Origin of the sequence: Candidatus Methanoperedens sp., assembly GCA_027460525.1 — an archaeon.
Lineage (GTDB): Archaea > Halobacteriota > Methanosarcinia > Methanosarcinales > Methanoperedenaceae > Methanoperedens.
The window spans coordinates 1-110968 of record JAPZAS010000016.1 but is presented as its reverse complement, the minus strand read 5'-3'; the positions used below and the strand labels follow the sequence as shown (position 1 = coordinate 110968).

Below are 110968 nucleotides of genomic sequence, written 5' to 3'. Positions count from 1 at the left end.
AATAAACGAGACAGAATGGGGAATGGATTTCCAGCTTGCGACAACGACACCGACTGATGAAGAGGGCATGCCAAAGGAGCCGGGAGGTATTAACGGCGCCCTGTATAAAAGAGAGAGCCCCGAGCAAGCCCCGTCGGTAGTGATAAACGTGCCTTCGATAGACGATTATCTAAAAAAGATTGAAAAGGCAGGCGGTAAAGTTATCGTGCAAAAAATGCCTGTGGGAGACTTCGGGCTTTACGCGCAGATTGAGGATACCGAGGGGAATGTGATTGGATTGTGGGAGGATGTGAAGTAAGAAGGGGCGCAAATGATAATATGCGTGTAAAGGTAAATTTCATGGCTTAGCGATAACTTTTTGGAAAAGCGGTTTTAGCTCTGGTATGTCCTCTTTCAATACCAGCCATACTTTTTCAAGACTCACCCTGAAATACATATGAATTACCTTATCCCTCATTCCTGCGATGTCTTTCCACGGAATTTCAGAGTACTTTTTACGAACACCCTCAGGCACATGTTTGGCAGCCTCGCCCATGATCTCAATGCACCGTGTTACTGCGTAGTTTGTCTTTTTATCACTGATAAATTCCTCATAATCCATGCCCTTCACAAAATCTTCGGCAAGCTCCATATTTTCGAGGATATCCGTGATGTATATCGACACATCGCGCTTCATACGTAGATTACTTCCCCCAATATTCTCTCTTTTAATTCATGCCTAATGTCTTCTTTCGGGACTACATCCACCTTTATTCCTATGCTGTCAGCAAGGAAGTTCTCAAGGTTTACCAATTTCAGGAGGCTTATCGGCTTTTCAAATTCTACCAAAATATCGACATCGCTCTTTTTCTTTTGCTTGCCATGAACATAAGAGCCGAAGATGCCGATTTTGCTTACGCTGTATCTTTCTCTTATTGCTGGTTTTTGCTTTTTTAAGAGTTCTTTTATTTCTTCAAGGGATTTCATTTTACCTCTAAATCAGGGTACTTTTTTGTATATTCTTTCAATATTCCACGTAAATCCTCTTTTGATATTCCATTTTTAGCTAAAAAGAAAAGTGCTATACTTTTATCCGAAATGTAAATTGACGAATTTGTTATATTTGTTTCTAATTTTCTTTTTACTTGGCTAAAAGGTCGATGTTTTGAATGTTGGTATATCATCAACAACGAGTCATCATCCATTTGATCGTAAAGATAACTTACTTCCCAATATAAAATATGTTTCTCACTAGGGGATTTAGACTGTAAACCAGTGTCAGGATCAACGAAAACAAGGGACTTAGACAATAGGTCGTGAGGTATATTTTTAAAATATTGAACTCTGGCATCATCTGTGAAAGTTTCATTTTCTTTATAGAATTTAACATCATTGCCTAATTTTTTAAAATATTCCTTTATTCTATCGAAATTTCTTTCAATAATCGGTTCAAATTCATATTTTTTTAAAACAGCAACAAACTCCGTATTTAAATTACCTATCGCCTTTTCGAGATTCCTTTGGTTTCCATGAGTTTCATATTCAGAATCGTATCTGGTTAACATTGGTATGTAGGTAAAGCGCTCAATTGTATTTATTCCCTGAATAATTTCTTTAATCAAATCAAATTTAAATAAATCTCTTTCATCACCAAGATATTGTTTTTTCATTTCGCTCCAGTATAACTTGAATTTCTCATCCCCGCCCCTATCTCAACCGCCCTTCCCGCAACCTCCTTTGCATCCTTCCCAAGAAGCCTTATCATTGCCTCCTTGCCAACATCTCCTTTGTCACAAATCGCATCAGGAACCCTTCCCACGCTATTAATGGCTTCGCTCACACCCCATTCCATCGTAGAAACACCCTCAGGCTCATCCTCTCTTGAGAACGTTGCGATGCGCAGCCCAAGCTCGTTACAGGCAGAAAGCGCCTCTTTTGAATATCGTAAATTCAATGAAGCTTTCATCGAACCATCTGCCTGCATCGCAGTCAGCACTATCCTTGCAACATGGCTGCTTGCGCCGAAAGCCACGCATCCAACAGCATGGGGTTTGCCCTTCAATCGTACAATCCTTCCCGAAACAGCAGCCACGTCCGAGATCGAAGAGGCGTTTGTGATTCCCATTGCAATATTGCAGCCGACTTCAGGGATAAGCTCTACTGCCATGTTTTTTTCAATAATCTCCACAGCATCCACCACGTTTTGTAATACATGGTATCTTTCAGCCTCTGCCAGCACATGCGCAACCTGATTCACAGGCGCAGCGCCGCCCCCGATTTTCACGCCTGCAAGTATCGCCATTTCCACGAATTTCTTGGCAAGCTGCGCTGCCTCAACAAGGGGCGTTCCTTTCGCTATTTCTGCAGCGAGCGCTGCTGAGTGGGTGCATCCCGAGCCGTGGGTTCCTCCTTTTACCAGGTCTCCCACGATATACGTGAATTTACCATTTGTGTAGAGTATATCGGTTCCCTCAAGATGCCCTCCGGTCACAATCACCGCTTTTGCTCCCAGGTCATGGATTTTTTTGGCGGCTTTTTCAGCCTCCTTCATATTCCTGATTTTAAAACCTGATAGTCTTTCTGCCTCGGATACATTCGGCGTTACCACCGCCGCAAGTGGCAGGAGTTCTTCGATCAGAACCCCCACTGCCTCCTCCTTCAGCAATTTCCCTCCAGCTTCCGCCGCCATTACAGGGTCGATAACAAGCCTCAGTTTTTGCCTTTTTATCAGCGTTGCAACAGCACTCACAATATCAGGCGATGAAAGCATTCCTGTCTTGACGCAATCGAGCTTTATATCGCTGGCAACGGTATCGAACTGCTCTTTTATGAACGCTGTTGGGATGTCAAAGGAATTTAGCACCCCTTTTGTGTTCTGTGCCGTGAGAGAGGTGATCACACAGGTTCCGTGAACCCCGAGTGCGGAAAACGTCTTTAAATCCGCTGCTATACCCGCGCCCCCGCCTGAATCAACGCCTGCTATTGTCATCGCGGTTTTCATGCTGCAAAGAATGGCCTGCATACATTATAATAGTTCCAGTTGGAATTAAGCGATTTTATATATTTATGAAACAACACATCCTGGCATGGAACAGGGAATCCAAAAGCTGGAAAGGAGGGCACTATTCCCTTGAACTTCTGGCTCCTTACCTGACAAAAGGACGCTTGCTGGATGCAGGCTGCGGAAGTGGAAAATATGCGCTTCCCCTGCGGATGCGCGGGTTTGATGTGGTTGCTGTGGATGTATCACTTGGTGCCCTGAAAATTGCTGGGGAGCGCAGCGCAAGCCGGAAAATGGACATTGTGCTTCTGGCTGCAAATGTGTATCAGATGCCTTTTTCAGACTGCTCTTTTGATGTAATATGGTGCTACGGCGTGCTCCAGCATCTTCTGTTGAAAGAAAGGGAGCTTGCAGTTCGTGAGTTTTGGCGGATACTGCGGCAGGGTGGGCTGCTGTTCCTTGAGGTCTTCGGGGAGGAGGATATGAGATACGGAGGTCGCGAGGTCGAGCCCGATACCTTTTCCAGAAAGAACGGTATCGTATACCATTATTTTAACAAGAGCGAATTGGAGGAACTGTTAAGAGATTTTTCATGCAACATTGTTGAATCCCGCAGGAAAAAGCGGTTTGATGGGGTTTATTATAAACGGCACATGATTTCTGCGGTTGCGAAAAAGGAATAAACTTCCTGGCTTCCCTGCAATATTGGCTAATAGCCTATAAATTGACCTTTCCTTTTAATCTGTCTCCCCATCAATAGCCCGGCAATTACCCCGCTTAAGTGTGCGCTGTGTGCAATCGCATCCCCGGAGCCGAAAAAAAAGAGGTCGAGCAGGGCGAACATTATTAATGCATAGGTAATCTTCATGGGTATAAAGTAAATATAAACCTGAATATGCGGAGCGAGAACCGCAAGGCAGGCAAATATCCCCATTAACGCCCCGCTGGCACCCACAGCAGGACCATTCGATTGGAGGATTAAGCCTGTCCACAGCGAATATCCAATTCCTGCAACTATACCTGAAAGGAAAAATACAGCCAGGAACCTTCTCCCGCCTATCCTGCGCTCAAGCTCGGGTCCAAAAAAGAATAAAAACATCATATTGAACAGAAGATGGAACGGACCGTCATGCAGGAACATGTGCGTCACAAGAATCCATGGACGAGAGGGTACATCCAGAGGAGAAAGAGCAAGATATGAAAAATATCCCGGTATGATATACTGCAAAAAGAACGATGCGATAATTACAGTCAGTATCGTCAGCGAGTAATTGCTTTTTATTACCGATATGGCATTTGCTAAGGGAGCAAAAGCAGGCGTTTTATGCCTCTTCGCAACTAAATCAGGCTCGTATTCATACAGCTTTCCGCTGTCACGAACGCGCTCTTTGTATGTTGCAAGCCCGGAACAATTATGTGATTCGGGCAGGCGGTGGTTATAACAATATGAATTGCCGCAAAACTTGCAAGTAAACGGCAGAGGGTCCCTGAAACCGCAGTAATAGCATTCCTTCGACATTGTTATCCGCCCATTAGTTTAATGTCCTTTTGTCTTACGGTTTAATAAATTGTTTGGAGATGGTCTTTTTTTCAAATCTGCCCTGAAAGAATACATAAACTTCTATCTCTCTGCCGTTCTCATACTCCCTCATCATCCTGTCATACATCTGCCTGCTGTGTTTGAGAGCATGTTTTTTGAAATGTTCCTTAATCGCATTCAAGAACCTGAGCTTCTGCCCAAGGAAACCTGATTCGTATGTTTTTACCTGCCTTACTATTTCCTTGCACGTTTCATCGTCTATATCGCTGTGGTACAATCCATGCTCATTCAAACCGCCTATCTGCCTGAATTCGACATTACCATCTTCATCAGGTTCCCTGTGAAGCATATAGGGGAATATTTTACAAATATCAGGACGAATCTCGTAATGCTCGCATCTGCCCCCTGTATAGAATATACAATCACCGTTTGGTTTACTTTTCAGGGCGTAACCCAGTACATAGAATCTGCCAAGGTTATCGCAAAAATCAAAATACGGCGCAGGGCGCAGGAAATCATAGCCAAGAACATTAATTATTCGTGCGGCATCGTTATCCAGAAGAAATACATGGTCGTTGAATTCGCTTGTGCAGCATTTGCCGCAGCAATCACATTCAAATCCCACTTCGCGAATTATCGCTGTGAATTTTTCATCGGGAAAGGATACTATGCGCTGAATCTCTTCTTCGATATCGTCCGTTCTTATCATATCCCGGGTCAAATTGATTCAGAGAATAAAGCATTATCTTCTATTTAATGTATGGTTCCTGCCAATGGATTACGCCAGTTCTTCAAGACAACATATAAAATAATGATAAAAAAATGATAAATTATATAAGGCATCAGGTCAAAAAGTAATACGGAATAAAACTGGAAAAACGGGAATTAGTCCTCGTATAAATACGGTCTTATTAAGGGATAGGAAAAATGCTGCCTGCAAACGATGAAATGTACTCCATATTGAAAAATAAATACGTATTGATTTTAGTGATCGCATTCTCTATATCAATTACGACCGTTTCTGCCCAGGAAGATTCCTCATGTTATCACTGCCATACGCAAGTGGTCACTGAATTCAGGAATAATATCCATTACCAGAATGGTTTTACATGCACAGATTGCCATGGTGGAAACCCCCAGACAAATGCTACTGTGATTTCTAATGCCGTGATGTCGGGAGATTTCACCGGCAAACCCACACGAAACAATATAACAAACATCTGCTCCAAATGCCATCCCCAGGAAGCAAAAGACTATAAAATGAGCATCCACTGGGAACAGATCGCAAAAGGTCATACCGATGCTGCAACCTGCACGGATTGTCACGGCGTCCATGAAATCCGGGCGATATCAGACCCAAACTCTTCTACAAATCACCAGAACAGTCCTGCAACCTGTGCAAAATGCCACTCGAACAAGGAATTAATGAGTGCATGGTACTATGGGATTAAAACAGACAGATTTGATACCTATAAGGAATCCTTCCACTGGAAAGCCCTGAGCAACGGCTACACAGTGGTTGCCACTTGCGCGGACTGCCATGGAAACCACAATATAAAATCCCATACAGATCCCACTTCAAGCACTTACCCTGACAACCTCCCCAAGACGTGCGGCAAGGCAAACTGTCATCCCGGAGCCGAGCTCGACGCCAAGGTTGCCGCAGGATTTGTACATGACAAGGAGTCAATTCATACAGGAGAGCTGGTTTTTAATAAGACAGGTATAGATCCAAAGATGCAACCCTATTTCTTCGGTCCATTCGATCTGGCTTACTGGATAGTGTTATTTTTCAAAATATTGACAACCGGGGTTATAGGTGTCTTTGCCGGTATAGTGATTCTGGATTTCCTTTCAAGGTTCAGGATTCAAAGGAGATGGTAGAACACGTCCAGGCAAAGATTAATTGAAGTTTCTGATTCTGAAGTAAAAGGAGACGGTAGTATGGGTGAAGTTTTTTTTAAAAGGTTTACATTCAATCAACTTGTACAGCACTGGGCAATGATCGGGGCTTTCATGGCTTTAGTAGTCAGCGGAATGCCTCTTAAATTCCCGGATTCCTGGTGGTCTCCTGTAATTATCAATCTCCTGGGCGGGTTTGAAATGCGGACGCAGATACATCATGCAGCAGGCATTGGAATGGTCATTCTCGGGATTTATCATGTTACATACCATATCTTCATTGATAAGGAATCACTGTTTGAAAGAAAAATAATGCCGACTTTAAAGGATGCGATGGATTTCTGGCAAACGATTCTCTCTTACGTTGGAAAAGCAGAGCAGCCCAAATACGGCAGGTATAGCTGGAAAGAAAAATTCGACTACTGGGGCGCATTCTGGGGAATGGTGATGATGTGCGTTACTGGACTCATGATGATGTTTCCTTTCGTGGCAATGAAATACATACCCTATGCATACGTGCATCTTTCAACCATTATTCATACGGACGAGGCATTACTTGCAACCCTGTTTATTTTTATAGTTCACTGGTGGAATGTTCATTACAGCCCCGAGGTATTCCCGATGTCAAAAGCCTGGATCACAGGCAACCTCTCGGAGGAACAGATGAAACACGAACATCCCCTCGAATATGACGAAGCTATGCGGCAGATGAATGAAAAAAGCTGAACAGATTATCTCCTTTCATACCTAGCTTTCATTTTTTTTACTTTTTGTAATTTTGACAATTGAGCTTTTAAAGCTAAAAATTCCATGCATTTGCTTTTGGATTTACTTAAGAAATGTGTCGTTTTTGAGGAACTTCTATGATGAAAAGAAGGTAGTTTATGGTTTAACTGGCAAAGTCAGGTTCATAGTGCTTGCTTTTCCCGTGGCATGGCAATCGGCGCAGAACTTTGGCTGATGGCAGTCACTGCATACCATGCCTATTAAAACCTGAGTCTTATGCGTCACAAGCCAGTCTTTGGGATGTTCATTAGCATGGCAGTTGGCGCAGAGATTATTCTTTATTGTTGGAGCATGTTTGACATCGGAATGACAGTTATAGCAGGCGATCTTATTGTTCGTGACATGGGTCGTATGCACAAAATTGAAGTCGCTGTATTTTGCGACCCTTCCCGGGATATTATGACATGAAAAGCATTTCTCCTTCGGAACAATATCGTTTGCACCTGTTGATGTATTGGTGTGGCAGGTCAGGCACTCGTAACCCCGGCTCAGGTGACTTGTATGGTTAAAATTTGTATAATTGCTTTGTACCATTTCTTTTGGAGGGCCATGACATGAGGGACAACCCGAAATAGAATTATTGCCGGGTACATTTCTAAAGTGACAGGTAAAGCAAGTTGATGTTGTCACCACGATATGCCCGACAGCATTCTGAGCAATATTCGGATGGCACTGGTTGCACGTTGGGTCTGTGACTGACTGGTGCTCTTTCATACCTATCACAATCATGGAGTGGCAGCTTGTGCATGTCAATGAAATGTTCCTTTTTGGTTCAAGCAAGTGATTACTGTGGCTGAAATTGATTCCATTGAAATCAATATTGGAAGAAAAGATGCGCTTTTCATGGCAGACGAGACAATTTTTATCCATGACTTTTGCAAATAATTGCCCGGAATATTCTTCAGAGCTGGTCTCATAGCTGTAGAATTGCATAAGCCCGTTAATCTTGCCTTTTATATGTCCTATCAATCCTGGTTCGTAATGGCATTCCACGCATCGAACATCACTATGCGAAGACGTTCGCCATGAGTCGTAATAAGGTCTCATGATATGGCAATTCTTTCCGCAAAAAGCCGGATTTTCAGTGATTTCAAGCACTTTTTCAGAAATGACCACACCTGCCAGAAGTAGAACAACCAATGAAATTATAATCGGGAGCCTGTGTGCCGAAATCCAGTTCTTAACAATTGCTATAATTGATATGTTATCCATCGCGCGACTCACCGTTTTCTTATTAAGTACAATAGTGCGAAAATTCCCAACACGAACGCTATTCCTACGCCGGGAACGCGCGGCACGGTAGGTTCAACTCCGGATGCCGTATATTCTGCTTTTTTGGCATAGTCTATTCCGCTCTGGATTTGCGTGTTAAAGTCCCTTAGATTAAATCCATGCCATAGAGATGGGGCATTATTCATAACTGCCACAGCTTCATCTATATCCATCTGGGCCGTGGAGACATCCATGCCCTTTGCTTTTGCTTCAGCAACAGTATTTTTTGCCTTTAAAATTTCATCCTGCAATTCGCTCTGCTTTTCAAGTGCCTGCTTTGCGTCATTCGGGACGCCCGGGGGTGCAATATTGTCCTTCGGATTGTGGCAAACACTGCACACATTGGTAAGCTCAGATGCTTTGAGTACCTTGAAAGTGTGCGGCTGGTGGCAGGTAATGCACGAAGGGGCGCGGGATTCAGCTCGCAGTCTCTGATAATGCATGGTATTCCTGAAATTATCAAGAACATCAGCATGGCATTTTCCGCAGGTATCGGGTATGTTTTTAAAATAAATGGTACTGTTAGGATCGCTTACGTTCTTCATTGAAGCATGAGCATCTGCTTCTGTTTTTGCATTTGGGTTCCCACCATGGCATGCATCGCAGGTGACATAATATTCTGAATGAAGAGAATCAGACCACTGCTGGAAATTGTCGGTTGCTCTTTTTCTTATTACATCTTCATGGCATTCAAGCGAGCAGGATATGTTTCTTTCAATATGGTTCAGCCTTATTTCATTAAATCGGCTCTGCTCATCCGTAAAAGGGGATAATGTCCTGTGGCAGTCTACGCATGAATTGTTAAGAACGTCTAAATGCGATGCTCCGGCGGGTGCGATAAACGCAATAAAATATACAAATAATATATATATAGATAAAATTTTTAATTCATGTATGTGGAGCATTTTTGTAGTTTTTGAAAACATTTTTCGTTTTCACCGTTATTGTAGTTCAAATCATCCTATCTTAAGCCCGGAACTCACTATCCTTTTTTTGTTCCGCTTCGTAACAATGTGATGATTTGATACAATAAATAGCTTACGATTGATTTTGTCGGATTTCACTCAATATTTTCTTCCATGTCCTGCCAGGGCGGGAGGATATACGTCACAACCCTCAGAATAATAAATGGAATAATCATTATTACAATCGCAGGCAGGAGTCCTTCCTGACCAAATAAAACCGGGACGTATGTAAGGGTGCCGCTTAAGCTCTTGGATATCTCCTGTCCTCCGATGACCACGTTCCACCGCATAGCAAATACACCTATCAGAACAAAAATGGAAGAAATGGATATCATCAGCATTTTCAGGGTTTCCCTTTTCTTCATAATACCTACCATCAGGAGAAGTATGAATGGAATGATGATGCCAAGCGTCAGTTGAACTCCATAGAAAGTTAAAGCTATTTTCTCTGAAAGCAGCCTGTTTATTATCTCGAGCTGCTCAAGCGATTCGTATTTCATGCTTATAAGCTCAAGCATTTCCAGTGCCACGTCTAAAATCAGGAAAATCCATAGATAATGCGCCAGAGAATGAAGACAGTTATGGTCGATAGCATGTTTTCGAACCTTCATGGCAATAATATAGAGTAAAATCAAAAGCGCGATGCCGGATACAATTGCAGACATCAGGAATATGATGGGCATAAGAGGAGTTGACCACCAGGGATTTGCTTTAATCCCGCCGAAAATGAAGCCCACATAGCCGTGCAGGAAAGCCGCTGACGGAATACCTATGATGGCAAGTTTCTTTGCGAGTTTCTCATCATCGTGCAGCGCTTTTTCAGAAATGTCGTATGAAAAAAGTGCCAGCACTGAATATAATAATTCCTTCCATCCTCTTGAATTCAAAGCCATTTTGACAATATCTTCTCTGAAAGAAAGCCATATCTCAAGCACCACAACAACCAGATAAAATGAATAAATATAGCCAAAACCTGACATCGCAGACGTAACATGCGGCGTGAACATGATTTCAATACCACGCTCCGGATGCCCAAGATGCGTAAGCAGCGGCATAGTCGCAACGAACAGGAAGGAGAGAGCAGTGAGAAGGGCAAATCGTGCCACAGGTTTAACTTCTTTTTTACCAAAAACATGATACAAGGATGATGCTATGAATGCTCCGGCGACAAGACCCGTTATATACGGATACAATACAATCAGTACGCTCCATTGTATTTCTGCTTCATTTGGGTATATATATCCTGAGATTAAATCCATCATTTCACTTCCCTGTCCAATCCAACATAATAGACCTTGGGTTTCGTTCCCAGGTCGGGCTTAAGAACATTGATCCGCTCTTTATCCAGTATTTTATTGACGGCGCTCTCCGGATCCTTCAGGTCTCCAAAAACCCGTGCCCCGACCGGGCATGCCTGGACGCATGCAGGTAAAAGACCCCTGGTAATCCTGTGATAGCACCACGTGCATTTATCAGCAGTCCTCCTTTCTGTGTTAAAGTATCTCGCACCATAAGGGCAGCCCTGAATGCAATACCGGCATCCTATGCAGTAATCATAATCCACCAGAACAACCCCGTCCTTTGTCTCATACGTAGCCCCGACAGGACAAACCTGGACACAGGGAGGGTTTTCGCAGTGATTGCATATCTTGGGGACATAGAAAGCCTTTTTGATCTCCTCGGCAGGAATGTCATCTGTGAACCCATCGATGCTCCCGTTAGGCGAATCTATTTTCACTTCGCCATCTTTCAGTATCCTGTATCTTTCAACCCAGGTTCTAAAAACAGGTTCATCGAAAGGAACATGGTTTTCAAGCTTGCACGCGTTTGCGCATCTCCCGCATCCAATGCATTTTCTTGTATCGACGACATAGCCCCAATAATGTTCATTCCAATCGTATCCTTTCGGGTTTTCGGCACCACTGCCGTTTCTAACGATGGATTCGATAATAGCAGTACCTGCCGCCCCGGCGATAATAACCCTGCATCCCAGTTTAGTGAATTCTCGCCTTGATATGTCCATTTTCCTCCAATTAAACAAACCCTGGCTTATGAGGGTTATGGCAATATGTGCATTGTAGATTCTCACCATGGATATCAGGGTCGATCTGCAGGAAATCCGGAGGTCTGGCTGCCCGCTTGAAGTGGCACAGACCGCAATAGTCCCTTGAATCATTTGCAGGAGACGGCATTATCCTTATGTTACTGACATGCTGTTCTGCAGGACCATGACAGGTCTCACAATTTATGGTTTTGTGAGAGCCATTTATCCATACAGAATAAATGGTCTGGTGACAGTTCTCTGCCCCGCAACTCACCGAACCCGCATGCTCTACTGGAAAATTCCTGATTTCAAGAACCGAGTCACCCCTATACCATCCGTACTGCCCGAAAGAGTCAGGGACGATCATGGATCTTACTAAGATAAAAGCAATTATCCCGAGCGCTAATAAGGTAAATGCTCTTTTCAGATGTTGATGCATTATCATCTCACCCGTATAACAATAGAGGTTCTCTGCTGTTCAGAAATCGTTTTTGTCATCCTTCGGTCTCTATTTCCTTCTTATCAGATACGATACGGCAAGTAGTGCGATCAATCCTGCCAGGCTGATAAATCCTGGTGTTTTGGGAACCTGCGTTATAGTCGGAGTGGGTGATGGTTTTACGAGCTCCTCAGCTTTCATTACTTCCGTGCTGGCTGCATCTATTTCATTCTCGAAATGCGTGAGGTTGAATTCATGCCACATAGGCGCCAGATTATCCAGCGTATTTAATGCATTATCTGTGTACGCTTGCGCCTGGCTTACATCAGTTCCATTTTCTTTTGCCCAGAAAATATCCTGCCTTGCCGTTTCAATATTGAATTTCAATTTATTTACCTTTCCAAGCAAATCCTCTGCCCTGAGCGGGATGTCGTATGGTGCTATCTTTTTATACACCGAATGACAGGTTCCGCAGGTAGTCCTGAAATCTTCAGGATTCAGGACCGTAAATGTATGAGGGACATGGCACGTCGTGCATGTCGGAGCGAGTTGCAATGCCTCAAGCTTCCTGTAATGTGTGCTGTTTTCAAAATTAGTCAGCTCTTTGGAATGACATTTTCCGCAGGTATTTGGAACATTGGTGTAATAGACAGGGCTTTCAGGGTCTGTGATGTTCTTAATGTTTGCATGTGCTTTCTCTTTGGTGGCTTGCGTTGGATCTCCCCCATGGCAGGCATCGCAAGCAACTCCTTTCAGGGCATGAACAGATTCAGACCACTGCTGATAATTTGTAGTGGTGAGGTTTCTTATTCTATCTTCGTGGCATGCAAGAGAACATGTGACCTGTCTTTCAAGATGCTCGATTCTGATCTGGTTGAACCGCTTTTGCTCTTCGGTAAAAGGGGTTACTGTTTTATGGCAATCGATACATGAATTTTCTGAAGCAGTCGCTGCTGGGATTAAAATTAGAATAAATCCTGGTAATGTTAACAATAGTATCAAATTAAGTAATTTAACTCGCATATCATCAAACCTTCCGTTTTTGGCAAGTACGTTTTGCCTTTTTTCGCTTTAAATCTATCCGTTTTTAGCTCTCAACTAACATATTATTTTATATTTAAGCTTTTGGTTTTTATCTTATTGCGTGCAGTTCTTAGCGTTTTGATGCGTAAGAATAATCTATATGCCAGCGTATTTCAGTGCATGGAGCTGTCTCGTATACTAAAAAAATTAAAAAATAATGAGATGAGCCTTGAAGATGCGGAAAGACAGCTTCGGATAACCAACTATGAGTTGTTATCAGATATCGCAAGAGTTGACACCCATCGCGCAAAGAGGGTGGGCATCCCCGAAGCTATTATAGCCGATTGCAAGACATGCGATGAAGTAGTCTCTATAGCACGTATTCATCTGAAGAATGAAGGGAGAGCTATTATAACCCGGGCAAGTGAAGAGAATTACACAGCGCTGAAATCACTGACCGAAGAGATGGGGTCGAATATCAGATGGTTTGGGCGTGCAAGAATTGTTGTTATCGGCGATTCTGTTGCAAGAACAGGCGGCAGGGTTGGCGTTATTTCTGCCGGTACCGCTGATATCCCGGTTGCGGAGGAGGCAAAGCTGATAGCAGCGGAGATGGGCTGTTCCGTTACCGCCATATACGATGTGGGCGTGGCAGGAATTCACAGGCTATTTCCTGAATTAACAAGGCTTGTTGAGGCAGGTGTGGATTCGATTGTGGTAGCGGCAGGACGTGAAGGCACGCTTCCTGCAATAGTGGCGGGACTGGTTGATGTACCTGTAATCGGGGTTCCTGTTTCAACAGGATATGGTGCGGGAGGCAAAGGCGAAGCCGCGCTTCTATCCATGCTCCAGTCCTGTTCTGTTCTTGCCGTGGTAAATATAGATGCGGGTTTTGTAGCAGGAGCTTATGCAGCGCGGATAGCCAATCTCGTTGCAAAAAACAGGATTGAAAAAGTATGAGACATACATTAACTTGTTTCAAATATCGCTTAAAAAGCGAAGATTATTTATATGGTGAAATTGTAGATGTCTCTTGAGTGTTTGGATTAATTTCTATACAATGTGAAAAAGTCATAGTAAATACAATCTAAAATAAAGAGGTAAAATAATATGAGGATTCGAGTAGTAAGCTCTAAAGAGGAAATCAATTCCCTTGGAACAGGCGAAAAGATAATTCATCTTGCCTTCAGACCATCAAACAAAGACATCTTCACACTGGTGCAGACATGCCCCAATGTGAAAGCCATACATATACCAAGTTCGTATATCAAGACGATATCGGATTCAACACGAATGTTTCTTGATATGCAGGGCATAGCATTACTGGAAGGGGATGTGTGGGGGCATAGAAAAGACATTAATGAATATTCCGAGGTAAAACCTGCCGTGTTCGACAGGATGGATGAACTCAAAAGAGAAGGCTTATCCGAGTCTGCGGTTCTGGATAGACTGGGAAGGGAGACGCGCCTCAGTAAGGATTTATTAAAATTCCTGTTAAAGGAAAAGTCAAAGAAGAAATAAATTTTTTATTTTTATTTTTCGGATTTTACAGTTGGCATTTTTTTCTTTATTTCATCCAGCAATTGCTCGTCGCTTTTTCCTTCAGTAGTTATACCAAGGTCGGAAGCCATCTGTTTTATCTTCGAGGTTTTTTCATCCTGAGATTTACCTTCCCTGACCGATTTCTCAAAATCCTTCAATTCGAGTTCGGTCTCACGCTGTGCTTTCTTAAACTCGCCAGTGGCTTTGCCGAGTGAACGTGCAAGCTCTGGAATCTTACTTGAGCCGAATAAAATTATGGCTACTATTATCACTAGTAATATTGTCTCACTATCAAGCATGAGTGTATTATTTATTCTTTGGAACTTAAATCTTTGCACTGGAAAGCATGCTACCCTGCCGCTTTCACAGGTGAACTCTCATTCGATTTTATCTTGGAGCGTATTTCTTCAACAAGCTGTTCAGATGTCTTGTTTCTTACATCTATGCCCATTTCTATCGCTAAATTATGGATTTTTATGTCTCTGTCATCCAGTGGTTTATCCAATCGTTTTAGCTCATATTCGTATTCCACCTGTGCTTTCTTGAATTCCCCTACAGCCTTACCCAGGGAACGAGCCATTTCTGGAAGTTTGTTGGGACCGAATAAGAACAGGGCTACAATCAAAATCAAGAGTAATTGCATAGGACTATCGAACATGAATAGGTTGTTTACCGCATCGATACTTAAATCTTTTCCCTCACTCCCTGGACATAAGGAATATCTCCTCGGAATCGCTGTTATAGCCTATCAATCCAGCGTGTCTTGTCCAATTAATAATTATCTTTAAATAACTCCCAATATCGGCAGTGGAAATACTTTTCTGAATAATTTTTAGGGCATCTTCTTTACTCATTTTGCGCTCATTCGATTCCAGGAGTTTATTCTTGAGCTCTTTTATTATCTCCACGCCTGCAACTTTCTCCCTTATGATTTTTTTTCTTTCCCGTATACCTGTGTCAAGAAGTTTCTGGGCATCTCCGGTGAGTTCGATATTGCCGTTTGTAACTGTAACAAACCCGAGCAATTCAGCACCATCGATAGAAGGGAGTATCTCATCAAGTTCAAGATCAAAATCGGCAGCAAGACGTGCGGCATCCTCTACCCCTCCTGCATCATTGACTGCTTCAAGCAGTCCTGTAATTTCGCTGATTGTTGCCTTCGGGAAAATCATAGATTATACTATTAGTGAATACACCTTATCAACCCATCGATAGAACTCCGGGTCTTTCCTGTTGCGGGGTCTTGCTAATTCGATTCTCAAGTCAGCCACAACTTTTCCCGGGCGCGCTGAAAGGATGATTATGCGATTAGCCATGTACACCGCTTCCTCCACATTATGAGTAACCATGATTACCGCATCAGGCGGCATGCTGGCTTCAGCCCACAGCATCAGCAGTTCGTCTTTTAAGTTCTGGGAGGTGAGAGCATCAAGCGATGAGAATGGTTCATCCATGCATAATAATACAGGCTCAACTGCAAGAGCGCGTGCAAACCCCACCCTCTGCTTCATGCCGCCAGAAAGTTCACGCGGATAAACCTTTTCAAAGCCATCCAGTCCCACGGCTCTTATATATTTGCAGGCTTTCTTCTCCTCTTCTTTTTTCTGTAATTTCATCGATTCAAGTACAAGCTCTATGTTCTCCTGAACAGTAAGCCATGGGAAAAGCGCGAAATTCTGGAAAACCATGGCTACCTTGGGATTATCGGGTGAAATTACTTCGCCTTTAAAAAGCACTTCTCCGGATGTGGGGGTTTCAAGTCCTACGATTATTCGCAAAAGAGTGCTTTTTCCGCATCCCGAAGGTCCAACGATGCATATAAAATCGTTATCTTCCACTGAGAAACTAACATTGTCAAGAACAAATAGTTTATTGCCGTCTGTTTCGTAGTTTTTCGATACATTCTTTATTTCTGCAAGCATTCCCGCCTCTTTAATCGAATTTATATTTAGCCAGTGCTTTCCTGTACAGTGGCTGCCATATAAGCCTGTTCAGGAATATAATGGTTACAGACATGCCGAGTACAGACAAAATGACCATACTTGAATCTGGCGTTTCAAACGTGGCTTTGTCAAGCAGATATCCTATCCCGAATAGATGATATTCCTGACCTTTATAGACAATATATTCAGCAACGATTAAGGTGTTCCATCCCCCACCCCATGCGGTTATGCTTCCTGTCACAAACGAGGGAAACATTGCTGGTATAATAACTTTCCTCCAGTAGAGCTTTCCTTTAATTCCGAATGCAGTAGCAGCGTTCTCCAATTCTTTGGGTATGGATTTTACCCCTGCAATCAGGTTAAAAAGTATATACCACTGCATCCCAGTAAGTATGAGAATAATTGCTGCAAAATCCAGGTTCCCGAATCTAATAAAAATTACGACCAGCGCAGGAAAAAGTGCAATCGCCGGGATAGAAGCTACGACTTCCATAAAAGGCATGAGGTATGATGATGCTTTTTTACTTTTTGCTATGTAATATGCAGCCGGGATTGTCCAGATAATACAAATCACGTATGCAACGCTTAGTCGGAGGAATGAATATACTATTGCAAGCGGAATAGAATAAGCTTCAGCAGGCAGGTTTAGCAGTATTTTATTGATGGAAACAATAAGTACATAGGAAATATACGCAAGGACTGAAATCAGGATAACATAACCCAGGGATTTTGAAATAATTTTAATCCATTTATGTTTATGGAAGATGATGTACATGGTGACCGTTATTTTCGAAAAAACCTCGAAAATAAACCTGAATGAATGTTTGATAATCTTTGTGCTAAAAATGAACCCCCCGGGTTTTTTTTCGCCCGCGTACTCATAGCTGTACTTGTCAGCCCACGACTGCATCGGCTTCCATATAAATACTTCAAGTAACAGTATAATAATTATAAGGGTTGACAATCCCACAAGCATAAGGGCAATTTTACCTGAATACGTTGTGTCTATCAGGAAGCTTCCAAGCCCAGGAAGTTTATACGACTCCGACCCTGCTGAGATGATCTCGGAAGCAACCAGAAAAAACCATCCAACCGACCAGGATACTATGCTGTTGTAAACCATTTTCGGAACGCACACAGGAAGCGTCAGGCTCTCAAGGCGCTGCCACCCATGGAGCCCAAAACTGTCCGCAGCCTCAACAAGTTCTTTCGGGATGGTGGTGAGGGACTCGTACACGCCAAAAGCCATGTTCCACGCCATGCTCGTAAAAATCAGGAAGATGGCAGCCACCTCAACCCCGGGTCTGCCGTGGATAAGGCCTATGAAAAAGAGAACCGCAGCGGGGAAAAACCCCAGGATTGGCACCGATTGGAGAATATCAAGAAAAGGCAGCATGAACTTTCGCGCCTTCTTATTTGTTGCAGCAATATAGCCGTACGATAATGCAAAGCATAGCGAAAAGAAATAAGCGAGGCTCATTCGCAGGAAGGATGATGCAGCGTAGTAGGGAAGCTTTTTAAGGTCGGGAAAATCTATATAATCAAAAAAATAGAAAGCTGCTGTGACGGAAATCAGGAATAATATAATTATGAGGATAACATGTCCTTTTTTCATCGGCTCATTGCAGTCACAGCATGTATATAATTCTTTTTCAGGTAATGTTGCGCTTTCGCAGCTTTCCGCCCGCTATCTGTCCTGCAACGTCTGATAACACAAGCAGCGGTATGGCAGTCCAGTTCAAACCCGAGATTATTCTCAATAAGAACACGAACGGAACAGGGATATGCACAGCCATCATCCACTGCCTGGAGAACTTGGAGGCATTACTCCTCAAATAACCGAAAGGCAGGTTGAGCAAAAAAACCATCAACATTAATTCATTTATGGACATTTTTATTCCTTCACTATCCAATTTCTATCTTGAATTTTATGGTTTATCTACCTTGCGGTTCAAAGAAAAGAAAGATTTATCTGGAAAAAAGAAGTAAATATCGAAGGCTTTGATGAAGGGACTGATCAATGCGCAAGCTTAAATATTATATTCCGACATCGCTGCGGATGGATAATAAGACCAAACTCGTAATAGGCATTTTAATGATTTCACTCGCCCTTGCGATGTTATCTTAGCTAAGATCTTTTAATGCAAAAATCCACAAACGACCTCGCAAAATCAGTATATGAGGCTGCATGCAGGTGAGCGTACGCAGCAAGGGTATTCTTCACAAGTATGCCGTCCAGTTCTCCTTTGATCCCAATCCCTCGCTCAAGTTTCATGGCAAATGCTGTGTCATCAGGAAGATCCAGTATCTCAGAATGGTGGAATTCATGTCCGATAAATGAAGCGCCCGCTTTACCTATAACATTGTCCTTTACAAAGCTGCCGATGTTGTAGCTCACAACCCGCTTATGTCCCATCAATGTCCTCCCCGGAATCGCCCCTACCATTGCAAAAGCCCCTTCCTCCATCTCAGCCATGTGATAATTCCCGCTCCCTGATACTGCTGTCCTGATCTCCTGTGTTAAATACATGAGCCCTCCACATTCTGCATAGATAGGCAGTCCTTCTGCTGAAGCCTGCTTGATGGATTCCCTCATAGGGATATTGTCCTCAAGTTCCCTGGCGAAGAGTTCTGGATATCCGCCCCCTATGTACAGACCGTCAACCTGAGGCAGAGCGGTGTCATTCACAGGGCTGAAATAAACAAGTTCTGCGCCTGCCAGTTCAAGCAATTCGAGGTTATCCCGGTAATAGAAATTAAATGCTTCATCAAGAGCAATTCCAATTTTTTCCCTGTTCCGGGGGGATTGAATTTTAAAAATGTTGGTCTTTGGTCTTACGAGAGGTTGTGCTGATTTAGCGATGGATATGAGTGCATCAATATCCACTCCTTCTTTTATGATATTCTTAATCCCTTCCAAGCGCGCATCAAAGTCATCCAGCCTGCGCCTCCCTTCGAGGGCAGGAATCAGACCGAGATGTCTCATCGAGATTTTCATGGAATCGTTGCGCGGAATTTCACCTATAACGTGGGTATCGGTGTAAGTCTCAATCGCAGTCCTTGCCTTTTCACCATGGCGAGGGCTGCCGATGTTATTCAGGATTACCCCAGCGATGTTCACCTGGGGGTCGAATGATTTATACCCAGAAACAAGTGCTGCCGTGCTCCTTGTGATGCTCCTTGCATTGATGACAAGGATGACAGGGCATTTTAACATTTTGGCAATCTGTGCCGTGCTCCCGGTATCGCTTGTGGCTTCAAGCCCCTCGAAAAGCCCGCGCACGCCTTCTATGATGGCGATATCAGAGCCATTGGCAGCATGGGAGAATACCTCTTTGACCGCAGGTTCAGACATCAGGTAACCGTCGAGGTTCCGCGAATATCTGCCTGTCACCTCCGTATGGTAGCTCGGGTCGATGAAATCAAGACCGACCTTAAAAGGCTGCACCTTATAACCCATATCTCTCAGCACAGACATTATCCCGATTGAGATCGTGGTTTTTCCTGCCGAGGAGCGGTCTCCGGCAATCAGGATGCGTGGGATATCAAGCGAAACGGTCATAATTTGTAACTTTTATTATAGTCTGGTTACGCATAAAACATACCAATTGACTTATATATTATTGCCCTTAATTGACTTTTCCTAAAGGCTCTAAAGAGGAACATTGAGGATAAACTTAAATGGATATTATAAAAATACATGAAGCAATACTAAAAGGATACGTAAACATTTCAGAGCATGCAGACGAAGAGCTTGAAAATGATGCAATCGATGACGATGACCTGTATTATTCGGTATTTCATGGTGAAGTGATAGAAGATTATGCTGATGATAAGCCATTTCCAAGCTGCTTGATATATGGCAGAGATAAGAACGATAGGCATATACACAGCGTATGGGCATATTCAGAGGAGCATAAAATAGCCGTACTCGTAACTGCGTATATACCCGACCCTGAAAAGTGGCTCGATTATAAAATAAGAAAACAAAAGAGGTGAAAAATATGGAAAGGATAATTCCAGTCTGTCCCCACTGCGGTGGCGAAGTGATAGAGAAAAAAGTAGAGAAGCTCGTCAAAGGCGGCTGCAATACAGCAGTGCTGACAGTGGAAGCGGGCGTGTGCATGAAATGTGGTGAGCGCTATTACACAAAAGGAACCCACGAGAAGATGCAGAAAATCAGAAAAGAGCTTGAGAAAGGGTTTACCAAAGATCTCCGCTTAATCGGGCATACATATGCGTATGAAGAATTAGTAGCATGAGGTTTTAAATCCTTGTGAGTTCCCTCAATCTCATGTCGTTAAGAGGCACAGGAATTTTACCTTCATTTCTTGTCATGATACTCCTTGCAAGTTTGCGGTAAACTCCTGCTATACTGGAATCAGGGGCATTTTCAATAACAGAAAAACCCTCCCTTTCGCATGTCTGCACCAGAACATCTTTCGGGATAAATGCGATCATCTGGCTCCCTATTTCCTTTGCGAACTCGGTGACTATGTTTTCCTCATTCGGCGCCCCACGTGAATTGCAGATCACGCCGTTAAGCGTCATCTCAAGGCGTGAAAGCCCCCTGCAGATGTTATTTGCGGCATACAAAGGCATGTACTCGCCAGAGGTGAGCACGTAAGCCTCGTTTACCAATCCTTTCTTTACAGGCGCCACGAATCCCCCGCAAACAATGTCGCCGGGCACATCGTATATCACGAGGTCGGTATCCTCAATCGCTCTTGAGATTTTCTTAAGCAGGCTTATCGCCACGATGATGCCCCTGCCTGCACAGCCTATGCCCGGCTCAGGACCTCCGATTTCCACGCATTTTACGCCTTTATACCCGTTGAATACAATGTCCTCTTCTTTTATGTCTTCGCCCTGCCTCATCAGATCCATAATCGTGGGAATTCTCCTCCCGCGCAATAATGTAATGGAAGAATCGCTCTTCGGGTCGCATCCTATTATCGTGACCCGGTAGCCATCATCGGCGCATGCCGCAGCCACATTCGAAGCCGTGCTTGATTTTCCGATGCCGCCTTTGCCGTAGATTGCAATCTGCTTAGGCATCCTTGCTCATCTCCCGCAGCGTGGCGCCGAATTCTGACTCCACGATGTGGTTCACACCAAGTGTCTTTGGATGCAGGTCAATTTCCACCACCACGTGCTTATGCCCCATCTCTTTTAACGGCACTACCTGGCGCGGTCCGTTCGTGATGGAGAATAACTCCATGTTCTTTATGTTTTCCATGGGAAGCGCATGCGGCACGCCAGTTATTACCGCAAAATCGAAATCGGAGTATTTTTCACCTATTATCCGGCTGGCTGTATCCCCGGCTATGGGGTACTCGTCCAGTCCTCCTATTATGTGGTGGATTTCAAAGCCTTTCTGCGTTAATTCTTCTCTGATTTCGCGTGCATTTCTCCTGTTCTTGGGAAGCCCCAGGTTCTCATCAAGGTTCGCCATGTTTATTACTCGAGTTCCGAACTTCTCGGCAACCTGCGCCACTGCAAGGTTGATATCCGCAAACATGAAAGCAGTCTCCTTTTTCGCGTTGAGTATGTTGAGCCCTTTTTTTCCCTGTTTCATAAGCTCAAGCAACCTTTCAGCCACCTTATATTTTAAATCTCCGCGGCTTGGCTCAAGGTATTCTTTGCTGGCTGCTCCATGGCGCTTTTCAACCATAGTGGCTTCTTTCAGCAACGCCTTCTGCCTCTCGAATTCCGCCTCGCTTATAATCCCGGCGGCAAGCGCGGATTCAAGCGCCATAATCACTCCTTTTGTGTTGTCCCTGTAGCCTGCATGCACTTCAACCTCAATAACAGGCACATCAGGCTGGACCTGTGTAACCGCTTCGTGCAGCTCCTCGCCTATAATCATGCTTGCACATGTCCCCACTATGCCGATGCGTTTGGGTTTGAACCGTTCGATAACCTTTTCAAGGACTTCAACCAAGGAATCGTGCCCCCCGAAGACGAATCCTGATTCATCAAGCGAGGTGGTAACAACTCTCATCCCGTCCTCCTCGAGAAGCCTGGCATGCTTGAAGCTGCATCCCGGAGGACCGTGCAGTATCACAACATCTGTGTCGAGATCTCTCAAGGTGTACAATGCAGCCACAATCGAGCTTGGGCGCGGGTGCATTATGAGCGGTTCTTTTTGTTTTACAGGCATCCTTTTTCTCCTGGAGACCCCGCATTTAAATGCGGGGTTTTGGGCAAATGATGAAAATGGTGGTTTTTATAGTACACCTGTCTGGATATTATACTTTCGCATCACTCATACCAATATTTTTAAAATCATAACCCCTTTGAGTATAAAAATATAGAATACGCATCACAACAATGATACCCAACCTCAAATCCATCCCCCGGATCGGTGAAAAAACCGCCCTTCGCCTGATCAAGCACTTCGGTTCGGAAAAGCAGGCGCTTGATGCCATATTGAACAACGATATAGCCGCTTTAAGCGAGGTCGAAGGAATGACCGAGAAATCCGCCATATCCCTCGTACTTGACGCTATTGCTTTGAACGAAGGTGTCGGGGTACGGGATTTTCTTAAGACAGACGAGGCTTATGAAATATACGGGCGCATCATGGCGCTAATTAAAGGATTTGCCCACACCGGGCATGCAAGAAGCAAGCTTTCCTTATATTTTCCATATCCTGCACATAAAAAGGAAAGCATAATCAAAAATCAAAAAGAGGTCGGGGGTATTATAGAACTGGCTAAAAAACTCGATGATAATGAACTCGCCTCTCTTTTATCAAAAATAAAACCCATAAAAGCAAATTTCAATGTCCCGGTAATCAGGGACAGGGTAATCATTACAACCAGCACAGAAGAGTTCGAAGCAGCCAAAAGATTCCCGGTTTCGGTACAGCTTGTCAGTGATGCCAGGGAAGCTGTGGATGTAGCGCGCGGCTACTCCCATGTTACTGTGGGCACAAGCCTTGCAGGGATGGATTTTCCAGAGGACATGGATGTTGATTTCATGGATATCAGGAAGGCTGAGGTGTGGCAGGTTGCACCTGAAAAGGAACTCTCGTTCTTTATAAAAAATCTTGAATCCATAACTTGCGCGATATCATTTCTCAGGCACATAAGGCGGCATGCGCCGGATTTCTGCGATAGTATAAAGGATGAAGAGATTGAGCGCTTATCCTCAGGTTTGATGAAACTATCCAGGGATACGGGCTTCAAAAGCGGTCTTGATAGTGAAATCGACAGGCTCGGATCGATTTATGACAGGTTAAATGATGTTATTACAAGTGTGGAAAGGAGAGCGAATCTTGAATTCGGGGCTCTCATTGAAAAAAGTTCGGTCACGGTCAAGGGTTTTGACCTGCTCACCTCCATGGATGGGAGTATCAACCAGGTTTTCGAGAAGGAAATCAGAGAAAAATACAACACGGTAACAGCCAATGCGCTGCGCTCGATAGTCAGCGAACTTGGCTTGAACCCTGGAGAAGCGCAGTATGTTAATAATTTCTTTGGCGATGATGCATCGCATCCTGTAAAAGTAAATCAGAGAAGCGTGGAAGGATTAAAAAACCACCTGCAGCACATTATAACTTCAAGAAAACTTGTGCTTTTAAGGGAGAATGCGCACACGCTTTCAGCGTTGAAGGACACCGCATCCTTCCTTGTCCGGGAGGCTCTTGAATTTGACGTGGGCTACACGATTGCGTGTTTTGCCCGAAAATACGTTCTGGATATGCCTTTTCTCCAGGACAATCCCGGAATCGGGATTACAGGAGGCAGCAATCTCTTCATTGAGAATGCAGTCCCTATAAATTACACAGTCGGGAATTCGCGCATGAATTCCGACATTGTCAAACTCAAAGACGCAAGAGTGGTGCTGCTAAGCGGAGTAAACTCAGGAGGCAAGACCTCGACACTCGAATTACTTGCACAGGTTGTAATATTAGCCCACATGGGTTTTCCTGTCCCGGCGAAGGAAAGCGAGATCGGTCTTGTAGAAGAATTCTACTATTTCGGAAAATCCAGAGGGACAATGGATGCAGGGGCATTTGAGAGCGCAATTAAGGAGTTCTCGGCTGTTGCGAACAATAAGAGCAAGATTGTGCTTACAGACGAGATGGAATCCATCACGGAGCCGGGTGCATCAGCCAAAATTATTTCGGGCATTCTTGAGGAGCTTGAAAACAACAGCGGACTGGGTGTTTTCGTGAGCCACGTCGCGGAAGCCATTCTCAGGAATACTGACCGCAATATACGCGTGGACGGGATTGAAGCAAAAGGTCTGGATGAGCAGCACAACCTGATCGTGGATCGTAATCCGCGCTATAATTATCTGGCGCGCAGCACACCTGAGTTGATTGTGGAGCGGCTTGCGAGGAAGAATAAGGATAACGAGTTCTATGAAAGGTTGTTAAAGAAGTTCAAATAGTTGTGTGCGCTATGTATCTTGAATTGTCCCAGCCTGTTGATTGCCTGTGCGATTTCACCTATGATTTTTACTGGCAGCACGGGGGAGAGCGGCTTTCTCCTTCCGGTATTATTCCGCATCAAAAGAGCACATCCTATACGTACGAAGACCTTGTTTCGCGCCTGAAAAATGGAGAGGATGTGCATATTAAGGGGAGCGCAGGCAAAAGGCTGGGCAGCAGCCTCGGTGTTGACCTGAAATTTTTTGGAGGGACTGGAAAACCTCTCAGGGCAGGCTCGATAATCGTGGATGGTGATATCGATACAAGGATGGGAATCAGCATGGTTTCCGGGGTTATATATGCCAGAGGTAATGTTAAACAGCCGATTGGTAATGTGGTCGAGGTTGAGTCCGACCGCCCCGGCTACAGAATGTACAGGTCGATTAGCGGTATTCTTCAGGATGGGTTAAATGAAGCCCTGCTTCCTCCGAATGTACTGAAAGGGCATGAACTTTCCATAAGGGATGGGATAATCCGGGACACGATCGCTGCCAGGCTTGATGCTGATAAAAAGGTCACCGTGGAGGGGGATGCGGGTATGAGTACAGGCATCCTGATGAAGCGCGGGTTTGTTCATGTGGAGGGGGACACGGGCATGAACACAGGAGTGCTCCAGCGGGGAGGGGTGATAATTACGAATAATGCGGGAGAGTTCGCAGGTGCATATATGAAGGGCGGGACGCTTATTATCGGCGGGAAGGCCAAAGGTTATGTCGGCGCAAACATGAAAGGAGGAGCGATATTCTATAAAGGGGAAGCCATGCTGCCCGCAGCTCAGGTGGATGGGAACGATATTGGAATGCTGGTCAGGCTTCTGGACATAAGTCAGGTTGAGGCGATGATGTTCAAGAAATTCTTACGAGGCGAATGATGCCCATCTTTTGCAGTAACCGACGCCGGAATGAATTCGGAGTGCATCAACGAGGGTGCTTCTCTCTCATTATTTTCAGATACATGTATTGGGGTAATGTTGGGGAAAAAGCATATTAATGATAAATAGAAAAGAAGCCTCTGCAACCAGGAAAAAATAAGTGGGTTGGGGATGGTGGTGGTATCCCTTAGCTGCAGAGGCCAATATTCTACTCTATATCCATCTTATAAAGACTTTTTGATAATGCTCAATGACAAAATTTGAAGTTTTATCGTGCTGGTCAGATATCCATCTCATCCAGATCAGATTTAATATTTTTTGATATAAAATATAAACCAGAGTATTCATCTTGGCCTTTAGTTATTATTCCTTTTTTTTCCAGAATTTTAAGATGATGCCTTATAGTTTTATAATCCATATTCAAGGCTTTAGCCAATTGATTAGCATTATAAGATTTCTCGGTAAGATGTCTCAAGATTAATGCCCGGGTTTTTCCTCCACGCGTTCCTTCAATCAGATAGCACAGGAGCTTCTTTTGTTTATTGGATTTCTTTAATTTTTGTTTAAGAGATTCTTTGATTTGCTCTTCTGCTTTTTTACGCTCTGTTACGTCCCGGCCAAAACTCACAGTTCCCACAACTTTTCCTTTTGAATATATGGGAGCGGTATTTACTAAGAGAATTATGTTACTGCCACCTTCTCTTTCGACTGATACCTCATAATGCTGAGGCTCTCCGTTTAGTGTTTTATGGAATAGCTCAATGACCCTGGGTAGATAATCTTTTTCGATGAGCGGAGCAAAGGACTTGCCCCGCCAGTCTTCCAGTTTAAATCCTGTTATCTCTTCAGAGCGCTTATTGAAAAATAGGAAACGCCCTTCAGTGTCGAGAGTCCAGATCATATCATTGGAGTATTCGATTATCGTGCGGTAACGCTCCTCACTTTCACGCAGTGCTTCTTGATTTTGTACACGCTCTGTTATATCTCGAATTATATCTCTTGTACCTATGATCTTATCCCCTTCTTTAATAACAGATGAGCTTACCTCGATATCGATAAGCCTGCCATCTTTTGTTCGAGCCTTCCCCACAAAATTATCATATGATCCTTTTTCCTTTAATTTATTAAACTCAATCTCAAATCTAGGGATTTGTCCAGGTGGAAGAATATCAAACGCACACATATCAAGCATTTCTTCTTTTGTATAACCGAACATTCTCAAGGTCCTGTTGTTCACTTCTTTAAATTTTAGATCAGAGTCTAACATGCATATAGCATCGTTTGCATTTTCGAAAAGGTCAAGGTATTTTTCTTCTGATCTCTTAAGTTTCTCCACAACCTGCTTTTCTGATTTCTCAATTTGTGCTATCTTTCGGCTTTTTTTTCCCAATTCATTTGAGGTTTGATCGTTATTTTTTCTCCCGTTTTTCACTTCTATCAACCTTCTGAAATGGCAATAAGTCTGGAATCCAAGTAACTATTATATATTAAATTAATGCTTTTCAACCTTAATATGTTAACAATGCAAAGTCACCTAGGTGCATATATGAGTGGCGGGACGCTGAGGAAAAGCCAGGGGTTATGTGGGCGCGAAGATGAAAGGGGGAAGGATATTCTATAAAGGGGAAGTCATGCTGCCCGCAGCTCTGGTGGATGGGAACGATATTGGAATGCTGGTCAGGCTTCTGGGCATAAGCCAGGTTGAGGCGATGATGTTCAGGAAGTTCTTACGAGGCGAATGACAGCTATCGTTTGCGGTCACGGACTCACGATTGAAATCGAGAGCATCCTGTGGACGCTCAAGAATTCTGCCCTTCTTTGGTTTCTTGGGATATGATATTCAAATCAGGCGCATTACTATAGATATGATTTAAACTAAATTAAAAATCTTGAAGTAACAATTCTTATTTCTCAGTAATTCTTAGAATTTCTTCAACAATGTTTTGAACTTGGGTTGAAGGATTACTTTCAACACTGATTAATTTTACTCCATGAGTTTCATGCATCTTAATTAATTTTTTTGCATTATCAATTGCCGTTGGTCTGTTCCCCAATAAAATATCATAATAGTCTTTATTCTTCTCATAGCCTGGTATGTGTTCTTTTAATTTTTCTATTACTTCAGAACGTGTTAATTTGGGGACAACGAAGGAAAAATGTAAAAGAAACCATAATTCAAAACTGGGATTTGATAGACATATTTTAATATCTTTTCCTGCAATTTTACAGGCTTTGGATATATTTTCATCGTCATTATCGTCACAATCAAAAACACACCAAATGGAATCACCATTTTTTAAATCTAATGCCTCTTTTTTTATTTGGTCTCTGGAAAATTTTGCAAGGTTAATCGGGTCTGTACATCTTGAGTTAGGTGTCTCAATTCTCAAATAAGAATATCTTGTTTTATACCTATTAAAGTATATTCTCTCTGTTTTTTCTCCCTCACAGACGATTACGAATACTTTGCGTGGTATTCTCCCTCTTAATTTTCTTCGTCTATACCCGCCCATTTTAAAATATCCTTTCTTCGCCTATGAATGGTATAGCCCCGTATCTTCCTACAAGATATCCTTTTCGAACATTCTTATCTTTGCGTGGACTAAATTCTATGAGAGAATAAAGGTCTGTATTTCCAGCCCTTGGATCCTTTTCAGTAAACCAGATTTGATCTCTTCTAAATAAATCTAAATCAAGTAAATTAGTATTGTGTGTCGTGAAGATTAGTTGGGCATTATTTTTATTTTGTGTTGGATCTTGGAATAATTTTATTAAAAAAAGATTTAGGAAATGGTGTAGTTTAGTATCCAATTCATCTACAACTAAGACACGTCCATTGTTTAATGCGTCAATCCAAGGGCCTATTAAAGCAAATATTCTTTTTGTCCCTTCGGATTCTTCTTCAAAATTAAATTCCACCTCACGTTCTTCACCTTTTTCGTTAACAACTTTATGAATTGTTTTAATAAGCATTTTTTCGACATCATCCCCTTTTTGACTTACCAAAAATTTTATTTGTTTTTGAATCATAACAGGAATTTCATCAATTGAAATCTTTTCAAAGGATGCAATAACATTATTAATTCCCAAATCAGCTTCTATGAGAGCTTTCAATATAAGTTCTTTTGATGTTGCATCTTTATTAAGTGATTTCATAGTGAAATCAATCAATTGAGGATGATCTGTCGCACCTATAAATGCTAAAGTATTTTTAAACCAATCAAAGGCTTCAGCCGTTTTCTTATAATTCAATTGAGTCGAACTTGATAGATAAAGAACGTTATCTAAAGTTTTTTCAGAATAAAATTTTTGTTCTTTTTTATTTATGCTAAATTTGTAGTCATTAGTGTCCTTCCTTTCAAAAATTATTGCTTTTCTGCCTTCAGGATAATAATATAAATACTCATCAATAATTTTTTCATTAGTAAAAGATACTCCGTAGACGTATTTTATGTTATTCTTGATAAAGACAACTTTGAATTTAGTTGGTTTGGAAAGATATTCATTATCAAGTTTAAATGGAGAATAACTAATTTCAGTGCCTTTTTGAAATGTATGTGACATGATCACCAAATTTCTCAAAGAATTAATGGCTGAAACAACGTTGCTCTTACCAGAGGCATTTGCTCCATATAATACTGCACTTCGTAATAGATTATCTTTTTTTAATACTTCTGTTGTAATTAAATTATTATCTAACGATTTATCAGAGGAAGCTACTAAACTTAATGTGACTTCCTCCTTGATGGAACGAAAATTCTCCAAACTAAATTCAATTAACATTTGATCATCCAGACTATTAAGTTAACATTTTTGTGATAATTTCACAAATAACCATATTAGAGTTAAAATAGTATATATATATTTTGTTTTTAAATTCTTGAATGCATATTTATTGGTTGTTTTGGCACCAGTTTATCGTTGAGCGCCTGATTTCTTAGTAGGAATAGATAGTTTTGGAGTTTTATCGCATTTTGGGAGCATGAGAAGGAGCATGAACGCAGTCACCATACCCATACTTAATGATACACGAGCTTGTTAGCGAAAGTTTCTCATCAGCAAATTATCGCTCCTTTTCCCCCATAATCCTCTCATACACCTCGCTCCACGAAAGCTGCGAGCCCGCAGCCACAAACATGGCGCACGCCACAGCCTCTGCTATCATTTCATCCGAAGCGCCCTGCTTCTTGGCGCGCTCCGCATGGATTTCGGTGCATCGCTCGCATCTCATGAGCACGGAAGCGGCTACGGATATGAGTTCTTTTGTGCGCTGGTCAAGAGTTCCTTCCTTGTATACCGAATTTCTCAACTCTCCGAATGCTTTTGCAATATCCGGTGTTTTTTCGCTAAACCACGACAACTTTTATTCCTCCTTTCCTTTGAATTATTTCACAGCGCTCCTATTTATAAGATACACTCTCGTCAAACCACATGCCTCTTGCTCTTCTTGCAACATGCACCAGTCCCAGCATCACAGGCACCTCGATAAGAGGTCCTACAACAGCGGCAAATGCCTGACCGGAGCCTATCCCGAATACCCCAATCGCCACTGCGATTGCAAGTTCAAAGTTGTTGCTTGCAGCAGTGAATGCAAGTGTTGTGGTCTGGTCATAGGAAAACCCAAGCCTGCGAGACATGAAAAAAGAAAGCGAAAACATTATGATGAAATAGGCAAGCAGCGGCAGTGCTATCCTGAAAACGTCCATTGGAAGTGCAATTATGTTCTCTCCCTTCAAAGAGAACATGACGATAATGGTAAAAAGCAGACCGATCAGCGCGGTCGGACCAAGTTTTTCCATGAATACATTATCGTACCAATCCTTTCCCCTCTTTTTTAGCAAAACAGACCGGGTTATTATGCCTGCGATGAACGGGATGCCAAGATATATGAAAACAGCTTTGGCTACCTGCTCAATCGACACGTTAACCACTGCGCCTCCGCCTGCACCGCCAATCCATGTTGAAAATACGGTGATGAATGCATAAGCGAGCACGGAATAGAACGCTATCTGAAAGAGAGAATTCATGGCAACAAGAACTGCGCATAAATCGTTGTCGCCGCCTGCAAGCTGGTTCCAGACAAGCACCATTGCAATACAGCGTGCAAGCCCTATAATGATCAATCCTATGCGGTACTCGGGCAGGTCAGGGAGGAAGAGCCATGCAAGGGCGAACATGAGCACAGGACCGATCACCCAGTTCTGGACAATGGATAAACTCAGGGCTTTTCCCTGTTTTTTAAGTTTCGAGAGTTCCTCGTATTTCACTCCTGCAAGCGGCGGATACATCATCCAGATAAGCCCGACAGCTATGGGAAGCGAGACCTGTTCTATTCGTACCGTGTCGAGTATTCCGGCAATCTCCGGATATGCAGCCCCAAGAATTATACCGCCTGCCATGGCGAGAAAAATCCAGAGGGTCAAATATTTGCTAATCCCTGAGAGCTTTGCTTCCATGAACCATTGTATATACGGCTCATGAAATAAAACCTGCAAACCGATTCAAAAAAATTTGAACTATATATTTCCAAAAGCCACAATCGCTTTCTTTCCGCTATGGGAAAGTGCGTAAAAAGCGAAACGAGAGCGTTTTTTTACACATACCATGCCGTGTTTTTTCAACAATGCCAGATGATAGGAAATAGCTGACTTTTGGAGCTTCAGTTTTCTTGCAATCTCGTCCATACAGTGCTCCCGGAGCGATAGCATCAACAGGATCTCAAGGCGATTGGAATTTGAGAGGAGCTTTAATTTCCATGCAATTTCCCTTGAGGTCTGCCTTAGCGGTTCATGTTCTTTTTCAAGAGAAAATAGCCATTTTTTTCGAAGTTTTTCATCCGCCGGGCAGCACAACCTTGCAGGTTTTGATTCGCATATGCACTGGTTATTCATGGCTACCTGATTTCATTCTCTTTATTGCTCTTTAAGCCTTGGTAAGCCTTTCATTTCGTTATATCTATATACTGCCAGACCAATTTCAAGCAGGATTTGAATGAAGACATGCATAATGTGCGGAGGCGAAGGTACCAGACTTCGTCCCCTGACCTTTGACAGACCAAAACCGATGATCCCGCTTCTGAACAAGCCCTCTCTGGTGCACCTCGTGGAGCATCTTGCTATAGAAGGATTCAACGACATCGTGCTCACTTTGGGCTATCTTGGTGGGGAAATAGAGGCAGCTCTTGGCGACGGGGGCATGTATGGCGTGCATATCGAATACGTTTATGAAAAAGAAAAACTGGGTACTGCGGGAGGGGTGAAAAATGCGGAAAAATTCTTCGAAGGCGAACCCTTCATGGTGGTGGGGGGCGACCACGTCATGGATTTAGGTCTTCGGGAGTTCGTGCGTTTCCATGAGAAAAACGATGCGCCCGTGACCATCGGTCTTATCCCTATCGATGACCCGCGTGATTATGGTATCGCCGATCTGGATGTGAATAACAGGATTAACCGCTTCTTTGAAAAACCAAAAGCCGGGGAGATTTTCAGCAACCTTGCAAGCACGGGAATATATGTATGCGACCCCAAAATCCTGAAATGGATTCCTAAGAAAAAATACGATTTTGCAAAAGACCTTTTCCCAAAAATGATGAAGAAAGGCGAAAACATCAATGGTTTCCTGGTGCGCGGAAGATGGACTGATATAGGCAATCCACAGGCATACAGAGAGGCGTGCAAATGGATGCTTGAACAGATGCCGGGCACAAAGATATCAGGGAGCTTAAGTATCAAAAACGCAAGAGTGACAGGACCAATAGACATCGGGCATGATGTTTCCCTGGGTTCAAACTCCGCAGTGGTGGGACCAATCGTTATCGGGGAAAACACCTCAATCGGAGATAATGTCCTGATAGGTCCATATACCTCCATAGGCAGTAACTGCATGATAGGCAGCAATTCAAGAATACTCTCGTCGTATATCTTTGATCATGTTGAAATTGGTGAAAACTGTGCAATTTCAGGCGCGATAATCGATAATGGCACCAGGATAAAAGACTCATGTGTACTTGAAACGGGCACAGTAATCGGCCCGAGGGCGATAATCGAGGATGGAGTTACGATTCATTCAGGTGTCAGGTTATGGCCTGAAGTCACCGCAGAAAGGGGAACGAGAGTAAGGGAAACCCTGGGGAACAGCGACTTTGGCAATGAGACGAACGGGTCTTAATCTTCAAGGATTTCTACTGTGCCGTCCTTTTTCCCAATAAAAACAACATTTATGTTGGTGAATATCCCGTGCTCCACAATGCCGGCACAATGCGATAGCGCATCATCCAGGGAATAGGGGTCGTCTATTTTTCCAAAATCAGCATCCAGAATGAAATTCCCGTTGTCCGAGATGATAGGACCGTCTTTATTTACGCCCATCCGCACCTGCGCTTTCCCTCCAAGCCCTGCCACCTGCTTTTCCACGAGTTTTCGCGCAAAGGGCAGTACTTCGAGCGGCACGGGATGGTTCAGGACCTCCACGACCTTGGATTCATCCACCACCACAACAAATTTTTCAGCCGACAGCGCCACGATTTTTTCACGCGTATGCGCAGCGCCGCCGCCTTTGATTGCGTTGAATTTTGCTATCTGGTCTGCGCCGTCGATGGCAATGTCGGGCACGGGATGCTCATCCAGCGTGGTGAGAGGGATGCCGTTTTCTGCAGCAAGGAATGCGGACTGGTAGGATGTGGGCACGCCGAGAATTTCCAAGCCTGAAGCCACGCGCCTGCCCAGTTCTTTTATTGCGTATGCGGCTGTGGAGCCTGTGCCGAGTCCCGCGACCATGTTGTTTTTTACGAGCTGGGCTGCAAGTTCTCCCGCTGCCTGTTTGGGGCTGTTTTGGGTGGGTTTTTTCATAATGTATTGCCTATACGCTTTTTTATTATATACATTTAATGAGCAAGCCTCAGGAACACATCCTCAAGATTGGGCTGGGAAATCTCAATGTTCTTTATATGAACGTCACAGAACTTCTTTAATACATCATCAATAATAGATTCAACATGCTCTGCCACTATCTTTATTTTTCCGTTTTCATGCAAAATATCAAGAATTTTCGGTATATCCTTCAAAAGAGAAACATCAAAATCCCCTTCATACTCGATGGTTATAGCCTCCCCGAGCTTCATCTGCCTTTTCAGCTCATCCGGCGGCGCATTGGCTATTATCTCGCCTTTCTTGATAAACGCAATCCTGCCGCAGAGCTGTTCAGCCTCCTTCATGTAATGCGTGGTGAGGACTATGGTAATGCCTTTTTCATCGTGTATTCGTTTAATCAGTTTCCGTATTTTTATAGCCATATCAGGGTCAAGACCCACTGTGGGCTCATCCAGGAACAGGAGGCGCGGGTCGTTGAGCAGCGCCTTCGCCAGCGAGAGGCGCTGTTTTGTGCCTGTGGAGAGGGAATCGAACCTGGCATTCCTGAAAGGCGCAAGTTCAAGTATGTCAATGACGTTGTTTATCGCCTTCTCCTTATTTTTTAATCCATACAGCATTGAGAAATAGCGGAGATTCTCGTACACCGTCAGGCTCCACGGGAAATTCGGGTTTCCACTGCTTACGTTCACGATGCCTTTTACGCGATTCGGGTCTTTGAGAGCGTCCAGTCCAAAGACTTCCACTTCCCCGCTGTCCGGTATGGTGAGCGTGGAGAGAATCGAGATTAGCGTGGTCTTGCCTGCGCCGTTCGGACCCAGGATTCCATAAATCTCACCTTCCTCTATCTCGATGGAAACGTTCTTCAGTACCTCTTTTTTCCCCTGGTTGCCATCTTTGAAATACTTATAAATTCCTTCGGCTTTGACTGCAAGCATGGACAGAATAAGGATTTGAATGGCAAAAAGCTTTGTTTATTTATGGACTGTGCTATCAGCGAATCATTAGATAGGAGTTATGATATTTTTCATAAACCGGCACCAGAAAAGCTGATGTATTCATAAAAAAATCATTTTTTGTCCATGTAGATTTCATCATGTTTTTCTGAAAAGTCCTTCGATGCGCGAAAGGTGTGCATCCTGAAAAAGCATCTTTTTTATCAAAGCCGGATTCATCATGAGCCATTAAATCACTAACCATCTTATTGACTCTATTATCGAAATACCTTTCTTTTCTGCAAAAATCCTACATCAATAATCATTATCCACTTTCCCATTTCTTCAGGATAATCTTAAATATAAAAACTAAGGTAATAAGAGGCTCTGTTGTTCTTAAAAAGCTGGTAATAATCCATGTTTTCAGTTAAAATGTGAAGGCGATAGGTCTTCTGATGGTGATTATGGTTCATACCTATTTGTTCTTTGGACTTGTCATCCTTTATCTGATCGGCGCTGTACTATCTGTTATATTAAACAAGAAGGACCGACTGGTCACGTATGCTTCATTCTTGAGCGCAGCCCTGGCATCCCTGCTGGGAATAGCCTTTTCATTCTTCGTTCTCTTCGGTGAGACCTTTACTTTCGCTTTGCCAGGCCAGACTTTCTTGAATTTCAGCGTTTTTGTGGATAAGCTGTCAGCGTTCTTTATTCTTGTTATTTCTATCGTGGGTTTTGCTGTTTCGATATACTCTCTGGGATACGTTCGCGAATATTTCGGGAAAAAGAATATCGGTTATCTCTGTTTCCTGTATAACATATTCATCCTTTCAATGGTACTTGTGGTCTCTTCAAACAATGCGGTGATGTTCCTGATAGTCTGGGAATTGATGTCCGTGGTTTCATATTTCCTTGTCATATATGAACATGAAAAAGCGGATATCAGGAAAGCAGGTTTCATCTATATCGTGATGACTCATATCGGGACGGGATTCATCCTCATATCGCTTCTTATCCTGGCAAGTTCAAGCGGGGGTTTCAATTTCGATATGTTCCGCTCAACCGGCCCGACAATGCCGCCTTTTCTCAAGGATATGGCATTCCTGTTCGCTCTCATTGGCTTCGGGACAAAGGCGGGTATCGTCCCTCTGCATATATGGCTGCCTTATGCCCATCCTGCCGCCCCAAGCAACGTATCTGCGCTCATGTCCGGCGTCATGATAAAAACAGCGATCTACATGCTCATCCGCGTTTGTTTTGATTTCCTGGGCGCCAATGTTCTGTGGTGGGGAGTGCTGCTTTTAATTATTGCATCAGCATCCGCGCTTCTTGGCGTGATGTATGCCCTGATGGAGCATGACATGAAACGCCTGCTTGCATATCACAGCGTCGAGAATATAGGCATCATTCTTATCGGGATCGGCGTATCCATAATATTCATGTCCACCGGACACCCTGAGCTTGCAGCGTTCGGGTTGATCGCAGGTCTCTATCACACCATAAACCATGCAGTGTTCAAGTCCCTGCTTTTCATGGGAGCAGGTTCGATTATTTTTTCAACCCATACGAAGAACATCGAGGAAATGGGCGGACTCTTGAAAAAGATGCCCTGGACAGGCATGTTTTTCCTCATAGGCTCGATATCCATTTCTGCGCTTCCGCCGTTTAACGGTTTCGTGAGCGAATGGCTCACCTTCCATGCCCAGCTCCTGAGCATCAATCTTTCCGAGAATATAATAAAGATACTTGTACTTTCAAGCGGAGCTGCACTGGCTCTCACCGGCGCTCTTGCAGCGGCGTGCTTTGTCAAGGCTTTCGGGATAAGCTTCCTGGCCCTCCCGCGCAGCGAACATGCAAAGCTAGCAAGAGAGGTTCCAAGAAGCATGCTTTTCGGGATGGGAATGCTTTCTCTTCTCTGCATTGCCCTCGGGGTCTTAAGCTTTTATTTCCTTCCCATTCTTGATTCGATTGCCTCGCCGCTTACGGGCACAAGTATAATCTCAAAGGTCACATTCGACCTCTCGCTTGCCGCATTGAGCCCCCAGGCAGGAAGCGTTTCTACCATTTGGTTATTCCTGCTTCTCTTCATTCTCGTTCCCATTCCGTTTCTGCTGGCACTCGCCCTGGGTGGCAGGACATCAGCAAGGACATACGAGACCTGGGGATGCGGACAGCCCACAACAACAGGCAGGAACGAGTATACAGCCACCGGGTTCTCAAAGCCGATACGCATGTGGTTCAGCAGCATCTACCGCTCGCACAGGGAGATACAGACAAGCTATGCCGGCTCGCCTTTCTTCAAGGAGAGATTTGTTTTCGATACGCAGATAGAGCCCATTTTCGAGAAGTATCTCTATGAACCCGCAGTATGGCTTGCGCTTACAGTATCAAGAATATTAAGGGTAATCCAGACCGGGAGCATACACCTGTACCTGCTCTATATCCTCATCACGCTGGTGATCGCACTGATATACGTGGGAAGCGGAGGGTAAAGGCATTATAGAAGCTCATTCGAAGTAAGATCCTACATTAATAATCAATATCTACTTTCCCATATTTTCAGGTTAATCTTAAATACAGAAACGTAGGTAATGGGAGGCTCTGTTATTCCTCAATTAAAAAGCTGGTAGCGAAGAATGCTGGTAAAATTTTTGGTAAGAAACGAAAGGCAATAGAGTGGTGGATATATGCTTGACAAATATTTATTTTTATTACTCATGGTCTTTTATCTGATTGGCGCAGCTTTGTCGGTCATATTCAATAAAAAAGACAGGCTTTCCTCCTATGTCTCATTCCTAAGCGCGGCAATCTCATCCATGTTAGGGATTGTTTTCTCGTTTTCCGTTATTTTCGGCGACACTTTCAGCTTTTCCTTATCAGGTTCTTCATTCCTGAACTTCGGATTCTCCGTGGACAGGCTCGCAGCATTTTTCATTCTTGTGATATCCATTGCAGTTTTCGCGGTTTCGATCTATTCGATCGGGTACGTGCGAGAATACTTCGGGAAAAAGAATATCGGCTATTTGGGCTTCCTGTATAACATTTTTATTATATCCATGATCCTTGTGGTCAGCGCAAATAATGCGGTCATGTTCCTGATTGTCTGGGAACTGATGTCCCTGGTATCCTATTTCCTGGTGATATACGAGCATGAAAAACCGGAAACCAGGAAGGCGGGTTTTATCTACATAGTGATGACGCATATCGGGACAGGATTCATACTCCTCTCATTCCTTATCCTTGCAAGTTCAAGCGGCAATTTCAGCTTCGAAACATTCATGGGCGCTGGTTCAAGAATGACCCCGCTCCTGAAAGACCTCACATTCCTTTTCGCGCTGATCGGTTTTGGGGCCAAAGCCGGTATCGTGCCACTTCATATCTGGCTCCCGTATGCGCATCCCGCCGCCCCCAGCAATGTATCAGCCCTCATGTCCGGCGTGATGATCAAGACCGCGATCTACATGTTTATCCGCGTTTTCTTTGATTTCCTGGGCGCCAATGTTCTGTGGTGGGGTTTCCTTGTGCTGTCTGTTGGCGCACTCTCGGCGATCCTGGGTATAATGTATGCGGTCGTTGAACCCGATATAAAGCGGATGCTTGCCTACAGCAGCATAGAGAATATGGGGATCATCCTCCTTGGAATTGGCGCATCGATGATCTTTTTTGCAGAGGGAAATGCCGCCCTGGCTGCGATTGCTGCGATCGCAGCGCTGTATCACCTGTTAAACCATGCAGTATTCAAGGGACTATTATTCATGGGCGCAGGCTCGGTCATATTTTCAACCCATACAAGGAATATCGAGAAACTGGGCGGCCTGATCAAGAAGATGCCATTGATGGCATTCCTTTTCCTGATAGGAGTGCTTTCCATCTCCGCCCTGCCGCCATTTTCTGGTTTTGTGAGCGAATGGCTCACCCTTCAGTCGCTACTTATGAGTTTCAGTTCAGGCGATTCCCTTGTCAGGATAGTACTTCCGGTCAGCGCCGCAGTCCTTGCCCTCACCGGCGCCCTTGCAGCTTTCTGTTTCCTGAAAGCCTTCGGAATAGGGTTCCTGGCGCTGCCGCGAAGTGAGAACGCCGAACATGCGAAGGAGGCAAACATGCCCATGCTGCTCGGAATGGGAATTTTTGCAATATTATCCGTGCTTCTGGGTATCCTGCCTTTTTATGCCCTTCCCGTTCTTGACAGGATCGCACAGACCTTTACAGGGGCGAGCGCTTCCTTTTCATCAGGCATTTTCGACTCGATCGTCATGCCCACAGGACAGATATCAGTCTCAACCCCGGCGATATTGCTCCTGATGCTTGCAATGCTTCCGCTCCCGTTAATAATTATGTTGATGCAAAACATCAGGAAGAATGAGACCTGGGGATGCGGACAGCCCGTTTCCACGGCAAGGAACGAGTATACAGCCACTGCCTTTTCAAAACCCATACAGATGTGGTTCAGGAACATCTACCGCCCGGTAAGAGAATTGCGGACGATCTACTCGGTCTCGCCCTTTTTCAAGGAATCCTTCAAGTTCGATTCGCAGATAGAACAGATATTTGAACGTTATCTCTATACCCCGGTGGTAGATGGGGTTCTTGCAAGATCGAGAGTTCTAAAGATGATCCAGACAGGCAGCATCCATGCTTACCTTACGTATATCTTCGGAACTCTGGTAATTCTTATGATGTTTATAATTTTAGGAGGCAACCAATGAACCCCATTGCCATTGCGATCTTCCAGATAATCGTAATAATAAGCCTTGCCCCGCTCCTGGGCGGCATGATGAAAAAAGTAAAGTCCTTTTTCCAGATACGCAAAGGACCGAGCATTTTCCAGCCCTACTACGATATCGCCAAGCTTTTGAGGAAAGATTCTGTGGTGTCCGAGAACGCATCCTGGATTTTCCATGCCGCTCCGGTCATTTCATTTGTCGCAATACTCACAGCAGGCATGCTTATCCCGATTTACATCTCGGATATGCCTTTTGGCTTTGCGGGAGATCTGATCGCCGTTGTCTATCTTCTGGCGCTTGCAAGGTTCTTTACCGCACTTGCATCCCTTGATACCGGAAGTTCCTTTGGCGGGATGGGTGGGAGCAGGGAGATGTTCGTGGCATCCATGGTCGAGCCTGCCATGATGCTTTCGATATTCGCCATAGCGCTCAATGTAGGCTCAACCAACCTGAGCTATATTTCACAGACAGTTTCATCCATGGGACTTGCCGCAATCTCCCCTTATCACCTGCTCGCGTTCGTGGCGCTTTTCATAATCGCGATTGCCGAGACGGGAAGGATACCTGTAGATAACCCGGCCACGCATCTTGAGCTCACGATGATCCATGAAGCCATGATTCTTGAATACTCAGGAAAACAGCTTGCTCTGGTGGAACTCAGTGCTATGATGAAACAATTGCTGGTATTTTCGCTGCTTGCAAACATCTTTTTCCCCTGGGGCATAGCATCAGGGGCAACCGTGGGAGGTATTGCCGTGGCGCTTATAGCCTTTGTAATAAAGATCGGGATTCTGGGGACAGCCATGGCAATGGTCGAGACTTCGACCGCAAAGTGGAGGCTGTTCAGGCTGCCTGACCTCCTCTCCGTCTCTCTCATGCTCTCGTTCCTTGCACTTGTTTCCTTCATTATCGTAAAAGGAGGATAGAATATGTCAGAGATCGTTTTCGGGTCAAACATTATGCAGCTGCTAATCTCACTTATACTTGTCTCGACCTTTATGATCCTGGGCTCCACGCGCCTTTATTCATGCGTGAGAGCCTTCGGGATCCAGTCATTCCTGCTGGCATGCGTTGCAGGCATAGTGGCATATTCAACCGGAAAATATGACATCTATATTGTTTCCGCCCTGACGCTGGTAATAAAAGCGCTGGTGATTCCTTATATTTTCATCTACATAATCCGCGAGATCAAAGTGAAAAGGGAGATCGCCCTTTATGTGAATATTTCGCCTTCGCTTATAATAGGCGGCATCCTGGTGGTCATTTCATACTACCTTATACGCTCCATAAACCTCATAACAGAGCTGTCAAGTTTTGCCCTTACCGCTTCAATGTCCCTTGTCTCAATCGGGCTTTTCATTATGATCAGCCGAAAGAAAGCCATAATGCAGATGCTGGGCATCCTGATAATGGAAAACGGGCTTTTCCTTGGGGCGATATCCCTGACGTACGGCATGCCTCTGCTCGTCGAACTGGGGATATTCTTCGATGTGCTGATAGGCGCACTGATCATGGGTATCCTGATATTCAGGATAAATAAGACATTCGAGAGCATCGATACTGATATGCTTAAAACACTGATAGGTTGATACCATGATTGAATATCTTCTTCTCGCCCCGGTTCTCACATGCATACTGTGCTTTTTCACAAGAACGCGAAAACAGGTAGAAACCGTGAGCTTAACAGGCTCCATAGCCACGCTTCTTCTTGGTTTGGTGCTGGTGGTTCAGGTTTACAGGAACAATATAATAATATCTTGGACAAATGCCCTGTTCGCAGACACGTTCAGTGCCTTCATTGTCCTCATTGTTTCTATCGTGGGTTTTGTGGCTTCGCTGTACTCTGTGGGCTACATGGGACATGAACTGGAACACGGCACCATGGACTTGCGAAGACTGAGAATATACTACGGGCTTTTCCACGTATTCATGTTCACAATGCTGCTTGTGGGGGTGACGAACAACCTTGGTCTCTGGATCGCCATAGAGATGACCACACTTGTCTCTGCGCTCCTGATGATCCTTTACTCGAAAAAGTCCTCCATCGAAGCGGCATGGAAATACATGATCATATGTACCGTGGGAATAACGTTCGCGCTTTTCGGAACCATCCTCACCTACTTTGCCGCTGTCAAGATCCTGGGCGAGAGCGGGGATGCGCTCAACTGGACATCACTAGTTGCTGTCGCTGACCAGTTCGACCCGACAATAATGAAGCTTGCCTTCATTTTCATTCTCATAGGTTACGGCACAAAAGCGGGCCTCGCGCCCATGCATACCTGGCTCCCCGATGCCCACAGCGAAGCTCCCACGCCCGTAAGCGCGCTTCTCTCAGGCGTGCTGCTCAACTGCGCCATGTACGGCATTATCAGGTTCTACACCATCGCCACGAAATCAACGGGTGCAGTTTTTACAAGCAATCTGCTGATCATATTCGGGCTCCTGTCGCTTGGCATCGCCGTGCCTTTCATACTGCTGCAGGAAGACTACAAGCGGCTCCTTGCATACTCAAGCGTGGAACATATGGGAATTATCGCTATCGGTATAGGCTTCGGAGGTGTTTTTGGAATCTTCGGGGCGATATTGCACATGTTCAACCATGCCATGACGAAATCCCTCATGTTCTTTGGCGCGGGGAATGTGCTGCTAAAACATGATACGAAAGAGATATTCAATGTGACCGGACTTGTAAAATCAATGCCATACACGGGCGCCATGTTCGTGATCGGGGGGCTTGCCATCACGGGCTCTCCGCCTTTTTCCATATTCATAAGCGAATTCACCATACTTGCGGCAGGGTTCTCACAGGGGCACATAATTGCCGCAGTACTGTTCCTGCTTTTTATAATAATGATATTCGCAGGCTTTTTCAACAACGTGAGCAAAATGGCTTTCGGAACACCAAAACCAGGGATTGAAAAAGGTGAGGTGAGCAGATGGACCCTGGGTGCGATGGGTATATTGATTGTATTCGTTGTCGTGCTCGGGGTCTATATCCCGCCTTCATTTTACGAGATGATAATGAAAGTCGTACAGATTGTGAGGTGAGAGCATGAATGAGCTAATAGATGCGATCAGAAAAGATTTTGGAAGCAGTATTCAGAACGAAAGGGCTTCAAACAACGAGATTTATTTCACGGTAGAAGAAGACGCAGCCGTGAAGGTCTGCGATCATTTATATCACCACCTTGGCGCAGCCCTTGTTTCTATCTTCGCTACAGATCGGAGGAAAAAGGAGGGGTGCTTTAGAATACATTATGTGTTCTCTTTGATAAACCCATCTGGAAAGGATGACCGGGTTTCCAAGACGGCAGACGCCTTCATAATAATACAGATAAATATCGATGAGAATGCACCGCATTTCCATTCCACCACACCCAAAATCCCTGCAGCAAACTGGTATGAGCGGGAGATCCAGGATATGTTCGGTTTGACACCCGTAGGCCATCCCGACCCGAGGAGGCTTGTCCATTTTGAGGACTGGCCTGCCAAATTATATCCACTGCGGAAGGACTTTGATATAAGGACAAAACCGGAGCGAGTTAAAGGCGAATATACGTACCGCAGGGTGGAAGGTGAAGGGGTATATGAGATCCCTGTGGGACCCGTGCATGCAGGAGTGATTGAGCCGGGACATTTCAGGTTCAGTGTTGCCGGAGAACCTGTCCTCAACCTTGAGATAAGGCATTTCTATACACACAAGGGCGTAGAAAAACTGTTCGAGAACGTATCCATCGACAAAGCTGTATTCCTTGCAGAGCGCGTATCAGGCGACAACTCCGTGGCGCATGCTGTGGCTTTCTGCCAGGCCGTGGAAAAAATCGCCGGTGTTGATATTCCTCCTCGCGCAAAGTATATCAGGGTAATCCTAATGGAACTTGAGAGACTGTATAATCACCTCGGTGATATTGCAGGGATTGCGACCGATGTGGCGTATGCTTTCGGGGCAGCGCATGCTAACCTGCTCAAGGAAGAAATATTACAGCTGAACGAAATTGTTACGGGGAGCAGGCTTCTGAGGGGTATGAACACAATAGGCGGCGTTCGGCGCGATATCGGTGACAAAAAGGAAATAATTTCCAAGAAACTCTCAGTATTCAGGAACGATTTCAGGGAATTAATGGAGCTTCTCTTTGGCTCGCCTTCTGTTGCGGACAGGATAGAAACTACGGGACGCCTCTACAATGATATAGCAAGAGAGCTTCATGTCGTGGGTCCTGTGGCGCGTGCCTCCGGGATCTACAGGGACACGAGGCGCAATCATCCCTATGCTGCATATGCCGAATTGGATTTCAAGGTGCCTGTCCTCAAGTCAGGCGATGTCAATGCCAGGACAAGGATACGCTCTGATGAGGTATATGAATCCATAAGTATGATCGAGACGGCGCTTTTCCGTCTCCCTGATGGTGATATAAGATCGAATATCAAAGAAATCCCCGATGGTTATGCACTGGGATACACTGAAGCCCCAAGGGGAGAAACACTCTACTGGGTAATGATCGAGAATAACCGAATAGAGAGATGCAAGGTGCGAGACCCGTCGTTTTGCAACTGGCTCGCCATAGAGTATGCCGTTCTTGATAACATCGTACCTGATTTTCCGATAATCAATAAAAGCTTAAGCTTATCGTATTCTGGCAACGATATGTAGGTGGAAAGATGTTCGAGATCCTGAAACAGACCTTAAAAACAGGGACAGTAACCGCGAATTATCCCAAAAAACCTGACATAGCGCCTGAGGGATTCCGCGGAAAACCGCAGCTTCTCTCAGATAAGTGCACCTATTGCGGCGAATGCGCAGCTGTCTGCCCGCCGGGTGTTATCTGGCTTGAAGAAGAAAAAGGTGGAAAAACTCTTACATTATCATATTGCGGGTGCATTTTCTGCGGAAGGTGCGAAGAAGTATGCCCTTACGCTGCCATAAAGCTCACGCAGGAATATGAGCTTGCATCAAAGACGAAAGATGACCTTCTAACGAGTATATCGAGGAAGTTATGACTGTCGAAGCTGAAATCGAGATAATGGGTCAGCACCTCAACGAGAGGATAAAAAAAATATTTGGGAGATCGCTCCACATACGCGAGGTGGACGCGGGTTCGTGCAATGCCTGCGAAGTGGAGGTGAACGCTTTATCCAATCCCATATATGACATCGAGCGCTTCGGTCTCCATATCGTGGCATCCCCGCGCCACGCGGATATGCTGCTCGTGACCGGGCCAGTGACGCGGAATATGGAACTTGCGCTCCTGAAGACCTATAACGCCACTCCTGAGCCGAAGCTCGTGGCTGCCATGGGATCGTGTGCCTGCAACGGTGGCATTTTCGGCGATACCTACGCAAGCGGAGGCGGCGTGGACAGATTTATTCCCGTGGATGTGTACATTCCCGGATGCCCGCCCAGGCCCCAGGCCGTGATATTCGGACTCATGGTGGCTCTTGACAAGCTTGATCAGAAGATTAGGAAAATGGAGGTAAAGGCATGACAAAGTACGAGATACTGGTAGCCACGGACGGCTCTGAATATGGAAAGAAAGCGGAAATAGCTGCGATGAAGATAACTAGGTCATATAATATCCGCATTGCGGCCATCTATGTCGCGGTGGGCAGCAAGGATTCGGAGCGCGAGGAGCGCGTTGCAAAAGGCGAGGAAGTTCTGAACCGCGTGGTGGAGACCGGCGCTTCCATGGGAGTCGAGGTGAACAAGCTGCTGGTCGGAGTGAGTATGCAGCGGATGCCGCAGCAGGGCGCGATGGCTGATACGATAGCGCGTGCCATTCTGGATGCTGCGGAAAAGTATAAGGTGCATACCATCGTGCTGGGAGGCAAGGGAGAGAGCGAGATCAATCCCGAGCTCGGGAGCGTGGCGCTCGCCGTGGTGAAGAAGTCAAGGTGCTCGGTGCTGGTGGCGAGGTAAAATCAGGGAAAAGAAAAAAATGAAAAGGGTTATCAACTCTTAAATTATATTTGTCGAAATAAATCATGGAACAGGATTTAGCCCGTATCGGTGTTTCTCTCCCCGAGAATTTACTTGAAAAATTCGATGAAATAATTACAAAAAGAGGTTATTCTTCACGTTCTGAAGGTATCAGGGATGCAATAAGGGGTTATATCCGTTACTATACCTGGATGGGCGAGGTTGAAGGCGAAAGGGTGGGGACAATCTCACTGGTATATGACCACAACCAGAGAGGGTTGGTCAATTCATTGCTTGAGATAGAGCATGAGTTCTCTGAAATAATTCGTTCTTCCCTTCACATGCATATAAATCATGATATGTGCATGGAAGTATTGCTCATGAGAGGAGAGGGCAGGGATGTCAAGGCTGTTACCGAGAAGATAATGGCTCTCCGGGGCGTGAAGCATGTCAAACTCACAACCATAGTTCCGGAAGAAGAAATGTAAATAATGCATTATGCGCGAATTTATCCTCTACTCCAGAACAGGAAGAACTGATTCAAGGTTCCATAGCCTGAGAGAAGCCGGGAGACTGGATGTGGTTTACCAGTCTATATTGATGGCGCTTTTCCGCTCCCATGCGCTGCGCAGGGATGTCGTATTCCATGCCATCCTTGGAGGTGCACCGAACCCGCCCTTAGAGCTTACGGTTGATGGGGAAAAACTGAGGGATGTGCGCACGGATGAGCGCACATGGGAAGACATCCTGAGAAAGGTTCTCTCGGGCAGGGCTCACCCCGGAATTTACATTAAAAAAAACAGTCTTCAGCAACTGGTTAGGGAGAAAAAAAACATTTTTGTACTGGAAGAATCGGGTGAGAGCATAAGGACCATCGATCTGGGGACAGACCCTGTGTTTGTACTGGGTGACCAGGTGGGTCTGCCAAAGAAGGATGAAGAGTTCGTGTTGAGATATGGCAAAAAAGTTTCAATTGGCGAAAAGGCGTACCTTGCTTCAGCATGCGTCTGTATTATTAACTATATCCTGGATTTGCGGGAATCTGGTTGAGAGGCGCAGAGCAATTATAAATTCTCCGTGTCTTGGCGCCTCCGAGCGTTTTTTATCGGCGCTGTTAATGTTTTGATTTACAGAAGTTTTAACACGTCACTTTTCGTAGAAATCATCATGCATCAGTTTTAATATCAAATCCGGAGTGCTTCAATAAATCTTTTCCAGCCAAATCCCATTCATTATACCCAACATCAGTTATAGATCCCCTGATTACCCCGTCTTTGATATTCCACAAATGAGCTGAATGTTCATCTATAGTTGAATAAGCAGATGGAACTGTTATTTTTATCATTCTTTATTCCTCCAGCAATTTGAACCGAATATGCACCTTCTTATAAAATGCGTTAGCCTGCGCATACACAAAAAGACCTTTGAATATACGCTTCAAACGTATATAAACTACCCTTATGCACCTATTTCACAATTCACCTGTGCGTAAAATATGCCACAACCCCATCCCCGCCAACGCTGTCAATCCTCACAAACCCGAACCTCTCGAATTATTTAAACAGCCTCCAAAAACTATATCATCCTACCAATCCAAATCAATATTAGAGAGTAGCGGGAGGTGAATAAAATGACAAGAGAACTTGATTGTAAGTCAGCGGGTGCAACAGACTGTCCCTTCTTCCTTCGCACCGAGAGCGATGATGAGCTTGTATCCATAGCCCAGCAGCATGCCAAGAAAATACATAAAATGGACGTGTCAAGGGCAGACGTTCTCAAGATGTCAAGGAAGGCGTAGGCATCTTTTTTTATTTTTTTGCGCTCAGTCCCCAGCAAATCCAAAATGTTATGCAGAGACGATGATTATAGATGCTATTTATTTTTGTCGATATATTCCTTTAAGGCAGCGGCATTGTTATATTTCTCCTCTTTTGCCCCGTAAAGTAAAGTGACTCCGCCGCGTGCTTTTCCGATAATCAAATCCACCAGTTCTTTTTTACCCTTTAATTCTTCAAAATACCTGCTCTTGAACTCATCCCATTTCTTTGGGTCATGTGCAAACCACTTTCTGAGCGTATCGCGGGGTGCGATATCTTTTAACCATAAATCCACTTTTACCTTATCCTTGCTCAAACCCCGTGGCCAGAGCCGATCCACCAGTATTCTAAAACCATCATCTCTATCTGGTTCGTCGTATACTCTTTTTATTTTTATCATTGCTCCCTCGTGCTCCGTATCCCACCGCACTCCAGGATTATGTCTCTTCAGATTTTCATTTCAGCAATTTTCTCATAGCCTGCTTGCATACGCTGACTCCGGGCGCGCCCGCAGTAACTAGACCACACCCAGTGTGTCCAGAATCTCTTTCTTGGTAGCGCCCTGGTGAATTGCGCTCCTCATCTGTGCCTCGGCGCAGTCGGGACACAGTCTTCCAGCTACGACGGCTAATGCCATCAGCACCTTTACCTTTGCAGGGAGAGCGGTGTCTGTCCATAATGCCTCGTCGCTATCGCGATAAAGCTTAAACCATGCAGGTGCATGCTCTCCTACGAGCTGCTGAATCTCGGGCACGAAGCCCATACTTTTTCTAGCAATATCAAGCTGTTCTTTAACCTCTTTTTTCGCCATAGAAATTCCTCCCATCATTAGTTTGTAAACTCTCCAGCTTAAATCTACCGAGGTTTATATCCACATCCGCCCTGTGGGTGAGCACGATCATGCTGGCTGTTGATTTTACGTCATACAAATGACCGTTAGATTCTAAAAGTGCAACAAGGCTCTGTTTTAATTTCTCGACTGCTTCTCTGGTTCTATAACCATGAGAAACTATTACAGTATCATTATCGATATCCACCCTGTCTGCGACCCTGGAAGTCTCATAAACCTCTTTTATCAGAAATAGTATCTCTTTTAAAGGTATTTCCCTGATTGGTTTTTTTGCCAGGTTTTCTATCGTTATTTCACCTGCCGGTACTTTACCTGCAAGCAGATCCTCGAAGTAATTCCTGTGAACCGTGACCATATTGTAATTGCTCAAAATATGTCGGTTTATCAAAGCCTTCCAGAAAGCAGGACGGTTATTTATGGTCTTTATTAACTCATCCATCCCTCCAAAAAAGGCAATTAAGCTTTTCTGAGCTTTCGTCTTATTCGACCTGGACAGTTCAAGTTTTATACACTCATTTAAATCGGTAATAGACTTTATCTCAAGCGGCGCTTGGTCTATTGAATTTTTAATCAGGTACTGGGACAGTATGCTGGCGATGAATCTTATTTTCGGATGGGGACCTCTTATTTCTATCAGTACCTCATGGGGAACCACATTGCTATCGTATTTTAGAGAAAGGTTAACACCCCAATCAAGTCCACTGAACCTGCGCTTCAGGTGATCTTCAAGTTCATTCATCGAATTTATCAGCAAAGGATCTATCAGTTCATCGAGAATGTTATCAGGAATAAGCGCATCTTCCACGTGATCAAGCATCCAGTTAAATAAGGATTTGTCTATGGCAGACCAGTTCGTGCGCGGACTGTACCTTTCTGCGCTGGCTATCAACTCTTTGATGGCATCTCCAAAATTACCGTTATGCTTTTCCAGGTACGGTTTCATCATCTTGATGTGCTCACAATCAATGGAAATACGCCTTGAAACATTCATATTTATCTCCCGCATTCCGGAGTTCTCTTCTCTCCCTGCAAGCCATGCATTCTGATCTTATGCTTCATTTCTGGATGTCCTTAGCTCATGGCAAGAAATGCCCCATCAAAAGATGGGGTTTCCTGCAAACTTTTACCTGACCTTGCCTTTCTGTACCTCTTCGAGCAAGATATCCTTCTCCTTCCTCAGCTCTGCCTCCCTGCGGGCAATGGCTCTAATAGCCTCCGTGGGTTTTATGGAAACTTCAATCCTGTGCTTTCTTTCTTTACTGAGAACGAAAAGCCCATAGCCCATATATGCAACGAAAGCCGCTGGAATGCCGAACAACCATCCTGCAGCGAACGCTATAAAGAATTCAGCCGGATAGTAATACGCTACCCCCATAACTGCTCCAGCAATGGAAGCAGCCGCAATATATTTGAAACCGTTCTTCATTTGTCTTACCTCCCTTATTTATTTTTTACTAACAATTGGTTTTATGTAATGTCAACATTAAAAGAACATTCAGCAACTGCTTGACAAGAAAATTGAGTTTATGGCAAAAAACATCCATGTTTGCCAATAGTTTAGCAGGAAAATTGAGTTTATGGCATAAGCAGTGATATTTGCCGGCGGGCAAAAATAACTTACAGAATATATGTCTTAACTGCCTCGACCAGTACCTGATATGAAATCCACAGCATCCAGATACTGATTGCTAAAAAAAATATCGTGAACAGTAACTTTGCAAACCCTGTACTCATGTTATAGCGTCCCGTGCTCTCAATTTTACTTACTGGAGCATTGATTACATAGTTCTCCATTACCTCTTCATATTCGAGAGGATGCTCATGGCGCAGCTCCTCTTCTGGAATTTTACCTGTTAACCAGGACATATTTGGGAATTTTCCCAGATGCTCATCATAGAAGTGTCCGATGAATATTGCAATGGAAGCAAGAACTGCCTCCCATGTGTGGAAAAGGTTAGCAATCTGGATGAATCCTATCGGAAAGTACTGCATAGCCTCAAAGGGCTTCCACATCAATATCCCGGTGAAACCCATAATGACTGCCCCAAATCCTGCTCCGAAATATTCGAACTTCTGTTTCCATGTATATCTCCCGAATCTGGGATGCTCATCCGAGTATCGCAGTGAATATCGAATCTGCTGCAGAAAGTTGCTAATATCATCCGTATTAAATAATATATCAAAACGTAGTTTCTCCAAAATAATATGGTAAACCACATGATATACGCTTACACCGATCATTATCAGACCCGCAGAGTGGTGTATAAAGGTCCTGTTATCAAAGCCGCCTACAGATGCAATCATCCATTTAGACCACCATTCATCAGGGAACTTCAGGGGAAAACCCGTATATGCCAGCAATATAAACGTTGTAAAAAATATTATATGCTCGATACGCTGGTTAAGGGTGAACCTCTTGAATTCAAACTCCGGCACCTCATTCCCTCCTTCTTATCTCGAACCTTGAAGTAATATCAAGAGATATAAGCCCCAGCGTGAAAGTGATTTCAAAAAGTATCATTAGCATGTAGAAATAGGTTACAAGTTTTTTGGCATCAATGGATAGTAAGTAAACAGACTGGCCTTCATGAATCTTACCTCCATAAATCAGCGTACTCTGACCAGGGTGGCAGCCGGGTTTTCCACATGTAGAAGGAAGATTTGCTGGATATATTGATGACGTGGGATCGCTTTGATCTTTAGTATCATGGTTTTCATGACAATCAGGACATGTTGCAACTCCTTTTCCTCCTGAAATAAGTGCTTTATAGTGATATGAATTTTTATAGGTATCGAATCTGTCCGTCTGAATCCCGTAGTACCATGCGCTCATCTTGGTCTGATTTTCATGACAACTTGCGCAGAGTTGAGGAACATTTCCTGAATAGGTCATGGATTCGGGATTTTTGGAGGATAGAATATCGTGCGTTCCGTGGCAATCTGTGCATGTAGCTGCTATTGCATGTCCTTTTTCAAGCTCTTTCCAGTGTATGCTTTCTTTGTATAGTCTGGTCTCTTCACTATGGCATTTGGAGCATAAATCCGAGATATTAGTTCGTGTTGGTACCCCTGTAAAATTTATGCTCATGACGTTTACAGATATTGTGGAGCCGTTGACGTGTATTTCTCCGCCGTGACAGTCCGCGCATGAAATGTTCCCAGTAAAGTGTACGCTTTCCTTTAACTCATTCACCTGCTGGGAATGGCAGTGGAAACATGATACATCCTCGTTTTGCCCGGATACAGCTTCGACCCCTGCCAGTATTAGGAAGAGTCCAGCGATGAAGAATAAAGCCAATCTGTTCATACTCAAGCCCGGAAAAATCCACGGTTACTATTTTATCACGGCGCCGGATTGTTCATACATGATTCTTTCTTTCTCTAGTTTGAGTTCTTCCTCCCTGCGCGCAATGGCTTTCATAGCCTCAGTTGGTTTTACAGTCACTGTTATCCTGTTCTTCCTGTCCCTCATAGACACTACAAGCCCATAGGCCAGAAGTACAACAGCAGCTGCTGGAATAAGGAACAGCCATCCCACTACGAAAGCCATAAAAACTCCAGCTATCAAAGAAGCTGTGTACTTTGCCCATCTGGGCATCTTCCATTTTTCCCTGTTAAATTCGTCCATGTTGCATTTACTCATACCGATGTCCTCCCTTTCTCGCTTCGACCCCTGCCAGTATTAGGAGGAGTCCAGCGATGAAGAATAAAGCCAATCTGTTCATACTCAAGCCCGGAAAAATCCACTGGTTACTATTTTATCACGGCGGTGGATTCTTCATACACGATTCTTTCTTTCTCTTGTTTGAGTTCTTCCTCCCTGCGCGCAATGGCTTTCATAGCCTCAGTTGGTTTTACAGTCACTGTGATCCTGTTCTTCCTGTCCCTCATAGATGCTACAAGCCCATAGGCCAGAAGTACAATAGCAGCCACTGGAATAAGGAACAGCCATCCCAGTACGAAAGCAATAAAAACTCCAGCTATCAAAGAAGCTGTGTACTTTGCCCATCTGGGCATCTTCCATTTTTCCCTGTTAAATTCGTCCATGTTGCATTTACTCATACCGATGTCCTCCTTTTCTCGAAAAACAACTTATATATCAAAATCACTATCAGGATTAATGGAATGCCCGGAGACACCCACAAAACAAAAGCCATGAACGCCTCTGCCGGGTAATAATAAGCAGATGCCATAACTGCTCCAGCTGCTGCCGCAGCTGCAACATATTTTATTCTTTTAGCCATGAATTGCTCCCTATAACTGACAGTCTCTCAATATTTTGTTATCCAATCTCAAATTTTATTTCTCCTTCAGATACTATTTTTATTATTCCTTCGTTAAATAATTATTGTTAATTATTAATAATTACCAATGGTTAATAACGACTTAATTTTTAAGCACTCGAATCCAGCGGCGCCTGCCTCTTCACCCTGCGTTTCTGTCACGGTGTTCGTATCATCACCTCACAAAAATTATCCCCGTGAGTTAATAATTTCTTAATTTCTAATTCTGCTTTATCTCCAAACGCATAGTCAAGTGCCCCCTTGAATGTTTCCCGTATTGTATGGCAAACATAAGTATCAAACATATCGCCTTCTGAGGCGATATTGCATTTATTGATTCTATAAAGCAGATTTCTCCCCTCCAGCTTCCAATCACTTTCCCTGTGCAGTTTGGAATCTATTATCGTTAAAGCCTTCTGGAAAGTTTCCAGGTTCCAGGTCTTGATATTCTTTTCTCTTTCATACTCCTGCATCAAGGATTCGCCGATTCTTCTGCCTAAAGCATTCAGGGATACAGGTATGTCCGGGGTATCCTTAAGCCCTTTAAGAAAACCCATGAACATTAACAATTCCTGGTCCACTCTGCTGTTGCTGGTTTTCAAATTTTCCACAATTTCATTGATTTTTACACCTACATCCGGACGATGCGTGAGCACAATCATGCTGGCTGTTGATTTTACATCATACAAATGACCGTTAGATTCTAAAAGCATGACAAGGCTCTTTTTTAATTTCTCGATTGCTTCTGTGGTTCTATAACCATGATACACTATTACAGTATCACTATCGATATCCACCCTGTCGGCAACCCTTGCAGTTTCATAAACCTCTTTTATCAGAAATAGCATCTCTTTTAAAGGTATTTCCTTGATTGGTTTTCTTGCCAGGTTTTCTATCGTTATTTCACCTGCGGGTACTTTACCTGCAAGCAGATCTTCAAAGTAATTCCTGTGAACCGTGACCATATTGTAATTGCTTGAAATATGTCGGTTTATCAAGGCCTTCCAGAAAGCAGGGCGGTTATTTATGGTCTTTATTACTTCATCCATCCCGCCAAAAAAGGCGATTAAGCTTTTCTGAGCGTCCGTCTTATTCGATCTGGACAGTTCAAGTTTTATACAATCATTTAAATCGGTAATAGACTTTATCTCAAGCGGCGCTCGGTCTAGTGAATTTTTTATCAGGTACTGGGATAGTATGCAGGCGGCAAATCTTATTTTGGGATGGGAACCTCTTATTTCTATCAGTACATCGGAAGGATGTTTTTCATTATCGTATTTCAGTACGAGATCAATATTCCACCCGAGTTCGCCAAGTCGGTGATTGAGGTAATCTTCCAGTTTACTCATCGAATTTATTAGACCTGGATCAATTATTTCATCTAATACAGTATCGGGAACAAGAGTACCATCTATCTCGTTCAGTATCCATTCGAATAAAGAGCTGTCTATTGCCAATGAAGCAGCTGGAAGCCCTGTTTCCCCTGCCTTTTCGATTATCTCCCTAACTGCTGCGCTGAAATTGCTGCTGTGCTTTTCCACATATGGTTTCAGCTTCTCGACACAGTCTTTGTCAAGTGAGATATGCTTTGTAACAATCATTGTAATTCGTTCCACTATTCATATTCAAATGCTGTTTTTCCCCGTTTTGTTATCTGACTTTGCTTATGGAAAAATGCCATTTATTACGACAAAGCCAATATGTTTCATCCTATCGTATTATGTTTAACTTTTCAGCTTAAATATTTTGCTATATAAAATCGACAAAAAAATAAACACCTTTATTTTATATCCTATCCAGCCTTTCCACTATCCCTTTATAAAACCCGCACCAATCCTCAAACTCGCATCCAGAGTTCCATGGCATGCCATCTCTGAATTCTTTGACAATATCAAAATACTCCTCTGGGAACCAGGGCGCCTTGAAATCAAACTGGTCAAAGTCGCCCCACTCCTCAAGAGTATCAAGCGGCTTTAGCCCGTATTTAAGCGAGGCTTCATAGAGAGGGGTGTGCGGATATGGTGTGAAAAACGAAAGCAGTATGTCCAGGTGAGAAAGTCTGCCCTTCTCCCCGTACGCGCATATAATCCTGTGAATCTCATTGAATGTACTTTTCACCTCCTCCTTTGCATCCATACCAGGGATTCCAACCATGAATGAACCGCGAATGTCAATATTATGCTTAATGCACTTATCCACGCAAGCTTTAATCTGGCTCACCTTTGCTCCTTTGTTCATCGCATCCAGCGCTTCCTGATATCCGCTTTCAAAGCCGATGAAAATCTCATAAATTCCGGCTCTTCGCACGAGCGCCCAGACCTCATCCCCTAATCGCGAAAGCAGCTCCATCCTGCCGTTGACGCTGGTCAGGCGGATGCCAAGGCCTTTTTCAATCAATAGCCTGCACAACTCTTTCACCCGCCTTACATTCAGGAAGAAATCACTGTCACGTATCATGAACGTGTCTATATTGTAGGTCTTTGCCAGATGTTCAAGCTCCGAGACCACGGTTCCGGGCGCAAGTCCTGACCAGTGTCTGGCGCAGAAAACGGGTTCTGAGCAGAAATTGCACCCAGATGCACAGCCCTGACTGGCGTAATAATCGAGGCAGCGAGCGCCGAACTTATAACCCTTGATGTGCCGCTCTACATCGATCATATCATATGGAATGGGAGGAAAAACATTAATATTTTCAAATTTCTGCTCAGGATTGCTTAAGAGCTTCCTGCCTTCTTTGTACGAAACACCCGGAATACCGTTAAGTGATTCTTTATTCTGAAGCCTTTCCATAACCTCTTTAAAAGTTAGCTCGCCCTGTCCTCTGATAACGATGTCGATGTGAGGATTTCTGAGCGTCTGCATAGGCTCCGTGGATGGGTGATACCCTCCCCAGATTATTGGTAGAGCGGGGTAGTGTTCCTTAACAGCGGCGCAAACGTCTATTCCATCGCGAATCTGGTAGCATGTCATGCTGCTTACCGCTAAGCACAGTGCGTTTTTGCATGCTTTGAGAATCTGCTCTTTATAATCAACATCCACAACGGCATTGATAATCCTGACATCAAAATCATCCCTGACCATTCTTGCTATGGCAAGCAAAGAAAGCGGAACATTGACAAGAGGAACCTGCAACGAAACAGTTTTCTTATTTAGAAGAGCGACTGGATGCTTTACAGGCATGGGGTTGAACAGAATGATGGTGCTCGTTTTTGCGCTCATATATGCCTTTCTCTGCCTGTTACTACAGCACCAGTCAATATAAGTCCGCGCCATGGCAACCTGCTTGATAAGATGGCTGTTAGAAAGTACCTTTATGTATTCTCTTGATATACGAATTAGCATGAAGAGAATTATACCCAGGAAAATTGAGCGTTACTGTGCAGATAACACAACCCCAGAATCAAAACTTCTGCTCGACCTCGTCGTTGAGACCTATTCGACGACACCCTTTCCAGAAATGCAGGTGGGACATCTTGAAGGTGCTTTCCTGCGGATGCTGGTTCGCTTAGTTTCGGCAAAGAGTGTTCTTGAGCTTGGGACGTTTACAGGATACAGCACGCTCGTTATGGCAGAGGGATTACCCCAGGACGGGAAACTGGTTACATGCGATATCGATCCTGAGGCAACAGACATCGCAAAACGATACTGGAGGCGCAGTCCGCACGGTGGGAAAATAGAACTCAAGCTCGGTCATGCGCTTGAAACACTCAAAACCATCGAAGGTCCTTTCGACCTTGTTTTCATAGATGCGGATAAGGATAATTATATTAATTACTGGGAATTATGCATGCCCAAGACCCGCCGCGGCGGTTTACTGGTAGTTGATAACGTGCTCTGGAGCGGCAGTGTTCTTGACCCAAAAGATAAAACAGATAAAGCGATTGCAGAATTCAACAGGCATGTATCCAGGGATAAACGTGTGGAAGTTGTGATGCTCCCTGTTCGCGATGGTATGACGCTGGCATGGAAGTTCTGAGATTATCGCCAACTCACCGCAGAGGCGCAAAGACCGCAAAGCAGAGATTGATAATACTGTCAACTACGCATCAATAAACGTGACGAGTTTCATGCCGCAAGCGAGATTTTTAGGTCAATCCTGCAAAATATATTGTATATTAGGATAACTATCAATACGAATTGAAATATATGACACATATACTATAATTGATAGATATTTTATTATTTATTATTTAAGGAGTTTTAAAATATTTTTTATCTCTATCATCTAATTCCTCAAATTCTTTTTTTCTTACATACACTAGTTCATTTTGCCCGATTCCCCTTATTTCAACCATTTTCAAAATATATCTTTCTCTAGGATTTTTATTCATACCAGTTTCTATATCAAATCCCCTCTTTTGAAAACAAAAACGTAATCCATATAATTTTTGAAGACGAGAGGCGATGTTTATACAAGGACCAACGTAATCTTGTCCGTTACCTATTGATAAAACAGCTCCCTTTGCAACTCCACATCGGAGTCTAGGTGGGGGAGTTACATATTTTTTTGCTAGGTTATCTTTAACAAATTTCTCATAATGATTGCATATATTATCAAGAGATAGTACTATATTACATGCCATAGATTGTACACTTTCATATGTTTTTGTCCCTTCATCTTTTAGTTGATTTGATAATTCTTTACTATTAATTTTCCATAATAGAAGAACTCCATCGCCTAAAAATTTTGAAAAATAAGGCAATTCTGACCAGAGTGTTGCTTTACCTTTGTCTGTATTCTCGATTTCATCGGTAATTTCATCTCGAATTTCTTTATATAACCAATAGAGAAAATCGTTTAGAAATGAAGGAACAGAAAGATGAGGGTCAACTTGCTTGCAAAAGTCGGTAAAACCCTCCAAATCAAAAATTGCTGCAATGACCTCTTGTGTCTCAGAAATAATATTTATACTACCAATGCCAAGTAAAGATGGATTGAATTTATCTAAATCAGAAATTGAAATAAGTATATCAACCGCTTCGCTATTCTCTGTGTTTGTAATTGTATAGTCATAATCTGGATTGAAAATCATAAATTCATTTTATATAATCTGTATAGTTCAAATATTTTTGCTTGATATTCAGATTGAATTTTTTTGATATCTTAAAAAATAACATTAACGTAATTACAATCAATCTTAACCCTTGTATTAAGGTAATATATTGCACATTGGGATAACCACCACCATGAATTGAAACGGTCACAGCAGACGCCAAGATTTATTAACACGAAAATTCATGACTCATATAACAATCCTTCGTTGGAGGTCAGTATGATTGGCAAACCAAAAATAAAAGCGGGAGAAAAGCCTTCGGTGAAGTATGCTGCATACGTGGCAGGCATTCTGGAAAGGGAAGGGGAAAAAGCACTTGGAGCGACTGTCAGGGCACAGCATGAGCTTGGGGCGAAATATGCAAAAGCACAGCTTGCGGCGCATAAAATCAAAGGAAAAGATGCAAGGGCAGCAGGGGCAGTTTATAATAACCTTCTTCGGGAACTTGGGATGGAGCACAGCATTATAGAGGACACGAATAAGCGCTTTGTGGTGCAAACCAAAGGATGCCCGTTTCTTGATGAGTGGAGAAAGGAAGAAGCGGATGAATCAAAGCTATGCGAGAGTTTCGGGAAAAGCTTTGTTCAGGGACTCTGTAAAAGCGTGAATCCAAGGCTGAGATACAGTGTCACAAGGATGATGTCTAAAGGCGACCCGTATTGCGAAGAGAGAATTGAGCTTGCCTGAAGGCTTGATGGACAAACCTCATAAAACCATAGAGCTTATCTTGCCTTCCCAGGCAGGAGAGCTTGAAGCCCTTCTCACGCTTCCTGTTCCTGAACCCGCGCATTATCCTGCAGTTGCGGTTATCTGCCATCCCCATCCGCTCTACGGCGGCTCGATGCACAGCAAGGTTGTGGTAACGGCATCCCATGCATTTCTCGACCTCGACATACCTTCCCTGCGCTTCAATTTCCGGGGAGTGGGAAAAAGCAGCGGGAAATACGATAACGGCAGAGGCGAGACTGATGACGTAAGGGCAGCCATTGACCACGCAGCGGGGAAAGGAGACAAAATAATTATTGCCGGTCACTCCTTCGGGGCATGGGTGGGCATGAAGGCTGGATGCGGGGATGCACGCGTGAAAGTGATGATTGGAATCGGGACGCCTGCAGGCTTCGGTGATATGGATTTTCTTATGCAATGCGGAAAACCCAGGCTGTTCATCCACGGCACTCTGGATACGCTCATACCCATAGGAAAAATGGAGAAGCTTTGCCAGGAAATTCCTGAGCCAAAGAAGCTTATTCAAATCGGGGCAGACCACTTCTTCACCGGGAAGCTTGATGAACTGGCTGATGTTGTGCGGAAACTGACAGAAGAATATTTAACACTTCAGGATTAGACGAACGCTAACCTTATACGATTACCGGGCATATTAGCTCCATTCACATATTTATATAAAATTATAATTACAGGTAAATATGATATTTGAAAAAATCCCAACCGTTCCAACAGCAGAAGAACTCCTTGACAAATCCTTCCGCCGCGCTGCAAGAGCAAAGCATGGAAAACGGATTCTTGACCGCGAGTCAAAATTAAAAGCCGAGGAATCCATGCTCCTGACGGCTGCAAACATCCTGAGCGATAACCTCATAAGCGTAGTCAGAAAGTTCCCGAGCTTTGACCAGTTCGATGAACCCGCCGATAAAGAACAGATATCGGGTTCACCAAAGTTTGATGAATCCGTCAAAAAAGAACAGATAACATTGGATTCATCAAAGATGCCGCCTTTTTACCGTGAGCTTGCCGATATACTCGTGGGCGTGGAAGAGATGAAAATGAACCTCGCCTCAGTGCAGTGGGCAGGCAATAAAATACACGAGATGGCAAGAAAGTACGTGGGCATGATGCGCGACGCCGAGGACGCAAAAGTGGTGCGCAAACAGGCATTCGGAAGGATTTCTTCGATCATAAACAGCATCGACGGCAACCTGCGCTTCCTCAACGAGGCGCGCAATAAACTTAAAAAACTGCCGGATATCGGCGAAGGTCCTGCAATCGTGGTCGCGGGCTACCCGAACGTGGGCAAATCCAGCTTCGTGGCGCTTGTGAGCAGCGCGAGACCCGAAATAGCCCCGTATCCCTTTACCACGAAAGGGCTTGCCGTCGGGCATTTCACACGGGACAATATTAGATACCAGGTCATCGATACGCCAGGGCTGCTTGACCGACCTCTTGAGGAGAGGAACGAGATAGAGCTTCAGGCAATCTCGGCGCTGAAGCATGTGGGAAAGGCGGTTCTTTATATCATCGATCCTTCCGAGACATGCGGATATACACTGGATAAGCAGATGCATCTTCTTGAGGAGATAAAAAAAGAGTTCATGGTGCCTGTACTTGTTGCAGCGAACAAGATCGATATTTCGGCGCCGGCTGAGGGCGTTGATATGAGCATGTCCACGCTTACGGGAGAGGGCGTGAAAGAGGTGCTTGAAAGGCTCATGGGAATGCTCGGGTAGTATTATATATCATACGATAGTATGATTAAATATGCTATCTGAATGGAGGAAATTCAAAGGGTGGTGCGTTTTAGAGTTTTTCCTTTCAAAGCCTGAGAACAAAATCCATATCAAAAGGCTTGCAAGAGAACTGAACATCAGCCCGCAAACGTCGAACAGGTACCTGAGGCTTTACGAGGCAGAAGGACTTCTGATATCAGAAACCGCGGGAAATGTCGTGCAGTTTTATTTGGATAACGAGCATCCTCTGGTGAAGGATTTGAAAAGATTGTATCTTGATATGCAAATGCATGAGGGTAAATCAACGAAAGAAGCTCTGCAATCCGATTTTAGTGTAAAGAATGACTATATGGAATATGTTTATGAAGAAGAATAAGTATGCGATAGAGATATCTTCTATAGCGAACTAAACTTCAGCGCCGCACGTTCACATGGAGTCGGTGCACAGTTGCATTTTATTTTTTCATCACATCCCGCATCATCTTAATCGAGCACAACTCCCCGCACATGCTGCACGTATCAACATTCTTACTTCTTACATGGATCTCCCGCGCTTTCTCGCTGTCAATGGCAAGTCCGAACTGCCTGTTCCAGTCCAAATCACGCCGAGCCAGCGCCATCTCGCGGTCAAAGGCGCGCGCCCTCTCGCGAACGCCTTCTTTCACGAGGTCGGCTGCATGTGCAGCTATTCTCGTTACTATCGCGCCTTCCTTGATGTCCTCGACATTCGGCAGAGCCAGATGTTCGGAAGGCGTTGTCATGCACAGGAAGTCCGCGCCGTGCATCCCGGCCACAGCCCCGCCTATCGCGGCTGTGATATGGTCGTACCCCGGCGCGATATCGGTAACAAGCGGACCGAGGAGGTAAATCGGCGCATTATCGGTGAGGTGCTTCATCGCAGTCACGGAAAGCCCGATCTCGTCGATGGGAACATGCCCAGGACCTTCGACCAGCGTCTGCACACCTTTAGCCCTTGCCCTTTTCACAAGCTCGCCGAGAATTATGAACTCCTCGAATTTAGCCCTGTCAGAAGCATCGTTGATACACCCCGGGCGCATGCCATCGCCAAGGCTTATTGTAAGATCGTATTCTCGTGCTATTTCGAGCAGGTAATCGTATTCAGAATAAAAAGGGTTCTCCCTGTCATTATGCTTCATCCACGCTATTGTGAAAGCGCCTCCGCGGCTCACCACGTCAAGTATCCTGTCGCTTTTTTTCAGGCGCTCAAAAGACGACAGCGTCACGCCTGCATGGATGGTAACAAAATCGATACCATCATCCGCATGTTTTCTTATTGCGTTGAACATATCATCAGAGGTCATGTTCTCGATCCCCCTGCTTGCCGCCTGGTATATGGGAACAGAGCCTACAGGCACGTTCACTGCGTCGATAATGCGTTTACGTATCAAATCAAGGTCGCCGCCTGTGGATAGATCCATTATTGTATCTGAGCCGTATCTTTCTGCTGTTTGGGCTTTTTTCACCTCGGCCTCGATATCAACATAATCCCTCGACGTGCCCACGTTGGCATTAATCTTGGTGCGCATCAACTTGCCGATACCAATGGGTTCTGATTTGCTGTTGATGTTCTTGGGGATAACGAGAAACCCCTGCGCCACAAGATTTTTTATTGCCTCGGCATTGACACCCTCTTTTGCAGCAACGGATTTTATCTCTTTTGTCACAACGCCGGCGTGAGCCATTTCCATTAACGTCGTCATGCCTTCCTCGACCCGAACATTTTTTGATAAAGGCTAATCTCACGTTTTGCTCTGGATTTTTTGGGGACTTCTTTGACAGGTTCAACTTTAGGTTCGGTTTTGCCTCCCTTTTCCATATCTTGCGCCGGCTGGGGCACTTTTTCCTTATCTGTAACAGGGACTTTAACCACAGGCACGCTTGCGCCTCCATGCTTGCTCTTTCGTGTCCTTATATCTACCAGTATGGGGCGCTCGATGTAAGTGCTCACTATCATCGCTACGCCGGGGGAAAGGCGCTTGATATCCTCCTCAACGTCCGAGCTTATGCCTTCAAGACCTTTGCTTATGGCTTTTAAGTCATTGGGGTTTGTGACCTTCATGATTATCTGCGTATTGCACTGCGAGAGCACGTTCTTGTCCACGCGGGCGGGGCGCTGCGAAATGACCATGAGCCCGAGACCGAATTTCCTGCCTTCTGATGCGATGGTGCGCAGGATATCCGTGCTCACAGTCCTCTCAAATCCCTTCTCTGGACAGAAATTGTGCGCCTCCTCAAGCACAAGCATGCATGGGGGAATCACGGCAAGCTTTCGCGCCTCGAAAATATCAGTGCACAGCTTGGACACTATCATCGCCTGGAGGTCGGGATTCACGCCTCTCATATCGATTATCGAGGCTCTGCCTTCCTGTACCAGTTCGTTGATCGATGTGGCTTTATCTGATAGTATGCCCGTCTCCCTCAACGCCTCAAGCTTATTGATAACGTTCCATTTGACCTTGCTCTTGTTCTGCCCCACTTCAAAGATTATGTCATCTATGGTATATTTCTCTTTTTCAGCCTTGAGTTTTGAGACCGCCTCGAACAGTATCCCTGTCTCGTTCTGCGACCTGTCTTCAGAAAAAAACTGCACGAACTCTTTTATGCCCAGGTTTATGCCGTTAAGTCTGAAAAGCATGTCCGCAGCCGGATTCAGCAATTTATTCGCAGGCGTGTAAACGGTTATCTGGGCTGCATAACCTTTTGGTGTTATTCCGTATCTCTCAAAGGATGTGGATTTATCCTCATTTGGGAATTTCAGGGTGGCATATTCCCCGTGCGGGTCGATGATCAGTAGCGGGACGTTCTTATCGAGAAGTTCTTCCAATATGACGCCGCCTGTATATGATTTTCCCGCGCCGGTCTTTGCAAGGATGCTGCAGTGCTTCTGAACAAGGTTATTGGCGTCGAGGTTGACGTGGACGTCCTGCCCCTCCAGAAGCCCGATATAGACATCGCCGCGCATCAAGCCGAGCGTCTGTTTGATCAGCAACTCATCTGCTTTGAAGACCTTATCCCCCGGACTGAAAGGGGATTTGGGGATGCGAAGTATCCCTTCCTTATCGCGAACTCCTATCACGGTAGCGTCTGCAATGATCTGCTCATTCATGTCGCCTATCTTCGATGAACCTTCTGCTACATCCACTGCTTCTTCAACTGAGAAATCCTCGTTTGAGCTTGTGATTGTTGAGACCTGGGCGAGCGTCCAGCCATCACTTTCGTGCCAGGCTTTGATGTAATCAGATCTTTTGGTAGCAGTGCTGTCTGAAACCGCGAACCGAAAGTTCAGGGAGCTGGTTTTCCCGAATATTACGCCGATTGAGTCCTTCGTCATTGTATGTTAAAATTAATTCGATTGGGTATTATACTTTCTCTATTGGATATTGGAAAAGGAACGTGATTTTTTCACATAAACCTTATCCCTTTCGGCATCTCCCTACCTTCTCCCTGAATGTGCACATGGCAAGTTTTCAGGCAACCGCAGAAACAGCAGCAGGCGCAGGAATCGGGATTCTTATATCTACGCTTTCCTGATTTATGGATAAACGAATAGCTAACAAAACATAGATTAACTCTTTTCCATGATAAACACTTATTCCGGCTGACTCTATTTTTGATAAGGCATCTTTTGTTAGATTGGTTTGTGATAATTCACTTAATATCTTAGAAGCATCCAAAATTTCAATTACAACAATCTTGTTATCGTAGGAAAAATCTATTATAAAATCTTCTATTTGCAGGCTGTCCTTAACCTTCTCGCCAGTATACAGGTATAAAATATCGTTCTCGTAATCAAAGTCTATTTTTGTATCTTTAACCATTTATCTAACATCTTTCGTTTTCTCTTACTTTGTATATGAGCAGTTACTACATTTAAAGCTTCTTTTATTTGAGATAACTACTTTTAAATTGTATTTATTTGACTTATTAAATATAAGAACATACTTCTTACCTTCTGGTTCTTCACCCTGATACTCAAAATGCTCAAGAGCTTCGGGATTTCTCAAATATGATAGGACTTCTTTCTCTGTGATTCCCCGTATTATAGCTCTAAGATGAAAATGTTTGCTGAATGTAATCGTCTCAATGGATTTAACTACCTCTTTCAGCTCATCTATATTCATGGCAACTGTTTACGATTTATCATAAAAAATCACATGAACCTTATCCCTTTCGGCATCTCCCCTACCTTCTCCCTGAACTTCTCGGGCCAGTTCTCAGTGTCAAGTCCTTTCTGAGCAAGGAACGTGCTCGCCCATCTCTCAAGCCCGATGCCTGAGCAGCCGCTCCACACCTCCTTCCCTGACTGCGACTTCACGTTAAAGCCCCTGGGATACTTATCGCCGTTCACGCTCAGGTTCTGGAACTCAAGCCACTCGCCGTCCTTTCCGCGATAGGGAAGAGGCGCCTCAAAATCAATAGTGCCCACCTCTTTTTGCCCGGCAAGCCCGGTCAACCCTTCCTGCGCCATGAACCATGGCGTGACCCATGCCATCCTCCATTCAAGGTCAAGTATGTCGTTGAATATGTGTTTGTAGCACTCCTGCATCTCCTTCGAGTGGGAAAGAACCTGCTCCTGCGCGCCTATGAAAACAAGCTCTATCCTGTGGAATTCATCCACCCTCTCCATACCGTGCAAGCCCCCGCTCTCATACCTGTGCGATGTGCCCGAGCGGTCAAACACCTTTATCGGGAAGGAATCCTCAGCCACGGTCTTTCCCTGCAGGAAAGGCCAGAACGATGGACACTGGGCATAACACATGGCTCCTATGGGTTTATCGATTTTCTCCGAAATCAAATCAAGCGGCACTTCAAGGGTGACCTTGTAATAATCTATGACTTCCTCCCAGAAAGCAGGGTCCCTCGTCTTGGGAGGGCTGATGTAGTATATCTCAGGATATACGCCCTTTGCATGTCCTGAATGCTTCAATACGTCCCATGTATCAAGCTTGGGGAATATCATCTCGATGTAACCCAGGGGCTTGATGACCTCTTCCAGCACAATCTGTTCAAAAGTCCTGAAGATATGCGCCATCTGCGCCCCGTGTATCCACTGCCCCCGGCTTGCTCCGCGTTTTATCCAGCCCAGCTTCTCAGCCTCCACAGTGGGGTCTTTAACCCCGTATTTAAATACGGGGAATTCTTTTTTGGGGCTTTCCCAGAGCAGGCTCCAGTGCTCTGCTTTCCCGCCGAAGCCCTGCGCTGCGATTTTATCCTCGATGAGAGAAATTATCCTGTCAGGGATCTTGTTCTCAAGCTCTGCTTCACCCACATCGAGTGAGAGCGTGATTGTGCCGTCCTCGAACTCTATCCCTTTAACGTGGGGGATTTTTTTCTGGCGCAGCTCCTGCTCGGAAGGCAGTTTGACGATGAACTCTTCTACCTCCGCGCCTCTGATTCCTATCTTATATCCTTTGCCAAGAACCGCTGCAAGCGGTTTGCGGAGGCGGATAAAGGCATCGTGGGCGCGCAGGTAGCGGTCTGATTCTATGTCAAAAGAGATGCTGTTATCCTTTATGTCCCAGCCTATGATTCTGGAGCCTCTCCCTGCCGGAACGCCTTTCTGCAGGATGGTTGCTTTTGCATCTTCGATGAACTTTTCTATGTCGGCGCGGGTTGCCGTGGCGTCGGCGCTTGTTTTGAAGCTGCCCTTGAGGTGAAAGTAGGGTTCCATTGTGTTCTTTCCTATATTTTCGTCTCCTTATGATTTGGTACTTATTTATACATTAACTCTTTCCAATTTTGGTTTCTCTATGGCTTCGAGTATTTTATTTACTCCCTCCAAAACAATAGAACTTGTATTTTCTAATATGCTGGCATCTTTTGTTTTAAGGTATTGCGCAGTTATCATGAATGGCTCGCACATCTCATAGATATCTTTATGCTCTTTTTGGAGTATTTCCAAAATATTTATTACAAAATCGTATTCCGAATCAGTCAATAATTTAAATATTGTGGAAATAATAATTTTTATTGTGTCTTCATTTTTTGTCTTCTTCAAGGATTCTGCAATCTCTCCAAGATTCTCAAGCGCTTTTCCTGTATTTTGTTCCTTATTATTTTTTATGGCAACGTTGAAAAGCAAATTTATTTTATTATTCATAATAATATTGTAATTTAATTTATTACCAACCTCTTCAAATATTTTAAGCACTTTTTCATAATGGTCGAGCGCTTTTATCATGTCGCCCTGTATCTGGAAGACATTGCCCATGTTGCCTAACTGGATTGCCATGCCTTCCCTGTTGCCAATCTCTTCATGTATTTTAAGCGCTTTTTCATAATGGTCGAGCGTTTTTATCATGTCGCCCTGTATCCCGAAGACATTACCCATGTTGCCTAACTGGATTGCCATACCTTCCCTGTTTCCGATCTCTTCATGTATTTTAAGCGCTTTTTCATAATGGTCGATGGCTTTTATCATGTCGCCCTGTATCCCGAAGACATTGCCCATGTTGCCGAACCGGATTGCCATACCTTCCCTGTTTCCGAACTCTTCATCTATTTTAAGCGCTTTTTCAAAATGGTCGAGCGCTTTTATCATGTCGCCCTGTATCCCGAAAACAATGCCCATGTTGCCTAACTGGCTTGCCATACCTTCCCTGTTTCCGATCTCTTCATCTATTTTAAGCGCTTTTTCATAATGGTCGAGCGCTTTTTGCATATCGCCTTGTTTCCGGAAGACAATGCCCATGTTGCCATAATCGTTTGCCATTCCTTCACTGTTATTAGTTTCTTCATGTATTTTTAAAAGTTCTTTCAGTTCTTTCAATGCATCCTCAAATTTGCCAATGTCAATATATCGATTGACTTGTTCAGGGTATAATTTCTCTTTTTCATTAGCTTCTGATATCGCACAGGACATTATCGAAATGCTTCTGGCATAATTATAAGATTCAACAAAATTCCCCATCGAATAATTTTTCTGGTATTGTGATGCGTATAAAGAAATCTTATTTTTCATGTCTCCAAGGTCATACCATATCTTAAGAAATGTGACAATATATTCAATCCGTCGTCTCAGGACTCCCAGATATCTCATCTGGTACCATATAACAAAGAGCCTATCGGAAATCTCATAAAAGCTCTTCTTCCTTTTTCTTTCGCCGTCCTCCTTGATTTGAAGAATATTCAAATCCTTCAATCTTGTGAATTGTGATGTTATGACGGTTGGCTTCCATCCGACCTTTTTAGCTACATCTGTGGGTGAAGCAATTCCATCTGTCATCATGATAGTATCAATTATTTTCTGTTGCTGAGGCGTTAAGTCATCCATTCTATGCTTGTAATATGGAGTAAGATTATCCAAAAGTTTATTAAACGTCTTAAGGACATCCAATAACGGTTTATCTTCCAGTATCTCATATAACATTAAAACAAGCCTCGGGTATCCGCCTGTCAATTCTGTGATTGCCTTGATTTTATTCTTGTTCTCGTCGAGTTTTATTTTATCAACAATGCCATCGAATTTAGCTCTTTTAAGCAGTAAAGCTTCAACTTCTTTATCGCTGAGATTTTGCAAATGGATGGTTTTGAAGAACCTGAAAAATGCTTTGTCGTATAATGCAATCTCTTCAAAAATAGAAGTTGAAGTGCCGAGAATCATTAAAAAATTATCAGCCATCAAAATTGACCTGAGATATTCCAGTTCTTTTTCTTCAGTAATTTTTTCTGCTAAAATCTTATCGATGTTATCAATTAATAACAGGAACTGCTTGTTTTCTTTATTTGAAATATCTTTGAATATCGAAATAAGTTTATCAAGAGATTCCTTATTTCTTGATGAATCTACCTTTTCCAGTTCTTTTTTATATTCATCTTTATCTATCTTTTCTGGTTGAGAGGAATGTAAAATAATTTCAAGGATATATTTGAAAAAGTCTAAAAGACCAAAAATACCGTACTGCTCTTCTGGAACATTTACGGTTATCCATTTACTTTGCAGTTGTGATGAATCATGGACTTTATTTTCCACCATCCGCAGCATATTGGTTTTTCCGATGCCTCTTGCACCCAATAATATAATATGCTGAATGCTCTTTTTTCCGGTGTTATCATCTATTGTTTCAAGCAATTCACTGAGAAGTTTTTCTCTCGCTACGAAAGTACCATATAACTCAGTTTTTTCCATTTGAGACGGATTATATAACATACATATCACCTGATCATCGACGATGGGTGCCAGCGCAGCCACCAGTCTGATAAGATTTTTGATAAAAAAGAATATTTATTATCTGAACCTAATTTAATATAAAAATCCATTTCTAGGTCGTTCATTAAATTATCAAACATCGACCTATCCGATTTTGTAGTCAACATAAAAATATCATATAGCTCATCATTTGTAAGTGCGCCTGCTTTTGATAACTCTGAAATTATCGCCTTTGCACCATTTTCATTTACAGTACCGTATTCTTTTAGCCTATCTTCATAATATTCAAAATAGAATCGACAGGTTGGGCCGAGAATACGCTCGTTATATATTTTTTCGATAATTTGTGGCGTTAAATCCCCATGATGGTATCTTTTTATTTCTGAGATAAGAAGTTGTATGAAATAAGGAACTGGAGAACCCATTAGATCTAATATTTTGGTTATAATTTGTTTATTTACAGTGATGTGATTTGAGGCAGATAATTCTTTAATAAATTCTTTCGCAATTTCTTCATCAAATGGTTCAATGAGTTCGGTTCTAAAATCATTAAAAACTTGATTCAATGAAAAATAAGTTAATTCATTCTTTCCAATTATACCCTTTTCCAAAAGCAAATCTGGAATATTTCGATAAACAGTAAAAATATTCCGTGAACCTGCAATAATAAATCTGATATTCTTAATATTCAAGTCCAGACGTAATGACCTGAACAATTCCAAGAATATTTTAGTTTCATAATATTTCCCGTTGTCTATCATGTGTTTTAGTAAAGAAGGGAACTCATCAAATAAAAACAGAATTTTTTCACCACTTTCATTGGCTAATTTATCTATTTTTATAATACACCGTACAGATTCTTCTTTCCAGTGTTTTTCTACTGATTCTCGAAGTCCTATTTTAATCTCGGACAATTCGATTTCAGAAATATGCTCTTTTATCTTACCGATTATCTCTCCGGGAAGCTGAGGAATAAAATGCGCACAATCTTTAATTTTTAATCTTACGTTTCTGTTTTTGAGTATTTCGATTAATAACGTCGCAAAAAACTCATAAGGGTCTTCCAATTTTTCACAATCAATATAGATTACTTTGAATCCTTCTTTGGGTTCATCATACATTTTCAGCATTATTCCTGATTTTCCAAATCTGCGTGGTCCGACCAGAAAAATATTATGGGATTCCGCTATCTCCCACAGTTCTTTTATCAAATCTTCACGATCATAGAAATTCTCATCCCTTGGAATTGGTCCAACTATTTCCTTTATCATGCATACCACTTTTAGTATTGTTTGTTATGCAACAAACTTGTTATGCAACATAATTGTTGGATTATTACATAAGTCTTTTGGTAGAAAGCATATATGTCTGAATCTTATAAACTATAGGCACTGCATGTTTATATTTCTTATATATGCAAAGTGAAAGTAATCTTAAAAGATGAACCGAACTCAAAATAGCCGATGTCTACATATCGTTTTCTTCAAGTTCTATATGTTGTTCAAATGTAAAAAATAGACATACTTCTCTTCATGACTCGAAGAATTTTCGGATAATAACCGCTAAATCCCCTTCACTGCAACCTTCCCCAAAAATTCGGATGCCGCCCTCCTTTCATAGTACCTTCTATCAAGATACCTTGACATCAAGCGCTGCTCAAAATCTATTTTCTCCATCCTATCCCTGACAAACAGGTGATGATTTGCCTTTATTATTTCATAATTAAGAGAGAGCGGCGCATCGTTCATAGCCACAAGGTCAACCTTATCTGTTTTTAAAAGGGCTGCTATATCGCCAATTAGATTCAGCTGCAGCTTAAATATCTCTTTTTTGCTCAAAGAGTCATCGAACTGCACCGCTATATCCACATCGCTCAACTTTCCTGCTTTTCCTTTCGCCGCCGAGCCGAAGAGATACGCAAGCTTAACATGCTCCTGCTTGCTGAAAAATGCCGCAAGTATAGTATTCTGCTCACTTATTATTAGAAGGTCGTTTTCATTTTGAATTTGTGTCATTATTTGCTAAGAATATTAGAATCTTGATATTTAAGATATGGCATGTCTCACGATTATGACATCGAATTTTTCTGCAATTTTAAAATCATCTCCCCTTGAACCCGGGCTTTCTCTTCTCCAGAAATGCATTTATCCCTTCCAAATGATCCTCTGATGCAAAGCACTCGGAAAATGAAACCATCTCCATCTCAAGCCCTTTCTTTATCTCCAGATTCTTATTTATCAGACTTTTAGCTATTTTGATATTTATCGGGCTTTTCTGCGCCAGAACCGTCGCCATCTCCACTGCCTTATCCATCAGTTCTTCATCATTCACAAGGCTGTTTACAAGCCCGATGGAAAGAGCCTCCTTGGCATCTATGCTCCTGCCTGTAAAAATCATTTCCTTCGCATTCCCTATCCCAACAAGTCTGGTAAGCCTCTGCGTGCCCCCAAAACCGGGAATAAGACCGAGATTTATTTCAGGCAGACCGAGCTTTGCGCTGTCACCTGCTATTCTCAAATCGCAGGCAAGAGCCAGTTCGCAACCTCCTCCCAGGGCATACCCCTTTACTGCCGCAATCACAGGCTTTTCCATATTTTCCACCCTGTTAAAGACTTTGTGACCCAGCCTGGAAAACACCTCTGCCTCCTCAGGATGCTTCTCCTTTAATTCCTTTATGTCCGCCCCAGCGCAGAAGTTTTTTTCTCCTGTTATAATTATAGCCCTAATCTTATCATCATTTTCAAGTTCATCCAGAGAATCTTCCAGTTCCCCCAGCATTTTTGTATCCAGAATGTTCATAGCTGGCTTATCCAAAATGATAATTCCGATTTCCTTTTTCTTCTCTATTTTTATGTGTTCATTTGTATTCATAAAATCCTTCTCCGCTTTTTCTCCCGAGCTTTCCGCTGGCTACCATTTTCCGAAGTAACGGGCAGGGTCTGTATTTCTCTCCTAACTTATTATGAAGAACCTCAAGTATATCAAGGCAGATATCAAGACCCACAAAATCCGCGAGTTCGAGCGGACCCATAGGATGGTTTGCTCCCAGCTTCATAATGCTGTCTATGCCTTCTTTTGAAGCTATTCCTTCCTGAAGGCAAAAGATTGCATCGTTTATCATGGGCATGAGTAAGCGGTTTGAGACAAAGCCTGGAGAATCATTGACCACAACAGGTGTCTTTCCCATTTTTTTTGCAACAGCAGTTATTATGTCTATTGTTTCCTGCGATGTGCTAAGACCACGAACCACCTCTACAAGTTTCATAATATACGCAGGGTTCATGAAATGCATACCAGCGAAGCGCTCAGGTCTTCCTGTGACATTAGCAAGCCGGGCTATTGGTATAGAGGAGGTATTTGTGGCGAAAATCGTTTCGTTTGCACATATCCTGTCGAGTTCCTCGAAAATCTCTTTTTTTATGTCCTCTTTTTCTACCACAGCCTCGATTATAAGGTCAGCATATCGTAGTTCTTCCAGACGTGCGGTGGTTTTAATATTCGAGAGGATTCGCTCTTTCTCTTTGCTCTCAAGCTTCCCTTCACCCACCCTCTTTTCCAGCCTTTCTCTTATTTTCGCAAATCCGGAGCTTGCGTATTCTTCTTTCACATCCTCCAGAACTACCTCAAAACCGCTCTGTGCTGCCACCTGGGCTATGCCGCCTCCCATGGTTCCAGCGCCTATCACTCCTATCTTTCCTATTTCCATGCGTAACCTCATTTTAATGCCAGGCGTGCTATTAAAAGCCTCAATATATCCGAAGTCCCTTCGCCGACGGTGAGCAGTCTTGCAGCCTGCCTTGCAGGATTCTGTCCCAAGCCTGCGGAAACCACATTGGACATGAATACCTCCCCCCGATACATCTAATTTATCGTTAATTATATATCAATTTTTGGATTAGCTTAATAAGCATTCGAGGGTATTATATATAAGGGGAAACCATGGATTTTGCTTTGACTGAAGAACAGGAACTTTTCAGGAAGTCTGCCAGAGAGTTCTGCGAGAAAAAGCTTGCTCCCCGTGCTTCGCAAATCGATGAGGGAAAAGAGATTCCCCCTGAAGTCTTAAAAGATATGGCAGCCTTCGGGCTTCTTGGCATAACCGTTTCAGAAAAATACGGCGGGAAAGGTGCAGACTTCACCACAGCAGCAATAGCGGCACAGGAGATAGCCAGGGCAGACATAAGTATGGCCACTGCTGTTTATTATCTTGTCGAGGCGGGCTGGGGTTTCCTGCTGGATAAATACGGGAGAGAGGAAGCCAAAGATGAAATTCTGCATGATGTAACAAAAGGAAAAACCTTCCTTGGCATAGCCTCGACCGAGGCTTCCGGGGGCTCAGATATTGCCTCCATATCCACTTCTCTTGAAAACAAGGACGGGAGATTCATCGTAAACGGCGCAAAGACCTACATAAGCGGCGTGAGGGAAGCCGCCAGGTACGGAGGCGGGTATGTGACAGTTGTAAAGACTGACCCGAAACTCGGGCACAGGGGTTTATCACTCTGCTATCTTCCTGTAAAAGATACACCCGGAGTAGCTACCGGTACCATTAAACAGATGGGCAGGGAAGGAATGTCCAATGGCACCATAGTGATAAAGAATGCAGAGATCCCGGCACATTACCTCATAGGGGAATGGAATAAGGGATTCTATTATGCCATGGAAGGGTTCAACTGTGCAAGGACGCTTGTGTCTGCCGCATGCATAGGCGCGGCTGAAAAAGCGTTAGAGTCAGGAATTGAGTATATCAAAGAGAGACAGGTTTTCGGCTCTCCCCTTGCAAGGTTTGAAGGAATACAATTCCAGCTTGCAGAGGATTATTTAAAACTTGAATCTGCAAGACTTCTTGTCTATAAGGCGGCCTGGATGCTTGACGAGAACAGGTTCAGCCGCGGGGAAATGAATAAAGCGGTGGCAGCAGCCAAGCTTATCGCCCCGACAGCGGCTTTTGATATCATCAGGGATGTTATGATATGGCACGGGGCATACGGCTACACCAAAGGAGCAGGACTGGAGCGCGGTTTGAGGGGCGTGGCTTCCTACATAATGGGGGCAGAGGGCGCCCAGAATATCATGAGGGTGATAATTGCCAGGGAACTTCTGGGGAAGGAATTCTCTGGTTAGTGAACGAAATCGTTATAAATGAGTTTAACCTAATCCTCGCCGATGGATTACTGGTTAGGCAGCATAATTAGCGATTATTCGTTATATCAAATTATTGAAGGGCTAATAATAATACTTTCCATGGTCATGATTTTTTTGTTTATTCAAATAGCTCTTGCATGGAGACGCCTGAGAGCCGTAAATCTAAATGAGGTAATTTTACAAAGAGGCAGTTTCATTCGAAGCATTATATTTATTTTTATTACTGCAATTTTTATGCTCATCCACGAACTTTTCGAAGGTCTTGATGGATTCTCACTGGATTTTACGTCTTATGAATTTCTTGAACTTATAGCATTTTCTGGATTAGTACTGTTTTTTTATGAATGGTATAAAATATTGAGTAAACAAAAAAAAGCTCTTAAGGCGAATTAAAGTTTAATTTTTATACTTGTCATATGCTCTCTTTAAGTTACAAAAGCTTATGAAACATGGGAGTCAAGTTATTCGGCGAGGAATACAATAATGAATTTTAAAGGAAGCAGAACTGAAAAGAACCTTCTTGCAGCCTTTGCCGGGGAATCCCAGGCAAGGAACCGCTATACCTATTTTGCAGGCGCGGCAAGAAACGAAGGACTGGAACAGGTTTCAGGTATTTTCCTTGAAACTGCAGAGAATGAAAAAGAGCATGCCAAGGTATTTTTCCAGCACCTTCAGGGTGGGAACGTTGAAATAACGGCAATGTACCCGGCAGCGGTGATTGGAAAGGCAGTGGATAACTTACTTGCAGCGGCGGAAGGTGAGAAACTTGAATGGGGAACTCTCTATCCCGGATTTGCAGGTATTGCAGAGGAAGAAGGATTCCCAAAAGTGGCAGAATCATTTACTGAAATAGCCGAAGTGGAGCATTTTCATGAATGGCGGTACAGGGAGCTTTTAAAGAATGTAAAAGCAGGTTCGGTATTCAAGAAGGACAAAACTGTAAAATGGCACTGCAGGAACTGCGGATATATCCATGAAGGCACGGAAGCGCCAAAAGTATGCCCTGCGTGCAAACATCCCCAGTCATATTATGAGGTGCTGGCTGAGAACTGGTAGGGTACAATGAGAATGGAGGGCGGCGCTCTGGATTGCGATATTAAACTCTGCGATTCCCTGTGCTGCCGCAACTGTGCTGTCCTGACACAAGAAGAAGTAGCAGAGTTGATAGCAAAAGTCAGGAAAGAGTACGCACTTGAACTTTCGCCGAGAAAATATTTCAGGCAGGCAAAGGGCGAGCATGGGATATACTTTGCAGTAAAGATGATTAAAGGCAAGTGCATATTTTTGAATAAGGAGAAACGATGCCGCATATACAGATGCCGTCCTGCGTTATGTGAGTTGTACCCGGTTATTGATGTGGAGGCTGTGGATGAGCGCTGCCCGATTGTGAATAAACTGACGCAGGAGAAGCTTGAGGCTCTAAAGAAGCGATACGAAACTGAAGTGGATGAAAGGATAAAACAGGAGCAGACTTTCAGGTTTATTTGAGCTACGCAAGAACCATTTCTTTTTCGGGAATGTTTATTTTCTGTTTAGAAACCTGAAGCTCTGCGATTCTTATATTCAGCGCATTAAGGAATTTGACAAGCCTCTTTACCACAGCATCGTCTCTGTTGATCTGATATAACTTGGCATTCCCTCCCTGCCGTGTCATTGTGACCAACCCGAGTTCTTCCAGCAGTGGCAGTGCCTTCATGAGCGTTGTGTAATGGATGCCTGCCTCATCCGCTATGTCGGTGAGCGTTAGGTCTATGTCCTGGTATTCCCAGAGGACATCAAGTATTTTGGCTGTTGCAGAGCCTGTGAAGAGTTTTTCGAGGGACATGTTATTTCTTTTCCTCATCATGCACCCACCACTCGCCCTCTAACGTGTGCTCTTTCTTCCATATAGGAATCTCAACCTTCAAACGTTCAATAGCTTCCCGCAGCACCGGGAAAAGCTGTTCCCTGTGGCTGGCTGCCACGACGATATAGACAATGTCCTCGCCAGCCTGGACGATGCCGGTTTTGTGATGAATCGCCACCTTGATGATGCCTTCTTTTTGTTTTAGCTGCGCGCATATCTCATCTATTTTCTGTCTCGCAAGCTCTTCATAACCCTCGAATTCGAGAAACTCTGTGCGGGCTTCATCTGTTACAGCTCTTACAATCCCTGTGAATGTTCCGATAGCTCCTGCTTTTTCAATATCCTTTGATCTTCGAAGCTTATGGATGAGCGAATCCAGAGTATGATATTCAGGCTGCTTCAGGATAACATTAACAAGTTCTTCAATATCAGCGCTTTCCGGGTTATCCAGTCTTTTAATAATATCAGGAGCCTCAACCTCGCCAAGCCCTATTTTAGGGAGTTTGCTGTCCTTGAATCCTTCAACCACTGCAAAATCCATTCCTGAATTTGCAAGCTCATCTAAAGCACTTGTAAGATTATTGTCGCGTGAGAATTTCACAAGTTCATTCGGGGTAACAGCCACAACGACATCGGCGCCTGCGTCGGCATGTTTTCCGGTATCGGTGTCAGGTTTGTCCAGGTTCTCAACCAACGTAGTTTTCCCTGATTTTTTATAACCCACGACCGAGATGATTCGCATAAACCGGAACTACATGGATTCAGGGGCAAAAATCCCAAGGGTATCAAGAGCATTTGCAAGCACTATTCTGGAGCAGTCGACAAGTGCCAGCCTCGCCGCCCTGAATTCAGCTTCGGCTGCAAGCACGGGTACATACCTGTAAAACTGGTTGAAGGCATCAGCAAGTTCCCTTGCATAGATAGCAAGGAGATTGGGTTTTAACTCCCTTGCTGCGATATCGATTGCATTTTCAAAACCTGCAAGCCTTTTTATAAGCGCAATTTCCTGTTCCTCAAGGAGGAGATTGGTATCGAAATTTTCATAGGCAATCCCCTCGTCCTGAGCATTCTTAAGGATACTGCACGCTCTTGCATGTGCATACTGTATGAACGGCGCGCCCTGCTTTTCAAAGTCCACGGCGTCAGCCCAGTCAAAGGTAGTTGCTTTTTCAGGAGAGACACGGACAATATCATACCTCACTGCCCCTATGCTTACAAAAGCTGCCACTTTCTTTTTAAATTCCTCATCTGTATCAGGACGCTTTTTACTTACCTCCATGTATGCAGCTTTTTCAACCTCGTCCAGCAATTCGTCAGCCGAAATAAAAACCCCGCGCCTTGTACTCATAGAGCCTTCTGGTAATGAGACGAATTCAAAAATCACGATTTCCGGCTCCTCTATGCCGAGAATTCTAAGCATTGCTTTTAATTGCGATGAAATGAGCTTGTGGTCAGCTCCGAGAATATCAATCATCCTGTCGCACTGCGCGGCTTTCCATTCATGGTATGCAAGGTCGCGGGTTGTGTAGAGGGACGTGCCATCCGAGCGCTGTATCACCAGGAGTTTCTGAATTCCCATATCATTTAAGTCAACCATGAGCGCTCCATCCCTCACTTCAGCACGCTCATTTTGTTTTATGCTGTCTATAATCCTGTTGACATCGCCAGCGCGCACGAACTGGGACTCCCAGATGAATTTATCATGGTGTATATTCATGCGCTGAAGGGATTCTTTTATCCCCTGCATGGCGGTATCTATGGCATCCTTGAATTTTTTGATGGTCGTTGATTCGCCACTCTCATATTTTTTCATGATGCTATCCACTTCTGGAGAGTGCTCTTTTTCATCCACGAGCGATTTGTTGGCATTGATATACACCTCTGCGATTGCATGGTCTTTTTTCCTGGTTTTGTCGAACTTGAAGTTCGAAAGCCCCCATACAACTACTGCAATCTGCCGTCCCATATCGTTTATATAATACTGCGTCTCAACATCGAAGCCGGCACGCTTCAATATCCTGGCAAGGGTATCCCCTATTACCGAGTTTCTTATGTGACCGATATGCAACGGACCGTCGGGGTTTGCCGATGTATGCTCGAGGATTACTTTTCCTTTGTTATTCAGATTTCCAAAATTCTCTCTTTCAAGTAAGACACGCAGCAGAGTTTCGTTTAAGAAGATGCGGCTTACAAAAAAGTTGATGTAAGGTCCTGTAATTTCTGCCCGATCTATATAAGAGTCAGGCGGTATTTTGAAGTTCTTATATATCTTTTCACATATCTCTTTTGGGCTTCGCTTATATTTTGGGGCTAACTTAAACGCCACAGAGGAGGAGATATCTGCATGAGGGGATTCGCTCAAAGCCATGTCGTTTGTTTCAAATCCCGCCTTTGCTGCTGCATTGGATAATAGCGATGAAACTTCATCCTTGAATCTCAGGAACATAAGCGGTTTACGTCAGCTTAGTACATAATTTTTTCTTAATCAGAGCAAGCGTTATCTTTATGGTAAATAATAACATATCCAATATGGTAAACTATGTGGTAACAATAAAATGATAACTGTATTCAGACGTGGTTTGAAAAACTATTATAACCCTTGAAACTATAGTCATATTTTACAAGGAGACGATGTAATGGGCATCCTTATATATTCTACCAGAAACTGTCCGAATTGCAGGGTACTGAAGCAGTTTCTGGCAAACAAAAATGTACCATTTACTGAGGTAGATATGGCTACCCCGGCAGCACTTACTGAGCTGCGCATGAATGGAGTATTCACCATGGCTGCGCCGGTGCTGCAAATAGGCAATAAATTCCATACATACAACGAGCTGTTTGTGCAGGACAGGATCAACCAGAGCATGCTGGAATCCCTCCTTAACGATGTCAAGTAGCATTACAATGAACCTGCTTAGCAGGTTTCGAAAACTGGGCTAAACTCACTGAACGGGTACTATCAACAAAGAAGGAGAAAACTATGGGTAAATATATTGAAGTTCAAATATTGAATCTTATAGAGGAACATAAAGAGGAGCTTTTAGAGGCGTTTCTGCGAGAAAAAGGGCAATTCGCAAATAAAAAAATCCAGACAACAAAAGAAGTCGAGACCATCCAGAAAACGCTCGGCGGCTCTTTAGTCTCTGCCATACCCAAGGTCAGAACAACCGACGGTCACCTGATGGACTGGGACAGGAACACCATCGTCAAGCAGCTTCTAAAAGAGACAAAACTCAGCGAGCAGTTCCACGGAAATGCAGCAATTACAGAAGAGGAAGCCAGGGAAATAGCAAAGGAAACCGAGAAAAGAATAAAGGGCATGGGCGTAAAATTCCTCTCGGGTCCATTAGTACGCGAACTGGTCAATATTATACTTCTTGAACGCGGGCACACCGAATGGCGCAACATCTCAACACGCGTGGGTACGCCTGTTTACGATGCCTACAAAATCGATATGGGTACGGGTTTTGAGGCAAGGGACAATGCAAACCTCCAGGAGAACGCTGAAACAAGCCATAAAAAGAAAGCTGATAAGATGAGCAAGGAGCAGTACCTTCTGATGCTGCCGCCAAGACTTGCGGATGCGCATCTTAACGGGGATATCCATATCCACGACCTTGAATATCTCGGGACGCGCGCATTCTGCCAGGACTGGGATCTCCGGTACTTCTTTTATTACGGGCTCATGCCTGACGGAAGCGGCACGAAGGCAAGTGTGGCTGGACCTGCAAAGAAAGCCGAGGTGGCGATACTCCATGCCGTGAAAGCTCTTGGAAGCGCGCAGACCAACTTTGCAGGCGGACAGGGATTCTATAATTTCCTCACCTTCCTGGCGCCTTACTTTGAGGGCATGGGCTACAACGAAATCGAGCAGCTCATGCAGATGTTTGTTTACGAGATGACACAGATGATGGTGGCACGCGGGGGACAACTCGTTTTCTCCTCTGTCCAGCTCTCCCCCGGCGTCCCTTTACTCTGGAAGGATAAGCCTGTAGTCTATAAAGGCAAGATATGGGATGGGGAACAGGCGCCAAAGCGTACCTACGGAGAATTCGAGCGCGAGGTTCGCCTGTCTTTTGAGGCGCTGATGAACGTGATGCTCAAAGGCGATTACTGGGGAAAGCCTTTCAACTTCCCCAAACCCGAGATAAGCATAGAGCCAGATTTCATGGTGGAGGATGAGGAGTTCAACCGCTCGCATCCTGAGTTTTTAAGCTATTATGAACTGTATACCAAGGCTTTTGAACTCGCGGCTAAGTTCGGCACGCCCTATTTTGATAACCAGCTTCCCGAGTACCGGGGCGCTGGTAAAGGAATAAGCTGCTACCAGTGCTGTGCCTACAACTTCTCTTCCTCCCATGAGAAGGATTCCGAATTCGAGGACAAGCTGTATTTCAGGGAGGGGAAGCATTTCTCGATGGGAGCCTGGCAGGTGGTTTCGCTTAACTGCCCGCGCGCAGCGTACAATGCCAACAGGAACGACGAGGCGCTCTTTTCCGAATTGAAGAAAATGATGGATATGTGCGTGGATCTCTTCAAGGTGAAGAAGCAATGGATGGATATCGTTATCAAGAACAACAGGATGCCCTTCGTAACGCAAAGACCCAAGGATCCAATGACATTGCAGCACGGCGAGATTGCGGTTGATACCAGGGGGCTTGTGTACACCATAGGCGTGGTCGGGATTAACGAGATGGTGCAGCACCATACCGGAAAGCAGGTTTATGAGAGCGAGGACGCGCGTAGGCTTGCCATCCGCGCCATGTTCGAGATGAAGTTCTATGCGAAGGAGCTTTCGGAAAAGCACGGCATGGAGATTGCGCTTGCAAGAACGCCGGCAGAAACCACGGCGCAGAGGTTTGCGGTTTCCGATCTACTTCACAAGGAATACAGGAAGTGTGCAGAGCCAATCATCAAGGGCAACGTGCCTGAGGCGCTGGCGCGCATCCATGAGACGCGCGACCTGCCTGTTTATTACACCAACGGCACCCACGTTCCTCCGGGTGCCGACATCTCATTACCCCAGCGCATCAAGCTTGAGGAGACCTTCTTCCCTATCGTGGACGGGGGCAACATACTGCACATCTGGCTTGGCGAGGCTGCGCCCGACGCTCACGGATTGATGGAGTTTGCCATGAACATCGCGAAGAACACGCAGGTAGGGTATTTTGCCTTCACGAAGGACATGACTGTGTGCATGGATGATTTCCATGTGGCGTCAGGGCTTCTGGATGAGTGCCCCAACTGCGAGAGCGATAATGTGGAGCACCTGAGCAGGGTGACGGGGTATGTGCAGGCGGTCTCGGGGTGGAATGAGGGGAAGAAGCAGGAGCTGAAGGACAGGAAGAGGTACGGGGTGGGGGTGGGAGGGGCGATGTGAAAGATAACAAGTTTTACAAACTTATAGAAGAGTGGGGACTAAATTCTAATTCTATAAAAACAAATTTTGAGGAGGGACTCAAATACCAATAATAAGGATGGGTCGTGAAAGAGAGTCTCTCACCTATACTGGGGAAGCTTTTAAGAATGCAGTTAGGCAATATCTTGAATCTCTGGGCTATAGTCAGACCACTGATTCGTATATAGAGGGACATCTTCAAGATATGGTGTTTGTAAATCGTGATGTCGGTCCTGGACGACTTTTTTATGTTGAAGCCAAAGCCACAAAAGTTAGTTTAAGACAAAAAGATTTTTGCAGCGAATTAATGGATTATCTTTTCCTATGGCTCAGAATGCCAAGAGAAAATAGGTTTAAGCTTCTGATATTTATTCAAGAAGAATCTAATCCACGCTGGTGGGATGCAATATTAGGTAATGAGTTTGATGAGACAATTTTAAAAGAATGGATTGAAGAGAACAAAGTTCATTTGTCCGATAAAAAACGATTGGAATTTGAGAATTTTCCCTGGATTGAAATACTTTCTTTTTTTAAAGAGACTGATGCATATTCAGGGCCTGCCTATCGTCTGGAGATAGCATCCGAGGAAAAAAGAAAAACCAGTGCATTATCTCCACCCAGAAAAGCAAAAGGTTTGTTGGAAGAATCAGAACGAAGAAATAATCTGATTAATGAAAAGTGTGAACTCGTTTCCAATCTCTTGAGAATAGAATTACCTGAATATATAACTATAATCAAAAGTAAATATAAGTACCCTGAAGAAATCTGGGACTTATTTAATCACCCTTTTAAACTTGAGGGAAATATCCTCTATACTTTTTGTCCACCAGATAAAAGTTTATTTAATGGAATAGCTTTGGGCGAACCAGAAACTCTTGAAACCCGAATACTATTATCCTCTAATCCTCAAAAATTAGTTACTTTGATAAATTATCATTTAAATAAAATCTTACGTTTTCGTGGAATGAAGAAGTACAAAGATGTTTATTTCTTTGAACCTTTCATTGATGAAAATAAAATTGGGGAAAGGTATATTGATTCAATGAATGGTAAGAAAAGACGGGTGGCTCGTCCAATATTTACTAAGGAAAATGATTCTGAGCCAAATTATGTTTTCCATTCAGCAGTTAAAGTCAATGCAAAAATTTATTGGGATAATTTTTATGTTCAGGTTTCTCCTGTCAGGCATTATACATCAGACGGCAGGATTTCAATAGATGGGGAAAATAAAGATAGACTTGATAGATACTTCCGTAATCCACTTTATAATAGAAATTCAATGTACTTATCCAAGATAAAGTTCTGGAAATATTATTTGTTTGAAAGGGAGTCTGAAGATCAATCTATGAATTGCTGGTTTAAACGGTTCAAATTTGGGGACTTTGAAAGCATCGGTGTCTTGGGAATTCCGCAATCTTTAGATAAAGAGCAAAGAAGTCTTTCTGAATATGGAGATGGAAATGACTCTTGAAGCGAGAATAATTCCTGAACCAAAGCTTTTTTTTGGAGAAAACAAAACGACAATAGATCCAAAAGTTGGGCTTATGAATTTTGGACCGAGTGGTCTATCTAGCAGTATGGATTCAACTTCGATTTCTGTAGGTGTTATTGGCACAATGGATTCATTGGAGCTCCTAAAAGATTGGCTAGATCGCTTAAAATGGAGAATTGAAGGAACGGATATAGAAGATTCGAATGTAAGAGGCATAGATTTTCCAGGATTATCAAAGGATAGCCCATTTAGATTTGAGATTGAAATCGATGAGTCCAATATTGAAATTATCAGTCAAGAGGAGTTGAATTTGGCACTCACACCAACTGATAGAAAAGAAAGGATATTAAGAGCAGTTGAATTGTATAAACGGAAATTTTTGGACATAGCTGGGAATCATCCTCCGCCGAGGATTGTATTATTACCACTTTCTGAAAAATTAATGAATTCTTGTAAGGATAGCAGGTATAAGGTGGATAAAATAGTGTATGAACGAAGAACTTTTGATGGTTCGAAGAATCTATTTAATACGCCAGTCTTTGATTTTCACAATGTAATGAAGGTGATAGCATTTACTCATAATATGGTAACACAAATTATCAGACCGAGAACTCTCAAATTTTCGAGCGACTCTCAAGACCCTGCAACAATAGCTTGGAATTTTGCAGTGGCTACTTATTACAAAGGAACAGGATTTCCTTGGAAGCTGGCTGATATTGATAGCAAGACGTGTTATGTTGGGATATCTTTCTATCAGGAGATTTCAGAAGAATGCATGTCGATGAGAACAAGCATGGCACAAATCTTTCTTAGAACCGGAGAGAGCCAGGTTATTAGAGGAAAACCTTTTTCATGGGATGTGACCCAAGGCTTAACGCCAACACTAACCTCTGAACAGGCATCCGAAATTATGGAGGATGTATTATCCCTTTTTAAAAGACAACAAGGTCAATTACCAAATAGAGTAGTCATTCACAAATCCTCTTCTTTCACAACTGAAGAAATAGATGGTTTTAATGAAACAAATTCTGAAATAGAGCTTGTAGATTATTTGCATATTATCGATAATGCAGGAGTGCGTATCTATCCATCTGGGTATGAATACCCAGCAATACGAGGGACTTTCTTTGGAGATCAAAACAAATGGTTTTTGTTTACTTCAGGTTTCATCCCTTCGTTGGGAACATACCTTGGAGGTAGTGTTCCGATTCCGATTGGTGTTCAGCCTTATAGAATGACCACTACTCCATATCAAATTTCAAGAGACATCTTGGCACTCACCAAATTAGATTGGAATAGTGCTGACTTCTGTAAGAGAATTCCAACAACATTATCTGTATCTAAAAAAGTCGGTAATATTCTTTCTGAAATGCGTGATCGGAATGTTAATGACCCTCCTTCTGGATATCGATATTATATGTGAACTTCAAAAGGTAAAACAATGCCACTCAACACCACACCCACCTGCGCCGGCAACCGCAGCGAGCCCGTGCTGCGCTGGCTCGGGTACAGACCCGGCACAATAAATCTGCGGTTCGTTTTTTGAGGAAGCGCCGCATATTAATAAATCAATCAATATAAAATTAATCCATCAATCTTTGCGACCTTTGCGTTCTTTGCGGTGGTGACATGCTAACCTCCTGCGCCCTCCTCTCACCAGACCCCAGCCCCCCTCTCCCGAGCGCCTCCACTGGCGCAATCTCGCCTCCTGTGCCGGCAACCGCAACGAGCCTGTGCTGCGCTGGAAGCGAAAAACACGGATGACACAGATTAAACGGATTTTCACGGATTTTGTCATCCGTGGCAATCCCATCCGTCAAATCCGTGTTCTGCTGTTGTTTCATTTTTGAGGAAGCGCCGCAGATTAATTCCAACATATTTATAGAAATACGTGCTCCAATCCTTAACGCAATCATCAACTTAAATTGGGAATCAATGGTTATTTATAAGGATATGTCATATTAATATTAGTCCGGAGAACCAATCATGGCTTTGACAGTCGATGTTAAAAAAGATTTTTCTTTACAGGAAGTGAGCAATGTAATCCGTTCAGCTTTAGCTCTGGATGAACAGATCGCAAAACATAAAAAAGCTAAATACGCCAATATCTGTAAGAATTTTGAAACTAAATACAAAATGAGCTCTGATCTTTTTATAAAAAAGTTTGATTCAGGACAATTGGACGACCGCGACGACTTTTTTGACTGGTATGCAGCAAAAAAAGGCCTTGATACATGGAGTAAAAAGCTGGATATATTATCAGGGATTAGCATATGAATTTTCGAGAGTATTACTCTCATATTGAAGCAATAATCAAAGATTGTCCCATAATTTCTCATTTTTCTATAAACGTTGATGAAATCGATACACGTACAGGATATCTAAAAGGTAAGCTGGAGTTAATAGATGGTTCAGTTCTCCATTTTATTGAATACGTCGAGATTCAGGATAACATCGTAAATCGCCTCAAATACAAATATCAATGGCAATCTGAGACCGGTGACTTAATATCACGGTGGGATAACGTGCCGCATCATCAGGAAATTGATACTTTTCCGTATCATATTCATAACGATAAAGGAGTCGATGCGTCTCACAATATGGATTTAAAAATGGTCATCGATGTAATTATGGATAAAATGTTCTCTGAAATCACATAGAAGTTTAAGAATAACATGCCGCCTAACACCACACCCACCTGCGCCCCCCCTCTCACCAAACCCCAGCCCCCCTCCCCACCGAGCGCCTCCACTGGCGCAGCCTCGTCTCTCATGCGGCAACTGCAAGCTTGTTCTGCGATGCTTCAGGTACAATAGTGAGATTTTATTGGCGCACTATCTCAATCATTTGACATGCATATGCGTAATCTCGGCACGCTATAGGCGCATGTTATATTTATGTGAAAAACATAGAAAAAGTGGTGTTCATATTAGGCGGATTTATTTAGATACATGTGCATGGTGCAGACCTTTTGATGCCCCTTCAAGTAAGCGTGTTCTGGAGGAGTCGAATGCAATTCCTGAGATCTTAAGAAGAGTTGATGCAGGTGAATTTGAAATCATAGACTCAAGCGTTTTACTCGCAGAAATATCCATGATTGCACCAAAACTAAAGGAAGAAGCCGTCCTGTCGTTTGTAAAACATGTTGCAAGAAGACATGCAATTGTTAATGATGCTGTCGAAAGATTAGCTTCAGATATCATGCGGGCATGTTCCATCGGGGCACTAGACGCATTGCATTTAGCCATTGCAATAGAAAACAAAGCTGAGCTATTTATAACAACAGATGATGTTATTTTAAATAAGACTAGATGCATATCTAAATATAAGATAACGGTTAAAAATCCATGCGAGGTCTGATATGTCCGAGGCAGCTGCAGCAGAAACACCAAAAGTAATGGAGAAGGTTTTTACCATACTCAAAAGAGAGCTAAGTGCAGAAGAATACCTAGTTTATCTTCAGGCTATAACTCCCAGAATAGGGGAAGCAACAAAAGAACTCAGAGATATCACAAAAAGAATGAGCCTTGAAGAAATACTGCGCAAGGCGAAACAGGTCGAAAAAACCCTTGGATAGTTCCTGCGCCCTCCCCTCTCACGCAAACCCCAGCCCCCCCTCTCCGAGCGCCTCCACTGGCCCAACCCTGTCTCCTGCGCCGGCAACCGCAACGAGCCTGTGCTGCGCTGGCTCAGGTGCAAACCCAACACAATAAATCTGCGGTTCGGTTTTCGCGGAAGCGCCACAAATTAATCATCTTGATTTTATAAAATCAAAATGATTCATGGAATTCAGCCCCCTCAACGCCTGCTAATGCCTCGACCCTCCCTCACGCAAACACACGGCGCCGCAAACGAGTGCTGAGGACGGGGGCGGTAATATGCTCCACAATAAAAATTACAATCGAATAAACTCTTCAACCGAATAACCCGATTCTTTTATTATAGCCCTAAGAGTCCCTTTTGGAATATCTGAACCCGGATGATTGGGGACTGTGACTCTTCTTTTTGTATCTGGATTGTACCAGATTTCATGGCTACCCTTTGCATATCTGTCAAAAACGAATCCACACTTCTTAAGCTTTTTAATGACATCAGAGGCTGTCATTGAAGGGAGTCTTGTCATGCATTTACACTAACAGGAACAGTGGTGTTAATTGTAAAACTCTTTTTTTCTTTGATTTCAAATGGAAGCGGATCCCCATGTTCTATGTACGACTCAATCAATTTTTTAGCAACATCCTGTGCAATCTCAATGGTCTCTGAGATTGTTCTCCCCTGTGCGATTAATCCCTGTAACGTATCACTTGTAGCAAGATAGCTCCCCTCATCAAGCTTTTCAATCTTAATATTTATCATGGCTTCTGACATTAAAATACCTCGATACTTAAAATCACTATTCGATGCTATAATAAGTTATTCATATAATATAACAATTACTCAGGGCAGAAGCGCCGCAGATTAATAAATTAGTCAGTATAAAATTAATCCATCAATCTTTGCGAACTTTGCGTCCTTTACGATGATGCGCATGCTGACCTCCTGCGCCCCATCTCACCAAACCCCAGCCCCCTCCCCTCCGAGCGCCTTCATCTGCGGTTCGTTTTTCGCTGGAGCGCCACAAATTAATCGTATCGAATTTATAAAAATTAAAGCGCTTCATGGAGTTTCAGCCCCCTCAACGCCTGCTAATGCCTCGACCCTCCCTCACGCAAACACACGGCGCCGCCAGACGAGCGAGGTGTGATGTTTTTTATAATATGACCGAGAGTGTTCCCAGTCCACTAAAGAAAATTAGGATTTTTGAAATGCACTGTCTATGAAATCTTTATGTTGCTTTGACCAGACTTTATTTGGTGTGGCTTTTATCCATTCAACATATCTGTCTATGAAATCCAATCGTTCCTTGAAATTGGTCTCTTTCTCCTTTTTTAATTCTTCTAGATCAATTTTCATCAAAACCTCCCAGGTATCTTTTAGCATTGTTATCTGAAACCTTCAGTTTGGTTAAGAACATTTTGAGCAATACAATATTTAAATTATTTTTGAAAAGCTTGAACAGGAACCGCGCATCTTCAATATCCTTTTCTGATCCCAGAAATAGCTTGTATGGAATCTGCAATTCAAGTGGAGATAGATATAATGACCTATCGGCAATTTTCACATGCCTTCTATTTTCAACAGAATATCTATCAAGGTCATTTTTTACAAATTTGAGTTCAATGTTCGGAATAAAACTTCCTTTTTTCGCCATTCGTATGGCATGATGATTTTTCAAAAAATCGTTATACACCTCATAAGAGTTATCGGTATTGAGGCATTCGTAGTTCTGCTCTATTTCTGACCAGAATTTTAAGAAATTCTCAAAGGATATGTGTTCGATCAAAATATCCACATCTTCACTTATCCTGCTTCGCCCAAAAAGAATAGCGACATACCCGGAAATAATTACATATTTTATATTATTCGTTTCCAGATGTTCTGTGAAACTTAATACGAAACTATCCAGTAAGGAAAGCTCCCTATTGAATATTATTGTATCCTCTTTGAATTCAATTTCCATCTATTCTTCCTGCTTCATTAGGCCGCTTTCTACCTTATTCATTATAACCATTCACATCTCTCCCTTAAATGCTTTATCCAGCACAGCCTGCAGCAGCGAGACCAGTTCAGCGCAGTCTCTGCCTAGAGGCGCCGATGCATTAAATTTGCGTTCATCGGCGTCATGCCCGCCGCTGTGCATAGACACGTATCTCCACGTATGGCGTAGCCATACGTGTGGGCGACGCCAACTGGCGCAACGGTTGACGTGGATGCGCCCTCCCGAGGCGCGACTCGGGGCGTTCATAAACCGAGACTTCGGTTTACGCAGTGTTGGGGTATGCGAAGCATACCCCTCGTTTGATAAAACTTTCACAAGTTTTTTCATCTGCGGTTCGTTTTTTGCTGAAGCGCCACAAATAAATCTACATTTATTTATAATAATAGGGGCGCCAAATATTCCAGCGCGCCCGGCACCCACATCCAATATCCCTGCGTCCTCCTCGATGAGCGCCCCGGCTGGCGTTAGTATAACAGGACAACTACTAATAATCGTAAGCCAATAACAATAGTACATGCTCTCATGGAGTATTTGAAAATGGCAGAAAATGACAAAGTTATAATATCCATCCATAAACCTGGATTGAGAGAAAAACTTTTCTTTTGCTTTTCCGGAATAATTGTCAGTATTCCTATTACTCTCTATGTCAATGTTTTCTCAAGCCATGCATGCTTTTTTTTGCCGGCATTTTCTGCGTTATGTTCGACTGTTCTCTTTACGCCTTTTATTGAGGAATTTGCAAAAGTTTACCCTCTTTTCTATCGCCATGGTGAGACTGAAAAATCAATTTTTACCCTCGGTTTTTTGACCGGTCTGGGATTCGGCATTACTGAATTTGTACTCTATGTTTTTGTAGAGGGAGCCCCGGTATCAGTTAGATTACCTGCCATTTTCTTTCACGCATCAAGCACTTCGATTACCGCCTTTGGCATCGCAACAAAACGACCGGCTTCATTCTATCTGATTGCTGTAGCACTGCATTTATTGAATAACTTTTCCGCCTCCACCGAGTTTTTCTGGCCAGGCGTGTTCGCGGCTTTAATAATCACCTATTTCCTTTCATGGTATCTATACCGCAAAACTTCAGAAAGAATCGTGAACTAGCGCTTGATTTCAGTATGTGCTCAACCAATGCAGGCGTCAAAAGATAATATCTATCGGAATTTCAAAAATCAAAAAAGCTTAATATTCATGAGATGCTGTTATTTTTAAATGCAGCTAAACAGGTGATTCGATGGAACAGGATAGATGGCTTTATCATAACAAACTGAAATGGAAAGGAGAGAAAAAGGCAGACCTCAAGTTCGTAGAGAGCAGGCAGGAAATAGAGGTTGCAACACCGCCTGAGTTCGCAGGTCATAAGTATATAATAAGTCCCCAGGACCTTTTCGTTTCCTCTGCAAACGCATGCTTCATGACAACGCTTCTTGGTACTCTCAAGGGCATGGAAGTGGAGCTAATATCGTATGAATCCGAAGCAGAGGGAATACTTGAGACCGTAGATAACATGAAGATATTCACAAAAATAATAATAAGACTAAAAATAAAAGCAAAAGAGACCGAAGATAAGCTCCGCTTAATCCTGAAACATGCAGAGAAACGATGTCTTGTCATGAACTCTATGAAGACGCAGGTAATAATAGAGCCAGAGATAGAGGCTGTATAAATAATGGGCAAGCTTTTCATAGACGATAATGCGCTCGGATTCATAAAAAAAGAGCTGGCAGCGGAGAATGCATCTGCCATGCGAATATTTACAAGCGGCGGATGCTGCGCTCGCTTTGAGATTACGCCTGTGAAAAAAGCGCTTACCGGCGATGTTATTTATAATCAGGGCGGAATTAATGTATATATAGAAAAGGAACTCTCTGAGAACACATCTGCCATAGGGATTAAATTTGATGAAAAGAAAGGATTGATTATAGAACTCTTAAATACAGGCAAACCCTTAAGTAATTTAATTCGTAATAATACGAATAATGAAGGAGATTAGATGATAGGTATTTCAAAGCTTTACTGCGGGACTGTCGAGCCCTCCGACGCTCTCAGATACGGGCGCGACTCAAGCAAGCTTCCCTCGCACTTATTGCAATTTTCAAAAGACAAAAAACCGGTTGTGGTATGGAACATGGGGAGGCGATGCAACCTCAAATGCGTCCACTGCTATGCACAGTCCCGCGATATCGAGTATAAGAACGAGCTTACCACGCAGCAGGGAAAAGACCTTATAGACGATCTGGCGCAATTCGGCGCACCGGTTATTCTTTTTTCAGGGGGTGAGCCCCTCATGCGTCCTGACCTTCCGGAACTTGCGTTGTACGCTCGATCAAAAGGAATGCGTGCCGTCATCTCCACAAACGGCACATTAATAGACAAAAAAGTGGCTAAGGTGCTGAAGGAAATCGGTCTTTCCTATGTTGGCGTTTCACTTGATGGCATGCGGGAGACCAATGATAAATTCAGGGGCATGAAAGGTGCGTTTGATCTTGCACTGGAAGGGATGCGCAACTGCCTTGCGGAAGGCATAAAAGTGGGCTTGCGCTTCACCATCAATAAGAAAAACGTTAAAGATATACCTGCCATATTTGACCTGCTTGAAAAAGAGAACATTCCCCGTGTCTGCTTCTATCACCTTGTGTATGCCGGGCGGGGCTCAAAACTGGTGGAGCAGGAGCTTTCACATGAGGAAAGCCGAAGAACGCTTGACCTTATAATGGACAGGACAAAGGCGCTGCATGACAGGGGCTTCCCGATCGAGGTGCTGACTGTTGACAACCACGCCGACGGTCCTTATGTTTATTTCCGCCTCCAAAAAGAAGACCCCAAGCGCGCGGCAGAGGTCTTTGAACTCCTCCAGATGAACAAAGGAAATTCAACAGGCATTGGCATAGCATGCGTATCGTGGGACGGCTCAGTCCATGCCGACCAGTTCTGGAGACATTACTCCTTCGGCAACGTCAAGGAGCGCAAGTTCAGCGAAATCTGGATGGACACAGAAGACAAACTTATGGCAGGTCTTAAGAACAGGAAACCGCTCATAAAAGCAAATGCAGATAGGTGTGCACGATGCAAATGGTTCGATATCTGCAACGGAAATTTCCGCGTGCGCGCTGAAGCAATATACGGCAATGTATGGGCTGACGACCCTGCCTGCTATCTGACAAAAGGGGAGATAGGTTACTACGAAACAGAGTAGCCCTATCGTTTCTTTGGCATTGCCGAGGGCGCCTTCTCAAGCACGGTTTTTAGCGATATCTTCTCACTTCCCCTGAATAATTCCATCGCGACCCTGTCACCCACCTTGCGTTTGTTCATGACTTTTATCAGGTCCCTGACATTGTCGATTTCAACATCATCCATCCGAACCAGAATGTCTCCTATCCGGAGGCCTGATTTGTCAGCTTCGCTTTTTGGTATCACATTGGTAACCATTACCCCTTTTTCAACAGAAAGTTTGTAGTATGCCACCATTTTGGGATTGACATCCACCGCATTCATACTTATCCACGGCCTGATTATCTCGCCGTGCTCCCGCAACTGCTGCGCTATCCACATGGCCGGCTGGATAGGGATGGCGAACCCAATGCCCTGGGCATAGGGTATGATAGCGCTGTTGATTCCTATCACGACACCTGAACTGTTAATAAGCGGCCCGCCGCTGTTGCCGGGATTAATGGCAGCGTCTGTCTGTATCAGTCCTTCCATGAATGTAGCTTCTGTCTGTATGGACCTGTTAAGCGCGCTCACAACACCTGCCGTGACCGTGGGGCCCCCGACAAGACCTAACGGGCTGCCTATTGCGATTGCCATCTGCCCAATCTTGAGATGGTTATTCATTGCCATCTCTGGCACTGGCAGGTTACTGGTCTCGATATGGACAACCGCAAGGTCCATTATTGTATCGATGCCCCTGAGTTCTCCCGGAAATGTCCTTCCATCCTCAAGCGACACTTTTATCTCCTGCGAGCCAAGTACCACATGGGCATTGGTCAGTATCCATCCCCCTTCATCGATTACAAAACCCGAGCCAACGCCTGGCACAGGATGCACATGCAGGTAAGCATCTCTCATCAACTTTACTTCACTGATGTTCACAACGCTCGGTATTACCTTTTCCACAGCCGCAACAACGGTATCGTCAAAACTTGTCATATTTATTCCCCCTTGAATCAACAGTTCTTGAATTTCAACCAATGATCTTCTTACTTCTTCTTAAACCGCATCAATATATATTGTTATTGAAACCTTTTCGAAGCAACCGGCCAAAAACGGTTATTTCTCTTAACAAGTTCGATTGCTATATCAAAAGCTTTACCCAGGGAAAATAATTTTTTGTATTCAATCCATCACTTCTTGTCTCAGTAATAGATACGCAAGGCCAAGTCCGGCAATACTATACACAAGAAGAGGCAGCAGATATTCCACAAGCACACCTTGCTGGTAGATAAGCACCGAATCAAGCGCCTTGATACCCATTGTGATCGGGAGGGCATTGCCCAGCTTTACCATCAACGCTGGCATGGTCTCAAAGGGGAAAAACACACCTGAAAGGAAGAGCATGGGGATGCTCAGCACCAGGGATAAGAGCATAGCTGTATTCTCAGACTCGGCGAATGTTGCAAGCGCCATTCCTATACCGATAAAAGCAGCTGAATAAACAAGGATAACGAGGAACAACCCGCCCAGCTGGTTGGCCGGGATTACAATACCATAAAGCAGGAAGGCAACAACTATCATGATAATCCCCTGAAGCAATGCAATGAGGATAAGAGCGGCTGTCTTCTCAAGGATGAAACCCTGAAGGGAAATAGGTGTAAGCAGGGTCCGAATCAGGGTTTTCTTTGACCTTTCCTGGACTATGGTTATGGAAGCCAAAAGGAACGATATGAACATCAGCACGATGGATATGATCCCGGGCATCAGGAAATCAAGATATGACCTGTCCTTGAACACTACCTCACTTTCAAGTTTTATGGGTGCGGCTACAGCGCTTGGTGATCTTGATATCACCTCGCCCAGCACACCTTTTGTCGTGTCGATGTTGTTTACCAGGCTGCCTGTACTGTTGGACATATCGGCCGCGAGTTTATCCATCTGGGCAGAAACGCCAGCTGATTGGTTCTTGACATTTTCCAGGGCAGAAATGGATGCCTCGATATTCGATATATTGCCGTGGATATTGGATATCTCGACAGTGTAATTGCCTATGGATTCCTGCATGCTTTGAAGTCTTTCATCAGTCTTACCCAGTGTATCATGCAATTCGGCGCTTTTCTGGGCTACAGTATCAAGACTGTTGTAAAGTGAGGTGATGCGTGCTGTCCTGTTGAGTATCTGGGCTCGTGTATCCTGAATCTGCTGGATGGTATTTTTCAGGGATATGCACTGCAGCGCTGTCGGGTCGGCACAGGTGAGATTATACGTTGACTGCAGGCTCGTCTGCATTGCCAGCAGTGAAGCATCTGTCGAATCTATATTATCCACCACGAATTTAAGGTCGTCTCTTAACCCGGCGGTATCATTATAGATTGAGGTCACGTTTTTATCCAGTTCCTCCAGGTCTTTGCGCGTAACATTGATCTCTTCTCTGCTTGTTTGAAGCTCGACACCCATCCTCTCCAGGGTATCTTTCATCACGCCTGTTGACTCATTCAGGCTGGATGCATTGATTCCGTTAAGGGAAGAGAGCACATCCTGGGTATTATTGTTGAGATTTGCTATACTGCCATTGATCAGCAATACCCCCTCTCTCAAAGGGTTAAGTTGAGATTCCATCTGCCCCAGGTTATCCCAGAGCCTGCTGATAAAGGCAAGTGTGAGTTCATACGACATTTTCTCAGTAGTGGTAAGGAAAAAAGTCGAAATGACAGGCGCTATCTGGACTTTTGAATTATCAAGGTACAACTGCATAGCTTGGGTCTCATTTTCCGGGATGAATATCCCTGCGCTGTACTTTCCAGTCCTCACCCCCTCCTGGATAACAGCAGGATCGCTGGTGTTTTCCTTAACGATAATGAACATCTTGCTATTGTTCAGGTTCTCGATTATATTCTTCCCGAGGTCTGACCCGCCGCCAACACCCAGCTTAACACCCTTGAGACCTTCATCGGATGCTCCGGAAAACACCGACCCGATCAATACCATAATAAGTATCGGCGCAATGAAGATCAGGAGCAGTGTCTTCCTGTGGCGGATATACACCTTCAGGTCTTTTTTGATAATCGTTCCGCCACTCAATGCCATTCCTCCCCCGCAGCATGTATGAATACATCCTCAAGGCTTGGTCTTGTGGATTCCACGTTCTTTATTTTCTCGCCTTCCGTTTCAAAAATCTCAAAAATTGTTTGAATGGGCAGCTCATTCCTGAGATTTATTTTCAACCCTTTTTCATTAACACTGCATGATACTATGGATTCCAGCGATTCAATCTTGCTTTTTAGTATCTGATAATTGCCGGGTGTGCTTGTTATCAGGATGACATGCTCTCCTGCTGCGTTCTTTAGCTCGCCGGGTTTTCCTTCGACAACGATTTTGCCCCTGTTCATTATCAATATCCTGTCGCACAGCAAGTCCGCTTCTTCCATGTAATGGGTTGTGATAAGGATCGTTGTACCTTCCCTGTTCACGGCCCGGATGGTGTCCCATAAGGCTTTCCTTGATACAGGGTCAAGCCCCACACTGGGCTCATCCAGTATCAGCGTCTCGGGTTTATGGATAAGCGCGCAGGCGATATTCAACCTTGTCTTCATTCCTCCTGACAGTATGCCCGCATAGCTTTCGCTCTTTTCTGATAGATGCAGCATATCCAGTATTTTGTGGCTCCTTTTCTTAATTTCAATGACCGGAACGCCGTATAATGAACCGAAATACTGCAGGTTCTCATTTATGGTAAGCTCATCATAGAAGCTGTTCTCCTGCGGGACAATCCCGATAATCGAAAGCACTTCTTTCTTATCCAAGACCACATCAAGACCTGATATATAGGCATGACCTCCTGATGGTCTTGTCTGGCATGAAAGCACTTTGATCAACGTCGATTTACCGGCCCCGTTGGGTCCCAACAGACCAAATATTGTTCCCTTTTCAATCGTCAGGGAGACATTATCCAGAGCCGTGAAGTTCCCGTAATTTTTTGACAGGGAACGAATCTCAATTATTGGTTCCATGACTAACTCAAAATTTTTCCAAAACCCAATGGCTGGGCATCATTCTCTTCAAAGAATATATCAGGCTTACTATTTAAAACTTTTTTATCGGATAGTTTCCATTCCTCATAGCAGCATATTTCTTTTTTCTGGCATCGAGTAAAACCATTTAAAGAATGAACAATATGTAAGTGTTCAATGGTCAAAGTTGACAAATTCATCCACGAGAGCATCGAGAAGATTAAAAATAATGTCAAAGGCAGGGCAATAATAGCCCTATCCGGGGGAGTTGACAGCTCGGTCTGCGCGGTGCTCGCACATAGGGCTATAGGCGAGATGATCACGCCTATTTATATTGACACCGGGCTCATGCGCAAAGGGGAGACCGAAAGGATAAGAAAAATCTTTTCCGATATGAACCTCCAGGTTATAGATGGAAAAAAGAATTTCCTCAGGGCACTAAAAGGCTTGACAGACCCTGAGAAAAAAAGGAAGGCTATAGGCGAGGCGTTTATCCGTGAATTCGAGAAAGAAGCCCACAAGCTCGGCGCACGATACCTGATTCAGGGAACTATATACCCTGACAGGATTGAATCTGAAGGCGGGATAAAGAGCCACCATAATGTTGGAGGTCTTCCTTCGGTGATCGATTTTGAGGGCATAATTGAACCGCTGGCAGACCTCTACAAGGACGAGGTACGCGAAGTGGCAAGAGCTCTGGGCTTGCCCAGGGAAATCTCGGACAGGATGCCGTTCCCTGGTCCCGGGCTTTCGGTCAGGATAATAGGCGAGGTGACGGAAGAAAAGCTTGACGTGGTGAGGGAGGCGAATGCCATCGTGGAGGAAGAGCTTGTGGAAGAGTTCGTTCCATGGCAGACATTCGCTGCGCTGCTTGAAAAAGGAACCGGGGTAAAAGGTGATATCAGGGTGCATGGGTGGATAATCGCAGTGCGTGCCGTGAGTTCGAGGGACGGCATGACGGCAGAGGCAATGGAACTTCCGTGGGAAGTCCTGCGAAAAATCCAGTCGCGTATCACAAGCGAGATACCCAATGTTTCAAGGGTGCTGTATGACCTCACGCCCAAACCGCCCGCTACAATCGAGTTTGAATAAGATATGTCACTTACTAAAGTTGTGCGGGATATCCGCGCAAGACAGAAAGTCAAATTTAATCCGCCTGATAAACCAACTGCTGTCTGGACAGGCAAGGACTTGCTCGACGGCAAGCCTGTTTCTTCGCTTACGATAATTTTCCAGACTCAAGGATGTCGATGGAATAACTGCACCATGTGCGGGTACGTGTATGACAGCGCACAAAAACCTCCTTCGCATGATGAACTTATGAAGCAGTTTGAATATGCAATGTCGCGCTGCAAGGATGATGAGTTCATTGTAAAGATATTCACCTCGGGCAGCTTTTTAGACGATGGCGAGATTGCTCCAGAGACAAGAAAAGAGATGCTTTCGCGCCTCAGAGCAGATTTAAGGGTTAAAAAAGTGATTGCTGAAACGAGACCCGAATATGTTACAAAAGAGAAATTATCCGAATCCATCGCGGCTCTTGGCAAGAGATTTGAGGTCGCAGTCGGGCTTGAAACCACTAATGACATGATACGTAAGGATTGCATCAATAAAGGTTTTTCGTTCTCGGATTTTATGAGGGCAAGCGAGGTTGCAGGGAAAGAAGGTGTGACAGTCAAAGCTTACCTGTTGTTGAAACCGCCCTTCCTTTCAGAGGGGGTTGCCATTAACGACATGATAAATTCCATACATGACGTTGCGCCTTATGCCGGAACAATATCCATCAATCTCTGCAATGTCCAGAAGGGGACGCTTGTGGATGAGATGTTCGAGCGCGGGGATTACCGCCCTCCGTGGCTGTGGAGCGCTGTGGAAGTGCTTAAAATGGGAAAGGAAGCATCTCCCGACACCGTCATAATGTCCGACCCGGTGGGCGCAGGTTCGGCGCGCGGTCCCCATAACTGCGGGGAATGCGATAAGGATGTGGCAGAAGCAATTCGGATTTTCTCGCTGACGCAGGATACCGGCGTTTTTGCTAACCTTGACTGCGAGTGCCTGGAACTGTGGAAAAAAGTTGTTGAGCTTGAGGATTTTACCTTTGGGGCGCCGATGGTGAAATAGTCATCTTTAATACACCTACTATCCACATTAACTATACCTAATCTCTGGTGTACCATGAACACAATAGGAATTAAAGCACGTCAAATAAGAGAATTAACTGAAGGCTATAAAGCGACAAGGATTGAAGATAAAGAACTTGCGGACGAATGGGATACAACCTCTGGAGATGGAATTGAAAGTTGTAAAGATTCACCTTGATTTTAAATAAAAATTTACTCTTTCAATCCATTATCAGACATAACAATTAAGGCAACGAGCATGTAATTAACATCATGCAAATCCTCGTCCATGTCTGCTGCGCCCCATGCTTCACATACCCCCATAAGCGATTGCTTGAGGAGGGGCATGACATAACGGCTCTTTTTTATAACCCGAACATTCATCCTTATTCAGAATATAAAAACAGGCTTGGCTCACTTGAAACGTATGCAGAGATGAAAGCAACAAAGGTGATCTATAAAAATTATGATATGGAGAACTATCTTCGCGGTGCGCTTGCATCTGATGAGCGGTGTAGATTCTGCTATACTTACAGGCTCGCCGAAGCTGCAAAAACCGCTGCTCAATTAGGATTTGACGCCTTCACAACCACCCTCCTCATCTCGCCCTACCAGAAGCATGAGATGCTTGCAAAAATAGGGAAAAAAACCGCGGATGAATACGGCATCGAGTTCTATTACGAGGATTTCAGGGAAGGATACAGGGAATCCCGGGAGATTGCAAGAGCTCTCGGACTTTACATGCAGAAATACTGCGGCTGCATCTTCAGCGAAAAAGAGCGGTACCTTAAAAAAGGCAGTGTGCTCCCATGAGAATACTGGTCGCAGAATATGCAGTTGGCAAAGGCATGGACGGATACATGCTTGAAGGAAGAGCCATGCTCAACGTGCTTGTTCGCAGTTTTGCTTCATGCGGTCACGAGGTATTTTACCCGACCGCAGGTGAGCGGCTCGGCACAGGAAAAGCCGTGATTACGGCAGGGTTTGAGGCTTCCATTGAAAAATTATCAAAAGAGTGCGATGCCGCCATGGTTATTGCACCTGATGAGATGCTGGGAGACCTGACAGAGATTGTAGAAGAAAACACCGAAAACCTGGGATGCCCCTCTTATTCCGTGCGCCTCTGCGCTGATAAACTCAAATGCACCCGCGCACTTGAACAGGAAAAGATCCCCGTTCCAGAGACTGTTGAAAAGGAATACAAGGGAGATTTCGTGATAAAACCAAGATACGGCTGCGCTTCTGAAGGAATACACAAAAGCCATAGCGGTGTGCTAAAAGAAGGTTTCATCGCCACGCGGTTTATTGAAGGGGAGCATATAAGCGCCAGTATAATCACAGGCAGAACACAGCTTCCACTCACGGTCAACAGGCAGCTGATAGAAATTGGAGACAGGATTTCTTATAAAGGCGGGATAGTTCCGTACTACTGCGACAGGAATGACGAGATTATCGACGTTGCTAAAAGGACGGCAAAAGTCCTGGGATGCCGGGGATATGCAGGCGTGGATATCGTGCTCGGGGACAAGCCGTATGTTGTGGACGTAAACCCGAGACCCACGACGTCCATCATCGGGATAGCAAAAGTTCTTGAGACTGAAATAGCGGAGCTGATTCTCAAGGCAAGATTCGGGGAACTCCCTGCACATGTTGATGTAAAAGGCAGTTTCACCTTTAAAAAAGAAGATCTATTTTGTCTTTAACGAGGCGCCGAGATAAAAAGCCCCGAGTATGGTGTTGAACCAGTACGACGCCAGCCTGTAAAGCAGCGTCGCAACTACAGCCATCTCCTTAGGCACTCCGCTGTATATGAAAAGCACTGCCATGGTGCCGTCCACTATACCAAGACCCCCGGGAAGAAAAAGAGGAACCCAGCCGCTTATCATCGAAATTGTGTAGGTGATTATCAATACACTGATATGGATGTGCGCTTCGCCCAATGAAAGAAATATGGAGTATATTGCCAGAATATCAAAAATCCATCCAAGGTAAGAAAATACGAGGGCTTTGGCTATGCCGTATTTATTATTCCCGATATTCTTAAGACCGCCATGGAAAGAGTTTATCGCTTCCTCAACAGCATCACCGTATGCCCTGTGGTCAAAACCCTTTTTCACAAATCCAATGAAAGGAGCAAAAAACCGGATTGACGAATGGACAAACGATGAAAACCTGTCTTTCCTGATATAGAAATATATGATAAGACCGAATGCAGAAAAGGCGATTAAGATTGCGAACACCAATGCAGCGACTTCCAGTGTTCCAAGTTTAAGCCCGGGTATGGTAAAAAGAAGCCAGATGCCAGCGCCGCCGATGGTCAAAAAAGGGAACATGTTAAGCATCCTCTGCGACACAACGCCTGCAAAACATTCCGCCCTGCTCGTACCCGTTTCTTTCCCAAGAAGCATGGCTTTCACAGGTTCGCCGCCTGTTCCGAATGCAGGAGTGATGTTGCTGATAAATGACCCTGCCATATAGAACTTGAACAATTTATAAAAACTGATATTTTCTGTGGCAAGGAATCGCCATGTGATCGTGTAGGATATGAGATTTAATAAATTGAAAAAAACTGCAAGCAGGATCAGCGGTTTATTGGCGCTTCCTATTAAAACGAAAAACTTTGCAAATCCTATCTCGTTTGCGAAAATTGCAAAAACGGCTGCACCGATTAAAGCCACAAACCAGATATTTCTTGTTTTGAACCTTTCCATGAAATCCTCTCGATACCTGCCGCAGTAAATAAAATTGCTGGCAGGCTAACAAATGATTTAAATAGATATAAGTAATCTTTTATAATGCCTTGGATGTTCAAATTTGAGGTAGAGGGTACATAGAAATGCCAAGTACAATGAGTGAAGATCAATTATTTAAAGCATTATTAAAGAAAAAACCAGAAGCGCAGGTTCCAGCAAAAAAAGAGCCCCAGAGACCAGTTCCTGCGGCAAAGCCTGTCGAGGTTTACAAAGAGAAAGAACCGGTTATTGAAACACCTCCTGTTAAACCTCTGGAGACCGAGCTTATTGTAGAGGAAATTAAAACCCTCACTTCCAGCGTAAATATGATGTACGGGCTGATTAAGACGGTATTATTGCCTGTGCTTGTGTTGATTCTCATTGTGGGAATTGCAATCCTGATGAGAACTAAATAGTAACTGCAACCATGGAATGGCAACCGGGGCGCATATCTGCGTTCATCCGCGTTTATCTGCGGTTCCTTATATTTTCAATGGACGTGAATAAAATAAGACTATTACAGTTTCAACTACCATTCTTCAATTTTAATTTGTATTTTAGTATTTCATCGAGATTATCGGTGTCTATAACTTCAATACCCACTAATTTCAGTTTATTTTCTTGATATAATCTCTCTTTTACTCTCCTCTTTTCAGGAGACTTTGTATGAATATCGCCCCAGAATTCTATGTATGTATCATAATCTGGAAGATACCAATCGCAGTACATTAATTTCAGGATTGGAACTTTCTGTTCTACCTGATGTTTAATATTATTGCTGTGAAGCCAATTATCAATTAATACTTCACCGATTGATCTTACAAGGTCGCCATCCACACATTTTTTGCTACGAGGTATTTGTTCTTGCATTGTCTGCATGATGTATAATTGCTCACAGTCAGAACATCGAATTTTGGAAGGTTTTGTTCTTTCTCCGCACATTGGACATTTATTTATTGTATCCCCGTCGTATCCATCTATGGGTTCTTTAATTATTAACCCGCAATTTTCTGTATATTTATACAACTCATTATAGGTTTTTACATTTTTAAAAAGAGCATATCCACCGATGATTATGAATTTCTCTTTAGCTCTGGACATCGCAACATTAAATAAATTATCGCCATTTGAACCATCGAAAAGTGGACCGAAGCCGTTTATCCCTTTTCTATACTTTACTGTAGAGAATATGACTATCTCCTTTTCTTGGCCTTGATAAGTATGTACAGTACCGCAATCAACATCTGGGAGTTCTTCTGTTAGATGTTCACGTTGTGCTCTATATGGGGTAACGATTGAAATCTTGTTTCTTATCTCTTTTCCGTATTCGTGCTCAAACTTGCTGATAATATTTTTTATAAATATTATCTCAGGTATATTATACGAAGATTTTCCTTCAAATTCTGTTTTAAAATTTCTTTTAAACAATACAACAGGATTTTCTGCGCTTAAAATAGCATCATTTGTATTTTTTAGAATACCATGAATTTCGGATGGACTCTTAATTCTGCCATCATAAAATTGGTTACTTATGAAATCTGCTATCTTTTTTTTCATTCTGTACTGATTTTCCAGCATTATTAGGCAATCTTTTTTGTAATATTTTTTATAAAGAATCTCAAAAATACTGCGCTTAATTTTAGGATGTTTTCTGAGGAAGGATTTTATTTCTGAAGAGTTTTCTTGAATTATAGGAGGAAGTTGCTTATGATCTCCTAAAAAGACCACTTTGCTTGAGCGAGTTAATACTATAGCTGCGCTTGGCAAATCTATAGCTCCAGCCTCGTCCATTATAACAAGATCAAAATTAATATTTTCAAATATACTATTTGCAGTTTGAATATTTGTAGTTAATATGGCGAGGTTTTCATTGAGAACTTTTGCTTCTATATTTTTAAAAGCCACATTTTTATCTTCATGTAGTTTATTAAATCTGGTCTTAGTTATTTTCAGATTTTCTTGACACTTTGTTATATTTAGTTTAAGATTGGATGTCGATTGCTCCATATTTTTTATTTCTTTAGATAATTCATTTTTTTGCGACAACAGTTTACCTAATTGGCTTTGCAGTTCTGTGTTTTTTTTGATCCAATCTGAATGTTGGAATATTCTTTTATATAACGAAATGAAAACTCGCTCTTCCTGTAACTTTTTCTTTTTTAATACAGCTATTTCATTGTCCAAGCTGCCAATTTTCTGGGAAATTAATTCTCTTTTTTCCTTGGAATTTTTAAATTGCATCTCAATTTGCTTAATTTCAGCTTCAAGAGAAGTTTTTTCATTTTCAAGAATACTGGACTTTTTATTAATTTCTACTTCTAATTCAATCTTTTTGGATTTAACCTGCTCCTCAAAAAGAATACTTTTGTATTTATCTCTGTATTCCTTTTTCCTCAAAGATGTATCCCCATATCGAACCATCTTCTCTATTTTTCCAAAAAGCCTTTTTGCTACAGTATCAACAGCCGCATTAGTCCAACTACAAACAAGTATGCGAGGTTCTTTATTTTTCTCTTTCAGATAGTTTCTACTGTAATTAATTACCACCTCAGGTATTACTGTAGTTTTACCAGTGCCAGGCGGTCCCCATATCAGATAAAAATCCTTAACACCTACAGCAAATCGAATTGCATCTTTTTGTTCTTCATTGAGTTCGCAATTCTCAAATGAACAATTTGCATAGCAGCTATTTGGGATGTCTTCGGCTGCAAATAGATAGTTTCTAACAGTTTCATAGCGATTTTTCTGTAATTGCTCTAAGGCAGCTAATTGACGTTTTAAAATAAAGCTCAAATCAACTTTTATTGAAGCATTTCTGATAGTATTTTTTGTATCGAGATTTTTCTCTTTTATCCAAATAGAAACTTGGCGCTCGGATAAATCCACCAAGTTACATTCTTTTCTCTGACCGCTTATTTCTATCCAATAGTCTCCATGTAGATTTTCTAATTTTTTTACGCTTCCAACGCTTATTTCGAAGTTATAAATAGGATATTCATTCCAAAACTCAGTGAATGTGCCGTTGCTTATAGGAATATCCCGTGTATTTGGATTCTTTAATTGAATATTTATAAATTCGATATAGTTTTCTATCCCGGTTGCTGAACTATCCGAATTTGATTCAATATCCACCATAGCAGTATTATGTTTTATTGATGGGTTATAAATGTATCACAAAAACAAAATTTTAATTTAAACATTGTAACGTTAACTTCAGGGAGTTCATGTACCTGAATACTGGCTTGCCATCACCAATGACATCTTGATCTGTTCATTGGCGTTATTTTTTACCATATCCCCATGACCCGGGTACATAACGCTGACATCCAGGAGGGTGAGTTTCTTTATTGATTCTATTAAGCGGGATGCGCTTCCGCCATATAGGTCCGTGCGTCCGAAGCTTCCATCCGGGAATACGGTGTCGCCTGAAAAAAGGGTTTTTGAATCGGCATTGTAAAGACAGATGCTGCCCGGTGTATGCCCGGGTGTATGGATGACCAGAAGTTCATCGAAAATCTCACCGCCTCTTAAGAGAATATCAGGCGAAATTCCCGGTGCCTTTTCCCCGAATAACTGTGCCGCACTTGCGTGAGAGTTTTTAAGAAGCGCTGCATCATCTTTATGTATGGCAATTCTCGCACCCGTGACTTCGGCGGCGACTCCTGCCCCGCCTGAATGGTCATAGTGGCAGTGAGTCAGGATGATGGTTTCAAGCTGCTCAGGCTGGATATGCTTTTCAAGTTCGGAGATTACAGCAAGTCCGTCCATTCCTGCATCCACCAGTATAATCCCATCCACCAGATACGCATTTGCATCATAGTTACCCAATTTTATAACCTTCATAAACCTGAAAAAGCATATATAGTAAAACAGCTATTTAAATGTAGCTTCATCAGAAGGAGGCTATAAAAACATGGTTACTGATTTAAAAGCATTTGCAAAAGCAGCGAAACCATCCGTTGCCATTGTGGGCTTAGGTGGTGCAGGTTGTAATATAACAACATGGATAGCAGAGAAAGGTATTACGGGCGGCAGGATAATTGCCGCAAATACTGATGTGAATCACCTTTATGTTCAAAAAGCGGATAAAGTGATACTACTTGGAGAAAAACTGTGCAAAGGGCACGGATGCGGTGGCTACCCTGAAATGGGCGCCCAGGCGACCAAGGAGAATATTGTAGAATTGAGGGCAGAACTTGAAGGTTCAAATCTTGTATTTTTGGTGGCAGGACTCGGGGGAGGAACAGGAACAGGCGCCATGCCTGTGGTTGCAGAACTCACACGCGAGCTCGGTGCTCTCACAATCGGGTGCGTGACCATCCCGTTCACTATCGAGATGGCAAGAAGGGAGAAGGCAAGAGAAGCAATTAATTTGCTCGCTCAATCCTGCGATTCGGTGGTAATAATTGATAACTCAAAATTAAGGGAAGTGGCAGGCAACCTTCCATTAAAAGAAGCTCTTAATGTTGCAAATGCGCTTGTTGGGGCATTCGTGAAGAACCTGACAGATACCATAACGCAGCCAAGCCTTGTTAACCTTGACTACGCCGATCTGCGTGCTGTTATGGAGCGCGGTGGAATCTCATCCATCGGTATAGGCGAAGGCGATGGGGCAGAGAGAGTAAGTAAAGCAGTGGCACAGGCAATCAGTACCCCGCTGCTTGACGTTACTGATATATCCGCAAGCTATGGAGTGCTTATCCATATCGTGGGAGGCGAAGACCTGACACTGGAAGAGGTGGCGGTCACTGGCGAAATGATAATGGATAAGGTGCCGAATACCAAGAGGATTATCTGGGGCGCAAAAGTGGACAATAATTTGACGGGAAAGGTCCGGGTGATGGCTGTTTTGACAGGCGTGGAAAGCCCCTTCGTATCAGGAAAGGTAAAGGAAGAACCAGTGGTTGAAGAACCAGAACCGGCGCCAAGACCTGAACCTCCAAAACCAAGACCTGCTCCAAGGGTGGAGGCTCCGAAACCGCAGCCCAAGATAGAAGAAAAGAAGGGCACCAGTCCTTATATCTGGATTGCAATAATCCTGATAATAATACTGATTCTGCTCTGGTATTTCTTTGGGCAGGTATAAGACCGCTGTTCCGGTTCAACCGGAACTTTTATTTTTTATTTCAAGTAAGTTAACGGACTCGCCGCGATTCGAACGCGGGTCCGCGGGTTCGAAGCCCGCTAGGATATCCTGGCTACCCCACGAGTCCATAGTTTAGCAGCGGGTTTTATAGTTTAACAGTGTATTAAATGTTTCTTGAAGGCTATGGTCATAACGCTGCTTTCAGATTTCGGGGATGTGTATCCAGCCTCCATGAAAGGCGTAATCCTTGGCATCAACCCGACAGTCAGGATAATGGACATATCCCATTCAGTACCGCCTCATGACATCCGCGCAGGTGCATTTATTCTAATGACCACTGCAGGATATTTCCCCTCAGGCACGGTGCATATCGCAGTGGTTGACCCCGGGGTTGGAACAAAACGCAGAGCCCTTGCAATCGTGGCTGAATCGCATGGAAAAGTGCATTATTTTATAGGCCCTGATAACGGTCTTCTGATTCCGGCTGCAAAAAGTCTGGGGGATTTTGAGGTGTATGAGATCACAAACAGGAATCTATTCCGAAAAAATATTTCCAGCACTTTCCACGGAAGGGATATTTTTGCACCGGTTGCAGCCCGTATCTCAAAAGGGTTGAATATCAGCGACGCTGGCAGGCAGATTTTTGATTTTGTAAATCTTGATTTTGGAAATGGAATAAAAAAGGATAATTCCTTGTCGGGCAGGATTATATTTGTTGATTCATTCGGGAATATCGTGACCAATATTTCAAAAGATCTGGTGGAGCTTCAACCCGGCGATATTCTTGAACTCGAGGAAAAGCATGTCACTTTCCACAGCTCATACGGATTTTGCAAAAAAGGTGAACCCCTGGCATTGATTGGAAGCCATGGATTCCTTGAGATTGCGATTAACATGGGAAATGCCGCTCTATACTTTGATAAAAAACCCGAAGACGAGATTGTTGTAAGAAAAATTACTTAAGCCAGCATACGGACTAAGCACAGATGAAACTTTGCGATTTTGATTATTATCTTCCGAAAGAACTGATTGCACAGTCCCCCTTAGAACCCAGGGATTCCTCGAGATTGATGGTACTGGGAAAAAATATCGAGCATCGATGTTTTTCTGATATCATAGGTTATTTTGAAGAAGGGGATACCCTTGTGCTCAACGATTCAGGAGTTATTCCGGCAAAACTCTCAGGTAAAAAAGCTACAGGAGGCAAAGTCGAGGCGCTCGTGGTTTCGAAAAGCAATGCTGGGTACGAGTGTTTGATAAGGGGCAAGAATATCCATGAAGGCGCAAGACTTTATTTCGGCGAACTTGAAGCCACAATCCTTGAAGTCAGAAAGAAAGAGTACACCAATAGATATCTGGTTGAGTTTAACTGCAACGGAAACCTCAACGATATTCTTGAAAAAATCGGGGACGCGCCCCTTCCGCCGTATATCAAGAAAAAGCTTGAGGACAGGAACCGCTACCAGACGGTATATTCCAGGGAAAAAGGCTCGATAGCAGCGCCCACAGCAGGTCTTCATTTTACAAATAACTTATTGAATGAGATAATGAACAAAGGGGTCAACATTGCTTACATTACTCTTCATGTGGGCATCGGGACATTCACTCCTGTTAAAACCCAGGACATTGAAGCTCACAAAATGGAGCCAGAATATTTTTCCATCAGCGCCGAAAGCGCAGACATAATCAATGAAACGAAAGGAAAGCTGATTGCTGCAGGGACAACCACTGTAAAGGCGCTTGAAAGCTCGTGCGTGGACGGGAAAATTGCCGCAAAGGAAGGATTCAGCCAGCTATTCATCTATCCGCCTTACAGTTTTCGCTCAGGAATCGAGGGGATAATAACCAACTTCCATCTCCCAAAATCCACGCTTTTAATGCTTGTGAGCGCATTTGCGGGCAGGGAAAAACTGATGGAGGCTTATAGTAGCGCCATATCACATTCATACAGGTTTTACAGCTTCGGCGATGCGATGCTGATTTTTAGGTAATATTTATGTCCAGAGAGCATTTCGGTAATGACTTCTCACCGCAGAGTCGCAAAGAACGCAGAGGTAAACAACGAAATGGTACGAACTCGATACGAACACGTTTGAGTTCATTTGAACTGGCGTTAATCTTTGCGTCCTCAGCGCCTTTGCGGTGAATTAAATCGGGATGGATATGTACGAATTAATTCACACAGATAAAAATACAGGTGCAAGAGCGGGCAGGCTGGCGACAAACCACGGGAGCATGGACACCCCGGCATTCATGCCTGTTGCCACAAAAGCTACCGTGAAGACGCTGACGCCCGAAGAGCTGCATGATATGGGAACACAGGCGCTCATCAGCAATGCTTTTCATCTGTTTCTTTCACCAGGGATGGAGGTAATCCAGAAAGCGGGGGGTTTGCATGAATTCATGAACTGGGAACGTGTGATATTCACGGACAGCGGGGGTTTCCAGATGATTCGTAAGGATTTTCCCTTCAAGATCGCGGATGAGGGGATTACCTACAAAAACCCGCGTGATGGGAAGAAATACTCCTATACGCCTGAAATGTGCATTGAAAACCAGAAAATTCTGGGAAGCGACGTTGCCATGATACTGGATGAATGCCCTGCCTATGGAAGTGAGTATTCCGCTGTCGAGGCATCGGTTGAGAGAACGATACAATGGGCGAAAAGATCGAAAACCATAGAGAAAAATGAAGGTCAGCTTTTTTTTGCAATACTGCAGGGCGGCGTCTTCGCAGAGCTTCGCAGGAAGTGTGCAGAGGCGCTTATCGAGATGGAGTTCGACGGCTACGGAATTGGCGGGCTTTCAATCGGCGAGCCAAAGGAAACAATGAACGAGGTATTGAAATACAGCCTTCCACTGGTGCCTGAGGATAAGCCGCGCTACCTCATGGGCGTGGGCTCGCCTCTTGAACTTTTTTCTGCAATAGAATCAGGTATCGATATTTTCGACAGCGCCTTCCCGACGAGGAATGCAAGGCACGGGACTTTGATGACCTCGAAGGGGAATGTGGACGTTGCAAGAGCTAAATTCGCTCTTGATTTTGCGCCGCTTGACGGGGAATGCGTATGTTATACATGCAGGAACTATACAAGGGCGTATCTGCATCACCTTTTCAAGGAATCGGAACTGCTTGCATTGAGGCTTGCCTCCATCCACAACCTGGCCTTTATCCAGTCCATAGTAAAGGGCGCGAGGGAAGCGATACTTGAGGATAGGTTTGCTACGTTCAAGAAGAGTGCGATAACAGGTTTCTCAGGTCATTAATAACCATAGAAAAACCCTCGTCACAAAAACTATAATTTATCACGCCGCATGCTGAGTTACCATGGAGCTTTCAAAAATAGTAAAAGAAATCCGTGAATTTGAAGGCGTTACCCGCAAAAAACCCATCGCCGACCTTATTAATATATTCGAGAGCGTTCGTTCCGAATACTCAAATGCTGTCGTGGATTTCGGGGACGATGCAGCAGTAATTGACATCGGCGGCGAGGATTACATCCTGTTCGCAGCAGACGGAATATGGGGTCGCCTCGTGAATGCAAGCCCATGGTGGGCGGGATATACTTCTGTCCTTGTCAATGTCAATGACATCGCTGCCATGGGGGGAAGGTCGGTCGCAATGGTCAATGTGCTATCCTCGGATGATAAAAACGTATGCAAAGAGATTATTCGCGGCATAAGGGACGGGATAGCCAAGTTCGGCGTTCCTATGGTGGGAGGGCATCTTCATCCCGACACCCCCTATACTTCGCTCTCGGTCGCCATTATCGGAACTGTGAAGAAAGGATGCGAGATCAGAAGCGGTACCGCTAACGCAGGCGATTCCATAATCGCAGCTTACGACATGGAAGGAAAAGTGGGACCGAATTCTCCCTACAGTTTTGATTCAACTACCATGAAAGAGCCCGTGGTTGTGCGTGAAAAATACAAAGTGATGCAGGTGCTCGGGGAGAGGAAACTTCTCACCGCCGGGAAGGATATCAGCAACCCGGGCTTGATAGGCACGCTTGGCATGCTGCTTGAGACAAGCGGAAAAGGCGCGAGGGTTGAGCTTGAAAGGATACCTTCGCCAAAAAATCTTGATTTTACGCAATGGCTGAAGATTCATCCTGCCACTGGCTTCATAGTAACTTCTTTACCTGAAAATGAATCAGAAGTGATTCGACTTTTTGAAAGCGCGGGATATACGGCAGTAAATATCGGTATTATAGAAGCTACATCACGGCTTGATATCTGCGATAAGGATAAGTGCGCCACAGTATTTGATTTCAAGAAAGACGTGGTGACAGGGATAACGCAGTGATTAATGACTTATATTAACCGCAGATAAACGCCCCGAGTCGCGCCTCGGGAGGGCGCATCCACGTCAACCGTTGCGCCAGTTGGCGTCGCCCACACGTATGGCTACGCCATACGTGGAGATACGTGTCTATGCATAACGGCGGGCATGACGCCGATGAACGCAGATTTGTTAAAATGGTACATTTACGCTAATTTTATAACATCAAAATATTTGGCTGTTCCCATTTTTCCACGGTCATTTCGTCTTTTCAAGATACGCTCTCACAGCAACCAAAAATTCTTCAGCCCTGTCAATATTTTTCTGCGCCGTCTCCTTTGTAATCTCTTCCATTGGTTCATAATCCCCTATCTGCCTCTGTTCAAAAGCCTCCACAAGATACTGATGAAACTTCTGCTTGAATATCCCGGTTTTGATGAAATGCTGCCCAAATGCAGCCACCACAGCCTGATGTTTTGAAAAATTCAAGCCTTTTGTCAGGAGGACAGCGCTTACCAGATAGAACATGGCGTAATAGGCTCTTGAAACAGCAAACCCGTACAATTCATCATCAAACAGGAGCCTTGCCCCCTTAATGCTGTCCAGAGCCTTCTTTAAAAGTGCCTCGGTTTCCTCATTCATACCGCCACTCCATCACGTTTAATATTTGAGATTAAAACGGTCTTTCTTTTACGCCAGTCTTTTTCCTTTATGGGAACAAGAGATATGAGGGTATCGAATTTCAGAGATAATGAGGACACAATATCTCCTGTGCGCTCGATCTCGGCGCAGGCATGGGAGAAATCTTCAAGGATTATAGCAATATCTATATCGGAATCACTTCTTTGCTCACCCCTTGCATAAGAACCAAATAGCATCATACTTTTGAGCTTGCTTCCGTACCTGTGTCGTAGCTCTTCCTTCAGCTCTTGAAGGATGTCTTTAATAGGTGATTCAGTTCTAGTTTTCTTGAGATTCCTTGTTTTCAATTAAATCACTGTTCTTTTATGAATAGTGTTTTACCCTATAATAGCTTGCTATGAATATTGCAGGCTTCGCATCCGCTTTCGGTAACATCCACGACTTCAATCGCCATCACAACCTCCCCGCCCACTCCATCATCCGACCCGCCCCGCCACCTCCCGCCGCGCCTCGACCGGAAGCTGCACGTCTTCAAGTCCGCAAGAAAAAAGCCCATCCCATCGATGCGGGCTTGAGGAGTTCGGCTCTAAGGGAATATTGCTGCTTCGGGAACATATCGGCGCGCCGGGGATTTAATAATTATAGAGTTATAAATTATTCTGCCCTCCTCAAAAAAGTGTTTAGGATAAATCCTGTCAAAAAGACACCCTCAGCATGTTCAGAATGCATAAAATTATGTGTGAATTATTTTATTATGTTAATACTTACTCGTTAAGTATCATATTTCAGGAAAATATGTTTTTTAATCCATCTCTTTCAATACCTGCTCCACCTGAATCTTCAATGCAGGCAGTTTTTCCTTGACCACTTTCCAGACAATCTCGTAATCAATCCCGAAATAATTGTGGGTAATTTTGTTTCTCATTCCCACTATATCTCGCCATGGTATGGAATTATATTTCGCCCGAACATCTCTGGGTATGTTTTTTATGGCTTCGCCTATGATTTCTATCTTTTTGACCACCGCTGTTGCTGTTTTATCATCCTTTATGAACTCCCCGTATTCCATTTTCCCGATAAATTCATCTATCTTATCAATAGCATCCAGTATGTCTTTTACAAAAAGTTTGTAATCACGGTTCATATTTTAATAGCCTCGGATAAGATTTGGTCTCTCAGTTCCCTTCTTATCGCCTGTTTCCTCACCACATCAACCCTGCATTTCAAGATTCCACGAAGCGACCGCTCTAATTTTAACAGGTCGAAAACATCAGGCAATTCATAGAAATCAACGAGTATATCAACATCGCTTTTTTCGGTCTGTTCCCCTCTGACATAAGAGCCGAATACACCGATCTCCTTTACTTTATATTTTTCTTGTAAAACCTTTTTACGCTTTTTGATTGCGTTTAAGATTTCTTCAAGCGTCTTTGTCATCTTTTACCTCGATCAGTGTAATGGAGCTTAAGCAGCTCTCTTATTTCCTCATTCATATCGCCACTCCATCACGTTTAATATTTGAGATTAAAACGGTCTTTCTTTTACGCCAATCTTTTTCTTTTATGGGAACAAGAGATATGAGAGTATCGAATTTCAGAGATAATGAGGACACAATATCTCCTGTGCGCTCGATCTC

129 protein-coding genes and 1 tRNA gene (1 of these 130 cut by a window edge) are annotated in these 110968 nt (G+C 43.7%); 55 read left to right on the top strand and 75 right to left on the bottom strand.

Annotated elements, in window-relative coordinates; all coding sequences use genetic code 11:
• Positions 1-298 carry the 3' portion of a VOC family protein gene (locus O8C68_06490; GenBank protein ID MCZ7395451.1) on the top strand. The gene continues 83 nt to the left of window position 1, outside the view, so 298 of the gene's 381 nt are visible here — the last part of the coding sequence; its start codon lies off the left edge, out of view; the stop codon is at positions 296-298.
• A 39-nt stretch (positions 299-337) separates the two neighbouring features.
• On the opposite strand, the gene O8C68_06485 is transcribed toward O8C68_06490, so the two are convergent.
• The 4 genes from O8C68_06485 to thiD are packed head-to-tail and all read right to left on the bottom strand — an operon-like array spanning position 338 to position 2980.
• On the bottom strand, positions 338-676 hold the full coding sequence (locus O8C68_06485; GenBank protein ID MCZ7395450.1) for a DUF86 domain-containing protein: 339 nt from the start codon (positions 674-676) through the stop codon (positions 338-340).
• On the bottom strand, positions 673-966 hold the full coding sequence (locus tag O8C68_06480) for a nucleotidyltransferase family protein (protein ID MCZ7395449.1): 294 nt from the start codon (positions 964-966) through the stop codon (positions 673-675). Before O8C68_06480 ends, O8C68_06485 begins: the two co-directional genes overlap by 4 nt.
• Positions 963-1649 carry a hypothetical protein gene (locus O8C68_06475; protein ID MCZ7395448.1) on the bottom strand — a complete coding sequence of 229 codons (687 nt, stop codon included), beginning with the start codon at positions 1647-1649 and terminating at the stop codon, positions 963-965. Before O8C68_06475 ends, O8C68_06480 begins: the two co-directional genes overlap by 4 nt.
• Complete coding sequence (gene thiD / locus O8C68_06470) at positions 1646-2980, bottom strand: bifunctional hydroxymethylpyrimidine kinase/phosphomethylpyrimidine kinase (protein ID MCZ7395447.1); 1335 nt, start codon at positions 2978-2980, stop codon at positions 1646-1648. Before thiD ends, O8C68_06475 begins: the two co-directional genes overlap by 4 nt.
• 65 nt (positions 2981-3045) lie before the next feature.
• On the opposite strand from thiD, the gene O8C68_06465 reads away from it, so the two are divergent.
• Positions 3046-3663, top strand: a complete 618-nt coding sequence (locus O8C68_06465) for a methyltransferase domain-containing protein (protein MCZ7395446.1) — start codon at positions 3046-3048, stop codon at positions 3661-3663.
• A 26-nt stretch (positions 3664-3689) separates the two neighbouring features.
• Here the strand turns inward: O8C68_06465 and O8C68_06460 are convergent, their stop codons facing one another.
• Both O8C68_06460 and O8C68_06455 read right to left on the bottom strand, forming a co-directional pair.
• Entirely contained in the window at positions 3690-4499 is an 810-nt protein-coding gene (locus O8C68_06460; GenBank protein ID MCZ7395445.1) for a rhomboid family intramembrane serine protease, read from the bottom strand.
• A 34-nt stretch (positions 4500-4533) separates the two neighbouring features.
• Positions 4534-5229, bottom strand: a complete 696-nt coding sequence (locus O8C68_06455) for a YkgJ family cysteine cluster protein (GenBank protein MCZ7395444.1) — start codon at positions 5227-5229, stop codon at positions 4534-4536.
• Between the two features lie 218 nt (positions 5230-5447).
• Between O8C68_06455 and O8C68_06450 the strand changes: the two genes are divergently transcribed.
• A complete protein-coding gene (locus O8C68_06450) occupies positions 5448-6404 on the top strand; it encodes a cytochrome c3 family protein (protein MCZ7395443.1) in 957 nt (318 codons plus the stop codon).
• 60 nt (positions 6405-6464) lie between these two features.
• A complete protein-coding gene (locus O8C68_06445; GenBank protein ID MCZ7395442.1) occupies positions 6465-7148 on the top strand; it encodes a hypothetical protein in 684 nt (227 codons plus the stop codon).
• Between the two features lie 156 nt (positions 7149-7304).
• Here the strand turns inward: O8C68_06445 and O8C68_06440 are convergent, their stop codons facing one another.
• The 6 genes from O8C68_06440 to O8C68_06415 all read right to left on the bottom strand — a co-directional run bounded on the left by O8C68_06440 (position 7305) and on the right by O8C68_06415 (position 12930).
• On the bottom strand, positions 7305-8420 hold the full coding sequence (locus O8C68_06440) for a cytochrome c3 family protein (protein ID MCZ7395441.1): 1116 nt from the start codon (positions 8418-8420) through the stop codon (positions 7305-7307).
• 8 nt (positions 8421-8428) lie between these two features.
• Entirely contained in the window at positions 8429-9406 is a 978-nt protein-coding gene (locus O8C68_06435) for a hypothetical protein (protein ID MCZ7395440.1), read from the bottom strand.
• 134 nt (positions 9407-9540) lie between these two features.
• Positions 9541-10707, bottom strand: a complete 1167-nt coding sequence (gene nrfD, locus O8C68_06430) for a polysulfide reductase NrfD (GenBank protein MCZ7395439.1) — start codon at positions 10705-10707, stop codon at positions 9541-9543.
• Positions 10704-11468, bottom strand: coding sequence for a 4Fe-4S dicluster domain-containing protein (locus O8C68_06425; GenBank protein ID MCZ7395438.1), 765 nt, complete (start codon positions 11466-11468; stop codon positions 10704-10706). The genes nrfD and O8C68_06425 overlap by 4 nt, the downstream gene beginning before the upstream one ends.
• Before the next feature lie 10 nt (positions 11469-11478).
• Positions 11479-11856 (bottom strand): multiheme c-type cytochrome, encoded by a 378-nt coding sequence (locus tag O8C68_06420; protein ID MCZ7395437.1) that lies wholly within the window; start codon positions 11854-11856, stop codon positions 11479-11481.
• A 141-nt stretch (positions 11857-11997) separates the two neighbouring features.
• Complete coding sequence (locus O8C68_06415; protein MCZ7395436.1) at positions 11998-12930, bottom strand: cytochrome c3 family protein; 933 nt, start codon at positions 12928-12930, stop codon at positions 11998-12000.
• A 201-nt stretch (positions 12931-13131) separates the two neighbouring features.
• On the opposite strand from O8C68_06415, the gene larB reads away from it, so the two are divergent.
• Positions 13132-13911: a nickel pincer cofactor biosynthesis protein LarB gene (larB, locus tag O8C68_06410; GenBank protein ID MCZ7395435.1), complete on the top strand. Its 780-nt coding sequence runs from the start codon at positions 13132-13134 to the stop codon at positions 13909-13911.
• A gap of 150 nt (positions 13912-14061) precedes the next feature.
• On the top strand, positions 14062-14472 hold the full coding sequence (locus O8C68_06405) for a DUF1699 family protein (protein ID MCZ7395434.1): 411 nt from the start codon (positions 14062-14064) through the stop codon (positions 14470-14472).
• 11 nt (positions 14473-14483) lie between these two features.
• Here the strand turns inward: O8C68_06405 and tatA are convergent, their stop codons facing one another.
• The 7 genes from tatA to cfbB form a co-directional block, all read right to left on the bottom strand.
• Complete coding sequence (gene tatA / locus O8C68_06400; GenBank protein MCZ7395433.1) at positions 14484-14792, bottom strand: twin-arginine translocase TatA/TatE family subunit; 309 nt, start codon at positions 14790-14792, stop codon at positions 14484-14486.
• Between the two features lie 50 nt (positions 14793-14842).
• Positions 14843-15151, bottom strand: coding sequence for a twin-arginine translocase TatA/TatE family subunit (locus tag O8C68_06395; GenBank protein MCZ7395432.1), 309 nt, complete (start codon positions 15149-15151; stop codon positions 14843-14845).
• 40 nt (positions 15152-15191) lie between these two features.
• A complete protein-coding gene (locus O8C68_06390; GenBank protein ID MCZ7395431.1) occupies positions 15192-15665 on the bottom strand; it encodes an AAA-associated domain-containing protein in 474 nt (157 codons plus the stop codon).
• A 3-nt stretch (positions 15666-15668) separates the two neighbouring features.
• The gene (locus tag O8C68_06385) at positions 15669-16415 is read right to left on the bottom strand and encodes an ABC transporter ATP-binding protein (protein MCZ7395430.1); all 747 of its coding nucleotides are present in this window, start codon (positions 16413-16415) and stop codon (positions 15669-15671) included.
• A 10-nt stretch (positions 16416-16425) separates the two neighbouring features.
• Positions 16426-18051, bottom strand: coding sequence for an ABC transporter permease subunit (locus tag O8C68_06380; GenBank protein ID MCZ7395429.1), 1626 nt, complete (start codon positions 18049-18051; stop codon positions 16426-16428).
• Positions 18052-18088: 37 nt separating this feature from the next.
• Positions 18089-18328, bottom strand: coding sequence for a hypothetical protein (locus O8C68_06375; protein MCZ7395428.1), 240 nt, complete (start codon positions 18326-18328; stop codon positions 18089-18091).
• A gap of 236 nt (positions 18329-18564) precedes the next feature.
• On the bottom strand, positions 18565-19998 hold the full coding sequence (cfbB, locus tag O8C68_06370) for a Ni-sirohydrochlorin a,c-diamide synthase (protein MCZ7395427.1): 1434 nt from the start codon (positions 19996-19998) through the stop codon (positions 18565-18567).
• Between the two features lie 119 nt (positions 19999-20117).
• Between cfbB and O8C68_06365 the strand changes: the two genes are divergently transcribed.
• Complete coding sequence (locus tag O8C68_06365; GenBank protein MCZ7395426.1) at positions 20118-20435, top strand: DUF4258 domain-containing protein; 318 nt, start codon at positions 20118-20120, stop codon at positions 20433-20435.
• A 5-nt stretch (positions 20436-20440) separates the two neighbouring features.
• The gene (locus tag O8C68_06360) at positions 20441-20698 is read left to right on the top strand and encodes a YgiT-type zinc finger protein (GenBank protein ID MCZ7395425.1); all 258 of its coding nucleotides are present in this window, start codon (positions 20441-20443) and stop codon (positions 20696-20698) included.
• Between the two features lie 4 nt (positions 20699-20702).
• Here O8C68_06360 and cfbC read toward each other — a convergent pair whose 3' ends face one another.
• Both cfbC and cfbD read right to left on the bottom strand, forming a co-directional pair.
• On the bottom strand, positions 20703-21494 hold the full coding sequence (gene cfbC / locus O8C68_06355) for a Ni-sirohydrochlorin a,c-diamide reductive cyclase ATP-dependent reductase subunit (protein ID MCZ7395424.1): 792 nt from the start codon (positions 21492-21494) through the stop codon (positions 20703-20705).
• The gene (cfbD, locus tag O8C68_06350; protein MCZ7395423.1) at positions 21487-22599 is read right to left on the bottom strand and encodes a Ni-sirohydrochlorin a,c-diamide reductive cyclase catalytic subunit; all 1113 of its coding nucleotides are present in this window, start codon (positions 22597-22599) and stop codon (positions 21487-21489) included. The genes cfbC and cfbD overlap by 8 nt, the downstream gene beginning before the upstream one ends.
• 170 nt (positions 22600-22769) lie before the next feature.
• Here cfbD and O8C68_06345 point away from each other — a divergent pair, with 170 nt between their 5' ends.
• Positions 22770-24839, top strand: a complete 2070-nt coding sequence (locus O8C68_06345; protein ID MCZ7395422.1) for a helix-hairpin-helix domain-containing protein — start codon at positions 22770-22772, stop codon at positions 24837-24839.
• Between the two features lie 11 nt (positions 24840-24850).
• On the top strand, positions 24851-25750 hold the full coding sequence (locus O8C68_06340; GenBank protein MCZ7395421.1) for a formylmethanofuran dehydrogenase: 900 nt from the start codon (positions 24851-24853) through the stop codon (positions 25748-25750).
• Between the two features lie 280 nt (positions 25751-26030).
• On the opposite strand, the gene O8C68_06335 is transcribed toward O8C68_06340, so the two are convergent.
• Positions 26031-27182 (bottom strand): PAS domain S-box protein, encoded by a 1152-nt coding sequence (locus tag O8C68_06335; protein ID MCZ7395420.1) that lies wholly within the window; start codon positions 27180-27182, stop codon positions 26031-26033.
• Between the two features lie 163 nt (positions 27183-27345).
• On the opposite strand from O8C68_06335, the gene O8C68_06330 reads away from it, so the two are divergent.
• Positions 27346-27492 carry a hypothetical protein gene (locus O8C68_06330; protein MCZ7395419.1) on the top strand — a complete coding sequence of 49 codons (147 nt, stop codon included), beginning with the start codon at positions 27346-27348 and terminating at the stop codon, positions 27490-27492.
• 162 nt (positions 27493-27654) lie between these two features.
• On the opposite strand, the gene O8C68_06325 is transcribed toward O8C68_06330, so the two are convergent.
• The 5 genes from O8C68_06325 to O8C68_06305 form a co-directional block, all read right to left on the bottom strand.
• The gene (locus O8C68_06325) at positions 27655-28263 is read right to left on the bottom strand and encodes an RloB family protein (protein MCZ7395418.1); all 609 of its coding nucleotides are present in this window, start codon (positions 28261-28263) and stop codon (positions 27655-27657) included.
• 1 nt (position 28264) lies between these two features.
• Positions 28265-29533: an ATP-binding protein gene (locus tag O8C68_06320; GenBank protein MCZ7395417.1), complete on the bottom strand. Its 1269-nt coding sequence runs from the start codon at positions 29531-29533 to the stop codon at positions 28265-28267.
• Positions 29534-29813: 280 nt separating this feature from the next.
• The gene (locus O8C68_06315; protein MCZ7395416.1) at positions 29814-30110 is read right to left on the bottom strand and encodes a carboxymuconolactone decarboxylase family protein; all 297 of its coding nucleotides are present in this window, start codon (positions 30108-30110) and stop codon (positions 29814-29816) included.
• A 40-nt stretch (positions 30111-30150) separates the two neighbouring features.
• Positions 30151-31206: an ACR3 family arsenite efflux transporter gene (gene arsB / locus O8C68_06310; protein MCZ7395415.1), complete on the bottom strand. Its 1056-nt coding sequence runs from the start codon at positions 31204-31206 to the stop codon at positions 30151-30153.
• A 60-nt stretch (positions 31207-31266) separates the two neighbouring features.
• A complete protein-coding gene (locus tag O8C68_06305) occupies positions 31267-31641 on the bottom strand; it encodes a metalloregulator ArsR/SmtB family transcription factor (GenBank protein ID MCZ7395414.1) in 375 nt (124 codons plus the stop codon).
• Between the two features lie 100 nt (positions 31642-31741).
• Here O8C68_06305 and O8C68_06300 point away from each other — a divergent pair, with 100 nt between their 5' ends.
• Positions 31742-32917 (top strand): NDP-sugar synthase, encoded by a 1176-nt coding sequence (locus O8C68_06300; protein ID MCZ7395413.1) that lies wholly within the window; start codon positions 31742-31744, stop codon positions 32915-32917.
• Here the strand turns inward: O8C68_06300 and rpiA are convergent.
• A complete protein-coding gene (rpiA, locus tag O8C68_06295) occupies positions 32914-33597 on the bottom strand; it encodes a ribose-5-phosphate isomerase RpiA (protein ID MCZ7395412.1) in 684 nt (227 codons plus the stop codon). The two genes, O8C68_06300 and rpiA, sit on opposite strands and share 4 nt — an antisense overlap.
• A gap of 35 nt (positions 33598-33632) precedes the next feature.
• Positions 33633-34553 carry an ABC transporter ATP-binding protein gene (locus O8C68_06290; GenBank protein MCZ7395411.1) on the bottom strand — a complete coding sequence of 307 codons (921 nt, stop codon included), beginning with the start codon at positions 34551-34553 and terminating at the stop codon, positions 33633-33635.
• 431 nt (positions 34554-34984) lie between these two features.
• On the opposite strand from O8C68_06290, the gene hyfB (O8C68_06285) reads away from it, so the two are divergent.
• From hyfB (O8C68_06285) to O8C68_06235, 11 genes are all read left to right on the top strand, one after another.
• Complete coding sequence (gene hyfB, locus O8C68_06285) at positions 34985-37042, top strand: hydrogenase 4 subunit B (protein MCZ7395410.1); 2058 nt, start codon at positions 34985-34987, stop codon at positions 37040-37042.
• A 195-nt stretch (positions 37043-37237) separates the two neighbouring features.
• On the top strand, positions 37238-39256 hold the full coding sequence (hyfB, locus tag O8C68_06280) for a hydrogenase 4 subunit B (GenBank protein ID MCZ7395409.1): 2019 nt from the start codon (positions 37238-37240) through the stop codon (positions 39254-39256).
• Positions 39253-40200, top strand: coding sequence for an NADH-quinone oxidoreductase subunit H (locus tag O8C68_06275; GenBank protein ID MCZ7395408.1), 948 nt, complete (start codon positions 39253-39255; stop codon positions 40198-40200). Before hyfB (O8C68_06280) ends, O8C68_06275 begins: the two co-directional genes overlap by 4 nt.
• 3 nt (positions 40201-40203) lie before the next feature.
• Positions 40204-40863, top strand: coding sequence for a hypothetical protein (locus tag O8C68_06270; GenBank protein MCZ7395407.1), 660 nt, complete (start codon positions 40204-40206; stop codon positions 40861-40863).
• 4 nt (positions 40864-40867) lie between these two features.
• Positions 40868-42322, top strand: coding sequence for a hydrogenase 4 subunit F (locus O8C68_06265; GenBank protein MCZ7395406.1), 1455 nt, complete (start codon positions 40868-40870; stop codon positions 42320-42322).
• Between the two features lie 4 nt (positions 42323-42326).
• Positions 42327-43925 (top strand): NADH-quinone oxidoreductase subunit C, encoded by a 1599-nt coding sequence (locus O8C68_06260; GenBank protein ID MCZ7395405.1) that lies wholly within the window; start codon positions 42327-42329, stop codon positions 43923-43925.
• A gap of 8 nt (positions 43926-43933) precedes the next feature.
• Positions 43934-44272: a 4Fe-4S dicluster domain-containing protein gene (locus O8C68_06255; protein MCZ7395404.1), complete on the top strand. Its 339-nt coding sequence runs from the start codon at positions 43934-43936 to the stop codon at positions 44270-44272.
• Positions 44269-44757 carry an NADH-quinone oxidoreductase subunit B family protein gene (locus tag O8C68_06250; GenBank protein ID MCZ7395403.1) on the top strand — a complete coding sequence of 163 codons (489 nt, stop codon included), beginning with the start codon at positions 44269-44271 and terminating at the stop codon, positions 44755-44757. The genes O8C68_06255 and O8C68_06250 overlap by 4 nt, the downstream gene beginning before the upstream one ends.
• Positions 44754-45188, top strand: a complete 435-nt coding sequence (locus tag O8C68_06245; protein MCZ7395402.1) for a universal stress protein — start codon at positions 44754-44756, stop codon at positions 45186-45188. Before O8C68_06250 ends, O8C68_06245 begins: the two co-directional genes overlap by 4 nt.
• A gap of 65 nt (positions 45189-45253) precedes the next feature.
• The gene (gene nikR, locus O8C68_06240; GenBank protein MCZ7395401.1) at positions 45254-45676 is read left to right on the top strand and encodes a nickel-responsive transcriptional regulator NikR; all 423 of its coding nucleotides are present in this window, start codon (positions 45254-45256) and stop codon (positions 45674-45676) included.
• Between the two features lie 10 nt (positions 45677-45686).
• Positions 45687-46238 carry a tRNA (pseudouridine(54)-N(1))-methyltransferase TrmY gene (locus O8C68_06235; protein ID MCZ7395400.1) on the top strand — a complete coding sequence of 184 codons (552 nt, stop codon included), beginning with the start codon at positions 45687-45689 and terminating at the stop codon, positions 46236-46238.
• 115 nt (positions 46239-46353) lie between these two features.
• Here O8C68_06235 and O8C68_06230 read toward each other — a convergent pair whose 3' ends face one another.
• Entirely contained in the window at positions 46354-46533 is a 180-nt protein-coding gene (locus O8C68_06230) for a hypothetical protein (protein MCZ7395399.1), read from the bottom strand.
• 285 nt (positions 46534-46818) lie between these two features.
• Between O8C68_06230 and O8C68_06225 the strand changes: the two genes are divergently transcribed.
• Positions 46819-46986, top strand: coding sequence for a DUF1059 domain-containing protein (locus O8C68_06225; GenBank protein MCZ7395398.1), 168 nt, complete (start codon positions 46819-46821; stop codon positions 46984-46986).
• A 74-nt stretch (positions 46987-47060) separates the two neighbouring features.
• On the opposite strand, the gene O8C68_06220 is transcribed toward O8C68_06225, so the two are convergent.
• The 11 genes from O8C68_06220 to O8C68_06170 all read right to left on the bottom strand — a co-directional run bounded on the left by O8C68_06220 (position 47061) and on the right by O8C68_06170 (position 55357).
• Complete coding sequence (locus tag O8C68_06220) at positions 47061-47405, bottom strand: DUF488 domain-containing protein (GenBank protein ID MCZ7395397.1); 345 nt, start codon at positions 47403-47405, stop codon at positions 47061-47063.
• 117 nt (positions 47406-47522) lie between these two features.
• Positions 47523-47816 (bottom strand): carboxymuconolactone decarboxylase family protein, encoded by a 294-nt coding sequence (locus O8C68_06215; GenBank protein MCZ7395396.1) that lies wholly within the window; start codon positions 47814-47816, stop codon positions 47523-47525.
• Positions 47797-48846 carry a hypothetical protein gene (locus O8C68_06210; GenBank protein MCZ7395395.1) on the bottom strand — a complete coding sequence of 350 codons (1050 nt, stop codon included), beginning with the start codon at positions 48844-48846 and terminating at the stop codon, positions 47797-47799. Before O8C68_06210 ends, O8C68_06215 begins: the two co-directional genes overlap by 20 nt.
• Positions 48847-48978: 132 nt before the next feature.
• Positions 48979-49281: a hypothetical protein gene (locus O8C68_06205; protein ID MCZ7395394.1), complete on the bottom strand. Its 303-nt coding sequence runs from the start codon at positions 49279-49281 to the stop codon at positions 48979-48981.
• A 191-nt stretch (positions 49282-49472) separates the two neighbouring features.
• Positions 49473-50291: a cytochrome b/b6 domain-containing protein gene (locus tag O8C68_06200; GenBank protein ID MCZ7395393.1), complete on the bottom strand. Its 819-nt coding sequence runs from the start codon at positions 50289-50291 to the stop codon at positions 49473-49475.
• A gap of 1 nt (position 50292) precedes the next feature.
• Positions 50293-51162 (bottom strand): NapC/NirT family cytochrome c, encoded by an 870-nt coding sequence (locus O8C68_06195; protein ID MCZ7395392.1) that lies wholly within the window; start codon positions 51160-51162, stop codon positions 50293-50295.
• Between the two features lie 27 nt (positions 51163-51189).
• Positions 51190-51498, bottom strand: coding sequence for a hypothetical protein (locus tag O8C68_06190; GenBank protein ID MCZ7395391.1), 309 nt, complete (start codon positions 51496-51498; stop codon positions 51190-51192).
• Between the two features lie 110 nt (positions 51499-51608).
• Positions 51609-51917 (bottom strand): hypothetical protein, encoded by a 309-nt coding sequence (locus tag O8C68_06185; protein MCZ7395390.1) that lies wholly within the window; start codon positions 51915-51917, stop codon positions 51609-51611.
• Positions 51914-52099, bottom strand: coding sequence for a hypothetical protein (locus O8C68_06180; protein ID MCZ7395389.1), 186 nt, complete (start codon positions 52097-52099; stop codon positions 51914-51916). The genes O8C68_06185 and O8C68_06180 overlap by 4 nt, the downstream gene beginning before the upstream one ends.
• Before the next feature lie 197 nt (positions 52100-52296).
• Entirely contained in the window at positions 52297-53739 is a 1443-nt protein-coding gene (locus O8C68_06175; protein ID MCZ7395388.1) for a hypothetical protein, read from the bottom strand.
• Positions 53740-53923: 184 nt separating this feature from the next.
• Entirely contained in the window at positions 53924-55357 is a 1434-nt protein-coding gene (locus tag O8C68_06170) for a radical SAM protein (GenBank protein ID MCZ7395387.1), read from the bottom strand.
• A gap of 121 nt (positions 55358-55478) precedes the next feature.
• Here O8C68_06170 and O8C68_06165 point away from each other — a divergent pair, with 121 nt between their 5' ends.
• Positions 55479-56114: a class I SAM-dependent methyltransferase gene (locus O8C68_06165; GenBank protein ID MCZ7395386.1), complete on the top strand. Its 636-nt coding sequence runs from the start codon at positions 55479-55481 to the stop codon at positions 56112-56114.
• A 214-nt stretch (positions 56115-56328) separates the two neighbouring features.
• Here the strand turns inward: O8C68_06165 and O8C68_06160 are convergent, their stop codons facing one another.
• Positions 56329-57171: a hypothetical protein gene (locus tag O8C68_06160; protein ID MCZ7395385.1), complete on the bottom strand. Its 843-nt coding sequence runs from the start codon at positions 57169-57171 to the stop codon at positions 56329-56331.
• 240 nt (positions 57172-57411) lie between these two features.
• Between O8C68_06160 and O8C68_06155 the strand changes: the two genes are divergently transcribed.
• From O8C68_06155 to O8C68_06140, 4 genes are all read left to right on the top strand, one after another.
• On the top strand, positions 57412-57879 hold the full coding sequence (locus O8C68_06155; protein MCZ7395384.1) for an L-2-amino-thiazoline-4-carboxylic acid hydrolase: 468 nt from the start codon (positions 57412-57414) through the stop codon (positions 57877-57879).
• 7 nt (positions 57880-57886) lie between these two features.
• Positions 57887-58537 carry an alpha/beta fold hydrolase gene (locus O8C68_06150; protein MCZ7395383.1) on the top strand — a complete coding sequence of 217 codons (651 nt, stop codon included), beginning with the start codon at positions 57887-57889 and terminating at the stop codon, positions 58535-58537.
• A gap of 79 nt (positions 58538-58616) precedes the next feature.
• A complete protein-coding gene (locus tag O8C68_06145; protein MCZ7395382.1) occupies positions 58617-59654 on the top strand; it encodes an NOG1 family protein in 1038 nt (345 codons plus the stop codon).
• 31 nt (positions 59655-59685) lie between these two features.
• Positions 59686-60030 carry a winged helix-turn-helix transcriptional regulator gene (locus tag O8C68_06140; GenBank protein MCZ7395381.1) on the top strand — a complete coding sequence of 115 codons (345 nt, stop codon included), beginning with the start codon at positions 59686-59688 and terminating at the stop codon, positions 60028-60030.
• 79 nt (positions 60031-60109) lie between these two features.
• On the opposite strand, the gene thiC is transcribed toward O8C68_06140, so the two are convergent.
• From thiC to O8C68_06085, 11 genes are all read right to left on the bottom strand, one after another.
• Entirely contained in the window at positions 60110-61375 is a 1266-nt protein-coding gene (thiC, locus tag O8C68_06135) for a phosphomethylpyrimidine synthase ThiC (protein ID MCZ7395380.1), read from the bottom strand.
• Positions 61372-63006 carry an ATP-binding protein gene (locus O8C68_06130; GenBank protein MCZ7395379.1) on the bottom strand — a complete coding sequence of 545 codons (1635 nt, stop codon included), beginning with the start codon at positions 63004-63006 and terminating at the stop codon, positions 61372-61374. The genes thiC and O8C68_06130 overlap by 4 nt, the downstream gene beginning before the upstream one ends.
• A gap of 136 nt (positions 63007-63142) precedes the next feature.
• Complete coding sequence (locus tag O8C68_06125; protein MCZ7395378.1) at positions 63143-63493, bottom strand: DUF2283 domain-containing protein; 351 nt, start codon at positions 63491-63493, stop codon at positions 63143-63145.
• Positions 63494-63517: 24 nt separating this feature from the next.
• Positions 63518-63796 (bottom strand): DUF4258 domain-containing protein, encoded by a 279-nt coding sequence (locus O8C68_06120; protein ID MCZ7395377.1) that lies wholly within the window; start codon positions 63794-63796, stop codon positions 63518-63520.
• 29 nt (positions 63797-63825) lie between these two features.
• Positions 63826-65346, bottom strand: a complete 1521-nt coding sequence (locus O8C68_06115) for a serine--tRNA ligase (GenBank protein MCZ7395376.1) — start codon at positions 65344-65346, stop codon at positions 63826-63828.
• A gap of 45 nt (positions 65347-65391) precedes the next feature.
• Positions 65392-67803 carry a tetratricopeptide repeat protein gene (locus O8C68_06110; protein ID MCZ7395375.1) on the bottom strand — a complete coding sequence of 804 codons (2412 nt, stop codon included), beginning with the start codon at positions 67801-67803 and terminating at the stop codon, positions 65392-65394.
• 26 nt (positions 67804-67829) lie between these two features.
• Positions 67830-69095, bottom strand: coding sequence for an AAA family ATPase (locus tag O8C68_06105; protein ID MCZ7395374.1), 1266 nt, complete (start codon positions 69093-69095; stop codon positions 67830-67832).
• Between the two features lie 291 nt (positions 69096-69386).
• Complete coding sequence (locus O8C68_06100; protein MCZ7395373.1) at positions 69387-69839, bottom strand: nucleotidyltransferase domain-containing protein; 453 nt, start codon at positions 69837-69839, stop codon at positions 69387-69389.
• 85 nt (positions 69840-69924) lie between these two features.
• Positions 69925-70695, bottom strand: coding sequence for an enoyl-CoA hydratase-related protein (locus O8C68_06095; protein ID MCZ7395372.1), 771 nt, complete (start codon positions 70693-70695; stop codon positions 69925-69927).
• Entirely contained in the window at positions 70682-71530 is an 849-nt protein-coding gene (locus tag O8C68_06090; protein MCZ7395371.1) for a 3-hydroxybutyryl-CoA dehydrogenase, read from the bottom strand. Before O8C68_06090 ends, O8C68_06095 begins: the two co-directional genes overlap by 14 nt.
• A gap of 8 nt (positions 71531-71538) precedes the next feature.
• On the bottom strand, positions 71539-71664 hold the full coding sequence (locus O8C68_06085; protein ID MCZ7395370.1) for a hypothetical protein: 126 nt from the start codon (positions 71662-71664) through the stop codon (positions 71539-71541).
• 99 nt (positions 71665-71763) lie between these two features.
• Here O8C68_06085 and O8C68_06080 point away from each other — a divergent pair, with 99 nt between their 5' ends.
• From O8C68_06080 to O8C68_06065, 4 genes are all read left to right on the top strand, one after another.
• A complete protein-coding gene (locus O8C68_06080; protein ID MCZ7395369.1) occupies positions 71764-72948 on the top strand; it encodes an acyl-CoA/acyl-ACP dehydrogenase in 1185 nt (394 codons plus the stop codon).
• Between the two features lie 42 nt (positions 72949-72990).
• The gene (locus tag O8C68_06075; GenBank protein MCZ7395368.1) at positions 72991-73362 is read left to right on the top strand and encodes a hypothetical protein; all 372 of its coding nucleotides are present in this window, start codon (positions 72991-72993) and stop codon (positions 73360-73362) included.
• A gap of 90 nt (positions 73363-73452) precedes the next feature.
• Entirely contained in the window at positions 73453-74025 is a 573-nt protein-coding gene (locus tag O8C68_06070; protein MCZ7395367.1) for a rubrerythrin family protein, read from the top strand.
• Positions 74026-74031: 6 nt separating this feature from the next.
• Positions 74032-74457, top strand: a complete 426-nt coding sequence (locus O8C68_06065) for a YkgJ family cysteine cluster protein (protein MCZ7395366.1) — start codon at positions 74032-74034, stop codon at positions 74455-74457.
• A 1-nt stretch (position 74458) separates the two neighbouring features.
• On the opposite strand, the gene O8C68_06060 is transcribed toward O8C68_06065, so the two are convergent.
• Genes O8C68_06060 through argS form a run of 3 tightly spaced genes read right to left on the bottom strand, consistent with a single transcriptional unit; the run spans position 74459 to position 77261 of the window.
• Complete coding sequence (locus O8C68_06060) at positions 74459-74815, bottom strand: winged helix-turn-helix domain-containing protein (GenBank protein MCZ7395365.1); 357 nt, start codon at positions 74813-74815, stop codon at positions 74459-74461.
• Complete coding sequence (locus O8C68_06055; protein MCZ7395364.1) at positions 74796-75557, bottom strand: molybdopterin synthase; 762 nt, start codon at positions 75555-75557, stop codon at positions 74796-74798. Before O8C68_06055 ends, O8C68_06060 begins: the two co-directional genes overlap by 20 nt.
• Before the next feature lie 9 nt (positions 75558-75566).
• Positions 75567-77261, bottom strand: coding sequence for an arginine--tRNA ligase (gene argS / locus O8C68_06050; GenBank protein ID MCZ7395363.1), 1695 nt, complete (start codon positions 77259-77261; stop codon positions 75567-75569).
• A 190-nt stretch (positions 77262-77451) separates the two neighbouring features.
• Between argS and O8C68_06045 the strand changes: the two genes are divergently transcribed.
• The 4 genes from O8C68_06045 to O8C68_06030 all read left to right on the top strand — a co-directional run bounded on the left by O8C68_06045 (position 77452) and on the right by O8C68_06030 (position 83128).
• Complete coding sequence (locus O8C68_06045; protein MCZ7395362.1) at positions 77452-77712, top strand: glutaredoxin family protein; 261 nt, start codon at positions 77452-77454, stop codon at positions 77710-77712.
• 83 nt (positions 77713-77795) lie between these two features.
• The gene (gene nrdD / locus O8C68_06040) at positions 77796-80195 is read left to right on the top strand and encodes an anaerobic ribonucleoside-triphosphate reductase (protein ID MCZ7395361.1); all 2400 of its coding nucleotides are present in this window, start codon (positions 77796-77798) and stop codon (positions 80193-80195) included.
• A 97-nt stretch (positions 80196-80292) separates the two neighbouring features.
• Positions 80293-81684, top strand: a complete 1392-nt coding sequence (locus O8C68_06035) for a hypothetical protein (protein ID MCZ7395360.1) — start codon at positions 80293-80295, stop codon at positions 81682-81684.
• Positions 81662-83128 carry a hypothetical protein gene (locus O8C68_06030; protein MCZ7395359.1) on the top strand — a complete coding sequence of 489 codons (1467 nt, stop codon included), beginning with the start codon at positions 81662-81664 and terminating at the stop codon, positions 83126-83128. Before O8C68_06035 ends, O8C68_06030 begins: the two co-directional genes overlap by 23 nt.
• 160 nt (positions 83129-83288) lie before the next feature.
• Here the strand turns inward: O8C68_06030 and O8C68_06025 are convergent, their stop codons facing one another.
• A complete protein-coding gene (locus O8C68_06025) occupies positions 83289-83582 on the bottom strand; it encodes a hypothetical protein (GenBank protein ID MCZ7395358.1) in 294 nt (97 codons plus the stop codon).
• Positions 83583-83691: 109 nt separating this feature from the next.
• Here O8C68_06025 and O8C68_06020 point away from each other — a divergent pair, with 109 nt between their 5' ends.
• A complete protein-coding gene (locus O8C68_06020) occupies positions 83692-83982 on the top strand; it encodes a hypothetical protein (GenBank protein MCZ7395357.1) in 291 nt (96 codons plus the stop codon).
• A gap of 316 nt (positions 83983-84298) precedes the next feature.
• Here O8C68_06020 and O8C68_06015 read toward each other — a convergent pair whose 3' ends face one another.
• On the bottom strand, positions 84299-84478 hold the full coding sequence (locus O8C68_06015) for a hypothetical protein (protein ID MCZ7395356.1): 180 nt from the start codon (positions 84476-84478) through the stop codon (positions 84299-84301).
• A 113-nt stretch (positions 84479-84591) separates the two neighbouring features.
• Here O8C68_06015 and O8C68_06010 point away from each other — a divergent pair, with 113 nt between their 5' ends.
• Both O8C68_06010 and O8C68_06005 read left to right on the top strand, forming a co-directional pair.
• Complete coding sequence (locus O8C68_06010; GenBank protein ID MCZ7395355.1) at positions 84592-85065, top strand: PIN domain-containing protein; 474 nt, start codon at positions 84592-84594, stop codon at positions 85063-85065.
• A 1-nt stretch (position 85066) separates the two neighbouring features.
• Complete coding sequence (locus O8C68_06005; protein MCZ7395354.1) at positions 85067-85282, top strand: hypothetical protein; 216 nt, start codon at positions 85067-85069, stop codon at positions 85280-85282.
• Positions 85283-85600: 318 nt separating this feature from the next.
• On the opposite strand, the gene O8C68_06000 is transcribed toward O8C68_06005, so the two are convergent.
• The 5 genes from O8C68_06000 to O8C68_05980 form a co-directional block, all read right to left on the bottom strand.
• Positions 85601-85828: a type II toxin-antitoxin system HicA family toxin gene (locus O8C68_06000; protein MCZ7395353.1), complete on the bottom strand. Its 228-nt coding sequence runs from the start codon at positions 85826-85828 to the stop codon at positions 85601-85603.
• Entirely contained in the window at positions 85825-86073 is a 249-nt protein-coding gene (locus O8C68_05995; protein MCZ7395352.1) for a type II toxin-antitoxin system HicB family antitoxin, read from the bottom strand. Before O8C68_05995 ends, O8C68_06000 begins: the two co-directional genes overlap by 4 nt.
• Before the next feature lie 423 nt (positions 86074-86496).
• Positions 86497-86658, bottom strand: a complete 162-nt coding sequence (locus O8C68_05990; protein ID MCZ7395351.1) for a hypothetical protein — start codon at positions 86656-86658, stop codon at positions 86497-86499.
• Positions 86648-87265, bottom strand: a complete 618-nt coding sequence (locus O8C68_05985; protein ID MCZ7395350.1) for a hypothetical protein — start codon at positions 87263-87265, stop codon at positions 86648-86650. Before O8C68_05985 ends, O8C68_05990 begins: the two co-directional genes overlap by 11 nt.
• A 51-nt stretch (positions 87266-87316) precedes the next feature.
• Positions 87317-87820, bottom strand: a complete 504-nt coding sequence (locus O8C68_05980; protein MCZ7395349.1) for a hypothetical protein — start codon at positions 87818-87820, stop codon at positions 87317-87319.
• Positions 87821-87841: 21 nt separating this feature from the next.
• Here O8C68_05980 and O8C68_05975 point away from each other — a divergent pair, with 21 nt between their 5' ends.
• The 4 genes from O8C68_05975 to ahbC all read left to right on the top strand — a co-directional run bounded on the left by O8C68_05975 (position 87842) and on the right by ahbC (position 90500).
• Positions 87842-88408 (top strand): PrsW family glutamic-type intramembrane protease, encoded by a 567-nt coding sequence (locus tag O8C68_05975; protein ID MCZ7395348.1) that lies wholly within the window; start codon positions 87842-87844, stop codon positions 88406-88408.
• A gap of 130 nt (positions 88409-88538) precedes the next feature.
• Positions 88539-88970 (top strand): OsmC family protein, encoded by a 432-nt coding sequence (locus O8C68_05970; protein MCZ7395347.1) that lies wholly within the window; start codon positions 88539-88541, stop codon positions 88968-88970.
• A gap of 3 nt (positions 88971-88973) precedes the next feature.
• Positions 88974-89297 (top strand): hypothetical protein, encoded by a 324-nt coding sequence (locus O8C68_05965; protein ID MCZ7395346.1) that lies wholly within the window; start codon positions 88974-88976, stop codon positions 89295-89297.
• On the top strand, positions 89298-90500 hold the full coding sequence (ahbC, locus tag O8C68_05960; protein MCZ7395345.1) for a 12,18-didecarboxysiroheme deacetylase: 1203 nt from the start codon (positions 89298-89300) through the stop codon (positions 90498-90500).
• A gap of 2 nt (positions 90501-90502) precedes the next feature.
• Here the strand turns inward: ahbC and O8C68_05955 are convergent, their stop codons facing one another.
• The 3 genes from O8C68_05955 to O8C68_05945 all read right to left on the bottom strand — a co-directional run bounded on the left by O8C68_05955 (position 90503) and on the right by O8C68_05945 (position 94470).
• Positions 90503-91456 (bottom strand): trypsin-like peptidase domain-containing protein, encoded by a 954-nt coding sequence (locus O8C68_05955; protein MCZ7395344.1) that lies wholly within the window; start codon positions 91454-91456, stop codon positions 90503-90505.
• Between the two features lie 186 nt (positions 91457-91642).
• A complete protein-coding gene (locus tag O8C68_05950; GenBank protein MCZ7395343.1) occupies positions 91643-93547 on the bottom strand; it encodes an ABC transporter permease in 1905 nt (634 codons plus the stop codon).
• Positions 93538-94470, bottom strand: a complete 933-nt coding sequence (locus O8C68_05945; GenBank protein ID MCZ7395342.1) for an ATP-binding cassette domain-containing protein — start codon at positions 94468-94470, stop codon at positions 93538-93540. The genes O8C68_05950 and O8C68_05945 overlap by 10 nt, the downstream gene beginning before the upstream one ends.
• 177 nt (positions 94471-94647) lie before the next feature.
• Here O8C68_05945 and guaA point away from each other — a divergent pair, with 177 nt between their 5' ends.
• The 5 genes from guaA to O8C68_05920 all read left to right on the top strand — a co-directional run bounded on the left by guaA (position 94648) and on the right by O8C68_05920 (position 98293).
• Positions 94648-95562: a glutamine-hydrolyzing GMP synthase gene (guaA, locus tag O8C68_05940; protein ID MCZ7395341.1), complete on the top strand. Its 915-nt coding sequence runs from the start codon at positions 94648-94650 to the stop codon at positions 95560-95562.
• Between the two features lie 3 nt (positions 95563-95565).
• The gene (locus tag O8C68_05935) at positions 95566-96591 is read left to right on the top strand and encodes an archaeosine biosynthesis radical SAM protein RaSEA (GenBank protein ID MCZ7395340.1); all 1026 of its coding nucleotides are present in this window, start codon (positions 95566-95568) and stop codon (positions 96589-96591) included.
• Between the two features lie 54 nt (positions 96592-96645).
• On the top strand, positions 96646-96789 hold the full coding sequence (locus O8C68_05930; GenBank protein ID MCZ7395339.1) for a hypothetical protein: 144 nt from the start codon (positions 96646-96648) through the stop codon (positions 96787-96789).
• A 74-nt stretch (positions 96790-96863) separates the two neighbouring features.
• The gene (locus O8C68_05925; protein ID MCZ7395338.1) at positions 96864-97403 is read left to right on the top strand and encodes an epoxyqueuosine reductase QueH; all 540 of its coding nucleotides are present in this window, start codon (positions 96864-96866) and stop codon (positions 97401-97403) included.
• Positions 97400-98293 carry an ATP-grasp domain-containing protein gene (locus O8C68_05920; GenBank protein MCZ7395337.1) on the top strand — a complete coding sequence of 298 codons (894 nt, stop codon included), beginning with the start codon at positions 97400-97402 and terminating at the stop codon, positions 98291-98293. Before O8C68_05925 ends, O8C68_05920 begins: the two co-directional genes overlap by 4 nt.
• Here the strand turns inward: O8C68_05920 and O8C68_05915 are convergent.
• Positions 98279-99301, bottom strand: coding sequence for a flippase-like domain-containing protein (locus O8C68_05915; GenBank protein MCZ7395336.1), 1023 nt, complete (start codon positions 99299-99301; stop codon positions 98279-98281). The genes O8C68_05920 and O8C68_05915 overlap by 15 nt on opposite strands.
• Before the next feature lie 125 nt (positions 99302-99426).
• On the opposite strand from O8C68_05915, the gene O8C68_05910 reads away from it, so the two are divergent.
• On the top strand, positions 99427-99738 hold the full coding sequence (locus O8C68_05910) for a hypothetical protein (protein ID MCZ7395335.1): 312 nt from the start codon (positions 99427-99429) through the stop codon (positions 99736-99738).
• Positions 99739-99847: 109 nt separating this feature from the next.
• Here the strand turns inward: O8C68_05910 and O8C68_05905 are convergent, their stop codons facing one another.
• Both O8C68_05905 and O8C68_05900 read right to left on the bottom strand, forming a co-directional pair.
• A complete protein-coding gene (locus O8C68_05905; GenBank protein MCZ7395334.1) occupies positions 99848-102457 on the bottom strand; it encodes an AAA domain-containing protein in 2610 nt (869 codons plus the stop codon).
• An 87-nt stretch (positions 102458-102544) separates the two neighbouring features.
• On the bottom strand, positions 102545-103165 hold the full coding sequence (locus O8C68_05900; GenBank protein ID MCZ7395333.1) for an MBL fold metallo-hydrolase: 621 nt from the start codon (positions 103163-103165) through the stop codon (positions 102545-102547).
• A 70-nt stretch (positions 103166-103235) separates the two neighbouring features.
• Between O8C68_05900 and ftsZ the strand changes: the two genes are divergently transcribed.
• Complete coding sequence (ftsZ, locus tag O8C68_05895; GenBank protein MCZ7395332.1) at positions 103236-104408, top strand: cell division protein FtsZ; 1173 nt, start codon at positions 103236-103238, stop codon at positions 104406-104408.
• A gap of 53 nt (positions 104409-104461) precedes the next feature.
• On the opposite strand, the gene O8C68_05890 is transcribed toward ftsZ, so the two are convergent.
• Positions 104462-104535, bottom strand: a tRNA-Arg gene (locus O8C68_05890).
• 56 nt (positions 104536-104591) lie between these two features.
• On the opposite strand from O8C68_05890, the gene O8C68_05885 reads away from it, so the two are divergent.
• From O8C68_05885 to O8C68_05870, 4 genes are all read left to right on the top strand, one after another.
• Positions 104592-105371, top strand: a complete 780-nt coding sequence (locus O8C68_05885) for an S-adenosyl-l-methionine hydroxide adenosyltransferase family protein (protein MCZ7395331.1) — start codon at positions 104592-104594, stop codon at positions 105369-105371.
• Between the two features lie 23 nt (positions 105372-105394).
• On the top strand, positions 105395-106399 hold the full coding sequence (gene queA / locus O8C68_05880; GenBank protein ID MCZ7395330.1) for a tRNA preQ1(34) S-adenosylmethionine ribosyltransferase-isomerase QueA: 1005 nt from the start codon (positions 105395-105397) through the stop codon (positions 106397-106399).
• 172 nt (positions 106400-106571) lie between these two features.
• Positions 106572-107675 carry a tRNA guanosine(34) transglycosylase Tgt gene (tgt, locus tag O8C68_05875; GenBank protein ID MCZ7395329.1) on the top strand — a complete coding sequence of 368 codons (1104 nt, stop codon included), beginning with the start codon at positions 106572-106574 and terminating at the stop codon, positions 107673-107675.
• A gap of 61 nt (positions 107676-107736) precedes the next feature.
• A complete protein-coding gene (locus O8C68_05870; GenBank protein ID MCZ7395328.1) occupies positions 107737-108714 on the top strand; it encodes a methanogenesis marker 2 protein in 978 nt (325 codons plus the stop codon).
• 234 nt (positions 108715-108948) lie between these two features.
• Here O8C68_05870 and O8C68_05865 read toward each other — a convergent pair whose 3' ends face one another.
• From O8C68_05865 to O8C68_05845, 5 genes are all read right to left on the bottom strand, one after another.
• Positions 108949-109332, bottom strand: a complete 384-nt coding sequence (locus tag O8C68_05865; GenBank protein ID MCZ7395327.1) for a HEPN domain-containing protein — start codon at positions 109330-109332, stop codon at positions 108949-108951.
• Positions 109329-109679, bottom strand: a complete 351-nt coding sequence (locus O8C68_05860) for a nucleotidyltransferase domain-containing protein (GenBank protein ID MCZ7395326.1) — start codon at positions 109677-109679, stop codon at positions 109329-109331. The genes O8C68_05865 and O8C68_05860 overlap by 4 nt, the downstream gene beginning before the upstream one ends.
• Before the next feature lie 35 nt (positions 109680-109714).
• Positions 109715-109888 (bottom strand): hypothetical protein, encoded by a 174-nt coding sequence (locus tag O8C68_05855; protein MCZ7395325.1) that lies wholly within the window; start codon positions 109886-109888, stop codon positions 109715-109717.
• 246 nt (positions 109889-110134) lie between these two features.
• Positions 110135-110476: a DUF86 domain-containing protein gene (locus O8C68_05850; GenBank protein ID MCZ7395324.1), complete on the bottom strand. Its 342-nt coding sequence runs from the start codon at positions 110474-110476 to the stop codon at positions 110135-110137.
• Positions 110473-110769, bottom strand: a complete 297-nt coding sequence (locus O8C68_05845) for a nucleotidyltransferase family protein (protein MCZ7395323.1) — start codon at positions 110767-110769, stop codon at positions 110473-110475. Before O8C68_05845 ends, O8C68_05850 begins: the two co-directional genes overlap by 4 nt.
• Positions 110770-110968 lie beyond the last annotated feature (199 nt).

Excerpts from the sequence above, each read along its gene's own strand:
- O8C68_06485 (MCZ7395450.1), bottom strand. The coding sequence starts at position 676 with ATGAAGCGCGATGTGTCGATATACATCACGGATATCCTCGAAAATATG.
- O8C68_06480 (MCZ7395449.1), bottom strand. The coding sequence starts at position 966 with ATGAAATCCCTTGAAGAAATAAAAGAACTCTTAAAAAAGCAAAAACCA.
- O8C68_06475 (MCZ7395448.1), bottom strand. The coding sequence starts at position 1,649 with ATGAAAAAACAATATCTTGGTGATGAAAGAGATTTATTTAAATTTGAT.
- thiD (MCZ7395447.1), bottom strand. The coding sequence starts at position 2,980 with ATGAAAACCGCGATGACAATAGCAGGCGTTGATTCAGGCGGGGGCGCG.
- O8C68_06465 (MCZ7395446.1), top strand. The coding sequence starts at position 3,046 with ATGAAACAACACATCCTGGCATGGAACAGGGAATCCAAAAGCTGGAAA.
- O8C68_06460 (MCZ7395445.1), bottom strand. The coding sequence starts at position 4,499 with ATGTCGAAGGAATGCTATTACTGCGGTTTCAGGGACCCTCTGCCGTTT.
- O8C68_06455 (MCZ7395444.1), bottom strand. The coding sequence starts at position 5,229 with ATGATAAGAACGGACGATATCGAAGAAGAGATTCAGCGCATAGTATCC.
- O8C68_06450 (MCZ7395443.1), top strand. The coding sequence starts at position 5,448 with ATGCTGCCTGCAAACGATGAAATGTACTCCATATTGAAAAATAAATAC.
- O8C68_06445 (MCZ7395442.1), top strand. The coding sequence starts at position 6,465 with ATGGGTGAAGTTTTTTTTAAAAGGTTTACATTCAATCAACTTGTACAG.
- O8C68_06440 (MCZ7395441.1), bottom strand. The coding sequence starts at position 8,420 with ATGGATAACATATCAATTATAGCAATTGTTAAGAACTGGATTTCGGCA.
- O8C68_06435 (MCZ7395440.1), bottom strand. The coding sequence starts at position 9,406 with ATGTTTTCAAAAACTACAAAAATGCTCCACATACATGAATTAAAAATT.
- nrfD (MCZ7395439.1), bottom strand. The coding sequence starts at position 10,707 with ATGATGGATTTAATCTCAGGATATATATACCCAAATGAAGCAGAAATA.
- O8C68_06425 (MCZ7395438.1), bottom strand. The coding sequence starts at position 11,468 with ATGGACATATCAAGGCGAGAATTCACTAAACTGGGATGCAGGGTTATT.
- O8C68_06420 (MCZ7395437.1), bottom strand. The coding sequence starts at position 11,856 with ATGATCGTCCCTGACTCTTTCGGGCAGTACGGATGGTATAGGGGTGAC.
- larB (MCZ7395435.1), top strand. The coding sequence starts at position 13,132 with ATGGAGCTGTCTCGTATACTAAAAAAATTAAAAAATAATGAGATGAGC.
- O8C68_06405 (MCZ7395434.1), top strand. The coding sequence starts at position 14,062 with ATGAGGATTCGAGTAGTAAGCTCTAAAGAGGAAATCAATTCCCTTGGA.
- tatA (MCZ7395433.1), bottom strand. The coding sequence starts at position 14,792 with ATGCTTGATAGTGAGACAATATTACTAGTGATAATAGTAGCCATAATT.
- O8C68_06395 (MCZ7395432.1), bottom strand. The coding sequence starts at position 15,151 with ATGTTCGATAGTCCTATGCAATTACTCTTGATTTTGATTGTAGCCCTG.
- O8C68_06390 (MCZ7395431.1), bottom strand. The coding sequence starts at position 15,665 with ATGATTTTCCCGAAGGCAACAATCAGCGAAATTACAGGACTGCTTGAA.
- O8C68_06385 (MCZ7395430.1), bottom strand. The coding sequence starts at position 16,415 with ATGCTTGCAGAAATAAAGAATGTATCGAAAAACTACGAAACAGACGGC.
- O8C68_06380 (MCZ7395429.1), bottom strand. The coding sequence starts at position 18,051 with ATGAAAAAAGGACATGTTATCCTCATAATTATATTATTCCTGATTTCC.
- O8C68_06375 (MCZ7395428.1), bottom strand. The coding sequence starts at position 18,328 with ATGTCCATAAATGAATTAATGTTGATGGTTTTTTTGCTCAACCTGCCT.
- cfbB (MCZ7395427.1), bottom strand. The coding sequence starts at position 19,998 with ATGACCGTTTCGCTTGATATCCCACGCATCCTGATTGCCGGAGACCGC.
- O8C68_06365 (MCZ7395426.1), top strand. The coding sequence starts at position 20,118 with ATGGATATTATAAAAATACATGAAGCAATACTAAAAGGATACGTAAAC.
- O8C68_06360 (MCZ7395425.1), top strand. The coding sequence starts at position 20,441 with ATGGAAAGGATAATTCCAGTCTGTCCCCACTGCGGTGGCGAAGTGATA.
- cfbC (MCZ7395424.1), bottom strand. The coding sequence starts at position 21,494 with ATGCCTAAGCAGATTGCAATCTACGGCAAAGGCGGCATCGGAAAATCA.
- cfbD (MCZ7395423.1), bottom strand. The coding sequence starts at position 22,599 with ATGCCTGTAAAACAAAAAGAACCGCTCATAATGCACCCGCGCCCAAGC.
- O8C68_06345 (MCZ7395422.1), top strand. The coding sequence starts at position 22,770 with ATGATACCCAACCTCAAATCCATCCCCCGGATCGGTGAAAAAACCGCC.
- O8C68_06340 (MCZ7395421.1), top strand. The coding sequence starts at position 24,851 with ATGTATCTTGAATTGTCCCAGCCTGTTGATTGCCTGTGCGATTTCACC.
- O8C68_06330 (MCZ7395419.1), top strand. The coding sequence starts at position 27,346 with ATGAAAGGGGGAAGGATATTCTATAAAGGGGAAGTCATGCTGCCCGCA.
- O8C68_06325 (MCZ7395418.1), bottom strand. The coding sequence starts at position 28,263 with ATGGGCGGGTATAGACGAAGAAAATTAAGAGGGAGAATACCACGCAAA.
- O8C68_06320 (MCZ7395417.1), bottom strand. The coding sequence starts at position 29,533 with ATGTTAATTGAATTTAGTTTGGAGAATTTTCGTTCCATCAAGGAGGAA.
- arsB (MCZ7395415.1), bottom strand. The coding sequence starts at position 31,206 with ATGGAAGCAAAGCTCTCAGGGATTAGCAAATATTTGACCCTCTGGATT.
- O8C68_06305 (MCZ7395414.1), bottom strand. The coding sequence starts at position 31,641 with ATGAATAACCAGTGCATATGCGAATCAAAACCTGCAAGGTTGTGCTGC.
- O8C68_06300 (MCZ7395413.1), top strand. The coding sequence starts at position 31,742 with ATGAAGACATGCATAATGTGCGGAGGCGAAGGTACCAGACTTCGTCCC.
- rpiA (MCZ7395412.1), bottom strand. The coding sequence starts at position 33,597 with ATGAAAAAACCCACCCAAAACAGCCCCAAACAGGCAGCGGGAGAACTT.
- O8C68_06290 (MCZ7395411.1), bottom strand. The coding sequence starts at position 34,553 with ATGCTTGCAGTCAAAGCCGAAGGAATTTATAAGTATTTCAAAGATGGC.
- hyfB (MCZ7395409.1), top strand. The coding sequence starts at position 37,238 with ATGCTTGACAAATATTTATTTTTATTACTCATGGTCTTTTATCTGATT.
- O8C68_06275 (MCZ7395408.1), top strand. The coding sequence starts at position 39,253 with ATGAACCCCATTGCCATTGCGATCTTCCAGATAATCGTAATAATAAGC.
- O8C68_06270 (MCZ7395407.1), top strand. The coding sequence starts at position 40,204 with ATGTCAGAGATCGTTTTCGGGTCAAACATTATGCAGCTGCTAATCTCA.
- O8C68_06265 (MCZ7395406.1), top strand. The coding sequence starts at position 40,868 with ATGATTGAATATCTTCTTCTCGCCCCGGTTCTCACATGCATACTGTGC.
- O8C68_06260 (MCZ7395405.1), top strand. The coding sequence starts at position 42,327 with ATGAATGAGCTAATAGATGCGATCAGAAAAGATTTTGGAAGCAGTATT.
- O8C68_06255 (MCZ7395404.1), top strand. The coding sequence starts at position 43,934 with ATGTTCGAGATCCTGAAACAGACCTTAAAAACAGGGACAGTAACCGCG.
- O8C68_06250 (MCZ7395403.1), top strand. The coding sequence starts at position 44,269 with ATGACTGTCGAAGCTGAAATCGAGATAATGGGTCAGCACCTCAACGAG.
- O8C68_06245 (MCZ7395402.1), top strand. The coding sequence starts at position 44,754 with ATGACAAAGTACGAGATACTGGTAGCCACGGACGGCTCTGAATATGGA.
- nikR (MCZ7395401.1), top strand. The coding sequence starts at position 45,254 with ATGGAACAGGATTTAGCCCGTATCGGTGTTTCTCTCCCCGAGAATTTA.
- O8C68_06235 (MCZ7395400.1), top strand. The coding sequence starts at position 45,687 with ATGCGCGAATTTATCCTCTACTCCAGAACAGGAAGAACTGATTCAAGG.
- O8C68_06230 (MCZ7395399.1), bottom strand. The coding sequence starts at position 46,533 with ATGATAAAAATAACAGTTCCATCTGCTTATTCAACTATAGATGAACAT.
- O8C68_06225 (MCZ7395398.1), top strand. The coding sequence starts at position 46,819 with ATGACAAGAGAACTTGATTGTAAGTCAGCGGGTGCAACAGACTGTCCC.
- O8C68_06220 (MCZ7395397.1), bottom strand. The coding sequence starts at position 47,405 with ATGATAAAAATAAAAAGAGTATACGACGAACCAGATAGAGATGATGGT.
- O8C68_06215 (MCZ7395396.1), bottom strand. The coding sequence starts at position 47,816 with ATGGCGAAAAAAGAGGTTAAAGAACAGCTTGATATTGCTAGAAAAAGT.
- O8C68_06210 (MCZ7395395.1), bottom strand. The coding sequence starts at position 48,846 with ATGAATGTTTCAAGGCGTATTTCCATTGATTGTGAGCACATCAAGATG.
- O8C68_06205 (MCZ7395394.1), bottom strand. The coding sequence starts at position 49,281 with ATGAAGAACGGTTTCAAATATATTGCGGCTGCTTCCATTGCTGGAGCA.
- O8C68_06195 (MCZ7395392.1), bottom strand. The coding sequence starts at position 51,162 with ATGAACAGATTGGCTTTATTCTTCATCGCTGGACTCTTCCTAATACTG.
- O8C68_06190 (MCZ7395391.1), bottom strand. The coding sequence starts at position 51,498 with ATGAGTAAATGCAACATGGACGAATTTAACAGGGAAAAATGGAAGATG.
- O8C68_06185 (MCZ7395390.1), bottom strand. The coding sequence starts at position 51,917 with ATGAGTAAATGCAACATGGACGAATTTAACAGGGAAAAATGGAAGATG.
- O8C68_06180 (MCZ7395389.1), bottom strand. The coding sequence starts at position 52,099 with ATGGCTAAAAGAATAAAATATGTTGCAGCTGCGGCAGCAGCTGGAGCA.
- O8C68_06175 (MCZ7395388.1), bottom strand. The coding sequence starts at position 53,739 with ATGATTGTTACAAAGCATATCTCACTTGACAAAGACTGTGTCGAGAAG.
- O8C68_06170 (MCZ7395387.1), bottom strand. The coding sequence starts at position 55,357 with ATGAGCGCAAAAACGAGCACCATCATTCTGTTCAACCCCATGCCTGTA.
- O8C68_06165 (MCZ7395386.1), top strand. The coding sequence starts at position 55,479 with ATGAAGAGAATTATACCCAGGAAAATTGAGCGTTACTGTGCAGATAAC.
- O8C68_06160 (MCZ7395385.1), bottom strand. The coding sequence starts at position 57,171 with ATGATTTTCAATCCAGATTATGACTATACAATTACAAACACAGAGAAT.
- O8C68_06155 (MCZ7395384.1), top strand. The coding sequence starts at position 57,412 with ATGATTGGCAAACCAAAAATAAAAGCGGGAGAAAAGCCTTCGGTGAAG.
- O8C68_06150 (MCZ7395383.1), top strand. The coding sequence starts at position 57,887 with ATGGACAAACCTCATAAAACCATAGAGCTTATCTTGCCTTCCCAGGCA.
- O8C68_06145 (MCZ7395382.1), top strand. The coding sequence starts at position 58,617 with ATGATATTTGAAAAAATCCCAACCGTTCCAACAGCAGAAGAACTCCTT.
- O8C68_06140 (MCZ7395381.1), top strand. The coding sequence starts at position 59,686 with ATGCTATCTGAATGGAGGAAATTCAAAGGGTGGTGCGTTTTAGAGTTT.
- thiC (MCZ7395380.1), bottom strand. The coding sequence starts at position 61,375 with ATGACGACGTTAATGGAAATGGCTCACGCCGGCGTTGTGACAAAAGAG.
- O8C68_06130 (MCZ7395379.1), bottom strand. The coding sequence starts at position 63,006 with ATGACGAAGGACTCAATCGGCGTAATATTCGGGAAAACCAGCTCCCTG.
- O8C68_06125 (MCZ7395378.1), bottom strand. The coding sequence starts at position 63,493 with ATGGTTAAAGATACAAAAATAGACTTTGATTACGAGAACGATATTTTA.
- O8C68_06120 (MCZ7395377.1), bottom strand. The coding sequence starts at position 63,796 with ATGAATATAGATGAGCTGAAAGAGGTAGTTAAATCCATTGAGACGATT.
- O8C68_06115 (MCZ7395376.1), bottom strand. The coding sequence starts at position 65,346 with ATGGAACCCTACTTTCACCTCAAGGGCAGCTTCAAAACAAGCGCCGAC.
- O8C68_06110 (MCZ7395375.1), bottom strand. The coding sequence starts at position 67,803 with ATGGAAAAAACTGAGTTATATGGTACTTTCGTAGCGAGAGAAAAACTT.
- O8C68_06105 (MCZ7395374.1), bottom strand. The coding sequence starts at position 69,095 with ATGATAAAGGAAATAGTTGGACCAATTCCAAGGGATGAGAATTTCTAT.
- O8C68_06100 (MCZ7395373.1), bottom strand. The coding sequence starts at position 69,839 with ATGACACAAATTCAAAATGAAAACGACCTTCTAATAATAAGTGAGCAG.
- O8C68_06095 (MCZ7395372.1), bottom strand. The coding sequence starts at position 70,695 with ATGAATACAAATGAACACATAAAAATAGAGAAGAAAAAGGAAATCGGA.
- O8C68_06090 (MCZ7395371.1), bottom strand. The coding sequence starts at position 71,530 with ATGGAAATAGGAAAGATAGGAGTGATAGGCGCTGGAACCATGGGAGGC.
- O8C68_06085 (MCZ7395370.1), bottom strand. The coding sequence starts at position 71,664 with ATGTCCAATGTGGTTTCCGCAGGCTTGGGACAGAATCCTGCAAGGCAG.
- O8C68_06080 (MCZ7395369.1), top strand. The coding sequence starts at position 71,764 with ATGGATTTTGCTTTGACTGAAGAACAGGAACTTTTCAGGAAGTCTGCC.
- O8C68_06075 (MCZ7395368.1), top strand. The coding sequence starts at position 72,991 with ATGGATTACTGGTTAGGCAGCATAATTAGCGATTATTCGTTATATCAA.
- O8C68_06070 (MCZ7395367.1), top strand. The coding sequence starts at position 73,453 with ATGAATTTTAAAGGAAGCAGAACTGAAAAGAACCTTCTTGCAGCCTTT.
- O8C68_06065 (MCZ7395366.1), top strand. The coding sequence starts at position 74,032 with ATGAGAATGGAGGGCGGCGCTCTGGATTGCGATATTAAACTCTGCGAT.
- O8C68_06060 (MCZ7395365.1), bottom strand. The coding sequence starts at position 74,815 with ATGATGAGGAAAAGAAATAACATGTCCCTCGAAAAACTCTTCACAGGC.
- O8C68_06055 (MCZ7395364.1), bottom strand. The coding sequence starts at position 75,557 with ATGCGAATCATCTCGGTCGTGGGTTATAAAAAATCAGGGAAAACTACG.
- argS (MCZ7395363.1), bottom strand. The coding sequence starts at position 77,261 with ATGTTCCTGAGATTCAAGGATGAAGTTTCATCGCTATTATCCAATGCA.
- O8C68_06045 (MCZ7395362.1), top strand. The coding sequence starts at position 77,452 with ATGGGCATCCTTATATATTCTACCAGAAACTGTCCGAATTGCAGGGTA.
- nrdD (MCZ7395361.1), top strand. The coding sequence starts at position 77,796 with ATGGGTAAATATATTGAAGTTCAAATATTGAATCTTATAGAGGAACAT.
- O8C68_06035 (MCZ7395360.1), top strand. The coding sequence starts at position 80,293 with ATGGGTCGTGAAAGAGAGTCTCTCACCTATACTGGGGAAGCTTTTAAG.
- O8C68_06030 (MCZ7395359.1), top strand. The coding sequence starts at position 81,662 with ATGGAGATGGAAATGACTCTTGAAGCGAGAATAATTCCTGAACCAAAG.
- O8C68_06025 (MCZ7395358.1), bottom strand. The coding sequence starts at position 83,582 with ATGTTGGAATTAATCTGCGGCGCTTCCTCAAAAATGAAACAACAGCAG.
- O8C68_06020 (MCZ7395357.1), top strand. The coding sequence starts at position 83,692 with ATGGCTTTGACAGTCGATGTTAAAAAAGATTTTTCTTTACAGGAAGTG.
- O8C68_06015 (MCZ7395356.1), bottom strand. The coding sequence starts at position 84,478 with ATGAGAGACGAGGCTGCGCCAGTGGAGGCGCTCGGTGGGGAGGGGGGC.
- O8C68_06010 (MCZ7395355.1), top strand. The coding sequence starts at position 84,592 with ATGTTATATTTATGTGAAAAACATAGAAAAAGTGGTGTTCATATTAGG.
- O8C68_06005 (MCZ7395354.1), top strand. The coding sequence starts at position 85,067 with ATGTCCGAGGCAGCTGCAGCAGAAACACCAAAAGTAATGGAGAAGGTT.
- O8C68_06000 (MCZ7395353.1), bottom strand. The coding sequence starts at position 85,828 with ATGACAAGACTCCCTTCAATGACAGCCTCTGATGTCATTAAAAAGCTT.
- O8C68_05995 (MCZ7395352.1), bottom strand. The coding sequence starts at position 86,073 with ATGTCAGAAGCCATGATAAATATTAAGATTGAAAAGCTTGATGAGGGG.
- O8C68_05990 (MCZ7395351.1), bottom strand. The coding sequence starts at position 86,658 with ATGAAAATTGATCTAGAAGAATTAAAAAAGGAGAAAGAGACCAATTTC.
- O8C68_05985 (MCZ7395350.1), bottom strand. The coding sequence starts at position 87,265 with ATGGAAATTGAATTCAAAGAGGATACAATAATATTCAATAGGGAGCTT.
- O8C68_05980 (MCZ7395349.1), bottom strand. The coding sequence starts at position 87,820 with ATGTACTATTGTTATTGGCTTACGATTATTAGTAGTTGTCCTGTTATA.
- O8C68_05975 (MCZ7395348.1), top strand. The coding sequence starts at position 87,842 with ATGGCAGAAAATGACAAAGTTATAATATCCATCCATAAACCTGGATTG.
- O8C68_05970 (MCZ7395347.1), top strand. The coding sequence starts at position 88,539 with ATGGAACAGGATAGATGGCTTTATCATAACAAACTGAAATGGAAAGGA.
- O8C68_05965 (MCZ7395346.1), top strand. The coding sequence starts at position 88,974 with ATGGGCAAGCTTTTCATAGACGATAATGCGCTCGGATTCATAAAAAAA.
- ahbC (MCZ7395345.1), top strand. The coding sequence starts at position 89,298 with ATGATAGGTATTTCAAAGCTTTACTGCGGGACTGTCGAGCCCTCCGAC.
- O8C68_05955 (MCZ7395344.1), bottom strand. The coding sequence starts at position 91,456 with ATGACAAGTTTTGACGATACCGTTGTTGCGGCTGTGGAAAAGGTAATA.
- O8C68_05950 (MCZ7395343.1), bottom strand. The coding sequence starts at position 93,547 with ATGGCATTGAGTGGCGGAACGATTATCAAAAAAGACCTGAAGGTGTAT.
- O8C68_05945 (MCZ7395342.1), bottom strand. The coding sequence starts at position 94,470 with ATGGAACCAATAATTGAGATTCGTTCCCTGTCAAAAAATTACGGGAAC.
- guaA (MCZ7395341.1), top strand. The coding sequence starts at position 94,648 with ATGGTCAAAGTTGACAAATTCATCCACGAGAGCATCGAGAAGATTAAA.
- O8C68_05935 (MCZ7395340.1), top strand. The coding sequence starts at position 95,566 with ATGTCACTTACTAAAGTTGTGCGGGATATCCGCGCAAGACAGAAAGTC.
- O8C68_05930 (MCZ7395339.1), top strand. The coding sequence starts at position 96,646 with ATGAACACAATAGGAATTAAAGCACGTCAAATAAGAGAATTAACTGAA.
- O8C68_05925 (MCZ7395338.1), top strand. The coding sequence starts at position 96,864 with ATGCAAATCCTCGTCCATGTCTGCTGCGCCCCATGCTTCACATACCCC.
- O8C68_05920 (MCZ7395337.1), top strand. The coding sequence starts at position 97,400 with ATGAGAATACTGGTCGCAGAATATGCAGTTGGCAAAGGCATGGACGGA.
- O8C68_05915 (MCZ7395336.1), bottom strand. The coding sequence starts at position 99,301 with ATGGAAAGGTTCAAAACAAGAAATATCTGGTTTGTGGCTTTAATCGGT.
- O8C68_05910 (MCZ7395335.1), top strand. The coding sequence starts at position 99,427 with ATGCCAAGTACAATGAGTGAAGATCAATTATTTAAAGCATTATTAAAG.
- O8C68_05905 (MCZ7395334.1), bottom strand. The coding sequence starts at position 102,457 with ATGGTGGATATTGAATCAAATTCGGATAGTTCAGCAACCGGGATAGAA.
- O8C68_05900 (MCZ7395333.1), bottom strand. The coding sequence starts at position 103,165 with ATGAAGGTTATAAAATTGGGTAACTATGATGCAAATGCGTATCTGGTG.
- ftsZ (MCZ7395332.1), top strand. The coding sequence starts at position 103,236 with ATGGTTACTGATTTAAAAGCATTTGCAAAAGCAGCGAAACCATCCGTT.
- O8C68_05885 (MCZ7395331.1), top strand. The coding sequence starts at position 104,592 with ATGGTCATAACGCTGCTTTCAGATTTCGGGGATGTGTATCCAGCCTCC.
- queA (MCZ7395330.1), top strand. The coding sequence starts at position 105,395 with ATGAAACTTTGCGATTTTGATTATTATCTTCCGAAAGAACTGATTGCA.
- tgt (MCZ7395329.1), top strand. The coding sequence starts at position 106,572 with ATGTACGAATTAATTCACACAGATAAAAATACAGGTGCAAGAGCGGGC.
- O8C68_05870 (MCZ7395328.1), top strand. The coding sequence starts at position 107,737 with ATGGAGCTTTCAAAAATAGTAAAAGAAATCCGTGAATTTGAAGGCGTT.
- O8C68_05865 (MCZ7395327.1), bottom strand. The coding sequence starts at position 109,332 with ATGAATGAGGAAACCGAGGCACTTTTAAAGAAGGCTCTGGACAGCATT.
- O8C68_05855 (MCZ7395325.1), bottom strand. The coding sequence starts at position 109,888 with ATGGGCTTTTTTCTTGCGGACTTGAAGACGTGCAGCTTCCGGTCGAGG.
- O8C68_05850 (MCZ7395324.1), bottom strand. The coding sequence starts at position 110,476 with ATGAACCGTGATTACAAACTTTTTGTAAAAGACATACTGGATGCTATT.
- O8C68_05845 (MCZ7395323.1), bottom strand. The coding sequence starts at position 110,769 with ATGACAAAGACGCTTGAAGAAATCTTAAACGCAATCAAAAAGCGTAAA.